At 63.0% G+C, this 115,343-nt stretch carries 101 protein-coding genes, 1 tRNA gene, 1 other RNA gene, 1 pseudogene and 1 riboswitch (2 of these 105 running past the window's edge); of the genes and pseudogenes, 40 read left to right on the top strand and 64 right to left on the bottom strand.

The annotated features are described in order from the left end of the window. Together M1D32_RS07865 and M1D32_RS07860 are read right to left on the bottom strand one after the other, a co-directional pair. Window positions 1-197, bottom strand: partial view of an alpha/beta hydrolase gene (locus tag M1D32_RS07865; protein WP_458781694.1) — the start only. The gene continues 604 nt to the left of window position 1, outside the view; only the first 197 of its 801 coding nucleotides appear in the window; the start codon lies at window positions 195-197; its stop codon lies beyond the left edge, outside the window. 33 nt (window positions 198-230) lie between these two features. Then, window positions 231-587, bottom strand: a complete 357-nt coding sequence (locus tag M1D32_RS07860; protein WP_458781693.1) for an ATP/GTP-binding protein — start codon at window positions 585-587, stop codon at window positions 231-233. Between the two features lie 114 nt (window positions 588-701). On the opposite strand from M1D32_RS07860, the gene nucS reads away from it, so the two are divergent. Together nucS and M1D32_RS07850 are read left to right on the top strand one after the other, a co-directional pair. Beyond that, on the top strand, window positions 702-1,397 hold the full coding sequence (nucS, locus tag M1D32_RS07855) for an endonuclease NucS (protein WP_458781692.1): 696 nt from the start codon (window positions 702-704) through the stop codon (window positions 1,395-1,397). A 324-nt stretch (window positions 1,398-1,721) separates the two neighbouring features. Continuing rightward, entirely contained in the window at window positions 1,722-1,925 is a 204-nt protein-coding gene (locus tag M1D32_RS07850) for a cold-shock protein (RefSeq protein WP_011692441.1), read from the top strand. A gap of 160 nt (window positions 1,926-2,085) precedes the next feature. Here the strand turns inward: M1D32_RS07850 and M1D32_RS07845 are convergent, their stop codons facing one another. The 14 genes from M1D32_RS07845 to M1D32_RS07780 form a co-directional block, all read right to left on the bottom strand. After that, complete coding sequence (locus tag M1D32_RS07845; RefSeq protein WP_458781691.1) at window positions 2,086-4,698, bottom strand: phosphatidylglycerol lysyltransferase domain-containing protein; 2,613 nt, start codon at window positions 4,696-4,698, stop codon at window positions 2,086-2,088. Further along, a complete protein-coding gene (locus tag M1D32_RS07840) occupies window positions 4,626-5,936 on the bottom strand; it encodes an alpha/beta hydrolase (RefSeq protein WP_458781690.1) in 1,311 nt (436 codons plus the stop codon). The genes M1D32_RS07845 and M1D32_RS07840 overlap by 73 nt, the downstream gene beginning before the upstream one ends. Window positions 5,937-5,941: 5 nt before the next feature. Continuing rightward, window positions 5,942-6,373 (bottom strand): DUF2550 domain-containing protein, encoded by a 432-nt coding sequence (locus M1D32_RS07835; protein ID WP_458781689.1) that lies wholly within the window; start codon window positions 6,371-6,373, stop codon window positions 5,942-5,944. 10 nt (window positions 6,374-6,383) lie between these two features. After that, a complete protein-coding gene (locus tag M1D32_RS07830) occupies window positions 6,384-6,668 on the bottom strand; it encodes a F0F1 ATP synthase subunit epsilon (RefSeq protein ID WP_079597677.1) in 285 nt (94 codons plus the stop codon). 1 nt (window position 6,669) lies between these two features. Beyond that, window positions 6,670-8,124 (bottom strand): F0F1 ATP synthase subunit beta, encoded by a 1,455-nt coding sequence (gene atpD, locus M1D32_RS07825; protein ID WP_163162500.1) that lies wholly within the window; start codon window positions 8,122-8,124, stop codon window positions 6,670-6,672. Window positions 8,125-8,207: 83 nt separating this feature from the next. After that, window positions 8,208-9,098, bottom strand: a complete 891-nt coding sequence (locus tag M1D32_RS07820) for a F0F1 ATP synthase subunit gamma (RefSeq protein ID WP_307094618.1) — start codon at window positions 9,096-9,098, stop codon at window positions 8,208-8,210. Window positions 9,099-9,171: 73 nt separating this feature from the next. After that, a complete protein-coding gene (gene atpA / locus M1D32_RS07815) occupies window positions 9,172-10,809 on the bottom strand; it encodes a F0F1 ATP synthase subunit alpha (protein ID WP_163162911.1) in 1,638 nt (545 codons plus the stop codon). An 82-nt stretch (window positions 10,810-10,891) separates the two neighbouring features. Next, window positions 10,892-11,719, bottom strand: coding sequence for a F0F1 ATP synthase subunit delta (locus tag M1D32_RS07810; RefSeq protein WP_163162496.1), 828 nt, complete (start codon window positions 11,717-11,719; stop codon window positions 10,892-10,894). Then, entirely contained in the window at window positions 11,719-12,270 is a 552-nt protein-coding gene (locus tag M1D32_RS07805) for a F0F1 ATP synthase subunit B (protein ID WP_458781688.1), read from the bottom strand. The genes M1D32_RS07810 and M1D32_RS07805 overlap by 1 nt, the downstream gene beginning before the upstream one ends. 52 nt (window positions 12,271-12,322) lie before the next feature. Next, on the bottom strand, window positions 12,323-12,526 hold the full coding sequence (gene atpE, locus M1D32_RS07800; RefSeq protein ID WP_009356484.1) for an ATP synthase F0 subunit C: 204 nt from the start codon (window positions 12,524-12,526) through the stop codon (window positions 12,323-12,325). An 80-nt stretch (window positions 12,527-12,606) separates the two neighbouring features. Beyond that, window positions 12,607-13,407 carry a F0F1 ATP synthase subunit A gene (gene atpB / locus M1D32_RS07795; protein WP_458781687.1) on the bottom strand — a complete coding sequence of 267 codons (801 nt, stop codon included), beginning with the start codon at window positions 13,405-13,407 and terminating at the stop codon, window positions 12,607-12,609. An 81-nt stretch (window positions 13,408-13,488) separates the two neighbouring features. After that, window positions 13,489-13,827, bottom strand: coding sequence for an AtpZ/AtpI family protein (locus M1D32_RS07790; protein ID WP_458781686.1), 339 nt, complete (start codon window positions 13,825-13,827; stop codon window positions 13,489-13,491). Beyond that, complete coding sequence (locus M1D32_RS07785; RefSeq protein ID WP_458781685.1) at window positions 13,820-14,302, bottom strand: hypothetical protein; 483 nt, start codon at window positions 14,300-14,302, stop codon at window positions 13,820-13,822. The genes M1D32_RS07790 and M1D32_RS07785 overlap by 8 nt, the downstream gene beginning before the upstream one ends. A gap of 109 nt (window positions 14,303-14,411) precedes the next feature. Beyond that, window positions 14,412-15,524: an MraY family glycosyltransferase gene (locus M1D32_RS07780; RefSeq protein ID WP_458781684.1), complete on the bottom strand. Its 1,113-nt coding sequence runs from the start codon at window positions 15,522-15,524 to the stop codon at window positions 14,412-14,414. A gap of 286 nt (window positions 15,525-15,810) precedes the next feature. On the opposite strand from M1D32_RS07780, the gene M1D32_RS07775 reads away from it, so the two are divergent. After that, entirely contained in the window at window positions 15,811-16,707 is an 897-nt protein-coding gene (locus M1D32_RS07775; RefSeq protein WP_458781683.1) for a glycosyltransferase, read from the top strand. 25 nt (window positions 16,708-16,732) lie between these two features. Here M1D32_RS07775 and M1D32_RS07770 read toward each other — a convergent pair whose 3' ends face one another. The 10 genes from M1D32_RS07770 to argS form a co-directional block, all read right to left on the bottom strand. Further along, entirely contained in the window at window positions 16,733-17,506 is a 774-nt protein-coding gene (locus M1D32_RS07770; protein ID WP_458782130.1) for a WecB/TagA/CpsF family glycosyltransferase, read from the bottom strand. Further along, on the bottom strand, window positions 17,506-18,381 hold the full coding sequence (locus M1D32_RS07765; RefSeq protein ID WP_458781682.1) for an L-threonylcarbamoyladenylate synthase: 876 nt from the start codon (window positions 18,379-18,381) through the stop codon (window positions 17,506-17,508). Before M1D32_RS07765 ends, M1D32_RS07770 begins: the two co-directional genes overlap by 1 nt. Continuing rightward, window positions 18,378-19,265, bottom strand: a complete 888-nt coding sequence (prmC, locus tag M1D32_RS07760; protein ID WP_458781681.1) for a peptide chain release factor N(5)-glutamine methyltransferase — start codon at window positions 19,263-19,265, stop codon at window positions 18,378-18,380. The genes M1D32_RS07765 and prmC overlap by 4 nt, the downstream gene beginning before the upstream one ends. 12 nt (window positions 19,266-19,277) lie before the next feature. Further along, complete coding sequence (gene prfA / locus M1D32_RS07755; protein WP_458781680.1) at window positions 19,278-20,351, bottom strand: peptide chain release factor 1; 1,074 nt, start codon at window positions 20,349-20,351, stop codon at window positions 19,278-19,280. Window positions 20,352-20,608: 257 nt separating this feature from the next. Next, the gene (gene rho / locus M1D32_RS07750) at window positions 20,609-22,777 is read right to left on the bottom strand and encodes a transcription termination factor Rho (RefSeq protein WP_458781679.1); all 2,169 of its coding nucleotides are present in this window, start codon (window positions 22,775-22,777) and stop codon (window positions 20,609-20,611) included. A 294-nt stretch (window positions 22,778-23,071) separates the two neighbouring features. Then, complete coding sequence (gene thrB, locus M1D32_RS07745) at window positions 23,072-24,046, bottom strand: homoserine kinase (RefSeq protein ID WP_458781678.1); 975 nt, start codon at window positions 24,044-24,046, stop codon at window positions 23,072-23,074. Between the two features lie 2 nt (window positions 24,047-24,048). Further along, window positions 24,049-25,155: a threonine synthase gene (thrC, locus tag M1D32_RS07740; protein WP_458781677.1), complete on the bottom strand. Its 1,107-nt coding sequence runs from the start codon at window positions 25,153-25,155 to the stop codon at window positions 24,049-24,051. Then, window positions 25,156-26,484 (bottom strand): homoserine dehydrogenase, encoded by a 1,329-nt coding sequence (locus M1D32_RS07735; protein WP_458781676.1) that lies wholly within the window; start codon window positions 26,482-26,484, stop codon window positions 25,156-25,158. Next, window positions 26,485-27,960, bottom strand: coding sequence for a diaminopimelate decarboxylase (gene lysA, locus M1D32_RS07730; protein ID WP_458781675.1), 1,476 nt, complete (start codon window positions 27,958-27,960; stop codon window positions 26,485-26,487). Between the two features lie 5 nt (window positions 27,961-27,965). Further along, entirely contained in the window at window positions 27,966-29,630 is a 1,665-nt protein-coding gene (argS, locus tag M1D32_RS07725) for an arginine--tRNA ligase (RefSeq protein ID WP_458781674.1), read from the bottom strand. Between the two features lie 174 nt (window positions 29,631-29,804). On the opposite strand from argS, the gene M1D32_RS07720 reads away from it, so the two are divergent. From M1D32_RS07720 to M1D32_RS07705, 4 genes are all read left to right on the top strand, one after another. After that, on the top strand, window positions 29,805-30,281 hold the full coding sequence (locus M1D32_RS07720) for an FMN-binding protein (RefSeq protein ID WP_458781673.1): 477 nt from the start codon (window positions 29,805-29,807) through the stop codon (window positions 30,279-30,281). 3 nt (window positions 30,282-30,284) lie between these two features. Further along, window positions 30,285-31,157, top strand: a complete 873-nt coding sequence (locus tag M1D32_RS07715) for an FAD:protein FMN transferase (protein WP_458781672.1) — start codon at window positions 30,285-30,287, stop codon at window positions 31,155-31,157. Further along, complete coding sequence (locus M1D32_RS07710; RefSeq protein ID WP_458781671.1) at window positions 31,154-32,698, top strand: ferredoxin--NADP reductase; 1,545 nt, start codon at window positions 31,154-31,156, stop codon at window positions 32,696-32,698. The genes M1D32_RS07715 and M1D32_RS07710 overlap by 4 nt, the downstream gene beginning before the upstream one ends. Window positions 32,699-32,813: 115 nt before the next feature. Then, window positions 32,814-32,889 (top strand) — tRNA-Arg (locus M1D32_RS07705). A gap of 186 nt (window positions 32,890-33,075) precedes the next feature. On the opposite strand, the gene M1D32_RS07700 is transcribed toward M1D32_RS07705, so the two are convergent. After that, window positions 33,076-34,830, bottom strand: coding sequence for an HNH endonuclease signature motif containing protein (locus M1D32_RS07700; protein WP_458781670.1), 1,755 nt, complete (start codon window positions 34,828-34,830; stop codon window positions 33,076-33,078). A 117-nt stretch (window positions 34,831-34,947) separates the two neighbouring features. Here M1D32_RS07700 and M1D32_RS07695 point away from each other — a divergent pair, with 117 nt between their 5' ends. Together M1D32_RS07695 and M1D32_RS07690 are read left to right on the top strand one after the other, a co-directional pair. Further along, entirely contained in the window at window positions 34,948-36,000 is a 1,053-nt protein-coding gene (locus tag M1D32_RS07695; RefSeq protein WP_458781669.1) for a M4 family metallopeptidase, read from the top strand. A 59-nt stretch (window positions 36,001-36,059) separates the two neighbouring features. Continuing rightward, window positions 36,060-36,380: a protealysin inhibitor emfourin gene (locus M1D32_RS07690; RefSeq protein WP_458781668.1), complete on the top strand. Its 321-nt coding sequence runs from the start codon at window positions 36,060-36,062 to the stop codon at window positions 36,378-36,380. Between the two features lie 6 nt (window positions 36,381-36,386). On the opposite strand, the gene M1D32_RS07685 is transcribed toward M1D32_RS07690, so the two are convergent. Then, window positions 36,387-37,355 (bottom strand): GlxA family transcriptional regulator, encoded by a 969-nt coding sequence (locus M1D32_RS07685; RefSeq protein WP_458781667.1) that lies wholly within the window; start codon window positions 37,353-37,355, stop codon window positions 36,387-36,389. Between the two features lie 81 nt (window positions 37,356-37,436). Between M1D32_RS07685 and M1D32_RS07680 the strand changes: the two genes are divergently transcribed. Together M1D32_RS07680 and hrpA are read left to right on the top strand one after the other, a co-directional pair. Then, window positions 37,437-37,604 carry a hypothetical protein gene (locus tag M1D32_RS07680; RefSeq protein ID WP_205484217.1) on the top strand — a complete coding sequence of 56 codons (168 nt, stop codon included), beginning with the start codon at window positions 37,437-37,439 and terminating at the stop codon, window positions 37,602-37,604. Between the two features lie 83 nt (window positions 37,605-37,687). Continuing rightward, on the top strand, window positions 37,688-41,653 hold the full coding sequence (gene hrpA / locus M1D32_RS07675; RefSeq protein WP_458781666.1) for an ATP-dependent RNA helicase HrpA: 3,966 nt from the start codon (window positions 37,688-37,690) through the stop codon (window positions 41,651-41,653). A gap of 38 nt (window positions 41,654-41,691) precedes the next feature. Here hrpA and M1D32_RS07670 read toward each other — a convergent pair whose 3' ends face one another. Genes M1D32_RS07670 through M1D32_RS07660 form a run of 3 tightly spaced genes read right to left on the bottom strand, consistent with a single transcriptional unit; the run spans window position 41,692 to window position 44,213 of the window. Then, window positions 41,692-42,117, bottom strand: a complete 426-nt coding sequence (locus M1D32_RS07670) for an HIT family protein (RefSeq protein WP_458781665.1) — start codon at window positions 42,115-42,117, stop codon at window positions 41,692-41,694. Next, on the bottom strand, window positions 42,114-43,289 hold the full coding sequence (locus tag M1D32_RS07665; protein WP_458781664.1) for an NAD(P)-dependent alcohol dehydrogenase: 1,176 nt from the start codon (window positions 43,287-43,289) through the stop codon (window positions 42,114-42,116). Before M1D32_RS07665 ends, M1D32_RS07670 begins: the two co-directional genes overlap by 4 nt. A gap of 9 nt (window positions 43,290-43,298) precedes the next feature. Beyond that, the gene (locus tag M1D32_RS07660) at window positions 43,299-44,213 is read right to left on the bottom strand and encodes a sulfurtransferase (RefSeq protein WP_458781663.1); all 915 of its coding nucleotides are present in this window, start codon (window positions 44,211-44,213) and stop codon (window positions 43,299-43,301) included. A gap of 72 nt (window positions 44,214-44,285) precedes the next feature. Here M1D32_RS07660 and M1D32_RS07655 point away from each other — a divergent pair, with 72 nt between their 5' ends. Further along, complete coding sequence (locus M1D32_RS07655) at window positions 44,286-45,377, top strand: PLP-dependent cysteine synthase family protein (RefSeq protein WP_458781662.1); 1,092 nt, start codon at window positions 44,286-44,288, stop codon at window positions 45,375-45,377. On the opposite strand, the gene M1D32_RS07650 is transcribed toward M1D32_RS07655, so the two are convergent. Then, window positions 45,374-46,030 (bottom strand): MBL fold metallo-hydrolase, encoded by a 657-nt coding sequence (locus M1D32_RS07650; RefSeq protein ID WP_458781661.1) that lies wholly within the window; start codon window positions 46,028-46,030, stop codon window positions 45,374-45,376. The two genes, M1D32_RS07655 and M1D32_RS07650, sit on opposite strands and share 4 nt — an antisense overlap. 95 nt (window positions 46,031-46,125) lie before the next feature. Here M1D32_RS07650 and M1D32_RS07645 point away from each other — a divergent pair, with 95 nt between their 5' ends. Beyond that, complete coding sequence (locus M1D32_RS07645) at window positions 46,126-46,647, top strand: Fur family transcriptional regulator (protein WP_458782129.1); 522 nt, start codon at window positions 46,126-46,128, stop codon at window positions 46,645-46,647. A gap of 71 nt (window positions 46,648-46,718) precedes the next feature. Here the strand turns inward: M1D32_RS07645 and M1D32_RS07640 are convergent, their stop codons facing one another. The 5 genes from M1D32_RS07640 to M1D32_RS07620 all read right to left on the bottom strand — a co-directional run bounded on the left by M1D32_RS07640 (window position 46,719) and on the right by M1D32_RS07620 (window position 51,926). Beyond that, window positions 46,719-47,594: a metal ABC transporter permease gene (locus M1D32_RS07640; RefSeq protein ID WP_458781660.1), complete on the bottom strand. Its 876-nt coding sequence runs from the start codon at window positions 47,592-47,594 to the stop codon at window positions 46,719-46,721. After that, window positions 47,594-48,409 carry a metal ABC transporter ATP-binding protein gene (locus M1D32_RS07635; protein ID WP_458781659.1) on the bottom strand — a complete coding sequence of 272 codons (816 nt, stop codon included), beginning with the start codon at window positions 48,407-48,409 and terminating at the stop codon, window positions 47,594-47,596. Before M1D32_RS07635 ends, M1D32_RS07640 begins: the two co-directional genes overlap by 1 nt. Continuing rightward, window positions 48,406-49,404, bottom strand: a complete 999-nt coding sequence (locus M1D32_RS07630) for a metal ABC transporter solute-binding protein, Zn/Mn family (RefSeq protein ID WP_458781658.1) — start codon at window positions 49,402-49,404, stop codon at window positions 48,406-48,408. The genes M1D32_RS07635 and M1D32_RS07630 overlap by 4 nt, the downstream gene beginning before the upstream one ends. Before the next feature lie 117 nt (window positions 49,405-49,521). Then, entirely contained in the window at window positions 49,522-50,592 is a 1,071-nt protein-coding gene (locus M1D32_RS07625) for a hemolysin family protein (RefSeq protein WP_458781657.1), read from the bottom strand. Continuing rightward, window positions 50,589-51,926 (bottom strand): hemolysin family protein, encoded by a 1,338-nt coding sequence (locus M1D32_RS07620; protein WP_458781656.1) that lies wholly within the window; start codon window positions 51,924-51,926, stop codon window positions 50,589-50,591. The genes M1D32_RS07625 and M1D32_RS07620 overlap by 4 nt, the downstream gene beginning before the upstream one ends. Before the next feature lie 561 nt (window positions 51,927-52,487). On the opposite strand from M1D32_RS07620, the gene M1D32_RS07615 reads away from it, so the two are divergent. The 5 genes from M1D32_RS07615 (at window position 52,488) to M1D32_RS07595 (ending at window position 58,765) form a co-directional block, all read left to right on the top strand. Further along, window positions 52,488-56,303, top strand: a complete 3,816-nt coding sequence (locus M1D32_RS07615; protein WP_458781655.1) for a multifunctional oxoglutarate decarboxylase/oxoglutarate dehydrogenase thiamine pyrophosphate-binding subunit/dihydrolipoyllysine-residue succinyltransferase subunit — start codon at window positions 52,488-52,490, stop codon at window positions 56,301-56,303. 139 nt (window positions 56,304-56,442) lie between these two features. After that, a complete protein-coding gene (locus M1D32_RS07610) occupies window positions 56,443-57,042 on the top strand; it encodes a GDSL-type esterase/lipase family protein (protein WP_458781654.1) in 600 nt (199 codons plus the stop codon). Window positions 57,043-57,122: 80 nt separating this feature from the next. Next, complete coding sequence (locus tag M1D32_RS07605; RefSeq protein WP_458781653.1) at window positions 57,123-57,950, top strand: DUF4097 family beta strand repeat-containing protein; 828 nt, start codon at window positions 57,123-57,125, stop codon at window positions 57,948-57,950. Continuing rightward, complete coding sequence (locus tag M1D32_RS07600) at window positions 57,950-58,567, top strand: PadR family transcriptional regulator (protein WP_458781652.1); 618 nt, start codon at window positions 57,950-57,952, stop codon at window positions 58,565-58,567. The genes M1D32_RS07605 and M1D32_RS07600 overlap by 1 nt, the downstream gene beginning before the upstream one ends. 123 nt (window positions 58,568-58,690) lie before the next feature. Then, complete coding sequence (locus M1D32_RS07595) at window positions 58,691-58,765, top strand: 50S ribosomal protein bL37 (RefSeq protein WP_369299106.1); 75 nt, start codon at window positions 58,691-58,693, stop codon at window positions 58,763-58,765. Window positions 58,766-58,884: 119 nt separating this feature from the next. On the opposite strand, the gene rsrA is transcribed toward M1D32_RS07595, so the two are convergent. Further along, window positions 58,885-59,145, bottom strand: a complete 261-nt coding sequence (gene rsrA, locus M1D32_RS07590; RefSeq protein WP_163162425.1) for a mycothiol system anti-sigma-R factor — start codon at window positions 59,143-59,145, stop codon at window positions 58,885-58,887. Beyond that, complete coding sequence (locus M1D32_RS07585; RefSeq protein ID WP_458781651.1) at window positions 59,142-59,912, bottom strand: sigma-70 family RNA polymerase sigma factor; 771 nt, start codon at window positions 59,910-59,912, stop codon at window positions 59,142-59,144. The genes rsrA and M1D32_RS07585 overlap by 4 nt, the downstream gene beginning before the upstream one ends. A gap of 281 nt (window positions 59,913-60,193) precedes the next feature. Between M1D32_RS07585 and M1D32_RS07580 the strand changes: the two genes are divergently transcribed. The 10 genes from M1D32_RS07580 (at window position 60,194) to M1D32_RS07535 (ending at window position 68,725) form a co-directional block, all read left to right on the top strand. Continuing rightward, entirely contained in the window at window positions 60,194-60,742 is a 549-nt protein-coding gene (locus M1D32_RS07580) for a DoxX family protein (protein WP_458781650.1), read from the top strand. Between the two features lie 7 nt (window positions 60,743-60,749). Further along, window positions 60,750-62,141 (top strand): 3-phosphoshikimate 1-carboxyvinyltransferase, encoded by a 1,392-nt coding sequence (aroA, locus tag M1D32_RS07575; RefSeq protein ID WP_458781649.1) that lies wholly within the window; start codon window positions 60,750-60,752, stop codon window positions 62,139-62,141. Beyond that, a complete protein-coding gene (gene rsgA, locus M1D32_RS07570) occupies window positions 62,125-63,240 on the top strand; it encodes a ribosome small subunit-dependent GTPase A (protein WP_458781648.1) in 1,116 nt (371 codons plus the stop codon). Before aroA ends, rsgA begins: the two co-directional genes overlap by 17 nt. 48 nt (window positions 63,241-63,288) lie before the next feature. Then, window positions 63,289-64,101 (top strand): histidinol-phosphatase, encoded by an 813-nt coding sequence (gene hisN / locus M1D32_RS07565; protein WP_163162417.1) that lies wholly within the window; start codon window positions 63,289-63,291, stop codon window positions 64,099-64,101. A 156-nt stretch (window positions 64,102-64,257) separates the two neighbouring features. Next, window positions 64,258-64,371: riboswitch (SAM riboswitch) on the top strand. Between the two features lie 36 nt (window positions 64,372-64,407). Next, complete coding sequence (locus M1D32_RS07560) at window positions 64,408-65,847, top strand: aminotransferase class V-fold PLP-dependent enzyme (protein ID WP_458781647.1); 1,440 nt, start codon at window positions 64,408-64,410, stop codon at window positions 65,845-65,847. Window positions 65,848-65,958: 111 nt separating this feature from the next. Further along, window positions 65,959-66,717, top strand: a complete 759-nt coding sequence (locus tag M1D32_RS07555) for a class I SAM-dependent methyltransferase (RefSeq protein WP_458781646.1) — start codon at window positions 65,959-65,961, stop codon at window positions 66,715-66,717. A gap of 31 nt (window positions 66,718-66,748) precedes the next feature. Further along, entirely contained in the window at window positions 66,749-67,465 is a 717-nt protein-coding gene (locus M1D32_RS07550) for a metal-dependent transcriptional regulator (RefSeq protein ID WP_458781645.1), read from the top strand. Beyond that, window positions 67,462-67,893 (top strand): fluoride efflux transporter FluC, encoded by a 432-nt coding sequence (locus M1D32_RS07545; protein ID WP_458781644.1) that lies wholly within the window; start codon window positions 67,462-67,464, stop codon window positions 67,891-67,893. Before M1D32_RS07550 ends, M1D32_RS07545 begins: the two co-directional genes overlap by 4 nt. Continuing rightward, the gene (locus M1D32_RS07540; RefSeq protein ID WP_458781643.1) at window positions 67,893-68,312 is read left to right on the top strand and encodes a fluoride efflux transporter FluC; all 420 of its coding nucleotides are present in this window, start codon (window positions 67,893-67,895) and stop codon (window positions 68,310-68,312) included. The genes M1D32_RS07545 and M1D32_RS07540 overlap by 1 nt, the downstream gene beginning before the upstream one ends. A gap of 44 nt (window positions 68,313-68,356) precedes the next feature. Beyond that, window positions 68,357-68,725 (top strand): hypothetical protein, encoded by a 369-nt coding sequence (locus M1D32_RS07535; RefSeq protein ID WP_458781642.1) that lies wholly within the window; start codon window positions 68,357-68,359, stop codon window positions 68,723-68,725. Between the two features lie 61 nt (window positions 68,726-68,786). Here M1D32_RS07535 and M1D32_RS07530 read toward each other — a convergent pair whose 3' ends face one another. Continuing rightward, window positions 68,787-69,770, bottom strand: coding sequence for a S1C family serine protease (locus M1D32_RS07530; RefSeq protein WP_458781641.1), 984 nt, complete (start codon window positions 69,768-69,770; stop codon window positions 68,787-68,789). Between the two features lie 472 nt (window positions 69,771-70,242). Here M1D32_RS07530 and M1D32_RS07525 point away from each other — a divergent pair, with 472 nt between their 5' ends. After that, a complete protein-coding gene (locus M1D32_RS07525; protein WP_458781640.1) occupies window positions 70,243-72,393 on the top strand; it encodes an acyltransferase family protein in 2,151 nt (716 codons plus the stop codon). Window positions 72,394-72,616: 223 nt separating this feature from the next. On the opposite strand, the gene ssrA is transcribed toward M1D32_RS07525, so the two are convergent. The 13 genes and pseudogenes from ssrA to M1D32_RS07460 all read right to left on the bottom strand — a co-directional run bounded on the left by ssrA (window position 72,617) and on the right by M1D32_RS07460 (window position 82,979). Beyond that, window positions 72,617-72,985: a transfer-messenger RNA gene (gene ssrA / locus M1D32_RS07520) on the bottom strand. Between the two features lie 77 nt (window positions 72,986-73,062). After that, the gene (smpB, locus tag M1D32_RS07515; protein ID WP_458781639.1) at window positions 73,063-73,536 is read right to left on the bottom strand and encodes an SsrA-binding protein SmpB; all 474 of its coding nucleotides are present in this window, start codon (window positions 73,534-73,536) and stop codon (window positions 73,063-73,065) included. A gap of 84 nt (window positions 73,537-73,620) precedes the next feature. Further along, window positions 73,621-75,069 carry a peptidoglycan DD-metalloendopeptidase family protein gene (locus tag M1D32_RS07510; RefSeq protein ID WP_458781638.1) on the bottom strand — a complete coding sequence of 483 codons (1,449 nt, stop codon included), beginning with the start codon at window positions 75,067-75,069 and terminating at the stop codon, window positions 73,621-73,623. A 26-nt stretch (window positions 75,070-75,095) separates the two neighbouring features. Further along, entirely contained in the window at window positions 75,096-76,010 is a 915-nt protein-coding gene (ftsX, locus tag M1D32_RS07505; protein ID WP_458781637.1) for a permease-like cell division protein FtsX, read from the bottom strand. Continuing rightward, on the bottom strand, window positions 76,007-76,786 hold the full coding sequence (ftsE, locus tag M1D32_RS07500; RefSeq protein ID WP_458781636.1) for a cell division ATP-binding protein FtsE: 780 nt from the start codon (window positions 76,784-76,786) through the stop codon (window positions 76,007-76,009). The genes ftsX and ftsE overlap by 4 nt, the downstream gene beginning before the upstream one ends. Window positions 76,787-76,980: 194 nt before the next feature. After that, on the bottom strand, window positions 76,981-78,096 hold the full coding sequence (gene prfB, locus M1D32_RS07495) for a peptide chain release factor 2 (RefSeq protein WP_458781635.1): 1,116 nt from the start codon (window positions 78,094-78,096) through the stop codon (window positions 76,981-76,983). A 119-nt stretch (window positions 78,097-78,215) separates the two neighbouring features. Continuing rightward, on the bottom strand, window positions 78,216-78,653 hold the full coding sequence (locus M1D32_RS07490) for a Tad domain-containing protein (protein WP_458781634.1): 438 nt from the start codon (window positions 78,651-78,653) through the stop codon (window positions 78,216-78,218). A gap of 5 nt (window positions 78,654-78,658) precedes the next feature. Continuing rightward, on the bottom strand, window positions 78,659-79,051 hold the full coding sequence (locus M1D32_RS07485; RefSeq protein ID WP_458781633.1) for a hypothetical protein: 393 nt from the start codon (window positions 79,049-79,051) through the stop codon (window positions 78,659-78,661). A gap of 112 nt (window positions 79,052-79,163) precedes the next feature. Further along, complete coding sequence (locus M1D32_RS07480; protein WP_458782128.1) at window positions 79,164-79,550, bottom strand: TadE/TadG family type IV pilus assembly protein; 387 nt, start codon at window positions 79,548-79,550, stop codon at window positions 79,164-79,166. A gap of 97 nt (window positions 79,551-79,647) precedes the next feature. Further along, window positions 79,648-79,839 carry a hypothetical protein gene (locus M1D32_RS07475; RefSeq protein ID WP_458782127.1) on the bottom strand — a complete coding sequence of 64 codons (192 nt, stop codon included), beginning with the start codon at window positions 79,837-79,839 and terminating at the stop codon, window positions 79,648-79,650. A gap of 122 nt (window positions 79,840-79,961) precedes the next feature. Next, entirely contained in the window at window positions 79,962-80,861 is a 900-nt protein-coding gene (locus M1D32_RS07470) for a type II secretion system F family protein (RefSeq protein ID WP_458781632.1), read from the bottom strand. 38 nt (window positions 80,862-80,899) lie between these two features. Beyond that, a pseudogene (locus M1D32_RS07465) lies at window positions 80,900-81,756 on the bottom strand (type II secretion system F family protein). Continuing rightward, window positions 81,756-82,979 (bottom strand): CpaF family protein, encoded by a 1,224-nt coding sequence (locus M1D32_RS07460; protein ID WP_458781631.1) that lies wholly within the window; start codon window positions 82,977-82,979, stop codon window positions 81,756-81,758. The pseudogene M1D32_RS07465 and the gene M1D32_RS07460 overlap by 1 nt, the downstream one beginning before the upstream one ends. A gap of 287 nt (window positions 82,980-83,266) precedes the next feature. Here M1D32_RS07460 and M1D32_RS07455 point away from each other — a divergent pair, with 287 nt between their 5' ends. After that, a complete protein-coding gene (locus M1D32_RS07455; RefSeq protein ID WP_458781630.1) occupies window positions 83,267-86,062 on the top strand; it encodes a lysozyme in 2,796 nt (931 codons plus the stop codon). Window positions 86,063-86,130: 68 nt separating this feature from the next. On the opposite strand, the gene rfbA is transcribed toward M1D32_RS07455, so the two are convergent. Then, the gene (rfbA, locus tag M1D32_RS07450; RefSeq protein ID WP_458781629.1) at window positions 86,131-87,003 is read right to left on the bottom strand and encodes a glucose-1-phosphate thymidylyltransferase RfbA; all 873 of its coding nucleotides are present in this window, start codon (window positions 87,001-87,003) and stop codon (window positions 86,131-86,133) included. 55 nt (window positions 87,004-87,058) lie between these two features. On the opposite strand from rfbA, the gene rfbB reads away from it, so the two are divergent. From rfbB to M1D32_RS07430, 4 genes are read left to right on the top strand one after another with little or no spacing between them, the layout of a single operon-like run. Next, window positions 87,059-88,057: a dTDP-glucose 4,6-dehydratase gene (gene rfbB, locus M1D32_RS07445; protein WP_458781628.1), complete on the top strand. Its 999-nt coding sequence runs from the start codon at window positions 87,059-87,061 to the stop codon at window positions 88,055-88,057. Between the two features lie 3 nt (window positions 88,058-88,060). Then, window positions 88,061-89,485: a sugar nucleotide-binding protein gene (locus tag M1D32_RS07440; RefSeq protein ID WP_458781627.1), complete on the top strand. Its 1,425-nt coding sequence runs from the start codon at window positions 88,061-88,063 to the stop codon at window positions 89,483-89,485. Next, complete coding sequence (locus M1D32_RS07435; protein ID WP_458781626.1) at window positions 89,482-90,213, top strand: glycosyltransferase family 2 protein; 732 nt, start codon at window positions 89,482-89,484, stop codon at window positions 90,211-90,213. The genes M1D32_RS07440 and M1D32_RS07435 overlap by 4 nt, the downstream gene beginning before the upstream one ends. 8 nt (window positions 90,214-90,221) lie before the next feature. Further along, window positions 90,222-90,635 (top strand): DUF2304 domain-containing protein, encoded by a 414-nt coding sequence (locus M1D32_RS07430; RefSeq protein WP_458781625.1) that lies wholly within the window; start codon window positions 90,222-90,224, stop codon window positions 90,633-90,635. 57 nt (window positions 90,636-90,692) lie between these two features. Here the strand turns inward: M1D32_RS07430 and M1D32_RS07425 are convergent, their stop codons facing one another. Continuing rightward, window positions 90,693-91,574, bottom strand: a complete 882-nt coding sequence (locus M1D32_RS07425) for a glycosyltransferase family 2 protein (RefSeq protein WP_458781624.1) — start codon at window positions 91,572-91,574, stop codon at window positions 90,693-90,695. A 239-nt stretch (window positions 91,575-91,813) separates the two neighbouring features. On the opposite strand from M1D32_RS07425, the gene M1D32_RS07420 reads away from it, so the two are divergent. Genes M1D32_RS07420 through M1D32_RS07410 form a run of 3 tightly spaced genes read left to right on the top strand, consistent with a single transcriptional unit; the run spans window position 91,814 to window position 94,508 of the window. Beyond that, window positions 91,814-92,743 (top strand): glycosyltransferase, encoded by a 930-nt coding sequence (locus M1D32_RS07420; RefSeq protein WP_458781623.1) that lies wholly within the window; start codon window positions 91,814-91,816, stop codon window positions 92,741-92,743. Continuing rightward, window positions 92,740-93,477: a glycosyltransferase gene (locus M1D32_RS07415; RefSeq protein ID WP_458781622.1), complete on the top strand. Its 738-nt coding sequence runs from the start codon at window positions 92,740-92,742 to the stop codon at window positions 93,475-93,477. Before M1D32_RS07420 ends, M1D32_RS07415 begins: the two co-directional genes overlap by 4 nt. Further along, on the top strand, window positions 93,474-94,508 hold the full coding sequence (locus tag M1D32_RS07410; RefSeq protein ID WP_458781621.1) for a glycosyltransferase: 1,035 nt from the start codon (window positions 93,474-93,476) through the stop codon (window positions 94,506-94,508). Before M1D32_RS07415 ends, M1D32_RS07410 begins: the two co-directional genes overlap by 4 nt. Here M1D32_RS07410 and M1D32_RS07405 read toward each other — a convergent pair. After that, a complete protein-coding gene (locus M1D32_RS07405) occupies window positions 94,501-95,427 on the bottom strand; it encodes a glycosyltransferase family 2 protein (protein ID WP_458781620.1) in 927 nt (308 codons plus the stop codon). The genes M1D32_RS07410 and M1D32_RS07405 overlap by 8 nt on opposite strands. 215 nt (window positions 95,428-95,642) lie before the next feature. Between M1D32_RS07405 and M1D32_RS07400 the strand changes: the two genes are divergently transcribed. Further along, window positions 95,643-96,794 (top strand): polysaccharide biosynthesis protein, encoded by a 1,152-nt coding sequence (locus tag M1D32_RS07400; RefSeq protein ID WP_458781619.1) that lies wholly within the window; start codon window positions 95,643-95,645, stop codon window positions 96,792-96,794. A 375-nt stretch (window positions 96,795-97,169) separates the two neighbouring features. Here the strand turns inward: M1D32_RS07400 and M1D32_RS07395 are convergent, their stop codons facing one another. The 5 genes from M1D32_RS07395 to glf form a co-directional block, all read right to left on the bottom strand. Further along, complete coding sequence (locus tag M1D32_RS07395) at window positions 97,170-99,185, bottom strand: DUF6541 family protein (protein WP_458781618.1); 2,016 nt, start codon at window positions 99,183-99,185, stop codon at window positions 97,170-97,172. Between the two features lie 113 nt (window positions 99,186-99,298). Then, complete coding sequence (locus M1D32_RS07390; RefSeq protein WP_458781617.1) at window positions 99,299-100,024, bottom strand: ABC transporter ATP-binding protein; 726 nt, start codon at window positions 100,022-100,024, stop codon at window positions 99,299-99,301. Continuing rightward, window positions 100,025-100,906 carry an ABC transporter permease gene (locus M1D32_RS07385; RefSeq protein ID WP_458781616.1) on the bottom strand — a complete coding sequence of 294 codons (882 nt, stop codon included), beginning with the start codon at window positions 100,904-100,906 and terminating at the stop codon, window positions 100,025-100,027. It abuts the gene before it with no gap. Then, window positions 100,903-102,927, bottom strand: coding sequence for a glycosyltransferase (locus tag M1D32_RS07380; protein WP_458781615.1), 2,025 nt, complete (start codon window positions 102,925-102,927; stop codon window positions 100,903-100,905). Before M1D32_RS07380 ends, M1D32_RS07385 begins: the two co-directional genes overlap by 4 nt. Beyond that, window positions 102,924-104,111 (bottom strand): UDP-galactopyranose mutase, encoded by a 1,188-nt coding sequence (gene glf, locus M1D32_RS07375; RefSeq protein WP_458781614.1) that lies wholly within the window; start codon window positions 104,109-104,111, stop codon window positions 102,924-102,926. The genes M1D32_RS07380 and glf overlap by 4 nt, the downstream gene beginning before the upstream one ends. 266 nt (window positions 104,112-104,377) lie before the next feature. Between glf and M1D32_RS07370 the strand changes: the two genes are divergently transcribed. After that, the gene (locus M1D32_RS07370; RefSeq protein WP_458781613.1) at window positions 104,378-108,478 is read left to right on the top strand and encodes an FtsK/SpoIIIE domain-containing protein; all 4,101 of its coding nucleotides are present in this window, start codon (window positions 104,378-104,380) and stop codon (window positions 108,476-108,478) included. 84 nt (window positions 108,479-108,562) lie between these two features. Here M1D32_RS07370 and M1D32_RS07365 read toward each other — a convergent pair whose 3' ends face one another. Next, entirely contained in the window at window positions 108,563-108,937 is a 375-nt protein-coding gene (locus tag M1D32_RS07365) for a hypothetical protein (protein ID WP_458782126.1), read from the bottom strand. Between the two features lie 339 nt (window positions 108,938-109,276). Here M1D32_RS07365 and M1D32_RS07360 point away from each other — a divergent pair, with 339 nt between their 5' ends. Then, window positions 109,277-109,525 carry a WhiB family transcriptional regulator gene (locus M1D32_RS07360; RefSeq protein WP_015937605.1) on the top strand — a complete coding sequence of 83 codons (249 nt, stop codon included), beginning with the start codon at window positions 109,277-109,279 and terminating at the stop codon, window positions 109,523-109,525. 85 nt (window positions 109,526-109,610) lie between these two features. On the opposite strand, the gene M1D32_RS07355 is transcribed toward M1D32_RS07360, so the two are convergent. Continuing rightward, a complete protein-coding gene (locus M1D32_RS07355) occupies window positions 109,611-111,077 on the bottom strand; it encodes a sensor histidine kinase (RefSeq protein ID WP_458781612.1) in 1,467 nt (488 codons plus the stop codon). Window positions 111,078-111,105: 28 nt separating this feature from the next. Further along, window positions 111,106-115,343, bottom strand: partial view of an NAD-glutamate dehydrogenase gene (locus M1D32_RS07350; RefSeq protein WP_458781611.1) — the 3' portion only. Its footprint extends 616 nt past the window's final position; only the last 4,238 of its 4,854 coding nucleotides appear in the window; its start codon lies off the right edge, out of view; its stop codon occupies window positions 111,106-111,108.

The following is a 115,343-nucleotide window of genomic DNA, read 5'->3' as shown; positions in this document are numbered from 1 at the left end:
GTGGGCAGCGGGTGAAGGGTAATCAGGGTGGCCGTCACCGGCCCGGACTCCGGCAGCGCCAGTTCGCCCACCAGGGTGTGGCCGTCCTCCGTCTGCAGCTCCACGTTTTCGCGCCGGGCCGGCAGGACAGTGGCGGCGCGGATGGGAGCGGCACCGGTGGATTGGCTGAATTCATACGAGGCCGGATCAAAAGTCATGCCTGCCAGCTTAGCGACAGCTCCGCCCGGCCCCTACCGGTAGCGGTAACTGCGGGTCATCCAGCAATTGGTGTGCCAGTGGCGCCGTTCCGCCAGCCCGGCGGCAGCACCGAAGAGGTGGTCGTCCTTCCACACCACCAGGTGCGCAACCCCTGGCAGCACCGCCGTGGAACACTCCGGGCAGATGTACGTCTTTTCGGCGTTCCTGGCCGTCATGGTGCGGACCATCCATTCGCCGTCGGGAGCGCTTTCGCGCCGCGCGATGCCTGCCCGCGCACGTTCCAGGTCAAGCTCAGGGACCTCGCCGCTCCCCTTCTTTCCGGCAGCCCTGCCCGAACCGGCCCCGGCTTTTCCGGACACGGGACGGCGGGGACGGTTGGAACGCGGCATGCATCCATTCTGCCCCAGCACCCGCCTCCGCCAGTGCGGCCGGGCGGGAACCCAATAGGGCTGCAGGACTTGCGCTGGGCAAGGCCGGCGGCAGCAGCCGGTAGTCTGTACGGCGTGCGACTTGTCATAGCCCGATGCTCAGTTGATTACGTTGGCCGGCTCAAAGCCCATCTTCCCCTTGCCACCAGGCTCCTGTTGGTCAAGGCTGACGGCTCTGTCCTGGTCCACTCGGACGGCGGCTCCTACAAGCCGCTTAACTGGATGAGTCCGCCGGCAACGATGCGGATCTCCTCCCCCGAGGACGTGGACCTGGAACTGGGCGTCGTCGAGCAGTGGACAGTGCAGTCGGCCAAGACCGATGACCGGCTCATCATCAACATCCACGAGAAGATCAGCGACTCCTCCCATGAACTCGGCGTGGATCCTGGCCTGATCAAGGACGGTGTTGAGGCGGACCTGCAGCGGCTCCTGGCGGAACAGATTGAAACACTCGGTGAGGGCTACTCCCTCATCCGCCGCGAGTATTTCACCGCAATCGGACCAGTGGACATTCTGGCGCGCGATGCGGGCGGAGCCACCGTGGCCATTGAGCTGAAGCGCCGTGGCGACATCGACGGCGTGGAGCAGCTCACCCGGTACCTCGAGCTGCTGAACCGCGACCCGTTGCTGGCCCCCGTCCGGGGCATCTTCGCCGCTCAGCAGATCAAGCCGCAGGCCAAAGTCCTGGCGAACGACCGCGGGATCGATTGCGTCACCCTTGACTACGACGCGATGCGTGGCGTCGATGACAGCGAGTCCCGGCTCTTCTGACGAAGACTCCTCCCGCCCCCCGCACCGGGTTGATGAGCCTTTTATTTGCCCCAATTCGGCTCTGACAAGGTCATTTAACCGACTTTTTACCCAAAATTTATCCGTTTCTCCACCTAAACCGTTGACCTCCGCGAGGCAGCGTGAAATTCTTGTCTCAGTCTTTGTGTAGGTGTTTTTCATGCTCGCAAGACATGTTGCGAGCGCGAAGCTCCTGCAGCGCCGGTCCCTTTTCCGGACGGCAATCCAGGATTCTTCTCGCGGAGTGACCAAGGCCGGCACGAGGTGTGCCGATCTTAAACAAATTTCCACAATGAGGAGAAATACATGGCACAGGGAACCGTCAAGTGGTTCAACGCTGAAAAGGGCTTCGGCTTCATTACCCCGGATGACTCCGATGGTGATGTCTTCGTGCACTACTCGGAGATCCAGACCGGTGGCTTCAAGACCCTCGACGAGAACCAGCGTGTTCAGTTCGAAATCGGTCAGGGCGCCAAGGGCCCCCAGGCAACCGGTGTAACGCTGGTCTAGTCACCGCCGTCCGGCCGCATAAATCCGGCCGGCAGCGAAACAATGGTCCCCGGCAATTATGCCGGGGACCATTCTTTGTTGAATTTCCGGTTCCATCATGAGCCTCAGGCGGCGGCCTTGTCCGCCCTGAGCGCGCATTGTTAGTGCCAATTGGAAGAGTTCACTTCACCAATTTGCGTACCAGGCGCGCACCCTGCGGAAGGGAAAGCCCGGGCAGGTAAGCACGCGTTAAGGCGCGGCCAATAGCGGGCAGGTGCAGCGGGTCCTGGTAATAGAGGTAAAGGGCACGGTACTCCGGCTTGAAGCGCGACTTGAATGCGGCCAGTGACCGGAATCCATACACCGGTTCCAGCGCATGCCCCACGAGGTCGAGGATCCGGACCAGGTTATCCGCCCGCTCCTCGCCGCTGTCATCACCGCCGGTTCCCGGGACGCTTGCCAGCGGAGAGCCTGACAGGGAAATGACCTCCACGGAAGCGCGCAGCTCAAGCACCGCAGAGGCGATGAGGAATTCCATCACCCCCGGGAATCCCTCGGCGCCCCGGCGCATGACGTCAAGCGTCCGGCTGACCAGGGCCCCGCCGTCGTACACGGGCAGCCAGCTTGTCACCCCGTGGACAGCGCCGCTTTCGTCCACGGCGAGGCAGCACAGCACCTCAGGGTCATCGAGCTCATCAATGCCGCCGAGGGTAAAGCCCATTTCGGGGACCGTCTTACCTGCTGCCCATTCCTCGGAGACTTCACTAAGCCGGGAACGCAGCCCCGCGGGCAGCGACTCGTAAGGTCCCCAGACAGCCCTGACTCCCAGCTTTGCAGCACGATTCAGCGCCGTGCGGACGTTCTGCCATTCCTTGCCCTTGAATTCGAGTTCGCGAATTGCCAGCCGTGTCTCCTGTGCCACGGCCACCCGGGAAAAGCCGCGTTCCTCAAGCATGGGCCACAGCGTGTCGTCGCAGGAGTAGAGGGCTGGAATCATCGCCTGGCGGCTGCAGTGGGCCAGGAATCCTGCAGTGACGTCCTTCTGGCCCTGCCCCGGACCGAAAGCTCCACCCAGTGTCAGCGCCACGCTGCCGTGCCGCTGGAAAGCCACCGCGCCCTGGCCCTCAGGGCTGAACCAGTAGCTGTTGGGTTCCCAGAGCGCCATCCAGGACAGCGGTCCGCCGCCCTGGTGCAGCAGGTTGCGTGCCTGGATCCTGTCCTGCCGCCCGGAATCATTGCCATGGTGTCCGCCCAGCAGCGCCCACCATACTGCCGCCAGCGCAGCCACCCAGAACACCGGTCCTGAGTAGGCGAAAAGGACTGCCTCCACACTGTTTCTGTCCGCGAAGACCCGGTGGTAATGCTGCGGGATGGGAACCGGTACATACTGCCGCGCCAGTTCCGCGAACAGGCCCAGTAAGCCGCCGTCGCGGGCTAATCCGCCCGACCAGAACCAGGCAGCCGCGTATGTGCCGGCAAGGACAAGCCACGTCCCTCCCACCACCAGAGCCAGCGTCCGCCGTGCGGAAGGAAGCGTCTGCACGCGGAACTGCCGCCGGTTGAACCACAGGAGCGCTGCCAGCAGCAGGGGTACGCCAACCAGCGGAAGCACGTGGGCGAAGGCAGTTCCCATCGGCGGGGCGGACGGGCCATGCAGCCGGGACGGCACCAGCGCGAACAGTGCCAGGTAGACGGCGGCCAGCCCCGTAACGGCGAGCTGGATGGCAAGGGCGATGTTCAACGCAAGCCGCCGGCCGCGGCGCATTCCATCCGCACATATCAGCAGCAGGACCACCGGAACCACTGCCAGCGCAAGGCCGAACGGCCCCGCAAACCCTGCCCTTCCCGCTTCCAGGCAGGCCGCTTCCACAGTCGCGCCGCAGTTGAAGGCCAGCTGGCTGAGTGTGGGCATGGGGTTCAGGACGACGTCACGCAGGAGCGCCAGCGGGCCGGTGGGCGCCCGCGCTATTCCCGTGAGGATCGGTCCCACGGCGAAAACGGCGACGGTGAGTGCCAGCAGGTTCCGGGTCTCCCGGCCGGTGGACCGGTGGCGGTGCAGGTGGCCGTGGTCCCCCTGGATCCACCATCCGGCCAGGAGCCCCAGGACGGCACCGAGCAGGCCGATCACCGTTTCCGCGTGCCCGACGTAGAGCACCAGAAGGAGCGAAATGGACAGTACGCCTGTCCGCAGCCTGCGCTGCCACAGGACCGGCAGCCTGCCGCTTGCCCCAAGCGCCGCCGTCAGGACTGCCGGATAGGGGCCAATCAGGATGTCGTCGGCCATGCGGTCCAGCCATCCGTCACCCACGTACCCTGCCAGTTGGGTCAGCAGCAGGAACAGCGTGACTGCTGCGAACTGGCCGCCAAAGAAGAACCCCGCCGCTGCCGGCGTTCCCATCCTGCGTTCGGCCAGGCCCAGCAGCAGGAGGATCATCAGGGATGCGGCAAGATAAGCCAACGGATTGGTGGCGAAAAAGAGGCTGGTGAACAGGGACCACCAGTTGCCGGCGCGCAGCCCAGGTCCGCTCACTCCTGCCAGGTGCAGCAACTGCTCTGGCGGCCCGGCAAGGTAGCTGCCGGTGATTGCCCCGGTGGCGAGGAACACCGCAAGCACGGCCACGGAGAACGGCATCGCTTTCAGGGCGGCGATGACCCGGTCCCGTGCCGGCCGTCCCACTGTTGCCCAAGCCAGGGATGTTGTGCGGACCTGCTTCGCGGAAGTCACTGTTGGAGTCCCCACCTGTCGGCGAGGAACTGCAGCGCGTCGGCGATCCGCTTCGAGGACGTGTCCCATGAATGTCCGGTGCGTTCCACCTCGTGGGCGCGCACGGTGAAGCCCGCCTCCCGTGCAGCTTCCGTCAGGGTGTGCAGGTACGCCACGAATTCGGGGTCGTCCTGTCCTGCTGTCAGGTACACCGCGCTGGACTCAAAACGGCGTTCCTTCATGATGGCAAGGGGCGTCTGCCGCTCAAACGCGTCCGGGTCTCCCGGGAAGGCGGCCTCGATGGTCTTCTGCCGCTCCTTGGCGATCGCCGGCTCGGCTTCCCCGGAAAAGGAGAGGACGGAGGGGAACAGCGCGGGGTGCCGGGTTCCCATTTGCAGGGCGCAGGTGCCGCCGAAGGAAAATCCACCGATGGCCCACTGGTGATGGTTCGTGTCAACAACAAGGGTGGAGGTAATCCACTGGGGTACGTCGCGCGACAGGAAGGTATCGGCCTTCGCTATCCGGCTGTCCATGCACATCGTGTTCGCCGACTGCGAGCCGTTCGGGTCCGGGACCACCACCACCGGGGCGATGCCACCATGCGAAGCAGCGAAGGAGTCCATGTGGGCTTGCAGGGTGCCCCCGGTGAGCCAGTCCGCAGGCCCTCCCGGCTGGCCGGCCACCAGGACCAGCACAGGGAGGGCAGGGCGGTTTTCAGCGAAGTAGGCGGGCGGAAGGTAGATATACGCTTCGCGGGTGTCCATGTCGGACAGGACGGCGGGGATGACAGCCCTCCGGAGGACTCCCCCATCCGGTAGTTCCCCTAGCGGCGCCCACCCAACGAGGGGAACGCCGTCGGCCTCCCCCGGTTGCCGCATCAAGTCCGGCTCGAGGGCGGGGATCCGGGCCAGCGCCGTGCCAAGCAGATCGCTCACTGTGCGGTTGAGTCCGAAGTAGCCATTGATCTGGACGGATGAAAGCGCTGCCACCAGAAGCACTGCGATTAGGCCGGCGGCGCGGCGGCGCCAACTGCTCCGGGGCAGCCGGAGCAGGAGCAGGATCAGGGCGCCGACGCCGGGGACCACCCATAGCAGGACGGGGTCCGGAACGTTCTCCGGGAAAACGGAGAAGACGTTGATGAGGGCCCAGTGGACGGTGGCCACCAGCGCGAAGGCCATGGCGGCGGCGCCGACGGCCCGGAGCATCCAGCGGCGGGCGCGAATATGAGGGGGCGGGGCCAGGAGGTACACGGCTCCGGCGACGCCCAGGACAAGGGAAATCCAGTACACCGGGCCATCGGTGAGCCGGAGGTCGTAGAGCCAGTCCACGCGGGCTAGCGCCAGGTACCCACGCCGATGACCGGCCCGGCCTCAAGCCAGGACGAGAGGCCCGCATAGGCGTCAAACTTCATGGCAAGGCGAAGGTCCTGCCCTTCATACCGCAATTCGACAATTACGACGTCGGGCTGGACCTTGACTGCCTCGGCTTCGGTGGGCTTGCGGCGGCCCAGCAGTTCGAGCGAGTGCCGCTTGAACTTGTGTTTGGGCCGGACACTCAACGAGAGCAGCCGGAACCACTCAAGGTCGTTGTCCTGATAACGACAAACCCCCATCTGCCAGCTGTTTCCAGCCATGCAAATGGAGGCGTCCACCGTGCCGAGGGCACGCCGCAGATTGAAGCGGCGCACCCCCGAAAGGCACAGTGCAAAAACCAGCAATCCAAAAGCGATTGCCATGGCGATGAACGGAAGACTCAGTGCGTCCATCAAGGTGGTGCTAGCGGATCCCAGCGGTAGCCGAGCCGCCCAGGTGGGCGTTGTCAGCAACAATAACCACGCGGTCGTTGTCCACGGAGAAGAATCCGCCGTCAACATCTACGGCAATACGGTCACCGGACACCGGCTGGATGGCCAGCTCACCCTCGGCCAGGATCGCCAGCAGGGGCGAGTGGCCGGGCAGGATTCCGATTTCACCATCGCTGGTGCGGGCCTTGACCATCTTGGCCGCTCCGGACCACACGAAGTGGTCCGCTGCGACAATCTCAACCTCGAGCTCAGCCATATTACTTGGTCTGTTCCTGGATCTTGGCCCACTGGCGCTCAACGTCATCGAGGCCGCCGACGTTGAAGAACGCCTGCTCCGCGATGTGGTCAAGGTCGCCGTCGCAGATGGCGGTGAAGCCCTCGACGGTGTCCTTGATGGAAACCGTGGAGCCCTCGACGCCGGTGAACTGCTTGGCGGTGTAGGTGTTCTGCGAGAGGAACTGCTGGATGCGGCGCGCACGCGACACAACAATCTTGTCCTCTTCAGACAGTTCGTCAACACCGAGGATGGCGATGATGTCCTGGAGTTCCTTGTTCTTCTGCAGGATCTGCTTCACGCGGACAGCCGTGTTGTAGTGGTCCTTGCCGATGTACTGGGGATCCAGGATGCGCGAGGTCGACGTCAGCGGGTCAACAGCCGGGTACAGACCACGGGAGGCGATTTCACGGGAAAGTTCCGTGGTCGCGTCGAGGTGTGCGAAGGTAGTTGCCGGCGCCGGGTCGGTGTAGTCATCTGCGGGAACGTAGATGGCCTGCATCGAGGTGATGGAGTGGCCCTTGGTGGAGGTAATGCGCTCCTGCAGGAGTCCCATCTCATCTGCCAGGTTGGGCTGGTAGCCCACAGCCGAAGGCATGCGGCCGAGGAGGGTGGAAACCTCGGAACCTGCCTGGGTGAAGCGGAAGATGTTGTCGATGAAGAGCAGCACGTCCTGGTTCTGCACATCGCGGAAGTACTCCGCCATGGTCAGTGCGGACAGGGCTACACGCAGGCGCGTTCCCGGCGGCTCGTCCATCTGGCCGAAGACAAGGGCGGTGTCTTTGAGGACGCCTGCCTCTTCCATTTCAACCCAGAGGTCGTTACCTTCACGGGTGCGCTCGCCCACACCGGCGAACACGGAAGTACCACCGAAGTTGCGGGCAACACGGGTGATCATTTCCTGGATCAGAACGGTCTTGCCCACGCCGGCGCCGCCGAACAGGCCGATCTTTCCACCCTTGATGTACGGGGTGAGGAGGTCGATGACCTTGATGCCGGTCTCCAGCATCTCGGTGGAACCTTCAAGGGACGCAAAGCTCGGTGCCTTGCGGTGGATAGGCCAGCGTTCGCTGATCTGCAGTTCCGCCTCGGTAACGTCCAGGGGCTGGCCCAGGACGTTGAAGATGTGACCTTTGACGCCGTCGCCAACGGGTACGGAAATCGGGGCGCCGCTGTCCACTACGGACGTACCGCGGACAAGTCCGTCGGTGGCCTGAAGGGAGATGGCGCGCACGAGGTTGTCGCCCAGGTGCTGGGAGGTCTCGAACGTGATGGTCTTGGTGACACCGTTGAGGGTGATCTCGGTAGTCAGGGCGTTATAGATGGACGGGATTGCGTCAGCCGGGAATTCGACGTCGACAACCGGGCCGATTACGCGCGCAATGCGGCCGGTAGCACCGGACGTTGCGGCTACGTGTTCGGTAGCAGTGGCAGTCATCTCTCTCACTTCACTCAGTAGATGGCGTGGGTTTAAGTTTATCTGTGGTGGTGCAGGTCCAGCGGAACCGGGGGTGCTGCAGGCTAGGACGCAAGGGCGTCGGCGCCGGCAACAATCTCGGAAAGCTCCTGCGTAATTTCAGCCTGGCGGGCCGTGTTGCGCAGACGCGTGTACTTCTTGATGAGGTCCGTGGCGTTGTCGCCCGCGGACTTCATGGCCCGCTGGCGCGCAGCGAGCTCGGAAGCCGCTGCCTGCAGCATGGCCGCGAAGATACGTGACTCGATGTAGCGCGGCAACAGAGCGTCAAGAACGCGCTCAGTTTCCGGCTCGAACTCGTACAGCGGCAACAGGTCCGATTCAGAAGCGGCCTGCTCTTCCACTACTTCCAGTGGAAGCAGGCGGATGACCGTGGGCTCCTGGGTGACCATGGACTTGAAGCGGGTGTACACCACGTGGATCTCGTCCACGCCGCCCTCTTCAAAGTCGGTTGCGAAATCGGCCAGCAGTGCTTCGCCGACCTCGCGCGCGGTTGTGAACTCGGGTGCGTCGGTCCCACCGGTCCAGACCCGCGAATACTCGCGGTTCCGGAACTCGAAATAGGCCTGCGCCTTGCGTCCGACGAGGTACGTCTTAACTTCCTTGCCTTCAGCGTGGAGCAGCTCGTTGAGACCCTCCACCTGCTTGAGCACGCTTGCCGAGTAAGATCCGGCCAGGCCACGGTCCGAGGTGATTACCAGGACGGCGGCGCGGCGGATCTGCTCCGGCTCAGTGGTCAGCGGGTGGTCGATTTCGCTTTGGCTGGCGACAGCAGAAACGGCGCGCGTGATCGCGTTCGCGTAAGGCAGTGAAGCTGCTACGCGCGCACGGGCCTTGCCAATGCGCGAGGTAGCGATCAGTTCCATCGCCTTGAAGATCTTGCGCATCGACGTGGTCGAGCTGATCTTCTGGCGGTAGACCCGAATCTGGGCTCCCATACTTATCCTTTCCTAACATTCCGTAGACCGGGTGTGCCGGACCCTGTGGGCCCGGCACACCCGGTCAGTGGAATTAGCGCTTCTGCTTGACGATTTTTTCCTGGTCGACGTCGCCCTCGGAGATAGCGCTGTGCTCCTCGTGGCCGGCGCCTACCAAGTGGTTGTCACCCTCACCGAAGAAGCCCTTTTTGAAGTCCACGATGGCGGACTTCAGCGCTGCTGCGGTGTCATCGTCCAGGACGTTGGTCTGAGCCAGCGTGGTAAGGATCGAGGACTTGTGCGTGAGGTGCTCCAGGAACTCCGACTCGAAGCGGCTGATGTCCTCAACCGGCACGTCGTCGAGGTAGCCGTTGGTGCCTGCCCAGATGGACACAACCTGGTTCTCCACCGGGAACGGGGAGTACTGGCCCTGCTTCAGAAGTTCCATCAGGCGTGCGCCGCGGGTCAGCTGCTGGCGGGAAGCGGCGTCCAGGTCCGAGGCGAACATGGCGAATGCCTGCATGTCACGGTACTGGGCGAGGTCCAGCTTCAAGGTACCGGAGACCTTCTTCATGGACTTCACCTGGGCGGCACCGCCCACGCGGGACACCGAGACACCAACGTCAACAGCAGGACGCTGGTTGGCGTTGAAGAGGTCCGACTGGAGGAAGATCTGGCCATCGGTGATGGAGATCACGTTGGTCGGGATGTAGGCCGAAACGTCGTTGGCCTTGGTCTCGATCAACGGCAGGCCCGTCATGGAACCCGCACCCAGCTCGTCAGAGAGCTTTGCACAACGCTCCAGCAGGCGGGAGTGCAAGTAGAACACGTCACCCGGGTAGGCTTCGCGTCCCGGCGGACGGCGGAGCAGCAGCGACACTGCACGGTAGGCCTCAGCCTGCTTGGACAGGTCATCAAACACGATGAGGACGTGCTTGCCGCCGTACATCCAGTGCTGGCCGATGGCCGAACCGGCGTACGGTGCCAGGTACTTGAAGCCTGCGGGGTCGGAAGCGGGAGACGCCACGATGGTGGTGTACTCCAGTGCGCCGTTGTCCTCAAGGGTCTGGCGGATGGCGGCAATGGTTGACGCCTTCTGGCCGATCGCCACGTAGATGCAGCGGACCTGCTTGGTCACATCGCCCGAAGCCCAGTTGGCCTTCTGGTTGATGATGGTGTCGATCGCAATAGCGGACTTGCCGGTCTGGCGGTCACCAATGATGAGCTGGCGCTGGCCGCGGCCGATCGGGATCATGGCGTCGATGGCCTTGAGTCCGGTCTGCATCGGCTCGTGCACCGACTTACGCTGGGTCACACCGGGAGCCTGGAGCTCCAGTGCGCGGGTGGTCTCGGCCTTGATCTCGCCGAGATCGTCGATGGGCACGCCCAGCGGGTCAACAACGCGGCCGAGGAAGGCGTCGCCCACGGGTACGGACAGAACCTGCCCGGTGCGGTGGACTTCCTGGCCTTCTTCGATGCCGGTGAAGTCGCCGAGGATGATGACGCCGATTTCGCGGACGTCGAGGTTCTGGGCCAGGCCCAGGGTGCCGTCCTCGAAGCGCAGCAGCTCGTTCGCCATGACCGAGGGAAGGCCCTCAACACGGGCGATGCCGTCACTAGCGGTGGTTACGCGGCCGACCTCTACGCGCTCTGCGTTTCCGGGTTCGTAGGACGCCGCGAACTCGTTCAGCGCATTACGGACGTCGTCGGCGTTGATGGTCAATTCGGCCATCTGCAGTCCCTGCTCTCCTGTTTTGTGATCACCGTTGTTCACGATGACCGGGGTTTCTATCAGTTGTGTTGTGCTTGTCCGGCTAGCCGGCCAGCTGGCGCTGCAGCTCGCCAAGGCGGGTGATGACCGAAGCGTCAAGCACTTCGTCACCTACCTGGACGCGGATGCCGCCAATGAGTGCCGGGTCAACATTGACGTTGACCTTCAGTTCCCGCCCGTACATCGCGTTCAGGCCCGCCTGGAGGCGTGCCAGCTGCGTCGGTGTCAGGGGACGGGTCACGCTGACCGTTGCAATCCAGCGCTGCTGCCGCTTGGCTGCCAGTTCGGCGAACCGTTCCACAAGCCGGGTGGGCTTGATGCCGCGGGGCTGGGTGACCGCCTGCGTGATGAGGACTTTTGCTTCCTCACTCACGCCGGGCACCAGCTTCTCGGCCAGGGTTGCCTTGGCTGCAGCGCTGGCCTGCGGTTCGGACAGAGCACGTTGTACCTCATGGTTGGAGGCAACGGCCTGGTTGAAGGAGAACAGATCGTTCTCCAGCTCCTCCAGGCCAGAGATTCCGGAGGCAGAAACGGCCGACTTGTTTTCAGCAACGGAAATGACCACCGTTGCGGCAAGAGTCTCGAGTGCATCGCCGATATCCCGTGCGGTTGCCCAGCGTGAGCTGGCCAGTCCGCCCGCGATCTCTGCAGCATCAGCGGAGACTTTTCCGCCAACCAGCTGCCTGACCAGCGCCGACTTTTCGTCACCGTTGCGGGACGGGTCAGTCAGGGCGCGGCGCAAGCCAGCCGAGCTGTCCACCATTCCCAGAATTCCGAAGAGTTCCTTTGCCAGCTGCAGTGACGCGGTCGGAAGCTTGGCTTCCAACTCGGCCAGCCCTGTTGCCAGCGATTCGCTCGATACGCCTGCCATTACTTAGCTGCACCTGCGTTCTGGGTCTCCAGATCTGCCAGGAAGCGGTCCACTACCCGTGCTGCACGCTGGTCGTCGTTCAGTGATTCCCCAACGATGCGGCCTGCAAGGGTGGTGGCCAGGGTGCCTACCTCCGAACGCAGCGACACAACGGCCGCCTGGCGCTCGGATTCGATCTGGGCATGGGCCTGGGCCGTGATGCGGGCAGACTCTGCAGCTGCCTTTTCCTTGAGATCCGCGAGGATCTGGGCACCTTCGGCGCGGGCTTCCTCACGGATGCGGTTGGCTTCGGCGCGGGCGTCGGTCAGCTGCTGCTTGTACTCTTCGAGTGCAGCAGACGCCTCAGCCTGGGCCTTTTCAGCCTTTGCAATGCCGCCTTCGATAGCCTCGGCACGCGCGGCGAAGGTCTTTTCGAACATCGGGACAACGAACTTGACCACGATGAACATGAGGATGGCAAAGCCCACGAGGACAACGCCCATTTCCCAGATGTTGGGAACCAGGGGGTTGACTTCGCCCTCAGTGGCGGCTGAGATGATCAGCTGATTCATATTTCACCCGTCCTTTTCTACTCGGTTCTGTAAGTTCGCTTCGCTCTAAGGACTAGAGAACGAAGGCGAAGACCAGGCCGAGGATGGCGAGGGCTTCGGTCAGCGCAAGGCCGAGGAATGCGATCGGCTGCAGGACACGCTGTGCTTCCGGCTGGCGGGCGACGCCGTTGATGTAGGCAGCGAATACGAGACCAACACCGATACCACCGCCGATTGCGGACAGACCGTAACCTACGAGGTTGAGATTGCCTTCCATTTTTCTTCCTTTCAAGATGCCACCCATGTGGCAGGTTGTTTGGGTTGCTATCATCCCCGCGAGGGGAAGCTTAGGGGTGCCTAGTGGCTGTCGGCGTGAAGCGCGCCTTCGATGTAGATCGCTGTCAGCAGGGTAAAGACGTAGGCCTGCAGGACCATGATCAGGGCTTCAAGCATGTACATGGCGATGGCACCGGCCAGGACCAGGACGGAGGTTCCCTTGAGCAGGACGTTCTCCTGCATGATGAGGAACTCGATGCCGTAGCCGGCGATCATCACGATGAGGTGTCCTGCGAGCATGGTCGCGAACAGACGGAGGCTGTGCGTGACGGGCCGGACCAGGAAGTTGGAGATGATCTCGATCGGAATAACGATCGGCAGGATGAACCAGGGGACACCGGAGGGCACGGTGGCCAGCTTGAAGTAACGGAGTCCGTTCTTCTTGACGCCGATGGCGATCCAGGTGAAGTAGACGATGCCCGCCAGCACATAGGCACCGCCCACGTGCGAGAACGTGGGGAGCTGGAAGAACGGGATGGCGCCGTAGATGTTGTTCACCAGGATGAAGAAGAACAGGCTGAACAACAGCGGGACGTACTTGATGAAGTCCCGTCCGCCGATGATGTCCTTGGCGATTCCGTTGCGGACGAAGCCGTAGGCGGCTTCGCCGGCGAACTGGAGCTTACCGGGTACCAGCTGCTGCTTGCGTGCGGCGAGCACGAAGAAGACGGCGATAATGGCGACAGAGAGGAGGACCAGCAGCATCTGCTTGGAGAATCCTTCTGCGGCACCCCACGGCAGGATTGCCGGCAAATGCATTTCGTTAATACCAGGAGGAGTAAACTCTCCTGAATCTTGGGCCGGGAGCGCAAGCGCGATCAACGCGTTTCCTCTCTGCAGTGTCCATCATTGGGCGTTGGGCGGGGACCGGCAACCTGACGGCCTGCTGTTCCCCGTGTGAAATTATTTGGCATTAGTGTTGCCGTCCTGGGACGGCCCGCTGGCAGCATGGCGCTCCCCAGCATTTTTTCGAGAACTGGTAAGGCCATGCATGTGGGAAAGGTAGAAACCTCCGACGGCTCCAAGCAGAGCGCCTGCGAGCACAATCCAGCGCGTTCCCCACACGTAATCCAGTCCCCACCCTATCAAACTCCAGACGATGATTCCGCCAATGATGTAGCTGAATACGGCCATGCCGGCGTTGTATCCGCCGCTGCTTCCGTCGCGTGATACACCGGGGGCAGAGCCGTTTGATCCGCCCGTGCCGTTGGTGCCTTCGACTGGCTTGTTTGGATCACGCATCGCGGGTTTCCTTGGTTTCTGGATCGTTGTAGATCTGAAGGCGGGCTTTGCTGAAACCGTAAATTTCAGCGGCCTGCCAGAGGACGACGGCGGTGACGGCGCCGGCGACGAACCAGCGGCCTTGCAGCCACTGCGGAGCGCCGATGACGAACAGGACCACGGCGAACCCCACCACCTTCACGAAGTAGGTGGCGACAAACATGCCGATGGCCCCGGAAGGATTGCTTCGTCCCACGAAGTGGCCGACCAGCAGGCTGATCCCGAAAAACAGCATCACCAGCAGCCCGCCCAATGCACTGGACAGGGCACCGTCCGCACCGGCCAGGATTCCTGCCGCAACTGCACACACCGCCAGTCCGGCCGCAGCAGCCATGGAACTCCACTTGAGCAGGTTCAGCCACAGGGACGGCGTGGGGCCGGATGCGCCAACGTTTCCGTTGCCGGACGCAGGTCCGGACTCGGCGTTGGAGGTCATTCGATCCCAATCGTCGGCACCACGAGGCAGTCAGCCAGGAGGCAGGTTGGAGGGGCAGCTTTGGCTGCCCCTAAATTCTACATGAGATAGAAATATTTCTGCACAGAGGTTACGCCCGGGTTTCCTCGCCCCGCCGCGCCAGGTACGGCCAGGCGGTGATGAGGCCCATCACCAGCGTGGCGAAGATGTCGACGGACAGCACGATCTGCCACGGGAAGATGGCGAAGGCCAATCCCCCAAAGGAAAGGATTGCGGTCCAGAGGTACATCAGGATGACTGCGGTGCGGTGTGAGTAGCCGATATCCAGGAGCTTGTGGTGCAGGTGGCCCCGGTCCGCGGACCAGGGTGAACGTCCGCGGGCAGTCCGCCGGACCACCGCCAGGCCAAGGTCCAGCAGGGGCAGGAAGAGAACGGCGAACGGAAGCAGGATGGGTATCACTGTGGAGATACCGTTGGCCCTGTCGTAGAGGCCCGAGGTGATCTGGCCGGTGGACACCACGCCGGCCGACGCCATGAGCAGGCCGATAAGCATTGCCCCGGAGTCACCCATAAAAATCTTGGAGGGAAACCAGTTGTGCGGCAGGAAGCCCAGGCAGCTGCCCACCAGGACCGCCGTAATAAGGGTGGCGAGATCCGAGTAGTCCAGCAGCACTGCGTTGCGGTGGACCCAGTAAGCGGTGAAGAAGAAGGCCGTGCCACCAATAACCGCCACTCCGGCGGCCAGCCCGTCCAGGCCGTCAATGAAGTTGAAGGCGTTCATGGTGGTGACGATCAGACCGGCGGTCAGCACCACCCGAAGGGTCTCGTTCTCCAGGTAGATGGGTTCAGGCACCCAGGGGACGATGGTCATCTGGACTCCCCAGATTGCCACCGTGAGGCCTGCGGCGCTTTGGCCGATCAGCTTCACCCACCAGCGGATATCGAGCAGGTCATCCGCAACGCCCACCAGGACGATGACGGCCGCGCCGGCGAGGACGCCCCAGGGCGAGAAGTTGTTCCGGTAGATGTCCTTAACAAAGAAAGACTGGCTGGCCACGACGAGCGCCACCATGATTCCGAGGAAAATGGCCACACCCCCCAGCCGGGAGACAGGAATGGAATGCATGTCCCGGCTGCGGATGGGCAGGTGCAGTTCGAGCCGGTGGCCGACCACCCGGGCACCCCATGTGGCGAGATAGGACACCACGGCAGCGGTCAGTCCCATCAGCAGGTACATGATCATGGGGCGATGGCCGTTTCAAGGGTTGTGCTGCAGCCGGACAACCACGTTGGCGGATTGTCGGTGGTCGATGGGCTCACTGGCAGGGAATCTGTTCTTCGATAAATGAAACTTCTCCGTCGCCGAGCGCGCAGCAGGCAGTGCGTTTTTTCGTGTACGCAGTGCCTTACAGGGCTGTATTACAGTGGACTCTAGTCAAAGATACTAGCGCCAACAGCATCATGGCTTCGCGCCACACTGGCGCACCGCGAGCGGGGAAATCCCTGTCAGCCATGCTGAAAGGACCCCCATGACCCCCCGCATAGCAGTTGCCGCCGTGACATTCGACCGCCCGAAGGAACTGGCCGTCCTGCTGGATTCCATCAACAACCAGACGGCCCCGGTGGACACGATCTGCCTGGTGGACAGTGGGAGAACTCCTGCGCTGGACGTGGCCGGGAAGCACCCGAACGTGGACTACGTCCGGTCCGAAGCCAACCTCGGCGGCGCAGGCGGATTTTCGCTGGCCGCCCTCAAGGCGGTTGCCAGCGGCGCCAAATGGATCTGGATGATGGACGACGACGCCGAGCCGGCCGATCCTGACTGCCTCGCCACGCTGCTGCGGGAGGCTGAGGCGCGCGACCTGGAGGCAGTGGTCCCGTTGGTGACGGCGCCAGGGCAGCCGGACCGGCTTTCCTTCTTCTTCCGCCTGGACGGCAAGGTCACGCATAGCCGTGCCGACGTGGAGAAGATCGGTTTCCTTCCGGACGACGGACACTTCTTCAACGGCGCCCTGATCCGTTCTGATGTTTTCTTCAAGGTGGGCCTGCCGGACATGCGCCTGTTCATCCGGGGCGATGAGGTTGATTTCACCATCCGCCTCCGCAAAGCCGGCATCCGCTTCGGCACGGTGACCACAACCGCAATCACGCATCCGCACGCCTTCTCCGAGACGCAGCACGTCTTCGGTGCCCGCTGGCACGTCATTGTTCCGGAGTCAGCCTTCAAGCGCTACTACTACTACCGGAACCGCGGCTACCTGATCCGCCGGTATTTCCGCGTCCGGTCCTTTGTAGCCGACGTCGGCGGCTACCTGGGCTATTTCGCGCAGCGCCGGGACCTTCCCGGATTCCTGGGCTGGGCCAGGTCTTTCACCACCGGCCTCCGCGGCAAGGGCTTTGCGCCACTGGAGGACCAGAAGTTCTAGGCTGCAGCTTCCAGTTTTGGCGCTTCTAGTGTTCGCGCTTGAGCACCTGCCGCTTCAACCCGCGGCGTGCCAGGAGGCACAGCAGGACCCAGGGCTCGCCGAGCACCCGGTAGGCAACACGACGGGGATGAAGCAGCAGGCGCCACGCCCATTCAAGTCCCATTCTGCCCAGCCAGCGCGGTGCGAGCTTCTGGAAGCCGGCCAACTGTTCAATAGCTCCGCCGACCGCGCAATAGATGGCCGGCGGCATGTCGCCTAGGCGCCGCTCCAGGACCTTCTCCTGCAGCGGCATGCCCAGTCCCAACAGAACCAGCTGCGGCTGCTGCACGTGCAGCCACGCCACTGCCTTGTTTTCGAGCTCCTCATTCCACCCCTCCCCGGGGAAGCCCGAGACCCGGGCACCGGGAACGATGGATTCGAGCTTCCGGACGGCTCCGGCGTTCGCGTCGGCACCGGCACCCAGCACGGCGATCCGGTCGAGTCCCTGCACCTGGCCCAGGGCGGGCAGCCAGTCGGTGGAGCCCAGCCGGTAGTCCATCACAGGGCCATCGGCCTTACCGGTCCTGCCCCACAGCCACAGCACAGGGGCACCGTCCAACAGGACCACGTCGCTGCGCTGGTACAGGTTGCGGAAGCCCTCATCCGAAAGGGTCAGCGTGACGCTGTGCAGGTTGTGGCCCAGGACCGTCCGCGTGGAGCCTTCCTGGATAAAGCGGTTGAGTTCCTCCACCAGTTCAGGAACCCGCAGCGGGGTGGCATCAACCTCCAGGACGGGAACCTGCTGGCGGTCCAGCGCCATCAAGGCCTGGAGTCCGGGGCTGGTGCCTGGGCGGCAGGCGTCTCAGGGGCTTCCGGGGCTTCGGGCTCTACTGCCGATGAACCCGAGCGTGTCTCTGCAGCCGACGCTGCTTCGATCGGTGTCTCTGCAGCCGGCGCTGCTTCGATCGGTGTCTCTGCAACCGGCACTGCTTCAACCGGTGTCTTTTCTACCGGGTCCTCTTCGGCCATGGGAATTTCGCCGAGTCCCAGCACACCCGGCACGTGTTCGCGGAGCTGGTCGAGGCTCACTGCGCCGTTGCGGACCACGCGCAGCCGGGGGCCGGTGGCGTCAACAATTGTGGAAGGTACTGCCGGCTCACCTTCGAGCGGCCGGAAGCCGCCTTCGAGGTAGACCTCCACGGAATCGGCCAGCTGCTCGCGTGCAGCTGCTGCCGTTTGTCCCGGAGCATGGCCGGTGCGGTTGGCCGACGAAACGGCCAGCGGCCCGGTGAGCGTCAGCAGTTCCTGGGCAATTTCGTCGTCGGGCATCCGCAGCGCCACAGTCCCCTTGGTCTCCCCCAGGTCCCAGTCCAGGGACGGCTGGGCGTGCAGGATGAGGGTCAGGCCGCCCGGCCAGAACGCTTCGGCGAGCTTTCGTGCGTCTGCCGACACGTCGGTGGCGAGCCCGTCAAGGGCGTTGATGCGGGGAATCAGCACGGGCGGCGGCATGGTGCGGCTGCGTCCCTTTGACACCAGGAGCATGGTGACAGCCTGCGGTGAGAAGGCGTCGGCGGCAATGCCGTAGACGGTATCCGTGGGAAAGACCACGCACTTCTTTTCGCTGATGGCTCGTTGCGCGTGTTCAAGTCCCTGGGCGCGCTCGTCGTCGCTGGTGCAGTTATAGGTTGTGGTCACTCGCCTATTCTTTCATTCCCTGGGTCCGGATCCGCGAGCAGGGCGCTGGTGGCGCGCTCCTTGCCGTTGAGGTCCAGATGCGTCCTGATACTGGTCCAGTTCCCTGTCCTGGCCAGCATGGCCGAGATCCAGCCTGCCTGGACTTCTGCATGTTCCATCACGAAGTAGCCGCCGGGCCGTAGCAGGCGCGCAGCCGAGGCTGCTGCCGCCGTCGGAAGTTCCATGCCGTCCGCTCCCCCGCCGTACAGCGCTTCGGGGGGATCATGCAGGGCGACTTCCGGCTCGTTGGGAACGGCCTCGGCCGGGATGTACGGCGGGTTGGAAACCACGACGTCGAAGGTCCCGTTGAGTTCCGGCAGCGCGTCCCGCAGGTCTCCAAGGATCAGATGGACGCCCAACGGGGCCAGGTTTTTTGCCGCCCAGGCGTGCGCGAACGGGCTGAACTCGACGGCATGCACCTCGGCGCCCGGCACTTCGTGGGCGATGGAACCCGCGATGGCGCCCGAACCGGTTCCCAGGTCAACGATCCGGGGGTGAGACATGCCCTTGACGTGGTCGATTACCAGCTGCGCCACGGATTCGGTCTCGGGGCGGGGCACAAAAACACCAGGGCCCACGGCCAGCTCCAGGTAGCGGAAATGCGCCACGCCGGTGATGTGCTGCAGCGGAATCCGACTGGCCCGCTCCGCGACCAGGGCCTCATAGCCTTCCGGGGCGGGCGTGTCCCCCAGCATCATGGCCCGCAGGCGGCCCAGCCCAACGTTCAGCAGATGGTCTGCGAGCAGCTCGGCGTCCACCCGCGGACTGGGTACGCCGGCATCACGCAGGATGTCCGTTGCCGCGCTGACGGCATCCGCGAGCGACTGGCCTGGCCCAAGTGTCATCCGGCGGAAGGGCTAGTCGCCGATGGCGTCCAGGCGGGCCTGTTCGTCCATCTCGATTGCGGACTGGATAACCGGCTCCAGGTCACCGTTCATTACCTGGTCCAGGTTGTACGCCTTGTAGCCGGTGCGGTGGTCCGCAATCCGGTTCTCGGGGTAGTTGTAGGTTCGGATGCGCTCCGAACGGTCCATGGTGCGGATCTGCGACTTCCGCTGGGCGGAGTTTTCGGCGTCGATCTGCTCCTGCTGGTGCGCCAGGATGCGTGCCCGGAGAACCCGCATGCCCGCTTCACGGTTCTGCAGCTGGGATTTCTCGTTCTGCATGGCCACCACGATGCCGGTGGGAAGGTGGGTGATGCGCACGGCGGAGTCAGTGGTGTTCACGGACTGGCCACCGGGACCGGAGGAACGGTAAACGTCAATCTTGAGGTCGTTCTGGTTGATCTCAAGCTCTTCCGGCTCATCCACTTCGGGCAGGACCAGGACACCGGCGGCAGATGTGTGGATGCGGCCCTGCGACTCGGTCACGGGAACGCGCTGCACGCGGTGCACGCCACCTTCAAACTTAAGCCGGGCGTACACGCCCTCGGCCGGGTCATTCGAGCTGCCCTTCACCGCGACCTGGACATCCTTGTAGCCGCCAAGGTCGGATTCCGTTGCCGAAATGATTTCAGTCTTCCAGCCGCGCGATTCCGCATACCGTGTGTACATCCGCAGCAAGTCACCGGCAAAGAGTGCAGCCTCGTCGCCGCCTTCACCGCCCTTGACTTCAAGGATCACGTTGCGGGCATCGTCAGGGTCGCGCGGAATGAGCAGCCGGCGCAGCTTCGCAGCAGCAACCTCAAGCGCGGCCTCCAGCTCCGGTACCTCAGCGGCAAACTCAGGATCCTCCGAAGCCATCTCCTTGGCAGCAGCCAGGTCATCCCTGATGCCTTCCCACTTGTGGTAAGCCTCAACAATGCCATTGAGCTGAGCCGAACGCCGCCCCAGCTTCCGGGCAAGCCGCTGATCAGCATAAACAGCAGGATCCCCCAGCTGCGCCTGGATGGAATCATGCTCATCAAGCAGGCCCTGTACGGACTCAAACATCTATAAACCTCTTTCGACTTGTACAAGTCTAATAACTGCAACGCGGGGTCACTTACAGCCCGTAATACCCGCCAGGAGGGGCGATATCTGACTCCGCGTTGGATGGAGCCGGAAACGGTGACTTAACGACGAACCGCTCAAAATATGCCGGCCAGGGAGTGGCTTCGGGCCTGCCGGAGCTGGGAGGCGAACGATCGAAGATCGAAAGCCTCCCAGCGTAGGGGCGGGGCCGGCATATTTTGAGCGGTGGAGCCCAGCTACTTGTCGTTATCCGACTTCGCGCCAAGCGTCGTCTTCTGAACCTGCATCAGGAACTCAACGTTGCTCTGGGTTTCCCGGATCTTGTTGGTCAGGAGTTCAAGGCTCTGCTGGGTCTCGAGTCCGGAGAGGACGCGGCGCAGCTTCCACATGATCTTGACTTCCTCCGGTGAGAGCAGGTTCTCCTCGCGGCGGGTACCGGACGCATTGACGTCCACGGCCGGGAAGATGCGCTTGTCTGCCAGCTGGCGGGACAGGCGGAGCTCCATGTTGCCGGTGCCCTTGAACTCTTCGAAGATGACTTCGTCCATCTTGGAACCGGTCTCTACGAGGGCCGTGGCCAGGATGGTGAGCGAGCCGCCGTTTTCGATGTTGCGGGCGGCGCCGAAGAATCGCTTGGGCGGGTACAGCGCTGCGGAATCCACGCCACCGGACAGGATGCGGCCGGAGGCCGGAGCTGCCAGGTTGTAGGCACGGCCCAGGCGGGTCATGGAGTCCAGCAGGACCACCACGTCCATGCCCATTTCCACCAGGCGCTTGGCGCGTTCGATGGAGAGTTCGGCCACTGTGGTGTGGTCGTCTGCGGGACGGTCGAAGGTGGACGCGATGACCTCACCCTTGACGGTGCGCTGCATGTCCGTGACTTCTTCGGGGCGTTCGTCAACCAGCACCATCATGAGGTGGACCTCAGGGTTGTTGGTGGTGATCGCGTTGGCGATGGACTGCAGGATGAGCGTCTTGCCGGCCTTCGGCGGGGAGACGATCAGGCCGCGCTGGCCCTTGCCGATCGGGGCAACCAGGTCGATGACGCGGGGGCCGATCTTCTTGGGGTCGGTCTCGAGGCGCAGGCGCTCGGACGGGTACAGCGGCACCAGCTTGGCGAACTCGACACGGTCCTTAAGTTCCTCGGAGGTCTTGCCGTTGACGGACGTGACGCGTACCAGGGCGTTGAACTTCTGGCGTGCGGACTGCTGGCTGCGGTCTTCGCCGTCGCGCGGGGCACGGATGGCGCCAACCACAGCGTCGCCCTTGCGCAGGTTGTACTTCTTGACCTGGGCGAGGGACACATAAACATCGTTCGGGCCCGGGAGGTAGCCGGAGGTGCGGATGAACGCGTAGTTCTCCAGGACGTCCAGGATGCCGGCAACCGGCAGCAGGACGTCGTCCTCGGTGACCTCGACGTCGTCGACGTCCGGTCCCTGGGCACGTCCCCGACGGCGGTCGTTGCGGTCGCGGAAGCGATCGTTGCGTGAGCTGCTGTCACGGTCCTGGCCGCCTGAGCGGTCATTCCGGTCGTTGCGGTCGCGGCGGTTACGCCGGTTGCGGCGGCTGCCGCCGTCAGTGTCGTCGCTGTCGCGGTTGTCATCGCGTCGTGCGCCTTCACGCTGGCCGGCGTCGCGGCTGCCTGCGTTGTCACGGCCGCTGTCGGCGTTCTCGCGTGCTGCGTTGTCACGGCCGCGGGTGCGTCCGCCTTCGCGGCGATCGGTGCGCTGCGCGGCTTCGCCGGCTTCAGCTTCGGTGCGCTCGGTGCGTTCTTCCGTCCGCGGTTCTGCGGTGGCCTGCGCTGCGGCGCGCTGCTCGCCGTCGGCCTGTTCCGCCGGGGCCTCAACACCCTCGGCGCCCTGGGGCGCGGTTGCGGCTGCTTCGCCTCGGCGGCGGTTACGGGTGCGCGGCTGGCGACGCTCAGCGGCGCCTTCACCCGCTTCGGGAACCTCGGCGGCGGCCGGAGCCTCAACCGGAGCGGCGGGGCTTGTTTCGGCGGCAGCCGGCTCAGCGGCTGCGGGTGCTACCACTCCGTCGCTGACGGCGCGGCGGCTGCGGCCACGGCCACGGGCCCGCGTTCCCTCTGCGGGAGCGTCAGTTGCTTCAGCAGCCGGGGCGGACACTGCCGGAACAATTGCCGGCGCGGACGCCTTCTCGGCGGCCTTTTCAGCTGCCTTGGCCGGCGCCTTGGTGATGGGTGTGCCGGCGCGGTGGGCGGAAATGGCTGAAACCAGGTCCCCCTTGCGCATCCGGGAACCGCCGGAAATCCCGAGCTGGCTGGCAAGAGCCTGCAGCTGGGCGAGCTTGAGGCCGGCAAGGCCGCTGCTCTTGGCGGGTGCGGCCGGTGATTCGGCAGCAGAAGATGATAGTTCCACAGCTGGCGACAGCTCAGTGGTTTCGGTCACGAAGGATCCTTCCCCCTCGACGGCGTCCAGACTGGGAGCTGGACGCGATGATTTGATCTGGGCTGCAGTTCAGATCTGCAGCCGGCTTTTCGGCCTTGCCGGTTGGATATCGGCCAGCAGGGCCGGATACTAATTCACCTTGCGCTCCGCAATGGTGGAACGCCGGGCTGACGCTTCAGGGGCAGTTTGAGTGCTGCAGATTCCTGCGACAGACCAAGCAGGTGGCACCGGAATACATTGCGCAGTAAGAGACCAAGCGGCAACTAAGTGCAATAGCAGATCAGATAGGCGGAATTACCGCCGGTGCAACTCCACCTTAGCACCTTCAACGTCCACTGCGAGCTTCAGAACCCGCCACCCGATGTCCGGCGTGTTGGCTGCAGTGAACTCCTCGATAAAACCGACGACGGCGGCCGCTTCAGCCTGCCCGTCCGCCAGGACCAGCACCGTAGGCCCGGCGCCCGATACCACTGCTGCGTGCCCGGCCGCACGAAGCGCCGAAATCAGCGCAGCACTTGGACGCATCGCCTCTGCACGGTAGCTCTGGTGGAGGTAGTCCTCGGTGCCGGCCAGCAGGAATTGGGGCTTGCTGGTCAATGCATGGATCAGGAGGGCCGCCCGTCCGGCATTCATGGCAGCAGCATGGTGCCCTACCGAGGCCGGCAGCAACGCCCGCGCAGCTTCAGTCGACAGCTCGAAGTCAGGAACCGCCACGACCGGAACCACTGTTTCGGACACTGTCGCGCTGGTGCTGCTGTACTGGTCACTGTCCTGCCATGAGAGCGCCAGACCGCCGAAAATGGCCGGTGCCACGTTGTCCGGGTGCCCCTCCAGCTCACTGGTGAGCTGAAGGATCCAGTCCTTCCCGCGGCGGTTTGCCTCGGGCACCAGGGCGTTCGCTGCGGAAACAGCGGCAACCACGGCCGAGGCGGACGAGCCCAGGCCCCGCCCGTGCGGATTAACGTTGTCAGCCGTTACTTTCAGGCCGCCGTGCCGGAAGCCCAGCCGTTCGAAGGCCGCTTCCATGGCACGGATGACAAGGTGGCTTGCGTCCTGCGGGAGGGTCTCTGCGCCTTCGCCGCGGAGATCGAACAGCAACTCCTCGGATTCCAGGCTCTCCACTGTCAGCGTGTCATGCAGCGCCAGGGCCAGGCCCAGGCTGTCGTAACCGGGACCAAGGTTTGCTGTGGTGCCCGGAACCCGGACGGTCACCCGTTGTCCGGGTTCAATAAGCTGCAGTCCGACGGCGGTCTGCGAGGTGGTGTCCAAGGTTACTTTTCTTCCAGTCCCAGCTCGGCGGCAACAGTAACTACGTCGTTGGACACCTTCACCGGCTGGACGTCGCTGCCGTCCTCCGTGCGGAGGGCCCACTGGGGATCCTTCAGGCCATGGCCGGTGACGGTGATGACAATGGTCTTGCCAACGGGAACGTCGCCTGCGGCGTGCTTCTTGAGCAGGCCGGCCACGCCGGCGGCGGAACCGGGTTCAACAAAGACACCTTCGCGGGAGGACAGCCAGCGGTGGGCGTTGAGGATTTCCTCATCGGTGACGGCGTCAATAAGCCCGCCGGATTCATCACGTGCGCCAATGGCACCGTCCCAGGATGCAGGGTTGCCGATCCGGATGGCCGTGGCGATAGTGTCCGGCTCGGTGATGGGGTGGCCGGCGACGAAGGGTGCCGCCCCCGCTGCCTGGAAGCCCCACATGGCAGGCGTTTTGGTGGAGACGGCGGGAAGCGTGCCAGCGGTTTCGGACTCGAACGGAGCGGAGTACTCCTTGTAGCCCTTCCAGTAGGCCGTAATGTTTCCGGCGTTGCCAACCGGCAGGACATGGATGTCCGGAGCGTCGCCCAGTGCGTCAACGATCTCGAACGCACCGGTCTTCTGTCCCTGGATACGCGCAGGGTTGACCGAGTTGACCAGGAAGACCGGGTAGGACTCTCCCAGCTTCCGTGCGATATCGAGGCAGTTGTCGAAGTTGCCGTCAACCTGGAGCAGCGTGGCACCGTGGGCGATGGCCTGGCTGAGCTTGCCCATGGAAATCTTGCCCTCAGGCACCAGGACGGCACACTTCAGGCCGGCGGCCGTGGCGTAGGCAGCGGCAGAAGCGGAGGTGTTGCCGGTGGAGGCGCACACCACGGCCTGGGCACCGGATGCGACGGCGGCCGTCATGGCCATGGTCATGCCGCGGTCCTTGAACGAGCCGGTGGGGTTCATGCCCTCCACCTTGAGGTACACCTGGGAGCCGGTGAGCTCGGAGAGCTTCTGCGCGTGCACCAGCGGGGTGCCGCCCTCGCCCAGGGTGATCACCCTGGTGGATTCCGTCACGGGCAGACGGTCAGCGTATTCGCGGATAACGCCGCGCCATTGGTGAGCCACTTAGACTCCTTCTACCCGCAGAACGGATGTAACTGAATTGATGACGTCCAGGCCCTTCACGGCCTCAACGGTGGCTGCAAGGGCAGCCTCTGACGCGCGGTGGGTGACGATCCGCAGCTCGGCCGACTCCACGTTGGACTCAGCGTCGCGGTGGATGGTCTGCCGCATGATTTCGATGGAGACGCCGTGCTCCGCAAAGAGCTGGGCGATCCTGGCCAGGACGCCGGGCTGGTCAGCGACGTCCAGCCCGATGTAGTAACTGGTGACGGCAGCGTCGACGGGCAGCGCCGGAACCTGGTCTGTGGTGGTTTCCGTGCGGCCGGGGCCGCCGAGGACCAGGCTGCGCGCGGCCGACACCAGGTCACCCAGGACGGCGGAGGCGGTGGGGGTGCCGCCGGCTCCCTGGCCGTAGAACATCAGTTCGCCGGCATTCTCGGCTTCAATGAACACGGCATTGAAGGCGCCGTGAACGGCAGCCAGCGGGTGCTCGCGGGGAAGCAGCGTCGGGTGCACGCGCACGGAGACGCCGTCGCCGCCGGCTGGGTCCGTGCCCGCGGCGGTGAGCTTTTCCGCAATGGCCAGCAGCTTGATGACAAAGCCGGCGTCCTTGGCGGCAGCAATGTCAGACGCGGTGACGGAGCTGATCCCTTCGCAGTGGACGTTCTCCAGTGCAAACCTGGTGTGGAACGACAGGGAGGCAAGGATGGCAGCCTTCGCGGCAGCGTCGTGGCCTTCGACGTCGGCGGTGGGGTCCGCCTCCGCGTAGCCGAGCCGCTGTGCTTCCGCGAGGGCGTCGGCAAACTGGGCACCGGTGCTGTCCATCTGGTCAAGGATGAAGTTAGTGGTGCCGTTGACAATGCCCAGGACGCGGGTGATGCGGTCACCGGCGAGGCTGTCGCGGATGGGGCGCAGGATGGGAATGGCTCCGGCGACGGCGGCCTCGTAGGAGAGCTGTACGCCCGCCTTGTCAGCTTCTTCATGAAGGATGGGGCCGTCCTGTGCCAGCAGCGCCTTGTTCCCGCTGACAACGCAGGCACCGTTGCGAAGGGCCGACAGGATCAGCGTTCGGGCAGGTTCAATGCCGCCCATCAGCTCGATCACGAGGTCCGCGTCCTTGACCAGGGTGTCCGCGTCGGTGGTGAAAAGTTCCTGCGGAAGTTCCACATCGCGCTTCGTGTGGACGTTGCGCACGGCGATGCCGCTCAACTCCAACTTCGCGCCGGTCCGCGCGGCAAGGGTGTCGGCGTCCTCGATGAGAATCCGCGCAACCTGGGCCCCAACGTTGCCACAGCCCAGCAGGGCCACTTTCAGGGTTCGCAATTCAGTCATTCAGACTCCCATGTCGCGGTTCAGCAAATCTTCTTCGGTTTCCCCGCGGACAATCAGCCGGGCAGATCCGTCGCGCACCGCGACAACGCCCGGCCGGGCCAGATAGTTGTAGTTGCTTGACAAGGCCCAGCAGTAGGCGCCGGTCCCCGGTACAGCAAGCAGATCACCGGCTGCCACGTCCTCGGGCAGATATACATCTCTAACAACTATGTCGCCGCTCTCGCAATGTTTGCCCACCACGCGGGACAGCTGAGGAGCGGCGGCAGACGTGCGGGAGGCGACCACAGCCGAATAATCCGCGTCGTAGAGCACCGGGCGGGCGTTGTCGCTCATACCGCCGTCCACCGACACATAGCGGCGCGGATACGTAACGTTTTCACCCGCTCCACTGGCTTGAACCGCGTCCGGCGCGTCAACGCGAACGGTCTTGAGTGTTCCCACCTCGTACAGCGTGAAGGTGGTGCTGCCAACGATGGCCCGTCCCGGCTCGATCGAGATGCGCGGCGAGTCGATGCCGAGCTTTGCGCAGGTGGAACGCACGACGGCGGCCATCGCCTGGGCGATCTCGGCCGGCGGCCGCGGGGTGTCCACCGGGGTATAGGCAATGCCGTAGCCCCCGCCGAGGTCCAGCTCCGGAAGAACGATGGCGTATTTGCGCTGCATGGCGTCAAGGAAGGTCAGGAGCTTTTCAGCGGCCAACGCGAAGCCGTCCGGTTCGAAGATCTGCGAGCCGATGTGGCAGTGCAGCCCGAGCAGTTCGATGCTGTGGTACGCCGTCGCGGCGGCAACGGCCTCTTCAGCAGCTGAAAGGCCTGCTTCATCTGTGGTGTCCCCGGCCATGGAGAGCCCGAACTTCTGGTCCTCGTGCGCGGTGGCGATGAACTCGTGGGTGTGTGCGTGGACGCCCGGCGTCAGCCGGAGCATGACCTTTGCGGTTTCGCCCCGTGCGGAGGCGATCTTGGCGACGCGGTCCAGCTCGTCGAGGCTGTCCACCACGATGCGGCCCACCTGCATGTCGAGGGCACGGCGGAGCTCGGCATCCGACTTGTTGTTGCCGTGCAGGCCCAGATGGGCGCCGGCGATTCCTGCGCGGGCAGCTACGGCGAGTTCGCCGCCGGAGCAGGTGTCCAGCCGAAGGCCTTCCTCAGCCACCCAGGTTGCCACTGCCGTGCAGAGGAAGGACTTGCCGGCGTAGTAGACGTCCACTCCCCCGCAGATGTCCGCAAACGCGTCGTCGAACGCGTCTTTAAACCCCCGCGCACGGGAACGGAAATCCGCCTCGCTCATCACGAACAGGGGCGTGCCGAACTGTTCCTTCAGCTCGGCGACAGGAATGCCGTCGATGGCCAGCTCCCCCGGACTGGTCCGGGACACGTCCTTGGCCCACATAGAAGGGGTCAGGGCGTTCAGGTCCTCCGGAACGGCGAGCCATTCCGGGGCCAGCGGCGAGACCGCGCTGGTGTTTGCCTCGTTCATGCAGATCACATCCGTTCCGGTGCGGAAACGCCGAGCAGGTCCAGCCCGTTGGCCAGCACCTGGCTGGTGGCGTCGTTGAGCCAAAGGCGGGTGCGGTTGACGTCGGTTACCGCCTCGTCGCCCATCGGGGCGATGCGGCAGGCGTCGTACCAGCGGTGGTAGGCGCCGGCGATGGTCTCGAGGTGCCGTGCCACGCGGTGCGGTTCACGCAGTTCCGCGGCTTTCGCGACGATGGACGGGTAGCTGCCCAGGTACGAGAGCAGCTCGTTCTCTGTGGCGTGGTCCAGGAGCGAGGCGTCGAAACTGTCTTTGCCGTCTACGCGGCGCTCCACGCCGGCGTCGACAGCGTTACGGGCGGCACCGCGGGACCGGGCGTGGGCGTACTGCACGTAGAACACCGGGTTCTCGTTGCTGTGTTTCTTTAGCAGTTCCGGGTCCAGGGTCAGGGGGGAATCTGCCGGAAACCGTGCCAGGGAGTAGCGGACTGCATCCTTGCCGAGCCAGTCGATCAGGTCCTTCAGCTCGATGATGTTGCCTGCGCGCTTGGACAGCTTGGCGCCGTTGACTGATACCAACTGGCCGATCAGTACCTCGATGTTCACCTCGGGATCGTCCCCGGCACAGGCGGCGATGGCCTTGAGCCGGTTGATGTAGCCGTGGTGGTCCGCGCCCAGCAGGTAGATTTTTTCGGTGAAGCCGCGGTCCTTCTTTGAGAGGTAGTAGGCGGCATCCGCTGCGAAGTAGGTGGGCTCGCCGTTGGCGCGGATCATCACCCGGTCCTTGTCGTCGCCGAAGTCGGTGGTCCGCAGCCAGACAGCACCGCCGTCGTCGAACACGTGGCCCTGCTCGCGAAGGCGGGCAACGGCACTTTCAATCGCGCCGGCGTCGTGCAGTTCCTGCTCGGAGAAAAACACGTCAAACTCGACACCGAAGTCCGCGAGCGTGGCTTTGATGTCCTTCATCTGTGCCTTGTAGGCGGCGGCGCGGATGACCGGAAGGGCAGCAACTTCGGTCAGTTCGCGGATGTCCGGGTGCTCCATCAGGACCTCGTGGCCCAGGTCGGCGATGTACTGGCCGGGGTAGCCGCCGTCAGGCACAGGCAGGCCGTGCAGCCGCGAGTACACCGAGTTGGCGAAGACGTTCATCTGGGAGCCGGCGTCGTTGATGTAGTACTCAGCGGTGACGGTGGCGCCGGAAGCGCGCAGCACGCGGGCAATCGAATCACCCAGGGCAGCCCAGCGGGTGTGCCCGATGTGCAGGGGGCCCGTGGGGTTGGCGGATACGAATTCCATGTTGACGGTGTGGCCCGCGAGCGCGGTGTTGGTCCCGTACTGCTGTCCGGCTTCGACGATCACCTTGGCGAGGGCACCGGCCGTTGCTGCATCGACGGTGATGTTCAGGAACCCTGGCCCGGCAATGTCCACGGCGGAGACGCCGTCGATAGACTTCAGCCGGGCACTCAGGACTGTGGCGAACTCACGGGGGTTGGTGCCGGCCTGCTTGGCCAGCTGCAGGGCGATGTTGGTGGCCCAGTCGCCGTGGTCCCGGTTCTTGGGCCGCTCCACGCGTACCTCGTCTGGCACTGCTGATGCCGAAAGGGCAATCTCGCCGGCGTCGACGGCGTCTTTCAGGCAGGCGGATATGGCGAGGGAGAGTTCTTCGGGAGTCACCCCTCTAGCCTACCGGGGGCCAGTGACAGCAAAAGAATTGGGACTGTTTCCGGCGCCACAGCTGTTCCACAGGAAATCCACAAGGCAGCTACAAGTTGAACCAATACGCTGGGTTCATCGTTGACACCACCGTAAGCACCGTCCCGAACACTTAACCGAAATGAGAGCCTTTCTATGAGACCGTCACTCCGCAAGAGTGTTTTCGCCGGAATCGCCGGCCTTTCCCTCGCCGGAACAGTGGCCGGCTGCGCGCCGTCCGCCACTGAAACCACGCCTGCTGCCCCCGCTGGCAACAATGCGGAAACTTCCGCCGCCGCGCCATCTGCGGGAGCATCGCCGCTGGCCACCAGCGGCTCCACGTACAAGGACGGCACCTACAGCGCTGACGGAAACTACGTCTCCCCCAACGGCACCGAAACAGTAGGGGTTGAACTTACCCTTGCCGGGGGGAAGGTGACGGACGTCAACATCACCCAGCATCCCTCCAACCCGAACACGCGGAAGTTCCAGGGTGAGTTCGCCAGCGGTATCGCCGGGCAGGTGGTGGGCAAGAACATCGATGAGCTCAACGTCTCGAAGGTCGCGGGTTCCTCCCTGACCAGCGGCGGATTCAACCAGGCCGTGGAACAGATTAAGTCGGAGGCGCAGTAGACGGTGCCGGACGCGGACTGGGAGGGCTTTGCGTTCGAGGGAATCGGCACGCATTGGGAAGTCTCCACGCCTCTTCCGCTTGCCGGGACCATCCGGAAGCGCCTCCTTGACCGCGTGGAAAAGTTCGACGCCGACTGGTCCCGTTTCCGATCCGACTCCCGCGTCAGCAGCATGGCACGGGAGCCCGGGCGGTATGGGTTCCCGGACGAAGCCCGCCGGCTTGGGGTGCTGTACAGGTCGCTTTACCGGTTGACGGATGGGGCCATGACCCCGCTGATCGGCGCGTCCCTGGAACGGCTGGGGTACGACGCCGAATACTCCCTCAGGCCTTCAGGATCCCCGGTGCCGGCACCTCAGTGGGACCAGGTCCTTGACTGGGCGGGAACCACCATCACCACCACGTCGCCCGTGGTCCTGGACATCGGGGCAGCAGGCAAGGGCCTGCTGGTTGATCTGCTGGCCGACGAACTGGACGCTGAAGGAATTGATTCCTTCGTTATTGACGGCAGCGGGGACCTGCTGGCAAGGGGCCCACGATCCACCCAGGTCGCTTTGGAGCATCCTTACAATCCGGCCCAGGCAATCGGAATCGTTCCCCTCGCGGGGCAGGCGCTTTGTGCCTCGGCGTCCAACCGCCGGGCCTGGGGCGACGGCCTGCATCATGTGCTGGATGGAACAACCGGGCAGCCAGTGAGGACCGCCGTCGCCACCTGGGTCCTGGCGGACAGTGCCATGTTGGCCGATGCCCTGGCCACTGCGCTCTTCTTCGCCCCGGGGGCCCGGTTGGAGCAAGAGTTCGATTTCTCCTGGCTGACCGTATTTTCGGACGGGAGCGCGGCCCACTCCGCGGAGTTTGAAGGGAGACTGTTCACATGAGCCCTGTGGAAACTCCGAAAGCCAGGCCGGCCCCCTCCGTGGCCGCACGGCTGGATACCGCGCTTGGCCGGTTCACCATGTACCGGCTCATCCTCCTGGTCCTTGCGGCACTCGCCGCTTACAGCCTTCTGCTCGATGCCCTGGGCTGGCTCACCTTTGGTATTCCCGAAATGCTGGCGCACCTTGTGCTGTGCCTTGGCCTGACCTATGCGTCAAACAGGGCATTGGCGGCCATTTTCCACGTGCGGGCCCACACAGAGTCCTCGCTCATCACCGGCCTCCTGTTGTACTTCCTGTTCTGGCCTTCCTTCGCGCCGATGGATCTGGCCGGCGTGGCGTTGGCCTGCATCCTGGCGTCGGCATCAAAGTATGCGCTCGCGTGGCGCGGGCGCCACATCTTCAACCCGGCCGCTGCGGGAGCTTTCGTGGTTGGGCTGACCGGGCTCAACATTGCCACCTGGTGGGCGGCTACCCCTGCCATGCTTTTGCTGCTGGTGCCCGGCATACTCCTGGTCCTGTACCGTACGCGCAAGTTCCAGATGGCCTGGGTCTTCCTCATCGTCGCCTGCGCCATCATCACGGCGGAACTCCTCCAGTCGGGCATGTCCGTTGGGATGGCCTTGTGGCAGTCATTGGCGCAGCGGCCGTTGCTGTTCTTTGTAGGGTTCATGCTCACCGAGCCGCTGACACTGCCGCCGCGAAGGTGGCAGCAACTGGCCCTCGCGGCCGTGGTGGGCGTGGTGTTCGCGGTCCCCTACAACTTCGGCTTCCTCGCGAACTCGCCTGAGGCCGCGCTGCTGCTCGGTAATCTTCTGGCCTTTATGGTCGGCCAGCGGGGCGGTGTGAAGCTGAGATTCAACGGAACCAGGCCTCTGACGCCCAGCACCACGGAATTTTCCTTCGAGCCCTCCCGGCCTGTCCGCTTTCTGCCGGGGCAATACATGGAGCTGGACCTTCCGCACGCGAAAACGGACGGTAAAGGACGACGCCGGGTGTTCAGTTTGACGGGCGCCCCGGCTGACCGCCTGGTGAAGTTCGGCGTGCGGACTGCTGAGCCCGTGTCCGCAGCCAAGAAGGTCCTTCTTTCGCTGAATCCGGGCGATGAACTGACGGCCACCTCCGTTGGAGGCGACTTTGTACTCCCGCGCGACCCGCGCAAGCCGGTGCTGCTGATCGCTGCAGGAATCGGCATCACGCCTTTCCTTTCACACATCTCCTCCGGCGGATTACGGGATCGCGACGCGGTGCTCCTGCTGCTGGCCAGGAGCGCCGACGAGATTGCCTACGCGGAAGAAGTGAAGGATGCCGGAGTTCGAGTGGTGGCCCGCATCTCCGATGGCTCCCAACCGCCGTCACATATAAGTGCCTTCCCGGCCGATGCTGCCAGGGTGGACGGCGAAGCTCTCAGTGCGGTCATTCCCGACATTGCAGAGCGCGAGGTTTTCATCTCGGGCTCACCTGCCAGTGTCGCTTCGCTGCGTCGCGCGGCACGGGAGGCCGGGGCCAGGCGGGTTCACGTGGACTCGTTCTCCGGCTACTGATTTTGGGGCCCTGACTACCGTTCAGGTGAGCAATGGAGTGGCGATTTTCCCTTGCAGGCCACCTTCCTGCTAAGCTCTAGGACGTCCCGCCAGCAACGGCGGGAATCCCCGGATTGCCCTCGTAGCTCAGGGGATAGAGCGTCTGCCTCCGGAGCAGAAGGTCGTAGGTTCGAATCCTATCGAGGGCACCATCAAAGAGAAGCACCCCGGTCCACTGACCGGGGTGCTTTTCTTTGCCCGGAAAAAGTTCCTTTCCGGTGCTGCTGCTCCAAGTGTTCATGGCCGCCTCATGCCTCGGGCCGGCTGCTCATTAGAAATGCTGACGCCGCCACCGTGCGGTGCCAAGAGTGAGGGCTTGCTCCATTACTGACCCGTCATTACCCCATGGCAGCGCTCGCCTCGGAGGCCATCGCCCACCAGATCTCTTCCGGTAGAGGGTCCTTCGGCGGCCTGTATCCGGGCAGGAACCAGTCGGCAAAGGTGTCTTCCGGCAGCTCCCCGTGCCTGATTTGGTTCTCAGCAGACAGGTCATCGGGCGAGGGCAAGACCTGCGAGTGTTCGGCGGGCGGAGGCCAGCCTTGGGAAAGTTCGGCGGGCGGAGGCCAGCCACCCGAAAGGTCATCAGGCACCGTGAGCTTTGCTGACGCGACAGACTCCGGCCAGTGTGGTGGTTCCCAATCCGGGTGTTCGCTTTTGTAGTGCCGGCCGGTGGGTGAGGTCCAGCCGGGTGGTTCGTTTGTGGTGGCCGGTGTTGGTTTCCAGCCGGCGGTGTGGTGGAGTTTGTGGTGCTTGGGGCAGGGTTGGCCGAGGTTGCTGATGCCGGTGGTGCCGCCTTGGTGCCAGGCGAGGAGGTGGTCGGCTTCGTTGTCGAGGGAGTTGTTGCTGCAGCCAGGGAACGGACATTTGCCGTCCCGGAGCCGCAGCCAGTTCCGCATGGCTTTGGTTAGCCGGTAGCTGGTCCGGCCGATCTCCAGCGGCGCACCGTCCCGCGGATCGACCAGCAGCCGGTAAAACGAGCCGGCACCGTCAGCGACCAGATGACGTGCGATTGAGGCGGGGATCGGGCCGGACCCGTCGAGCATCGCGGGTTCGTCAGTGAGGTTCATGAGGGAGAAGACCGGCACGGTGACCATGACCTGCGCCCGAATTGACGAGCCCGGCCCGGGACCGGCCTCGTCGTTGCCGTCGGCACCAGCGCCGCCAGCAACAGCACCACCGGTGTCTGCAGTGCCGCCGGCACTGACCCTGGTGTTGAGGAGCGCTGCAGCGAAGTTGTCGGCCCGCAACTGCGTGAGAGTGCGGGGCTCTTCCGGGCCTTGCATACCCCGCGCTGCCGCGGTGAGCTGGTCCCAGATCGCGGAGGCCTGGTCCGCGGGCAGGCACGCGGCCACCCAGCCCATCCCGTCAGTGTCCCGCCAGAATTCGACCCTTCGGTCCGCCACACTTTTGGCATGCCGGGCCTCCAGGCTCTCCGGGTGATGGCGCTCCCGCCAGGTCCTGGCCTTGGTTTTGAACCGGTACGCCGGCAGCTCCCCAACCGGACACCCCCGGGCACCGTTAGGTGCAGCCGGGTCCAGGAAGTGCGCCTCCAAAGCAGCGGCCCCGTTACCGTCAAGGCTCACGGTCTGGTCCACCATGGCCCGGGCGTGCGCCCAGGAAATCGTCCCGGCCCGCAAAGCCGCCAGGGTCCGGGGCAGGGACATGGTCAGGGCATGGGACTCGGCGAGCAGGGCACCGGCGGTCCGGTCACCGACCGCCAGGACACACCCCAGCTCGGCGACCAGGCTCCGGTCCTGCGCCGTCGCCTCATACGGCGACCGCGCCGGAGCGTTCAGCGCTTTCGTGGCCCCGGCGAACACCGCCACCGCCTGCACCTTCAGGGCCGCCAGTTTCGCTTCCGACCGCGCCACCGCTGCAAGGACATCCAAAGCCCCATCAGCAACCCGCTGCAATGGATCATCATCCAATCCCGCCGCCGCCCCAGGCACACCCCGGGCCTCAGACCCTCCACCCGCACTGGAAACAGCACCGCCGGAAACAGCCGCATCACCGCCAGCGAGCACCGCAGCAAACGCAGCGACAGCAGCCACAACAGCTTCCTCCGCCTGCACCACTGCCGCGTTCGTTTCCATAGCTCCATCATGGCCAGGGGGTCTGACATTGTTCGTTTCACCAAGAGCGACGTGCGCCTGCGCCGCTTTGTCAGTGCCCCCTCGTAGTCTGAATTCACCAAGTTGAGGGGGTACGCCATGCACGTTCCGTTCTGTTCCATCATTCCGCCCTACCTGTTGAGGCGGCTGGCCAGGCAGGACGCTCCTGAGTTTTCTGCAGCAGCGAGGGCAGCAAAAGAGGCCCTGGGGCACGTCCGCTCGGTCCACGCTGCCCGCACCCAGGCAGCTCCTGATGTCCCCGCGGGAGTGCGTCAGGCTAAACCAGGACCATCAAACCGCTCGGTTTTCGACGCCGGCGGTGCGGAGGTACTTCCGGGCAAACTCGTGCGAAAGGAGGGCGAGTCCGCCACAGGGGATCCTGCAACGGATGAGGCCTATGACGGCCTGGGCCACACCCATCGCCTCTACGCCGATGTCTTCGGACGGAACTCGATCGACGGCCGGGGGCTGCCGTTGAACGCCACGGTGCATTTCGGCAAGCTCTACGACAACGCGTTTTGGGACGGGACGCAGATGGTCTTTGGCGACGGCGACGGGGAGGTCTTCGAGCGGTTCACCAGGTCCATCAGCGTCATCGGTCACGAGCTTGCCCACGGGGTAACCCAGTACTCGGCCGCGCTGGTGTACCGGAACCAGGCCGGAGCCATCAACGAGTCCATGTCGGACGTTTTCGGTGCCCTCGTGGAGCAGTACGTGAAGAACCAGTCGACGGCAGAGGCCAGCTGGCTCATTGGCGAAGGTCTTTTTACGCCCGAGGTCGAGGGGCGCGCCCTGCGCTCCATGAAAGCCCCGGGAACCGCATACGACGATGACGTGCTGGGCAAGGATCCCCAGCCGGATTCCATGGACTCTTATGTAAGAACCAGCGCCGACAATGGTGGTGTCCACATCAATTCAGGGATCCCCAACCGGGCCTTCTACCTGGTAGCGGAAGAGTTGGGCGGGAACGCTTGGGACTCCCCGGGACGCATCTGGTACGAGACACTCACCGGCGGTGATTTGCCCACTGGCGCAACGTTCACAGTATTTGCCCGCGCCACGGCGGCTACCGCTGCGGAGCTTTTCGGTTCTGATTCAAAAGAGCATGACGCCGTGCGGAACGCGTGGGAAACTGTGAAGGTCAAGCTTTAACGGGTCGCCTGGCTGCCGGACTTCGGGCCACCAGGCTCGAACCAGCCAGGAACCAGGCCATGAAGATCAGTGTGGAGCGCACCGGCGGCATCGCGGCGATGACTCGGGTTTGGACGGTAAATGCCGAGTCCGAGAAGGCCAGAAATCAATGGCAGCCCCTCGTCGAAGCATGCCCTTGGGACGCCGTACCCAGGACACCGCGAGCCGCCGCGGCGGAATACTCAGGAGCCCAGCCGGATCGGTTCATCTACTCCATCCGTGCGGGTCAGCACCGTGCAGCCCTGCCGGAGCAAGCAGTCACCGGTCCCTGGCGGGTGCTGGTGGACAGCACCCGCGCGGCCGCGGAAGAGTTACGCGCCGCGCAGCGCCGGGATGGATAGAGCGCGCTAACCCACCTCTGCCAACTGTCCGCGGAAGGCCCGGCGGTAGGACTGCGGGCTGGTGTCCAGGACTTTCGCAAAATGGTGCCGCAGCAGCACCGGGTGCCCAAATCCGGACTCACGCGCGATCTCGTCGATGTTCAGGTCGGTGGACTCCAAGAGTTCCTGGGCGCGGAGCACCCGCTGTGAATTGAGCCAGGCCGCCGGCGTTGCACCTGTTTCCGACCGGAACTTCCGCGCGAACGTCCTCGCGGACATGTGCACCCTGGCAGCAAGTTCGCCCACAGTGTGCTCACGGTCCAGATGCTGCACCATCCAGCGGAGGAGTTCCTCCATCGGAGCCGAGCCGCACGTGGGCATGGGCCGGTCAATAAACTGCGCCTGGCCGCCGTCACGGTGTGGGGGAACCACCATGTCGCGGGCAATCGCGGCGGCCACATGCGCTCCGAGTTCCACGCGCACCAGGTGCAGGCAGGCATCGATCCCGGCGGCCGTACCGGCTGAGGAGATGATGTTGCCGTCCTGCACATACAGGACATTTTCGTCGACTTGCACCCGGGGGTATTCGGCCGCCAACTGGCCCGAATAGTGCCAGTGCGTGGTGCAGCGGCGGTCATCCAGCAGGCCGGCCCTGGCGAGGGCGAAAGCTCCTGAGCAGATGGACATGACCCACGCTCCCCTTGCATCCGCCGCCCGAAGCGCCTCGAGTACAGACTCCGGCAAGTCATCATCCCTGCCATAGGGGGCCATGATTACCAGGTCGGCATCAGCGGCGGCTTCCAACCCAAGGCTGACGTTCATGGACAGGCCGGACTTGAGCGGGACGTCGCCCGGGAGCGGCGTACAGACGCGGAAGTCAAAGGCCGGGACGCCGCTCCCCCGCCCGGACCTGTCGATGCCGAACACTTCGCAGGCAGTGCCGAATTCGAACATGGAGAAGTTGGAAACCACGATGACGGCTACTGATTTCAGCATGCTTTCATTGTGGCAGGAATTTTAGCTTTTTGGGCATTTCTGCCACTTTTTCTTGCTGACGGAGAGGAGAAGCATGAAGGCATGGAAATCCTCACAACCGCCCTCATCGTCCTGCTGCTCCTCGTATTTGCCGCCACTGTGTCGGCCCTCCTGCGTGATGGCCGGGGGCATACGCCTCCCGTCGAATCGCACGAAGCATGGTCCGCCCTGGACCTTCCCAGCACCAACTACACGCTGCGCATTTTCTAGCCTCAACCACCCAAGCACCGGGTAGGGCTGCAACCAGTCGAAAGCGGGAAGCCCGGGCTCCCGCAGTAGACTGTTCAGCAGCCATGACACTTCACATCACCTATCCTGCCGAGCTCCCGGTCTCCGAGCGCCGCGAAGACCTGATGGCCGCCATCGCAGCAAACCAGGTCACCATCATCGCCGGCGAGACCGGCTCCGGTAAGACCACCCAGATTCCCAAGATGTGCCTTGAGCTCGGCCTGGGCGAAAACGGCCTGATCGGCCACACCCAGCCGCGCCGGCTTGCAGCCCGCACGGTTGCGGAGCGCATCGCTGAGGAACTGGGCGTGGACATCGGCCAGGAGGTCGGCTTCCAGGTCCGCTTCACCGGCGAGGTCAGCCGGAATACCAAGGTCAAGCTGATGACCGACGGCATCCTGCTGGCGGAAATCCAGCGCGACAAGCTGCTGCGCAAGTACAACGCAATCATCATCGACGAAGCCCATGAGCGCAGCCTCAACATCGACTTCATCCTTGGCTACCTCAAGCGGATCCTGCCGCAGCGGCCAGACCTGAAGGTGATCATCACCTCCGCCACCATCGATCCGGAACGGTTCGCCAACCACTTCGGAAGTCCGCACGTGCCCGCCCCCATCATTGAGGTCTCGGGGCGGACGTACCCGGTGGAAATCCGGTACCGCCCACTGTCGCAGCCACCTGCCGGAGCAGATGAAGAGAACGCGTCCGACGACGAGCTCGAGGAAGACCGCGACCCGCTCGACGCCGTCTGTGACGCGGTGGATGAACTCGCTGCCGAAGCCCCCGGCGACATCCTCGTATTTTTTTCCGGCGAACGCGAGATCCGCGATGCTGCCGACGCCCTCCAGGCCCGGATCCAGTCCAATAGAAGGTTGGCCGGAACTGAAATCCTCCCCCTGTTCGCACGCCTGAGCCTGCAGGAGCAGCACAAGGTGTTCCACCCCGGCAACAAACGCCGCATCGTGCTCGCCACCAACGTGGCAGAGACGTCGCTGACAGTCCCGGGGATCAAATACGTGATCGACACCGGCACAGCGCGCATCTCCCGGTACTCCCACCGGACCAAGGTCCAGCGGCTCCCCATCGAGCGCGTCTCGCAGGCATCGGCCAACCAGCGTTCCGGCCGGTGCGGCCGCGTGTCCGACGGCATCGCCATCCGCCTTTACTCGGAGGAGGACTTCGAGTCGCGGCCCCGCTTCACCGATCCCGAAATCCTCCGCACGAACCTCGCCGCCGTCATCCTGCAAATGACGGCCATGGGCGTGGCGCGGGGGCCGAAGGACGTCGAGAACTTCCCCTTCGTGGAACCCCCCGAAACGCGGGCAATCAACGACGGCGTCACGCTGCTCCGCGAACTCGGCGCCCTGGCTGCCGCTCAGCCCCAGAACGGCACGGGCGGTGCGAAAAGCGGCGGCGGCCTCACCGCCGTCGGGCAAAAGCTCGCCCAACTCCCGGTGGATCCCCGGCTGGGCCGGATGATTGTGGAAGCGGGGAAACGCGGCTGCGTCCGCGAAGTCATGATCCTGGCAGCAGCCCTCACCATCCAGGACCCCCGCGAGCGCCCTACGGACAAGCAGCAGCTCGCGGCGGAAAAGCACAACCGGTTCAAGGACGAGAACTCGGACTTCACCGGCTTCCTGAACCTGTGGAACTACATCCAGGAGAAGCAGCAGGAGCTGTCGTCGTCGGCTTTCCGCCGCCTGTGCCGGGCCGAGTTCATCAACTACCTCCGGGTGCGCGAGTGGCAGGATCTGTTTGCCCAGCTGCGCCAGCTTGCCCGGCCCCTGGGTATCAGCCTGGACAATAAACGCTTGGCCGATCCGGCAGGCAACCATGACGGCATCCACATCAGCCTCCTGTCCGGGCTTCTGAGCCACATCGGAATCCTGGATGAACGCAAGCGTGAGTACGCCGGGGCCAGGGGCAGCCGCTTCGCGATCTTCCCCGGTTCCGCGTTGTTCAAGAAGTCGCCCACCTTCGTGATGGCGGCGGAGCTGGTGGAAACCAGCCGGCTCTGGGCCAGGGTTGCAGCGAAATTCGATCCCGCCTGGGCAGAGCAGGTGGCCCCGGACCTGGTCAAGCGCAGTTACAGCGAACCCCACTGGTCCACGCGCCAGGGCGCAGTGATGGCCTACGAAAAGGTCACTCTTTACGGCGTGCCCATCATCGCCCAGCGCAGGATCAACTACGGCAGGGTGGACCCGGTGGTCGCCCGGGAACTCTTTATCAGGCACGCGTTGGTGGAGGGCGACTGGAAAACCCACCACAAGTTCTTCCACCGCAACCGTGCCCTCCTGCAGGAGGTTGAGGAACTCGAAGCCAGGATGCGGCGCCGGGACCTCCTGGTGGACGACGAGACGCTGTTTGAGTTCTACGACGCCCGGGTGGGGCCGGACGTTGTGTCCGAACGGCACTTTGATAAATGGTGGAAGGACGCCCGGCAGCAGAACCCGGACCTCCTGGACTATGACAAGTCACTCCTCCTCAGCGATGACGCCGACGACCTCGACGAATCCGCCTACCCGAAGACCTGGCTGCACAAGGGCTTTGAACTGCCGCTGACCTACGAATTCCACCCGGTTGCTCCCGGCTCGCCGCCCAACCCGAACGACGGCGTCACTGCCGAAGTGCCGGTCCTTTTCCTGAATCAGCTGGACGACAAGGCATTCCGCTGGCTGATCCCTGGCCAGCGCGTGGAACTGGTGACCGCCCTGATCAAGTCCCTGCCCAAGCAGATCCGCAAGAACTTTGTTCCTGCCCCGGACGTAGCCCGGCAGGCAGTGGCGGTGCTGGAGTCCGATTTCGACCCGACCTCCGACGAACTTGAACCGTCCCTCGAACTTGCGCTCCGCCGCATCCGCGGAAGCATCATCCCGCCCGGTTCGTGGAACTGGGACGCGGTGCCCCCGCACCTTCGCGTGACCTTCAAGGTGGTGGACAGCAAAGGCAAGGTGCTGGACGAGGGCAAGGACCTCGCGGCCCTGCAGGAACAGCTTGCGCCCGCCACCCGGCGGGCCATTGCCGAATCTCTCGGTGCCACGCCTGCCTCTACCGCCCCGCGCGGCAAGGCAGCGCGTACGGGGGGCACGTCCGGCGACGGCGGGAATTCCCGGGTGCAGGCGCCCGCCCAGGTCCCGGCTGGCTCCGGCCCCGCCGGATTCCGGGAGCAGGAAGGCTTAACGGAGTGGAGCTTTGGCACCATCCAGCGCCAGGTCAGCAGCATGGTCAAAGGCCACACCGTCACCGGTTATCCGGCGTTGGTTGACCAGGGCAAGTCGGTGGCACTCCGGGTTTTCCAGACCCCGGACGAGCAGCAGGACGCCATGCGCGGCGGTGTGATCAGGCTGCTGGCGCTGCGCGTTCCCGCTCCGGACCGGTACGTGCTGGAGCACCTGAGCAACAGCGAGAAGCTGACATTCAGCCAGAACCCGCACGGCTCGGTCGCAGCCCTGATTGCCGACTGCGCGCTGGCAGCCATCGACAAACTCACCCCGGCGGAATTGCCTTGGGACCGGCAGTCCTTCGATGCGCTGTATGAAGTGGTCCGGGCCGAGCTGATCGATACCGTTTTCAGCGTGACCGCCGTGGTGGAGCGCATCCTTGCCAGTACCCGGCGGATTGAGAAGCAGCTCAAGGGCACCACCAGCCTCGCACTCATCAGCGCGCTCAACGACGTCAAGAGCCAACTGGAGCACTTGGTGTACCCGGGGTTTGTGGCGCGTACCGGCTATGCCCAGCTCAGCCAGCTCCCCAGGTACCTGGCTGCCATTGAAAAGCGGCTGGAGCGCCTCCCGGGCAACGTCCAGCGCGATGCCCTTAGCATGGCGGTGGTGCAGCGGCTCGAGGATGATTACGACGACGCCGTTTCCGCCCTGCTTCCCGGACGGCGGGCCGGCGGTGAGCTGGCCCAGGTCCGCTGGATGATCGAAGAGCTCCGGGTGAGCCTCTTCGCCGTCGAACTCGGAACGGCCTATTCGGTATCCGAAAAGCGGATCCGCGCCGTGCTCAACAAGGCGCTGGCCCCGGCCTAGGCGCAATGCCTGGACCGGGAACGGGCAAGCGGGAACCGTCAGGCCGGGACGAACGCGCCGTACCCGGCCGCCCGGAGGCCGTCCCGCAGTTTCTCGGCATTGGCGTCCAGGACCTTTGGATCCGGATCCTGGTCTGCCGAGGCGAAGTTGAAGTCCGCCATGCTCCTTGAAGGCCATACGTGCACGTGGAGGTGGTTGATTTCATAACCTGCCACAATCAGCCCGGCCCGTGCCGCGCCGAAGGTGTCCACCTGGACGGCTCCGATCCGCCGGGCCACCTCCATGACCCTCGCCAGGGTCTCCGGGGAAGCATCCGTCCAGCGGTCCACTTCCTCGGTGGGGACCACCAGGGTGTGTCCGTCGGCCAGCGGTCCTGTGGTGAGGAACGCCGCCACGTCGTCTTCACGCCAGACAAAGCGGCCGGGAATTTCCCCGTTCAGGATCCTGGTGAAGAGTGTGCTCATGCGTCTGCCTCCTTGGCGGGTGCCTGCAGCGTGCTGGTGTCCAGCACAAACCGGTATTTCACATCGCCGGCAACCATCCGGTCGTAGGCGTCATTCAGCTGGTCAACCCGGACAACTTCAATGTCGGCAACCACGCCGTGCTCTGCGCAGAAGTCCAGCATTTCCTGGGTTTCGGCAATGCCTCCGATCAAGGAACCGGCATAGGCTATCCGGCGCCGGATCAGCGCCCGCGGGTTCACGGGCGGCATTGCTTCGGACGGAAGGCCGAGCTGGAAGAGTGCACCGTCAACGCGCAGGGTGCGGAACAGCGGGTTCAGGTCGTGCGGGGCTGCGACGGTGTCGATGATCAGGTCGATGGTGCGGTTGGCGGCATTCATCGCTGCCTCATCGCGGGACAGAACTACGTCGTCGGCGCCCAGTTCAAGGGCGGCCGGCACCTTGGACTCGGACGTGGTGAACACCACCACCTTGGCTCCCATTGCTTTGGCAAGCTTGACGGCCATGTGGCCAAGTCCGCCCAGCCCCACCACACCCACCACATCGCCTTCTTCGACGTCGAAATGCCGCAGGGGCGAAAACGTCGTGACCCCTGCGCACAGCAACGGTGCGACGGCGGCGGGATCCAGGGATTCCGGCACGCGAAGGACGTAGCGGCGGTCCACCACTACTGAGGAGGAATAGCCGCCCTGCGTCAGGGAACCGCCGTTCCGCCGGTCCACAGCACCGTACGTGGCGGTCATCCCTTTTTCGCAGTACTGTTCCAGCCCGTCCAGGCAGCTTTCGCACTCGCGGCAGGAATCCACCATGCAGCCAACACCTACCCGGTCGCCGGGCGCGAAGTCGGTGACGGCTGAACCGATGCGGCTGACAGTGCCCACGATCTCGTGGCCGGGCACGAGCGGCCAGCTCTGGCCACCCCACTCACCGCGCACCGCTTGGACATCAGAATGGCACAGCCCGCAAAACTCGATGGCAATTTCGATGTCGTCTGTCCCGGGAGTGCGCCGGGCAAGGGTCAGCGGAACCAGCCCGCTGTCCGGTGACGTCGCACCGTAAGCGGCGGCCAAGACGCCGTCGGAGGCAATAATCCCAGAGGCAGCCGGTTCAGGAGTGGCAGGTTTCGGGGTGACAGGTTTGGCGAGGGGCGGCGGCACGGGGCGTCCAGGAGTCATAGTGCGACGCTACCCTTCGCCGCCGCCATGTTTCCACTCAGCCGGCCCGCCGCCACCCATGGGTTCGGGTCCCGTCACCACAGGCAGGTTGGCATTGCTTGACCACTCCGAGAAGGACCCGGGATAGAGGGCAGCACGGAATCCGGCGCGTTCAAGGGCTGCCACCTGATGGGCGGCCGTGACCCCGGAGCCGCAGTAGACGCCCACCCGGGCGTCGTCGGTGATGCCCAGCGATTCGAAGCGCCGGCGCAGCTCGGCGGGAGGCAGGAACCGGCCGGCGCCGTCCACATTTGCGGAGGTGGGAGCACTGACGGCACCAGGGATGTGGCCGGCCCGGGGATCAACAGGCTCAAATTCGCCGCGGTACCGTTCTCCGGCCCTCGCGTCGAGAAGAATTCTGTCCGAAGCGGGACCATCCGCAAGGAGCCCAGTCTCCAGCCAGGCGCTCACGTCGGCTGCGTCCAGCACCGGCATCTGTCCGTCCGCCAGGGTGACGTTACCGGGGCTGGCCCTGACCTCGCCCCGGTCGATCGGCAAGCCGGCTGCACGCCATGCTGCCAGGCCGCCGTCGAGCAGGTAAACATCGGGAAGGCCGGCGTTCCGGAGCATCCACCATGCCCGGGCAGCCGCCATGGTGGCGCTGTCGTCGTAGGCCACCACAACATCGCCCGTGGTGATACCCCAACGCCTCGCCGCTTCCTGCAGGGCGCCGGGAGACGGCAGCGGGTGCCGTCCCCGCTCGGGAGCTGCAGGGTCTGCAAGTTCGGCGGCCAGGTCAACGAAGACGGCACCTGGCAGGTGCCCCTGCAGGTAGTGGTCGTGGCCGTGCGGGTCCCCCAGCGCCCAGCGCACGTCCAGCAGCACCGTGCGCTGGCCGCTGGCCAGGCGCTTTTCCAGCGCCGAAACATCCATGAGCGGATTCATTGTGCTCCTTCCGGTGGGCAGCAACGCTCCCACTCTAACGGCAGCTCCGGTGGCCGCGGGTAGGCTGGTGCGGTGAAGATTGAGCGCACCGCGGGCCGGGACTGGGCGGACGAAGCCATCAGGAAAATCACGGCAGAAAACAACCGCTCCGCCGATACCCACCTCTACTCGGTGCCCCTCCCGGAGCACTGGGGTGTACAGCTCTATTTGAAGGATGAGTCCACGCACCGTACCGGCTCCCTCAAGCACCGGCTGGCGCGCTCCCTGTTCCTGTTCGGGCTGGTCAACGGCTGGATCAGGGAGGACACCACCATTGTTGAGGCCTCCAGCGGCAGCACGGCGGTGTCCGAAGCCTATTTTGCCCAGCTCCTGGGTCTGCCGTTCATCGCCGTCATGGCACGCACCACAAGCGCTGAAAAAATTGCGCTGATCGAGCAGTTCGGCGGCGCCTGCCTCCTGGTGGACCATGCCTCCGAGGTCTATGCGACGGCGGAGGAAGTCGCCGCCACCTGCGGCGGGCACTACATGGACCAGTTCACCTTCGCAGAGCGGGCAACGGACTGGCGCGGGAACAACAACATCGCGGAATCCATTTTCGGCCAGCTCGAACTGGAGGAACATCCCATCCCGGACTGGATTGTGGTGGGTGCGGGGACGGGCGGAACCAGCGCAACCATCGGGAGGTACCTCCGTTACCACAGCCATCCCACCCGCCTGCTGGTGGTGGACCCGGAGAACTCAGCCTTCTACCCGGGTTGGCGCGGCAACACCTCGGGACCCGCTACCGGCCTGCCGTCCCGGATCGAGGGCATCGGCCGGCCCAGGATGGAGCCCAGCTTTGTGCCATCGGTGATCGACCACATGATCCAGGTTCCGGACGCCGCATCGGTCGCTGCCATGCGTCACCTGCACACGCTGGCCGGACTCCACGCCGGTCCCTCCACCGGCACCAACCTCTGGGGCGTCTGGCAACTCATCGCCGGAATGATCGCGGAAGGCCGGAAGGGCAGCATCGTCTCGCTGATGTGCGACGGCGGCGAACGCTATGCAGGGAACTACTACCACCCGGACTGGTTGGCCTCCCACGACTTGGACCCTACGCCATATGAAGCGGTGATCCGGCGGTTTTTCGACACCGGCCACTGGAACGGCGAAGGGGTTTAGACTTCCACGGACTCCCGTGCGGCCAGGTGCTGATACTCCGTGCCGTACTTTGCCCCGAGCCTCTTGACATGGCCCTCCACGATTTTCAGGCCGGTGTCATTGAGCAGTCCGTCATGGATCTGGAAAGCGCGGGGCGCGCGGACGCCGATCACGAAGTCCACCACCTCCGCAGCCTTGCTCCATGGTGCATGGAGGGGAACCAGCAGTGTTTGCACGCTGATGCCGTCGGGAATAACAAACGAATCACCCGGGTGGTACACATTCCCGTCCAGGAGGTAACCCACGTTGGCCACGACGGGGATCTGCGGATGGATCAAGGCGTGCTGTCCGCCGAAGCTGCGGACCTCAAAGCCTGCCGCTTCAAACGATGACCCGGGGTCCACGGTGTTGATGCGGGCTGCAGCTTCGGGAGCCTCCTTGCGCAGGTTGTCAGCGACACCCGCCGGGGCAAAAACTGCCAAGTCCCCGTTGCCCTTCAATGCAGCCACTACTGCGGGAACGTCAATGTGGTCGCCATGTTCGTGCGTGACCAGCACTGCTTCGGCACCCGGCAGCGCCTCAGTCGATTCCGACAACGTCCCGGGATCGAGCACCAGAATCCGGTTGTCCTTCTCAAGCCGGACGCAGGCGTGGGTGTATTTGGTCAGCTTCATAGCGCCAGCCTAGGGTCCGGCACGAACCCCTGTCCACGAAGCTCCGGCTGGTAATCTTGATCTTTGCCACCATCCTGAGGGAAGCGAGTCCATCCATGCCGTTCGGCACCAAGGCTGATTCCACCAAGCCCGCTTCGGCACCAGCCTCAGGCGGCGGCACACGGACCGCAGCCGGTCCTGCCGGTGCTTCCGGCGGCCCCGCTGCCGGCAAGGAACAGCGCGTCACCAAGCAGCGGCTGGCCGTCAGTGCCGCCCTTGATGAACTGGACGACTTCGTGAGCACGCAGGAGCTCTACCGCATCCTGCAGAACCAGGGCGTCTCGGTGTCGCTCGCCACTGCCTACCGGATCCTCCAGTCGCTTGCCGACGAGGGACTGGTGGACGTGCTGCGCAATGGCGACGGCGAAGCGGTTTACCGCCGCTGTGCCGTCACCGGCCACCACCACCACCTCCTGTGCCGGAACTGCGGCAAAGCCGTTGAGGTGGAAGCGCCGGCCGTGGAAACGTGGGCAGCCCGCACGGCCAGCGAACACGGCTACACCGAGGTAGCGCACACGGTGGAGATCTTCGGGTTGTGCCCGGACTGCACGGCCCTCAGGGCCGCCGGCAAGCTCTAGGAAAAGGCCAGCGTCGGGAGCTGTCCCTGGTGCTGGCCCCGTCGCTTGACGCGGCAAGGGCGCCTGCACGATCAGTGCGTCTGCAGTACCCGCCCGTTGATGCCCCGGGAAGCCCGGACGGAACCGATGACGCGGCACACCACATAGATCAGGAACGACAACGTGGTGACGTAGGGGCTGATGGGAATGCGGCCGCCCAGTGCCAGCAGGATTCCGCCGACGGTCGCCGTCATGGCGAACACCACGCTGAGCACTACCACTGCCACGGGAGAGGAAGTCACCCGGAGGGCGGCGGCAGCCGGCGTGATCAGGAGTGCGAGCACCAGCAGGGCTCCCACCACCTGAATGGAAAGAGCCACGCTGATTCCCAGCAGGACCATAAAAACGATGGCGAGCGTCCGGACAGGGACGCCGCGGGCCTCGGCCAGTTCGGGATCCACGCTGGCAAAGTTCAGAGGCCGCCAGATAGCCCCCAGGACCACCATCACCACCACCGCGGTTCCGGCCAGGGCCTGAAGCTGCACGGTATCAACTGAAACGATCTGCCCGGTCAAAAGTCCGAACTTGTTGGCGGCGCGCCCCTCATACAACGACAGGAACAGGATCCCGAGGCCCAGCCCGAAGGGCATGATCACGCCGATGATGGAGTTCTTGTCCCTGGCCCTGACCCCCATCAGGCCCAGGAGCAGCGCTGCGGCCACAGAGCCGATCAGCGAACCAAAAACGATGTCAGCCCCGATCAGCAGGGCAAAGGCGGCTCCGGCGAAGGACAGTTCGGAAATTCCGTGCACGGCGAACGCCAGGTCGCGCTTCATGACAAACGTCCCCACCAGCCCGCCGAGCAGGCCCAGGACGGCTCCTGCCCAAATCGAGTTCTGGACCAGGACCAGCAACTCGCCGTAGTTCTCGAAGCTGAAGATCGCACCAAGAATGCTGTCGGCGTCCATCAGGCCACCTCTCCGGCAAGGGCATGGGCCTCCGCGTGATGATGAGTGGTGGCATCCGGCAGGCCCACCACCACGATGCGCCCGTTGGCGTGGATCACCTCAACATGGCTGCCGTAGAGGTCAGAGAGGACCTCCGTGGTCATAACTTCCTCCGGAGTGCCCACCTTGAAGCGCCCGCCGGCCAGGTAAAGCACCCGGTCCACGTAGTCGATCACGGGGTTGATCTCGTGGGTAACGAACACCACTGCACTGTTCTGCTCGTGGCATTGTTTGTTGATCAGTGCGCTGACCGCCTGCTGGTGGTGCAGGTCAAGGGAGAGCAGCGGTTCGTCACACAGCAGGACCTTGGGGTCGGTGGCGAGTGCCTGGGCCACACGGAGCCGCTGCTGCTCGCCGCCGGAGAGTTGGCCCACCGGAACCTTGGCGTACTCCGTCGCCCCCACCAGTTCAAGGAGCTCATCAATCCTGCGGTTGGCCTTGGCCGGGGACAGGCGGAGCCCCCAGCGGTGCCCGTCAACCCCGAGGCCTACCAGGTCCCGGGCCCGCATGGGCGTATCGCGGGCGAAAGACTTTTGCTGCGGGATGTAGCCAATCAGGCTGCTGCCGCGCTCCACCGGATGCCCACCCAGCGTGGCCTTGCCCCGGTGCAGGTCCTGGAGGCCCAGCAGGACTTTCAGGAAGCTGGTTTTGCCGCTGCCGTTGGGGCCAAGCACGGCAAAGAACTCGCCGGGCCTGATGTCCAGGTCCAGATCCTCCCAGAGCGTCCGCTTACCGAAAGTGAGGGACGCCCCGGTGAGGCTGACCACGGGTTTCAACTATTTTTCTCCAGAACTTTGCTGACGTTGTTCACATTGTCCGTCATCCACTGCAGGTAGGTCTTGCCCTCCGGCAGAGTTTCACTGAAATCGACCACCGGAACGCCTGCCGCTTCGGCGGCCTTCTTCAGCGCTTCTGTCTGCGGACCTTCGGTCTGCCCGTTGTAGGCAAGGAACCGGACGGATTTGGAGGACACCAGATCGGTTGCGGCCTTGAGAACGGCCGGCGGAACGTCGGAGCCTTCCTCAATCGCAGCAGTGTAGTCCTCAGGCGTAGCGTTCTCCAGGCCTGCAGCTTCGAGCAGGTACACCGGCACCGGCTCGGTCACGGCAACCTGCGCGACTGCCCCACCGGCCTTCAGCCCTTCAAGTTTTCCGCCCAGTTCCTCGAGCCCGGACTTGAAGGCAGCAGCGTTCGATTCGAAGGTAGTGGCGGAGGCAGGCTCCAGCTCACCAAGCTTGGCGGCAACGCCATCGGCCAGTTGTCCCATGGCCGCAAGGTTGTACCAGACGTGCTCGTTCAACTCACCGTGATCGTGGGCGTGCTCATCCCCTGCCGGCGAATCCGCCGGGGTTGCCTCGCCCGAAGCCTCTTCCTCGGGGTGTGCCAGGCCGGAAAGCTCGACGGCGTTCAGCACCTTGCCTGCGTCCAGGTTGTTGTCCTCCGCCAGGGTATGGAGGAAGTCGTCGTATCCGCCGCCATTTTGGATGACGAGGTCCGCCTTGGACACGGCCAACCGGTCCTGGGCTGTGGCTTCGTAGGAATGCGGGTCCTGGCTCGTCTTGGTGATGATGGCCGTAACGCTGACTTTGTCTCCGCCAATAGTTGTGGCGATGTCCCCGTAAACGTTGGTGGATGCCACCACGTTGATGCCGACTGCAGCTTCGGGTGTCGATTCGGGCGTCGCTTCGGGCTGCGGGCTGCACGCCGTAAGCATCAGGCCGAGCCCTGCAAGGGCTGCTAAAGACGTTCGGGCAGCGGCTAAACGGCGCACGGAAACCTCAGTTCAGGGTGGGAACGGAAAGAACCACTCAAGCTTATACCTAAATGGGAATGATTCCTATTTAGGTATAAGCCGGTGCGGGCGCCTTCATGTGAGTCACGCACCCTGTCATCCGCCGTTTGGCTGGCCCAGCCTGCGGACGCCGGTGGCCTGGGTGGCATCGCGGATTTCACCCACGAGCTGCTCAATCACGTCTTCCAGGAACAGGACACCCTTCGTCCTGCCGTCGGGGCCGATGACCCGCGCGAGGTGCGATCCAGTGCGCTGCATCACCGACATCGCCTTTTCGATTTCGTCGTCCAGGGCCAGGTTCGCGAGGGACCTGATGCGGCTCTCGGCAATGGGGCGCTCGTAGGCTGCTTCCGGGATGGACAGGACGTCCTTTACGTGGAGGTATCCGTACAACAGGTCGTCATCATCGAGCATGGGGAAGCGGGAGAATCCGGTGCGGCTCACTGCTTTCTCGAACTCCACCGGAGTGGTGGCGGCCCTGAGCATGACCAGCTTTTCCAGCGGAACCATGATGTCCGCTGCAGTGTATTCGGAGAACTCCAAGGCGCCGGTGATGAGCCCGGCGTCGTCGTCCACCAGCCCGTGGCGGGTGGACTCCTGCACGATGGACTGCACCTCCTCAAGGGTGAAGGAGGAGTTCACTTCGTCCTTGGGCTCTATGCGGAGGAGCTTGAGGATGTGGTTTGCGGACCAGTTAAGGACGGAGATGACGGGGTGGACCAGCCGGGCAACGAACATCAGCGGCGGCGCGAGCAGAAGTGCCGCCTTGTCAGCCACGCTGACAGAGATGTTCTTCGGCACCATCTCGCCGAAGGTCACGTGCAGGAACGTCACCAGCATCAGCGCCACGGCGAAGGCTGCCACGTCGGCAACTTCCATCGGCAGGCCCAGCATTTCCAGCGGCACAGCCAGCAGGTGGTGGATAGCGGGTTCTGCCACCAGGAGAATCAGGAGGGAACAGACCGTAATGCCCAGTTGGGCGCACGCCAGCATCAGCGAAACGTTCTCCATGGCACGGAGGGTGGTCTGCGCCCGCTTGGATCCGGCTTCAGCCAGCGGCTCGATCTGGCTGCGCCGGGCCGACATTACGGCAAACTCGGCGGCAACAAAAAACGCGTTGCCGAACAGGAGGACAACCAGCCACAGTATTCCGGCCCAGTCGCTCATCGTTCAGTCCCGTCGTCGTTGTTGCCGGACTCTGGTTCGGGCTCAGCCGGCCGGAAACAGATCCGGTCGATCCGCCGGCCGTCCATCCTGGTGACACTCAGGGTGCCGCCGCCGACGGGTACGGCGTCGCCCACCATGGCGATTCGGCCCAGTTTGCTCATGACATAGCCGCCCACTGTTTCGTAGGCCGCCTCATCGGGGACGGTCAGGCCGGAAATCTGTTCGGACAGTTCATCCGGGCGAAGAAGTCCGGGGAAATACCAGTCTCCTGACGCACTCTGCAGCAGCCCGGGACGGACCTTGTCGTGCTCGTCCGACACCTCGCCCACGATTTCCTCCACGAGATCTTCGAGGGTGGCGATGCCGGCCGTCCCGCCATATTCGTCCAGGACAACCGCGAGCTGCAGGTTGCCCTCGCGGAGTTCCGCCAGCAGGGCGTCGAGATGGATGGTCTCCGGAACCCGCAGCACGTCAGTCATGATGGCTCCGGCTTCCAGGTTTTGCCGCCGGTCCCAAGGAACTGCCACCGCCTTTTTGACGTGGACAAGCCCCCTGATATCGTCCGCAGACTCACCGATGATGGGGAAACGCGAGTATCCGGTCCGGCGTGCGGCAGCCAGGATGTCGGAGACCGGCTGGTCCGCCTCGATCGTTTCCACGCGAATGCGCGGCGTCATCACGTCGGCCGCCGTACGCGTGGAGAAGTTCAAGGTGCGTGCCACGAAGTTGGCCGTGCCGGCGTCGAGCGTTCCCATCTCCGCCGACCGCCGCACCAGCGACGAGAGCTCGGCAGGGGTCCTGGCACCGGAAATCTCTTCCTTCGCCTCCAGCCCGAAAACATTCAGGACCTTGTTGGAGAAGCCGTTGAGCACCACGATCGCGGGTTTGAACACGGCGGTGAACATCAGCTGCGGCCGGGCCAGGGCGCGGCCCACGGGGAAGGAAAGGGCGATGGCCATGTTCTTGGGCACCAGTTCGCCCAGGAGCATTGACAGCAGGGTGGCGATGACCATTGCCAGGACCAGCGAGATGGATGCCACCGCCACCTCGGGAAGCCCGACGGCGGCAAGCGGGGCTTCCAATAGCCGGCCCACCGAGGGCTCCATCACATAACCGGTCAGCAGCGTGGTCAAGGTAATGCCCAGCTGGCAGCTGGAGAGCTGGGTGGACAGGGACTTCAGGCACGCGAGCAGAGGAACGGCGCCGGCGTCGCCGTCGTCGATGGCCCTTTGCACGGTCGCCTGGTCAAGGGCAATAAGGGAAAATTCGACGGCGACAAAAAAGCCCGTGCCGGCGATCAGCAGCAAACCCGCTGCGAGGAGAAGCCATTCCATTCAGCATCCCGTCCCGACAGCAGTGGCTGCAAGGCAGGGCGTTGAAGACGGGAAGCGGCGCCAGGAATATCGGTCCGGCGGAGGATGGTCGGCCGACGCCGACGCAGTTTCCTTTGCAGCTGCTGCCGGTTGTGCCAGCGAATGGTGATGGGCGCGTGTTCGGGGTTTGCCGGCTCTGCGGGTGGACTGTGCGGCGCTCTTTGCGCTCCGCTGACAGCCCCCAGGCCGGCACCTAGATTTACTGTCCATAAGAATTTCAGTCTACAGGAGCCCGACTGCCCCGCCGCGACTCCCGCCACAGCCGCCGGGGCGGCCCCGCACGCGGCTCAAAACCCATATTTCCCCGCACGCCACAACGCCACATTCGGGAACTCCAGGACGCCACATTCCGGCCTTTTCACGTCACTTCATGATTTGGGTCACCCTTATTGGCAGTTACCACACGATGCTTACTAGACTGGCATTGGTCTGGGTTCAGAGGACGCAGAGACCGGTTAAAACGTAGTGCTGAAGCACCGTGGGCCGGAGAGAAATCAAACTCATGGAAGAGGCGTATTTCAAGTGCCAGAGCAGCCAAGCCACCGTCTACCAGAGGAATTTGGCGGAAACGAGTGGCTCGTTGACGAACTGTACGAGCAGTACCAAAAGGACAAGAACGCTGTCGACGCCAAATGGTGGCCGCTGTTCGAATCCTTCGGCTCGGCCGGCAGTTCTTCTTCCAACGGAAACTCGGGGCATGCCGCTGCCCACCCTGCAACGAGGGAGATGCCGGTTGTAAATGCGGCACCTGCGGCACCGGCAGCGCCGCCGGCAGCAGCTCCCCCCGCTCCGTCGGCACCGCCTGCTTCTGCGGCACCCGCTGCTCCAGCGCCGGCACCGGTGAAGAAGGCTCCTGCCACCGTGGCCCGCGACGGTTCGAAGAAGACCGAGTCCGGCACGGGTTCGCAGCCCATCCCAGCGCAGCTGCCCAAGAACGTTAAGGCCCCCACGGCTCCCGAAGAGGACGTTGTTTCCGTCCTTCGCGGACCGGCAAAGGCCATCGCCACCAATATGGTCACCAGCCTCCAGGTACCCACGGCCACCAGCGTCCGGGCCATCCCCGCCAAGCTGCTGATCGACAACCGCGTTGTCATCAACTCCAACCTCGCCCGCGCACGCGGCGGCAAGGTCTCCTTCACGCACCTCATCGGCTACGCGGTGATCCGCGCGCTCTCCCAGTTCCCTTCCATGAACGTGTACTACGACGAGGTGGACGGCAAGCCCGTCGCCGTCCAGCCGGCACACGTCAACTTCGGCATCGCCATCGACATGCCCAAGCCCGACGGAACCCGCCTGCTGATGGTGCCGAACATCAAGAAGGCCGAGACCCTCAACTTCTCCGAGTTCTGGCACACCTACGAGGACCTCATCAAGCGCGCCCGCAACGGCAAGCTGACCGCCGAGGACCACCAGGGCACCACCGTCTCCCTGACCAACCCGGGCGGCATCGGCACTGTGCACTCCGTGCCGCGCCTTTCCAAGGGCCAGGCAGCCATCATCGGCGTCGGCGCACTCGACTACCCTGCCGAGTTCCAGGGCGCCAGCGAGAAGATCATCGCCCAGAATGCCATCAGCAAGGTCCTCACGCTGACCTCCACCTACGATCACCGGGTGATCCAGGGCGCCGGCAGCGGCGAGTTCCTGAAGCTGGTCCACCAGCTCCTGCTTGGTGCACAGAACTTCTACGACGAGATCTTCGAGTCCCTGCGCATCCCATACGAGCCCGTGCGCTGGAGCGCCGACAAGCAGGTGGACCCGGCAGACGAAATCAACAAGGTTGCCCGGATTCAGCAGCTGATCCACTCCTACCGCGTCCGCGGCCACCTGATGGCGGACACCGATCCCCTCGAATACGTCCAGCGCAAGCACCCGGACCTTGACGTCCTCACATACGGCCTGACGCTCTGGGACCTGGACCGCGAATGGCCCACCGGCGGCTTCGGCGGCAAGCCCATGCTCAAGTTCCGTGACATCCTGGGCGTCCTGCGCGACGCCTACTGCCGCACCACGGGCATCGAGTACATGCACATCCAGGAGCCTGCCGAGCGCAAGTGGTTCCAGGACCAGCTGGAGCACCCGTACTCAAAGCCCAGCCGTGAAGAGCAGCTGCGCATCGTCTCCAAACTGAACGCAGCGGAGGCGTTTGAAACCTTCCTGCAGACCAAGTTCGTAGGCCAGAAGCGGTTCTCCCTCGAAGGCGGCGAGTCCCTGATTCCGCTGCTTGATGCCATCATGTCCGACGCCGCCGATGACGGCCTGGACGAGGTAGCCATTGGCATGGCCCACCGCGGCCGCCTGAACGTGCTCACCAACATCGCCGGCAAGACCTACGCACAGGTTTTCCGCGAATTCGAGGGCACCCAGGATCCCCGCTCCGTCCAGGGGTCCGGTGACGTCAAGTACCACTTGGGCACCGAGGGCACCTTCACCTCGGATAACGGCAAGGAGACCAAGGTCTACCTGGCTGCCAACCCGTCCCACCTTGAAGCAGTGGACCCTGTCCTTGAGGGCATCGTCCGCGCCAAGCAGGACCGCCTGGATCAGGGCGAGTCGTTCCCGGTCCTGCCCATCATGGTCCACGGAGACGCTGCTTTCGCCGGGCAGGGCGTGGTTGCCGAAACCCTTAACCTGTCCCAGCTCCGCGGCTACCGCACCGGCGGAACCATCCACGTGGTGGTCAACAACCAGGTGGGCTTCACCACGGCGCCCTCATCGTCCCGGTCCTCCACGTACTCCACCGATGTTGCCAAGATGATCCAGGCACCGGTGTTCCACGTGAACGGCGACGATCCCGAGGCTGTGGTCCGCATTGGCCAGCTCGCCTACGAGTTCCGCCAGCGGTTCCACAAGGATGTTGTGATCGACATGGTCTGCTACCGCCGCCGCGGTCACAACGAGGGCGACGACCCCTCGATGACCCAGCCGCTGATGTACAACCTGATCGAAGCCAAGCGCTCGGTGCGCAAGCTTTACACCGAGTCGCTCATCGGCCGTGGCGACATCACCGAGGAAGAAGCCGAGCAGTTGCTTCGCGATTACCAGGAACGGCTGGAGCGGGTCTTTGCCGAGACCCATGCTGCCCAGACGTCCCCGATTCCGATCGTTACGGCGGATTCCGCAGCAGTGTCCGACATCGAGCGGCCTATCGCCCAGCAGTCGGACTCCAGCACGAACTCCCCCGTGTCCACAGCCATCTCGGCAGACACCCTGGCCCGGATCGGCAAGGCCCACCTGGAGATTCCTGACGGCTTCACCGTCCACGCCAAGCTCAAGCAGCTGCTGGAGAAGCGTGAACAGATGTCCCGCGAAGGCGGCATCGACTGGGGCTTCGGCGAGATCGCAGCCTTTGGCTCCCTCATCATGGAAGGCGTGCCGGTGCGCCTGGCGGGCCAGGACTCGCGCCGCGGCACGTTTGTCCAGCGCCACGCCGTCTTCCATGACCGCGCCAACGGCAAGGAATGGCTGCCGCTGGGCAACCTTTCCGATGACCAGGCCAAGCTGTGGATCTACGATTCACTGCTGTCCGAATACGCGGCCATGGGCTTCGAATACGGCTACTCGGTGGAGCGCCCCGACGCCCTCGTCCTGTGGGAAGCCCAGTTCGGCGACTTCGTCAACGGCGCCCAGATCGTCATCGACGAATTCATTTCCTCCGCTGAGCAGAAGTGGGGCCAGCGCTCGTCCCTGGTGCTGATGCTTCCGCACGGCTACGAGGGCCAGGGCCCGGACCACTCTTCCGCAAGGATTGAACGTTTCCTGCAGATGTGTGCCGAAGAGAACATGATCGTGGCCAACCCCACTACCGCGGCCTCGCACTTCCACCTGCTGCGCCGCCAGGCGTACAGCCGGCCGCGGAAGCCGTTGATCATCTTCACGCCCAAGCAGCTGCTGCGCCTCAAGGCTGCCGCATCGTCCGTGGAGGACTTCACCAACGGCGGGTTCCGGCCTGTCATCGGTGAGCATGAGCAGCTGGCCGCAGACGCCGTCGAACGCGTTCTGCTGGTCTCAGGCCGCCTCTACTACGATCTCCTGTCCACGCGGCAGAAGACCGATGACAAGACGACCGCGATCGTCCGGGTGGAGCAGCTTTACCCGCTGCCGCACGCGGAGATTGCAGCCGAGCTGGCCAAGTACCCGAACGCGGAGGTTGTCTGGGCGCAGGATGAGCCCGCCAACCAGGGACCGTGGCCGTTTATTGGCCTGAACCTCCCGGATGCCCTTGACCGGAGGGTCCGCCTGGTGTCGCGTCCGGCGTCGGCCTCCACGGCCGCCGGCTCCATGAAGCGCCACGCCGCGGAGCAGGATGCCCTGCTGAAGCAGGCATTTGCGCGGAAGTAACCCGTAAGGCTGCCCGGCCGGACGTCGAAATACCAGACTCCGGCCGGGCAGTTCTGTTTAATGGGATGGACAGCGCCCGCCCGATCCCCTATATGGTCCGGGTGGCGACGGGCAGCAGCACCGAAGTTAAGAGGAACGTGTGGAAGACAGGAAGCTGCGTATCGCAGCTGTAGGAGATGAATTGCTGGCCGGTCTGGGTGACCCCCGGGCGCTCGGCTGGCTGGGCCGTGTCTTGGCCCGCACTCCCCAGGATGGCGTGCTCCTGGAAAGCTACGCCCTCCCCTGTCCGCAGGAAGGCACGGAAGGCCTGGCCGCCCGCTGGATGGACGAGGCCGGCCGGCGGTTCAGCGACCAGGCCGAGAACCGCCTGGTGATAGGTCTGTCCGGCCGGGATATCGAGTTCGGACTTTCCACCGCCCGCAGCCGGCTCAACTTGGCCAATATCCTGGACTCGGCGTCCCAGAACCGCCTGGGAGTCTTTGTGGTGGGGCCGCCACCCACGCTGGACCCTGGGCAGAACCGCCGGCTGGACGAGCTGAACACTGCTTTCGCTGATGTGACCACGCGCCGCAAGCATCTTTATGTGGACACATTTTCCCCCCTCCTAAACCACGAACAGTGGCGCCAGGACCTGGCCGCAAACGGCGGCACGCCAGGGCAGGCCGGATACGGGCTGATGGCCTGGCTGGTACTGCACCGTGGCTGGTTCCAGTGGCTGGGGATGGCCGTCCCGGAGTAGGCGCTCGCGATATATCTTGACCTCCGCCTGCGCCGGCAGTAGGTTGGATCCATCACGCGATATATCGTCTTGGAGGACCAATGGCTGAGCAAAACTGGGATGTCACGAGCGCGCAGACCATCGACGTCGACTCGGTGACGTCCGTGAAGCTGGGCATGGTGCGGGGCCGCTTCGACGTGGTGGCGCACCACGAGCCAGTCACCCGGATAGAGATTTCCGAGGTCCAGGGCGATCCCGTGGCGGTCTCGCTTGAGGACGGCCGGCTTGAAGTCCGCCACCAGCTGCACGGGCCCCAGGGCTGGTTCAAGAACCTCATGGGAACGGTCAACCACAACAGCGAGAACTACGCAATCATCAGCATCGCGGTTCCGGCGACGGTTGAGGTTGAGGCAGGCACCGTCAGCGGTGACGGCCTCGTGTCCGGGATGGCCGGCCGAACGCGCCTGAACACTGTCTCCGGTTCTGTCATGGCCGACGGCACTGACGGCGAACTGCACGTCAACACCGTTAGCGGCGAGGTGAGCGCCCGCAATCACACCGGTGTCCTTACTGCCAAGACCGTCTCCGGCGAGGTGACGGCCTCCGGCAACTTCAGCCATATCAGGGCCAACACGGTCAGCGGCGGAATGAGTTTCGACCTTCTGGGCTACACCCAGGATTTCGGGGCAAACTCAGTATCAGGAGACCTCACCATCCGCATCCCCCACGACGTTGGCGTTGATATCGTAGCCAAATCGGCCAGCGGAACAGTAGTGATCGACCACCAGAAGTACCACGTGCCCGGGGGCAGGGTGGAAACGATCGCCGGGCCGGACACCAAACTCATGCTGGTCAGGACGAATTCCGTGTCAGGCACGACGTCCATCATCCACAGTGGACAGTCCGGGAATGCGGAAGAACGGCCCTGATGCCGGCCGTATTCGCCCACGGTGCCCTGCGGCTCTACCTTCTGTCCCTGCTGGAGTCCGGCCCGAAGCATGGCTACGAACTCATTAAGGCGCTCAAGGAGCGGTTCGGCGGCACCTACTCCCCCAGCGCGGGCACTATCTACCCGCGGTTGGGGAAACTTGAGGAGGAGGGGTTGGTGGCCACAGAGTCCGCCGGACGCCGCACCAACTACCGCATAACGCCGGCCGGATTGGCGGAGCTGAACCTGCGCCGCGAAGAACTGGCGGCGGTGGAGAACGAAATTTCCGCCTCCGTGCGGCGGCTGGCAGATAACCTCCGCGAAGACATCCGCAGCAATATGCGCGGGCTGCGGGCCGACCTTGCAGCAACGGCGGAGGCAGCCCGGGCAGCCGCCGGCTCGGGCGACTCCACCGCCTCCAGCGGCAGGTCGGCAGCAGAGAGCAGGCGTTCCCTAAGAGAAGCAGAGACGATGCTCCAGGCCTTCCGTGATGAGCTCCGGACCGAGCTGCGGCTGCAGGCAGGCAAGCAGCCGCTCAATCCAGTGGTCCTGGAAACGCTCAGGACGGTGCTGGAACAGGCGCGCATCGCCGTCCGGAACTCCCTCCTCGAAAAGTAACCGCCGCGGCAAACCGCACATCGAACCGCAGGTCACGCTGTGGTCCCCGGTTCGCAGGGTGCCGCATCATGTGGGAGACTTGAGGGCAGCTCTTTTTGAGTACCAACAGTAAGGAGGCCAGCTATGAGCAAGCGTGCACGCAAGCGTCGTGACCGTAAGCGTGGCGGCGCGAACCACGGGAAGCGCCCCAACACCTAGGCAAAATGCCAGGTACTACGGTTCACAGCACAGGACCCCGGAAGCTAATCGGCTTCCGGGGTCCTTTGTATGTATGACGGGATCGTCGCCCTGCTTGGTTGCTGGACCGCTGGCGCGGGCTAGGCGTCCACCGGCCGGATCGAATGGATCCGGTCCAGGATGGCGTTTTTGAGGTTCTCGGGAGCAGCCTCAGTGCAGGAACGCTTGACCATGTTGCGGATGACGCACTCAAGGTCGTACTGCTCCGTGCACTCGGGGCAGTCATCAAGGTGGGTCTTTATTTCCGTGATGTCCTCACGGGTCAAGGCACCGTCCAGATACTCATAGATGCGTTGCATCCGGGTGTCGTCGCAGTCGCCCAATCCCTGGCAGTCGCTCATTTCCTGTTCTCCTGTTGTGTGCTTTCCGCCGCGTCCTTCGGACCCGCGGCCGTTTTGAATCCCCGCTCGGCGGCGTACTCCCCGAGCATGTCCCGCAACATTCTCCGGCCGCGGTGGAGCCGGGACATCACTGTGCCGATGGGCGTGTTCATGATGTCTGAAATTTCCTTGTACGCGAAGCCCTCGACATCTGCGAAATAGACCGCCAGGCGGAACTCTTCGGGGATGTCCTGGAGCGCTCGCTTGACGTCCGAATCGGGCAGGTGATCCAGCGCCTCCGCCTCAGCGGAGCGGAGCCCGCTTGAGGTGTGTGATTCAGCCCGCGCCAACTGCCAGTCCTCGATAGTGTCCGAGTTGGACTGGAGCGGCTCGCGCTGCCGTTTCCGGTACAGGTTGATATAGGTGTTGGTCAGAATCCGGTATAGCCAGGCCTTGAGGTTGGTTCCGGGCTTGTACTGGTGAAACGCGGAGAAGGCCTTGGTGTAGGCCTCCTGGACGAGGTCCTCCGCGTCAGCAGGGTTCCGTGCCATGCGCATCGCGGCCGAGTAGAGCTGGTCGACATACTGCATCGCGTCGCGCTCAAACCGGGCACGGCGTTCCTCCGCAGATTCCGTGGAAAGCTCAACCACCTCTTCGGTGGTTTCCGCTTCGGGCTGCAGGGATTCCGCCGTCGGCTCTGCAGGCCGGGGCCGTGCGTCAGCGCTGCTCTTGGCTTCGCTTTGGGAAGCCTCATACATGGCCGAAACGGCCGGATCCAAGGTGCTCATTGCCTTCAAGTCTACTGTCAGGCTCCGCGCACGCGGAGAGCCGTACCCGGGGGGTTCGTCCTCCAACAAGTCCATGGCCACCGGGCCTGCTGCGTCAATTCCGTCCAACACCCGCTTCAAGGCCCAACTCCGCTCTGTTGTCCGGTGCTTTGTGGTTCGGGTCCGGCTCTCGCGGACCCAGCATTCATAACCCCGGGCCTTGGGCAAATATTCCCCAAAAGTGCAAGACTAGAACGGACTTCGCCGCACCCGACGCGGTTCGTCCATCCAGGAGGAAATCCATGTCCTTTGTCCGCACACTCGCCCGTCCCATGCTGGCCTCCAGTTTTGTAATTGCCGGAATGGATAAGCTCAAGAACGCCGATGACACCGCTCAACAGTTGTCGCCCCTGCTGAGCAAGGCAACGGCGGCGCTGCCGTTCCGTACTGACGAGAAGACGCTGGCACGGGTGATCGGCGGCACTCAGGTGGGCGCGGGCGTCCTCTTTGGGCTCGGGAAGTTTTCCCGGCTTTCAGCCACTGTGCTGACCGTCATTTCCCTTCTCAACACCTTTGTCGAGTGGCGCAGCGCGGACATCAGCAGCAAGGAAGGCCGCGGGAACCGCCGCAACCAGCTGCTCAAGAACCTTTCACTAAGCGGCGGTGCCCTGCTTGCTTCCGTTGATACGGCAGGCAAACCGGGACTGGCGTGGCGCGCGGAGCACCTTGCTGCCGACGCGCGGAAGGGCGCCGCCCACCTTGCCGCCGATGCCAGGAAAACCACCAACAAGAAGCTCTCCAAGGCCGATAAGGTGGTCCGCCGCGCCGTTGAACAGGCCACAGGGGCATAAGCAGGACATGACAGCCGCGCCCGCCACCACCCAGGACAACTCCGGACCATCCCTCCCCCACTGGCCCGCACCCTTCGCCTCCCGCCCGGTGAATGCCACCATTACGGTGCCTGGTTCGAAGTCGCTGACCAACCGGTACCTGGTGCTTGCCGCATTGGCCAACGGCCCGTCGCGTTTGCGCGCGCCGCTGCACTCCAGGGATTCCGCGCTGATGATTGACGCGCTTCGGCAGTTGGGCGCAACCATCACCGAGGTGCCGGGAGACGGGGCGTTCGGGCCGGACCTAGAGGTCCTGCCGCTCCCGGCGGATGCTGCGTCGGCTTCCACCAGGATCGACTGCGGCCTTGCCGGCACCGTGATGCGGTTTGTTCCGCCGCTGGCGGCGCTGCGGGACGGCGCCAGCCTGTTCGACGGCGACCCCCATGCCCGGAAGCGGCCCATGGGAACCATCATCGAGGCGCTCAAGGCGCTTGGAGTGGCCGTTTCCGCTGAAGGCGGCGGCACGCCGTCGTCACTGCCGTTTGTCGTGGAGGGCACCGGGGAAGTACGCGGCGGGCACCTGGTCATTGACGCCAGCGCATCCTCACAGTTCGTTTCGGCGCTTCTCCTGGTGGGGGCACGGTTCACCGAGGGCCTGCACCTTGAGCACGTAGGGAAACCTGTACCGAGCCTCGACCACATCAACATGACGGTCGCCGTCCTGCGGGGTGCCGGGGTTGTTGTCGACGATTCGGTTCCCAACCATTGGGTCGTTGCCCCCGGGCCCATCCAGGCCTTCGACCAGCGGATTGAGCAGGACCTGTCCAACGCCGGCCCGTTCCTTGCCGCGGCGCTGGCTTCCCGCGGAACGGTGCGGATTCCCGGCTGGCCGGAACAGACGCAGCAGGTAGGAGATCTCTGGCGGTCCATCTTGGCCGAGATGGGCGCGGAAGTTACCCTGCGCGACGGTGTCCTCACCGTAACCGGCGGACCTGAAATCAAGGGCGCGGATTTCGCGGACACCAGCGAGCTGGCCCCGACGGTCGCTGCGTTGTGTGCGCTGGCCAGCGGTCCCTCGCGGCTCAGCGGTATTGCGCACCTGCGCGGGCACGAAACCGACAGGCTGGCCGCGCTGGTCAACGAAATCAACCGCCTTGGCGGTGATGCCGAGGAGACCAGCGACGGCCTGGTGATCCGGCCCGCCACACTGCACGCCGGCGTCGTCCGCAGTTACGCCGACCACCGGATGGCCACCGCCGGGGCCATCCTGGGCCTGGCCGTGGAGGGCGTGCAGGTGGAGGACATCGCCACGACCGCCAAAACCATGCCGGACTTTCCCAATTTGTGGGCAGACATGCTCGCCCAGACAGGCCCGTCCCGTACCGGTACGGAAGGTTCTACCGGTGGCGCGCAGCACTGATTCCTGGGATGAATCGGATGTCCGCATTCGGCCCAGCAAGAAGGGTTCGCGCCCCCGCACCAAGGACCGGCCCAGCCATGATGACGCCGTGACGGGACGCATCATCACCGTAGACCGTGGCAGGTATACGGCCGTGGTGGGCGAGGACTCCGGCGACGAACGGGTAGTCATTGCCGCGAGGGCGCGGGAGCTGCGCCGCAACCCGGTGGTGGCGGGCGATTTCGTCTCCCTCGTGGGCGACGTGTCCGGCGAACCGGATACCCTGGCCCGGCTGGTCAGGATCCAGGACCGCAGGACCCTTCTGCGCCGCAGCGCGGATGACACCGATCCCGTGGAACGGGCCGTGGTGGCCAACGCGGACCAACTGGTGGTTGTGGTGGCGGCTGCCAACCCCGAGCCGCGCACCGGTTTTATCGACCGCGCCCTGGTGGCGGCCTACGACGCCGGGATCGAGCCGATCCTCTTGGTCACCAAAGCGGACGTCAAGGATCCAACGGAACTGCTGTCCAACTACACCCACCTCGACCTCCCCGTGATCATCAGCCGGACGGCCGACTCCACCGCTTCGGGGATCGATGCCCGCTCGGACGACGGCCTCTCCGCGCGGCTGGACAGCAAAGCCGTGGCGGAGCTCCGCGGCTACCTGGATGGAAAAGTGACAGTCATGCTGGGGCATTCAGGCGTGGGCAAGTCGACCATGGTAAACGCGCTGACCGGGGCCGAGCGTGCCACGGGCGGGGTCAATGCGGTGACGGGGCGGGGCCGGCATACATCGTCGTCAGCGCTGGCCCTGCGGCTGGCCGACGCACCCGCCGGCAGCTGGATCATCGACACCCCGGGCATCCGCTCCTTCGGACTGGCGCATGTAGACCCGGACCGGATCCTGCGCTCCTTCCCGGACCTCTCCCCCGGCATCGAAGACTGCGAACGGGGCTGCAAGCACACCGCCACGGCCGTGAACTGCGGCCTGGACGCCTGGGTGGCGGGCGGACATGCCGGCGCCACCGGGGAAGCCCGGCTGGCATCCCTGCGGCGCCTCCTGGGGACCGACCCCCGGCTGGAGGCGCAGGAGGCGAAGGAACTGGGCAGCGTCAACTGACGGTGCCGATCTCCCAGCAGAACCGCGCGCAGACGGTAGTTTGGAAACATGATCCAACCCGCTTCAAGCTACAACGATGACCTGCGCCTGGCACACGTCCTGGCAGACTCCGTGGATGACCAGACCATGAGCCGCTTCAAGGCCCAGGACCTTCAGGTGGAGACCAAGCCCGACCTGACGCCGGTCACCGACGCGGACAAGGCTGCAGAAGAAGCCATCCGCGGCCAGTTGTCACGCTCCCGTCCCCGCGATGCTGTACTCGGTGAAGAGTTCGGCAGCACCGGCCACGGGTCCCGCCGCTGGATCATCGACCCCATAGACGGCACCAAGAACTTCGTCCGCGGCGTCCCCGTCTGGGCCACCCTGATCGCCCTGGTGGATGAAGGCGAACCCGTTGTTGGAGTGGTCAGCGCCCCTGCCCTGGGCAAGCGCTGGTGGGCGGCCAAGGGCATGGGTGCCTACATGGGCCGGTCGTTGGCTGCTGCCACCCGCCTCCGCGTCTCCAACGTCGCCAACCTGTCCGACGCGTCGCTGTCCTACTCCAGCCTGGGCGGCTGGAAGGAACGCGGGAACCTGGACAACTTCCTGGGACTCACCGAAGACGTCTGGCGGACCCGTGCGTTTGGCGATTTCTGGTCCTACTGCATGGTGGCTGAAGGCGCGGTGGACATCGCCTGCGAACCCGAACTCAACCTTTACGATATGGCCGCACTGGTGCCGATCGTGGTCGAAGCGGGTGGCCGGTTCACGTCGCTGGAAGGGGAGGACGGGCCGTTCGGCGGTAACGCGCTGGCCACGAACTCCATCCTGCACTCCGAGGTACTCCGCAGGCTGAACCCTGACCTGGACGACCTTCTCTGAGCACTTTCACCGAACAATCAGCGGCGGGCGACTCCCAAGGGGGGCGCCCGCCGTCGTTTCTTCGGCCAAAGCAGTACTTTTCAGCAGCCGTAACAAAGCGCTTAACATTTGAGCCGGCTTCAAACCTTCCTGTCCCATGTCCTACGCTCTTAACCAGGTCACGAGTGCCAGCGCGAAACCCCGGTTTGCTGGCCGGCAACCCTCCAACCGCGGTGGGGTGCCCCGGGTGACGACCAGGCCGGTCCGGAACGGATGCGGCAAGCGCGGATTCCCGGAGCAGGGAGTCCTTTTCGAAGTGAGGTCTCTGTGACAACTGCCACCGTCTCCCCCAACGCCCCCGCCCGGCCCGACACCAGCCAGGCTGAAGCCGCTGTCCTCTTTGATGCCCGCCGCGCTGTTGCCGGCCGTCCCCTTGCTGCCGTGACGGGTGCGGAAATCCAGGCGCCCCTGATCTCCGGCGGCCACGTCCGGTATGCAAACCTCGACTATGGCGCTTCGGCTCCCGCTCTCTCGGTGGTCTCGGCCTACCTCAACGAGATCCTGCCCTTCTACGCGAGCGTCCACCGCGGCGCCGGCTACGCGTCCCAGATCAGCACGTCTGTTTACGAAAACGCACGCAGCATCGTCCGGGATTTTGTGGGCGGCCGCCCCGACGACTCGGTGATTTTCACGCGCAACACCACCGACTCCCTCAACCTCCTGGCCGGTTGCTTGCCTGCCACGGACGGGCGTCCGGACGGCGACGTCCTGTACCTGGACATCGAACACCACGCGAACCTGCTGCCGTGGCAGGGTGTCCCCCACCGGAGCATCGTTGCCGCTGACACTATCGCCGGGACCATTGAGTCCGTCCGGGCGGAGCTGGAGCAGGGCGGGGTGAGCCTGCTCGCCGTCACCGGCGCCTCCAACGTCACCGGGGAGATTCTGCCCGTCCGGGCCCTCGCCGCACTCGCCCACGAACACGGAGCCCGGATTGTGGTTGACGCAGCCCAGCTGGCGCCACACCGGCGTATAGATATCGCCCGGGACGGCGTTGACTATCTCGCGTTCTCCGGCCACAAGCTCTATGCGCCGTTTGGCTCCGGCGTTTTGGTCGGCCGCGCGGACTGGCTCGACGCCGGAACGCCCCACCTCGCCGGCGGCGGCGCCGTCAAGGAAGCCAGGCTCGACGGCGTCAGCTGGGCCACGGGCCCGGCGCGCCATGAGGGCGGCTCGCCCAACGTCCTCGGCGCAGCCACGCTGGCCCGCGCCACCCAGGTGATCGCCGGGCTGGACCAGGAACAGTGGCACGCGCACGAGTCGGCCATCCGTTCCTTCCTGGTGGAAGGCCTGCAGAAGATTGATGGCGTGACCGTGCACCAGATTTTCAAGGACACCAACCCGGACACGGACACGATCGGCGTGGTCAACTTCTCGGTGGAAGGCTACGACGCCGGGCTCGTGGCTGCCTACCTGTCCGCTGAGCACGGCGTTGGCCTGCGGGACGGCCGCTTCTGTGCTCACCCGCTGCTGAAGCGGCTCGGGCTTCCTTCCGGTTCCCTCCGTGCCAGTTTCGGCGTCGGCTCACGCCTTGAGGATGCAGAACGGCTCCTTGCCGGCATCGACGCGCTGCGCCACAACGGCCTGGGGTGGGACTACGTCGTCGACGCGGGGCGCTGGGTTCCCGCCAACGACACCCGGACCTACCCGCACTGGGCACCGAACACTCCGGGGACCGCCGGGGCCGCCCCCTGCAGTGATGACTGAGCCCTCATGCCCGCTAAGGGTTCGCGCTGGCTCTGCCTCCTGATCCTGCGCCTACCGTGGGTGCGGTAAATTCGAAGGATACCCAAGGGCATCGGACGAAGGAGGCCACGCGTGGTACGGGGTGGGCCCAGGCTTGACCACGGACGGCGGCGGGAGCTCGGCCAGAGCTTCCAGGACGGCGGCCGGCACTACCAGCAGGTCCGTCCCGGCTATCCGGAAGAAGCCGCAGAGTGGCTGGTGCCCGCGGGCGCCCGTGAGGCTCTGGATGCCGGTGCCGGCACCGGGAAGTTCACCGGGCTGCTGCTGGACATGGGCCTGGCCGTGACGGCGGTGGATCCCTCTGCGGACATGCTCGAGCAGTTACGGGCGCACTATCCCGCGGCCGCGGCAGTCCAGGCCACCGCTGAGGCGACGGGCCTGCCTCCCGCGGCCTTCGACGTCGTAAGCGTTGCCCAGGCCTGGCACTGGTGCGATGCCCTGGCAGCAAGCACTGAACTGGCACGCGTCCTGCGCCCGCATGGGACGCTGGGCCTCATCTGGAACCAGCTGGACACATCCGTCCCCTGGGTCCACCGGCTCTCCCGGATCATGCACGCAGGGGATGTGTACAAGCCGGACTTCCGGCCGCATGTGGGGCCCGAGTTTCGAGGGCTTGAGGGCCATGTCACCCACTGGCAGGACCACGTCAGCACTACCGGCCTGGTGGAGCTTACGAAGTCGAGAAGCTACTACCTGCGTGCCAGCGAAACCACCCGGGCGAAAGTGCTGGCCAACCTGGACTGGTATCTGCACGACCACCTGGGACACAGCCTGGATGAAGTGCTCGAACTGCCGTATCTGACCCTTACCTGGCGGGCCTTCAAAGCGTGACGGTGAACCGGCAACGGGTAGGCTAGGAGCTGTGAAGACCAGCGCGCCCTCCTCCTCCATCGAGGATTACGTCAAGGTCATCTACTCCTTCACGGAATGGCAGGACAAGGCCATCACGTCCTCCCAGCTTGCGCAGCGCCTCGGCGTCGCCAATTCATCGGTTTCCGAAATGGTCCGCAAGCTGAAGGACCAGGGCTTCGTAGACCATAAGCCCTACAGCGCCATCACACTGACGGACGCCGGCGTCCGGCTGGCCCTCTCCATGGTGCGCCGCCACCGCCTGATTGAGACCTACCTTGTCCAGCAGCTGGGCTACAGCTGGGACGAGGTCCACGACGAAGCCGAGCTCCTGGAACACGCCGTCTCGGACACGTTCATTGAGCGGGTTGCGGCAAAACTTGGAAACCCGCAGCGGGATCCGCATGGTGACCCCATTCCCACCGCCGACGGGAAAGTGCTGATGCCCCGCGCCCACCTGATGGGTGAGCTGGACCAGGGGCATACCGGCAGGATCACAAGGATCAGCGATGAAAACCCGGACCTTCTCCGCTATCTTTCCGCCGAGGAAATAGACCTCGACGCCGAAGTGGAGGTTGTGGGCCGCAAACCGTTCGGCGGCGCCCTGGTGGTTCGGATCAGGAACTCGGGCCGGACCAGGGATTACGATCTGGCCGATGAAATCACGTCAGCCCTGTGGGTGCACAGTGACCATCCCCACCCGGGCTGCCTGCTGGAGACGGCTGAATGAAGCCGGCGGGAATGCCGACGGGCCGCGCCTGGCTCGCTGTCGCCGCCGGAGGCCTGATCGGCACTGAACTGCGCTACGGACTAGGGCTGGCGTTTCCGGATCTTCCCGGTGTGGTTCCCTGGGCCACGCTGTTAATCAACGTTGGCGGCAGCTTCGTCCTGGCTGCGTTGACCACAATCTGGATGGCCCGCCCGAAGACCGCGTTCTGGTTACGCGCGGGGCTGGGACCCGGCCTGCTGGGGTCCTTCACCACCTTCTCTGCCGTGGTGTTTTCCGTGGACCAGTTGGCCCGCGCCGGCGAGCATCCGGTCTGGGCAGCCTACCTGGCCCTGTCAGTGCTGCTGGGGCTGGCGGCGGCAGGCCTGGGGTGGCGGTTCGGCAGGTTGATGGCCTTTGGCCATGACATCGGCGAGAGCCGCAGGGCGTGATGGCTGCTGCCCTGGTGGGCCTGTTTGGCGTCGCCGGCGCGCTTGTCCGTTTCGGCGTGGACAGCTGGTTCGCGCATCACACGTCCATCAGTGCGGACGGCTCCGATGGCAGTTCGCCGCGCGGTTTGGGGCACAAGGCGCGGCTGCACTGGCCTTGGGCCACGCTGCTGGTGAACGTCACGGGCTGCCTCATCATTGGCATCTCCCACGCCACGGCCATGAAACTGGGGCTGGCCCCGGAATGGGAGGCTTCAGTGGCAACGGGGTTGGCAGGCGGACTCACCACCTTCAGTTCATGGACAACGGCAACGGTGCGGTTGTTGGCTGAAGCACGGTTCGGCTCCGCCGTACTGAATGTGGCGGCCAACCTTGTCCTGGGCTTCGTGGCCGCAGCGGCGGGCATCGCCCTCGCTTCCTAGCGCTCCTGCAGGCAATTTGGCCGGCTCGCGTATCGTGGATGGTGATGATTAGCAGACGCGACGCGGCCATTGCCCTTGATGTACCGATGGAAATGGCCCAGCGCCACGGCCTTCCAAAATGGATGACCGAAGCTGAACTGGGTGAAATTCTTGACAACCCGCCGCCGTGGCTGGTCCAGTCCCGCGCCAACCGCACCGGAAAGCGGCCTGTCTGGGTCCACCTTGAGTGCGCCGTCTGCGGGTACGAGGAAGCAGCGCGCCCTAAAAAGTGGTGGCCCGACTTTACCTATGTTGTGTGCGGCCACCACAATCCCGAAGAAGTTCCCCGCGTTCGCGAGGGGTACGTCCGCAGCGAGTTCGACGGCGTGGGCACCCGTTTTGTAGGCATCGCGGACGTGCCGGGGCAGGGCTAGGCCCCTCTTTTAAGGCAGGGCCGCTCTTTTCCGGCCAAGGCGCCTTTGCTGGAGCGGGCGCTTACTTTCCGTTGCTGACCATCTCGTCGGGGACGGCCGTAAGGTGCATTTCCTTACCGTCCCGCAGTACGGCAAGCAGGAGCGGTTCGCCGATGGCGTCCGAGAAGAGCAGGCGCTGGAGGCTTTCGGCGTCGCTGACAGGGCGGCCGCCAGCGGCGAGGAGAATGTCCCCCGCTGCCAGGCCCGCTTTTTCTGCCGGAGAGCCGGCGAGCACCTCCACCACGCGCAGCGCATCCCGCTGGCCCGTCCTTATGACGGCGCTGGGGCTGAGGCTGGTCGGCGTGCTGACCAGCCCAAGGTAGGCGCGCCGCACCCGGCCGTCCGCCAGCAGGGCCGAGATGATCCGCTGGGTGGTGGCGTTGATGGGGATGGCCAGGCCGAGTCCGGCGCCTGCCACGGCGGTGTTGATTCCAACGATCCGGCTGTGCGTATCCGCCAGCGCACCACCGGAATTGCCCGGGTTGAGGGCGGCGTCCGTCTGGATGACGTCCTCTATGACCCGCCGATTGCCTCCGGACCATACCGGGATGGCACGCCCCAGGCCGCTGACCACTCCCGCAGTCACCGAGCCGGCCAGGCCCAAGGGGTTCCCGACGGCGACCACCAACTGGCCCACCCGCAAGGTCTCGGCGGCACCAAACTGTGCCGGCGCCACCCGCGGCGGCCTTCCGTGGACCACCGCGAGGTCGGACAGTGGGTCCGCGCCAACAAGTTCCAACTCCATCCTGTTGCCGTCGGCGAAGACTGCGTGCCCTCGCTGCGTACCGGCCACGACGTGGGCGTTCGTGAGGAGGTAACCGTCCTCAGTGAAGAGCACCGCGGAACCGGCACCAACGCGGACGCGACCGTTGCGGCGGGCCGCGGACATTTCCAAGGCAGCGACGTGAGGTGTGACTGTGGCAGCCACGCGCATCACTGTCTGCGAATACGAGTCCAGGGCGTCGACGTCAGGCGCCTGTGAAGCTGGCTCGCTCCCCTGGTTCATGGGGCACCTCCTGGCTCAACCGGATCCCGACGGCGAGGGCGGTGCGGGCTCCTACCGGAGACAACGACCGGGGACGGGCTGCTAGTCCCGGCTGCGCTACGCCGTGGGTGAACGGTCCGCTGCGTGGGGCTACTGGCTGCAGGTCTCTGGCGCGGCGGGAGACGGAACGTTATCGGCATCAGGCAGTGCTAAAGTACGGGAGGGCAATTGAGTCCGCCGCCCAAAGTTGGGGTGTTCATCGTGGCGTCGTCCACGCTGCAGCTCCAAGGGGGCTGCTTTCATCCCGCCGCTCTATCGCGCATTAGGCGGCGCCTGCCACTGCAACGCAGCAGTTGATGCGCTTGTCCACTGGTGCCGCCAAGGCAAGGGCAGCAGGAACGTGTCAGGAAAAGCAGCAAGGGCCGGTGACCGACGCCGGTACCCAGCGCGTGGCAGCGCTTGCGCTTTCAGAGTTTATTAACAAGGAGTACGTGTGACCGGTCAGGTCTTGTTGCCAACCCGGGCGAGCGTGCGGCGGACAGAGGCTTTCTCTGCGACGCGAAAAGATATACAGGCCCTGCGTGCCCTGGCAGTTGGGCTCGTGGTTCTCAACCATTTGTGGCCGCTGAGACTTCCAGGCGGTTACGTGGGGGTCGATGTCTTCTTCGTGATCTCGGGCTATCTGATCTCCAAGCACCTGCTCGGGGAGCTGGAGCGCTCGAACCGCATCGACCTGGGACGCTTTTATTCACGGCGGATCAAGAGGCTGCTTCCTGCCGCAACCCTTGTCGGCGTCGTTTCGCTGCTGGCCGCGTGGGCCCTTCTGCCGTTTTCGCGCTGGGTCTCCATAGCGCAGGAAACCATGGCGTCAGTTCTCTACGTTGAAAACTGGGTTTTGGCGGCGAAGTCCGTGGATTACTCAGCGCACAATGAAGACGCTTCAACGGTGCAGCACTTTTGGTCTCTCTCCGTGGAGGAGCAGTTTTATCTGGTCTGGCCACTGCTTTTCCTCGGGCTGTTCACGGCCGCGGCGCGGATCCGCATCCGCCGGCGGGCGTTTCTTGCCCTAAGCATCGCTGTGGTCAGCGCCATATCATTGGCATTTTGTATCTGGTTCACCTACACCAACAAGAGCCCGGCCTACTTTCTCACGCCAGCTCGAGTTTGGGAGTTCGGCGCCGGGGCCCTGGTTGCGATCGGTGGCGCCCATGCGGTGGGGGCGTTACGCCTGCGGCTGCCGGCCCGCCATCTAGCGCTGTCAGGAGCGGCACAATGGCTGGGCTACGGCCTGATAGCCTATTCCGCCTTTTCATACAACGAGCAGACGTTCTTCCCGGGAGTTGCTGCGGCGGTTCCGGTCGCAGGCACCTTGCTGGTGGTGGCCTCCGGACCGAACAGCCCATTCTGGTCGCCAAACCAGCTTCTCGCTGCCAAGCCCATCCAGGTGTTGGGGGACCTGTCCTACTCCCTGTACCTGTGGCACTGGCCCCTGATCGTCCTGGCGCCGGCGCTTTTGGGCCACCCGCTGTGGACCCTGGACAAGATCGTTGTTTTGGTGTTGGCCATCGCGCTTGCCTATGCGTCCAAAAAATTTGTCGAGGATCCGGGCCGCGCGAAGCTTCTGCAGGGAGCCAAGCCAGCACGCGTCATGGTGTCCATGGCAGCCGCGATGGCAGTGGTCTGTGCCCTGTGCGGTGGCCTCTTGCTGAGTTACGGCAAAGCCCAGGACGCCGAAGCGGCGAAGCTTCTGGATCTTTCCGGGGGGCCCTGTTTCGGTGCGCGCAGCCTCGACCCGCGAAACAATTGCGATGACCCCTTTGGCCCTGCCCAAGTCGCAAATGTGGGTCCGAACGAAGCGCCGTGGTTCGACGCGCCGGAGTGCCGCCCGTCAGCCGACCCCATAGTTGTTGAAGATGAAAAATTCCTGACGGAATGCGATTTCACCGGAGGGGCCAAGCCGGGAGCAACTGTTTGGCTCGTCGGCGACTCGCACGCCGAGCAGTGGAAAAGCGCGCTCCACGAGCTTGCAAGGCTTCACAGATGGAAGCTGAAGGAGTCCATGGTAGGCGGTTGTCCTTTCGTCGACGTAAAGCGCGTCGCCTTCATGGGCGAACCGGCGACTGATCCGCACGCGCAGCAGCGCTGCTTGTCGTGGAGTACGCAGGTCACCGAACGGATAGTCGAGGAAAAGCCCGACATGGTTTTCGCTGCATCCTTCGGGGCCGGTGAAACAATTGATGATGGCACCGGCCGCTCCCAGTTGGATCAATACAACGACGCCGTGGCCGAGCGATTACTCGACTGGACTAGTGGCGGTTCTCGGGTCTACGTCTTGCGGGATCCCCCGCTGACGCTGCGCCACAGCAGCCCGGACTGCGTCGCCGTCAACCAGCAGCAGCCCGTCAATTGCGCAAACGGGCGGGCTGAGGCTTTGGCACCAGACCCGGTAGCAAGCGCAGCCCATGGCATGGGCGAACCCGACGTTAAGGTCCTCGACCTGACGGACCAGTTTTGCGACGAGCAAACCTGCTATGCAGTGATCGGCGGCTTGCAGGTTTACTTCGATTACGACCATGCCACACGCAGCTACATCCGCTCGCTGCTTCCCGTGCTGGCCCAGAGATTCAACGAGGCCCGGCAGTAAATCTTCCTGTTCGGTCCAGCGCCCACGTGGATACCCCCGACTTTTCGCGTCGGTGGAAGCTTCACCTGGGCTGACAGAGACTCCTATCAGTACCGCTTTTCCGCCAACCCACCAGGAACTACCAACCCGGAGAACTAGGCAAAGAAAAACACCCCGGTCCGAGGACCGGGGTGTTTAACCGACGATGCGGCCCTCCCATCCGGGAAGTGCCGCATCATCGCAAATGTGGAGATGGGGGGAATTGAACCCCCGTCCGATGTCGTGTTGTCAGGGCTTCTCCGGGCGCAGTTTGCGTCGGATTTTCTCGGCCCCAGCCATGCTGCAAACAGCTGGCTGATCCGGGCCCAGTCATCTAAGAGTCCCGCTTACCCCGATGACGGGGGTAAGCAGCAGTGGCTATCTAAATGACGCCAGGATCCGGGGCGATAGCAACCTCGGGCTGACGGACTGTCTTACTGGTTAAGCAGCAAGAGCGAAGTCAGTGCGCTTAGATTCGGCACTTATTGGTTTGCAGAAAGCGTTTACGAGATAATTCTGCATCCTCGGCCCGCTTCACCTGTCGCGACTAACATCGTCGAAACCGATCATCCCCATATTTTTTTATCAAACCGGCAGGCAAGCTCGCCGGACTACTTATCATAACGCATGATTCGGGTAATTCATTCCAGCCTAGCGGCGGCGGTTGCGTTCCCGCATTTCCCGCTGGGCTTCGCGGTTGTCCTGCTGTTCGCGGAGAGTCTGGCGCTTATCGTACTCACGCTTACCGCGGGCAACCCCAATTTCAACCTTGGCCCGGCCGTCAACGAAGTACAGCTGCAGCGGAACGATGGTGAAGCCCGATTCGCGCGCCTTGTGCGAGATCTTGATCAGTTCCTCGCGGTGCAGCAGCAGCTTGCGGCGACGACGGGCCGCGTGGTTGGTCCAGCTTCCCTGGTTGTACTCGGGGATATGGATGGCTTCCATCCACAGCTCGTCGTTGTAGAAGGTGCAGAATCCGTCCACCATGGAGGCGTGGCCCTCGCGTAGGGATTTTACTTCCGTTCCCATGAGCGCGATTCCAGCCTCGTAGGTATCCAGCACATGGTAGTCGTGCCGGGCCTTCCGGTTGGTGGCCACCACTTTACGGCCACTTTCTTTAGGCAAGGGAAAGCTCCTCCGTTCAAGAATCGGGTGTCCTCCGGGCCAACGGGCGCGGAGTCATTCCAGTGTACGGCAGGGTTAAGCGCCCTACAGCAGCCCCATCGGGTCCACCGGGCTGCCGTTGAGCCAGGTTTCGAAGTGGGCGTGGCAGCCGGTGGAGTTGCCGGTGTTGCCCGAGTAGGCGATCAGCTGGCCCTGCGAGACGCGCTGGCCGTTCGACACCACGATGCTCGCGTTGTGATAGTAGATGGTGTTCAGGGTGTTGCCCTGCATCAGCCCGTGAGAGATCTTCACCCGCCAACCGCCTCCATCAGCGGAGCTCCAGCCGGAGCTGAAGACCTCCCCTGCCGCTGCAGCGTAGACAGGTGTGCCGCAGGCTGCTCCGAAGTCCAGCCCCGTGTGCATGTAGCCGCCCTGCCCATAGAAGTCGATGGTGCCTGGCGGGGTGGCCCGCCACCCAAAGCCGGACGTTATAGGCACGCTGCCGCCGAAGGGGTGCCTCAGGCCGAAAGCCGACGGCGACCCGGCCGGCGGCATAAAGGACTGCACCGGCGGCGGAGGCGGGGGCGCCTGACCCTTCGCTGCTGCCGCCGCGGCAGCAGCGGCAGCGGCGGCAGCAGCTGCGGCTTCCGCCTGCCTCCGCTGCTCAGCCTCCCAGGCCTCGCGCAGCTTCCGGTCGCGTTCCTCTATTTCGGCTGCGACCGCGTTTTGGCTCGCCTGGACGCTGGCCAGCTGAGACTGAATGCCCGGCTTGGCGGCCTGCAATTCCGCGTCAAGGCGGGTGGTGTCGGTGATGAGCTGGTCGACCTGTTCCTTTTTGGCGGCCGCCTCGTCCCGGGCCGCTTTCTCCCTCTCCAGGGCGGCGTCAGCCTTGGCTTTCAGGTCCTTGATCTCGGCTTCCACCGCCTGCAGCCTTGCCTGGGAATTGACGTTGGTTGCGTTCTGCTGGGACAACTTGTCCATCGCCGCGTTCTGGCTCCGCATGGCCTGGTCCGCCAGGTCCATGGTCTCTGTCAAGCTTCCGCCGTTGTTCGAGCCAAAGAACAGGGACAGGTTCGAGGGCACTCCCCCGGACTTGTACGCCTGGGTGGCAATCTGGCCAATCAGCTTCTTTGTATCCGCAATCTTCTGTTTGTCGGTTTCCATCTGCTGCGTGATTTTTGCCTTGTTCTGCTGGGCCATGTCCACGCGGGCGGACAGGGCTTCAACTTCCTTGACAGCTCCGGCTACGCGGCCTTGGGCCTCGAGGAGGGCTTGCTGGGCGCCGGGCAGCTGGCCCTGGTAGATCACCAGGTCGCTGGCCGCCTTGGCGATACGGGAGTCGACGAATTCCAAGGACTGCTGGACCCTGGCTGCTTCTGCTTCAAGAGCTTTTTGCTTGTCTTCAAGCTCGCCGGCGAAAGCCACCGGAGCGGAGGAAGCCAGCCCTGCGGCGAGGACGACTGCGAGCACAGCGCTGATGACGCCGGTTCGCTGGGGCGCCCCGTCCCGGCTGTTCTTCCGGTGCCGCGGGGAATTTTGGTCCATTGAATTCATGAGCATTCCTTGTTCGGTTTGCATACCTAGACGCGAAGGTATCTGCGCAAGGTCAAGAGCGACGAAATTCCCGCCAAGGATCCACCAAGGATTATCAGCGCGGGTACGAGGATCAGCGTTTGGCCGGATGAGATGAAGGCGGTATCCGGGTACTGCTGGGACATGAACTCGCCGAGGAAGAAGTGCGCAACCGCCCAAAGGGTGGCGGAGGCAAGTGCAGCGCCAATGACCGCAGCGATGACGCCTTCGAGGATGAAGGGCAGCTGGATTACTGTCTTGGAGGCACCCACCAGCCGCATGATGCCGGTCTCCCGGCGGCGGCTGAAGGCGGAAAGCCTGATGGTGGTTGCGATCAGCAGGATGGCGCACACGATCATGACACCGGCGATGCTGACTGCCACCAGGGAGGCACCGTTCATCACCGAAAAGAGGCGCTCAAGCAGCTGGCGCTGGTCGATGACCGTTTCCACCCCGGGCTGGGAGGAAAACGTCTCGCTGATGATCTGGTACTTTTCCGGATCCTTCATGTTGATACGGAAGGAGGCCGGAAGCTGGTCCGGGGTCACCGAGTCGACGATGGGCGAATTCGAGAACTGGTCCTTGAAGTGGTTGTAGGCCTCTTCCCTGGATTCAAACTGGAAGTCGTTGATGTACTGCGCCACGGCGGGAGACTCCAGCAGCCCGTTAAGGCTTTCCTGCTGCTCGGGGGTGACGGGCCCGCCGGCGCAACCAGCCGCCGTCGACCCTTCACTGCACAGGAAGATAGCCACCTGGACCTTGTCGTACCAGTAGCCCTTCATTTGGTTGATCTGCATCTGCAGCATGCCAGCGGCGCCTACGAAGGTGAGCGAGACGAACGTGACCAGAATGACCGAGACCACCATGGAGAGGTTGCGGCGGAGGCCGCTGGCGATCTCGCTGAGGATGAAGGCGAGCCTCATCGCTGTCCCTCCTCTTCCCGCGACCGTCCGGTCTCCAGGTTTTCCCTGCCGCTGGCGTCTTTCAGCCTGCGCGACTGCCCGACGACCGGAATCATAGAGGTGTAGAGGGCCTTTGCCTCGTCGCGGATAACGACGCCGTTCTTGAGTTCCACCACGCGCTTGCGCATTTCGTTGACGATGTCGTCGTCGTGCGTGGCCATCACTACAGTGGTTCCGTTTTGGTTGATTTTGTCCAGAATGCCCATGATGCCCATCGACGTGGTGGGATCCAGGTTTCCGGTGGGCTCGTCAGCGAGGAGAATGCCAGGCCGGTTGACGACGGCGCGGGCTATGGCCACGCGCTGCTGCTCACCGCCGGAAAGCTCGTGCGGCATGCGGTGTTCCTTGCCCTCCAGCCCGACGGTCTTGAGGACCTCGGGAACGGTGTCGCGGATGACGCTGCGGCTTTTGCCAATGACCTGCATGGCGAATGCTACGTTCGCGAAGACGTTTTTTTGGGGCAGGAGCCGGAAGTCCTGGAAGACGACGCCGATGCCCCGGCGGAGGCGGGGTACGCGCCAGCTGGAAATTTTGGCGACGTTCTGGCCGGCCACGTAGACAGCGCCGGAGGTTGCCCGGTCCTCCTTGAGGACGAGCCGGAGGAAGGTTGATTTGCCGGAGCCGGATGCACCGACCAGGAAGGCGAATTCGCCGCGGTCAATCTCAAGGTTGACGGAGTCCAGCGCAGGCCGGGCTTTCTGGTCGTAGACCTTGGTGACATTTTCGAATCGGATCATGGCCCTAAGTACCCTGCAGGGCATGGCTGATTCTGATGCAGCCCAGTTCTGCAGCCGGTGCGCGGGTTTCGTTTGGGGGAAGTAGGGCCCCGGCCCCTCGACTATACGCAGGAACTCCGGTGTATCACGCGGGTTTCAGGGGGCGTGTCGCCGGATGCTGCCTGGCCTGATGGCGTAGTTGCCGGTGCTGCGACCTATTTTTCGGCGTTGCGGTTGTCGGTGCGCCACCGGATGCCGGCGTCGATGAAGTCGTCGATTTCGCCGTCGAACACAGCCGAGGTGTTCCCGACTTCGTGCTCGGTCCTCAGGTCTTTGACCATTTGGTAAGGGTTGAGGACGTAGGAGCGCATTTGGTCGCCCCAGGACGCCTTCACATCACCGGCGAACGCTTTCTTCTCGGCGTCCTCCTGCTCCTTTTTCAGGAGCAGGAGCCTGGATTGCAGGACACGCATCGCTGCTGCCCTGTTTTGCAACTGCGACTTTTCGTTCTGCATGGAAACCACGGTTCCGGTGGGGAGGTGCGTGAGGCGGACCGCGGAGTCAGTGGTGTTGACTGATTGCCCCCCGGGGCCCGAGGAGCGGAAGACGTCGACGCGGATCTCGTTGTCCGGAATCTCGATGGAGTCCGTTTGCTCGATCAGCGGGATGACCTCGACGGCGGCGAAGGAAGTCTGGCGCCGGCCCTGGTTGTCAAAAGGGCTGATCCTCACGAGCCGATGGGTGCCGGCTTCGACGCTGAGAGTCCCGAAGGCATAAGGGGCCTTTACCTCAAAGGTTGCAGACTTCAGGCCCGCTTCCTCAGCGTAGGAGGTGTCCATGACAGTGGTGGGGTAACCGTGCCGCTCGGCCCAGCGGAGGTACATGCGCATCAGCATCTCGGCGAAGTCGGCAGCATCCACCCCGCCGGCTCCCGCACGAATGGAGACCACTGCTTCCCGCTCGTCGTACTCGCCTGACAGCAGGGTGACGACTTCGAGTTCCTTCAGCGCCTTCTTGATGGACTCCAGTTCAGCGGCAGCCTCGCCCATGGAAGCGGCGTCGTCCTCGTCCTGCCCGAGCTCCACCAGAACCTCGAGGTCGTCGATCCTTGAGGCCAGGTTGTTGAGGCGTTCCAACTCTGACTGCCGGTGGGAGAGCCGTGAAGTGATTTTCTGCGCCGCTGCGGGGTCGTCCCACAGGTCCGGTTCGCCGGCCCGCTCGCTGAGTTCGGCGATGTCTTCCTTCAGTGCCTCTACGTCGGAGACTCGCTCAATTGACTCGTAGGTGGCGCGAAGGGCGCGGATTTCAGCGGAAAAATCAATATTGGCCATGGTTGTTTAAGCCTACGCTATCCGGCAGAAGGCCCGGGCCTTGCGCCCAGCGGTTCAGTTATGGAGCTCAGTGCTGGTGCCTCGTGGACCATGTCCTAGTGTCCTGGCACGCCGCGGCATCAGCGGGTCAGCCGCGAGCGTGCGGTTGAAGTCGCCTCGATCCTGATGCCATCGGGCATCAGGAAGTTCACCACGGGCGGGTGTACAGCAGCAGTCAACACTACGACGGCAGTGGAACCGTCAGGGCTCCCTGTTGCCCCCGCGACGGTGAGCCCATCGAAGCGCTGTGATGCGGGGCTCCTGGAGACAAAGTCGGCCGCCACGTTCCTCACCCTTTCAGGGCTCAGGACCGCGGAGGGACTCCCGCCCTGCACTTCCACTTCCCCCAATGTGTAGCTGTCGGCGGCAGCGAGGGAGGCGCCATCGGCCAAGGAAAGCAGCCGTTTGTGTTCGAGGTAGACGGACGAAATGCCGACGACCACAGTAGTGACCAGGAGGGCCAGAACGACGTAGCCAAGGATCATCACCATCATCTGGCCGTTTTCATCCCGCGGCATTCGCCTCACCGGAACCTGCCCACCAGTTGCGTTGATGAGGCCTCCACTTCGGTGGCGCTGAGGCGAAATTCTTCACTGAACGGCAGGAACGGGAGTGGCACCGTCAGACTCACAGTAACTGTGACTGTGCTGCCGGCCGCCTGGCAATCTCCGGGAGTGCATGACGTTGCCACCCGCGCCCCCTCCGGCTTGTGTCCGAAATCAGCGAGCGCGATCGCCACCGCCTGTTCGGCTGCTGCCTGGGCCGTCGCTGCATCAGGCTGCGCTACGTAGACCTTGGCAGCCTGGTCAGACGCCCCGACCACCGCGAAGGAGCCTTCCTGGATCTCGCTCATGGTGATGATGAAGTAAACGAGCGGCACCATCAGCAGGAGCGCCAGGAAGGTGAACTCAACCACTGCGCTCCCCCGTTCATCCTGGTCGGCGAGCGGCGGCGACGTATGTTCTGCAGTGCCCGATGGAAGGCACAGCGCTACCATCAGCCGTTTGCAGACAGACGCAAGGCTTGGGTCACGGCTGAACAGCGGAATGACCTTTCACCTCCAACAGATCCCGTGGTCCGATGAGACCTATGACGGGCATCGGTGCCCGTACGGTCACTTCCAGAGTCCGCTGGCCTTGGTACGTCACCTCATTGGTGCTTACTTGCTGTGCAAAGCCGGCATTCAGGGCGGACTGAATGAGGCTCCGGGTCCTTTCCTCCGCGTCGGCAGCACTCCGGTCGGCAAGGGTTCCATAGCGGGCACCGGAAGCCGCCGCGTCAATCAAAGTGTTCCTTACATGCAGGACCAGTGCCAGCTGAATGATCGCAAGGAAGAACAGTGTTAGGAGGCTGCCGACCAGGACAAAGTCGACCACGGCAGAGCCCTGCTCCCGGGATTCGGCTTTCCCTGCCATCGCGCGATGGGAAACTGTCCTCCCCGGGCGTGCCACTTTGCCGGGCATGTCCAGAGCGCGGTCCAGATTCCTACCGCGGATGGACTTTGTCATTTTGTTAGCTTCCGACCTTGTCCATTGCCTGGTTGAACATGGCTTCGAGCGCGGGGCCGGCGAGCGCAAGCAGCGCTGCCACGAGGACGGCGGACATGAGCGTAATCATCACCCAGCCCGGGACATCACCTCGTTCAGGGTGGTCAGCCGCTGGGCCTTTCCACTGCCGTGCGTTTCCGACGACCAGGCCTGCCATCACTGTTGTGGCAAGAGACTGGAGCAGCACCATGGAGCGGATCCCCAATTTTTTCATTCTTTCCGTCCTCTTCCTTCTTTTCCAGCTGTGAACTTATCGGTACGTGCATCTTCTTTTGACATTCAGAACCCGAGATTGATTGCGGCAATGCCCGGAAAAACAGCAAAAACAACAGTCAAGGGCAGCACCCCAAATACGAGCGGTACCATCATGGCGATTTCCTTCTTGCCTGCGGCTTCCATCAGGTCGCGCTTGGCCATATCACGTACGTCCTGCGCCTGGGCGCGGAGCACGTCGGCCAAAGGAGTGCCCCTCTCGACTGCGACGACAATTCCGTCCACGAAACGGACGAGGGGTGGCAGGTCTGTCCGCGCCGAGAACTCCTGAAGTGCCTGGATCAGCGGCTTCCCTGCTCTCGTTTCAGTCAGGACCTTGGCGAACTCCTTCGTCAGCTCACCCCTGGCGCTACGGCAGACCCTGTCCAGGGCGCCTGTAGCGCTCTCCCCCGCGCTGACTGCCAACGCCATCAGTTCTGCAAGGCTGGGGAATTCCGCCATCATCTTCGACTCCCTGCGGCGGATCTGCTCACCCAGCCAGTAGTCGCGGAGCATGAACCCTCCTATGGCACTCCCCACCACAGCAACAGCAGCAAATATGGGGTTGAACCTGCCCGAAGCGGCACCGAGAACGATGAAGACAATCGACGCTGCGAAGCCGGCGGCCGCCCATAGCAGTTGTTCCGCCCGGAAGTCGACCGGGGACTTGTCGATTCCGGCTTGGGCCAGTCGTCGGGCCGTAGCTTTCGACGCGGGGTTGAGCCGCGCGAGGGCTGCCAGACCGTCCTGCAGTATGGGTTGAAGAATCCTTCCCAGCGGCCCGAAGGGTGTTGGGTTGTGTTCCCCGGCGCGCAGCAGCCTGGATTCAAGATTCTGTGATTTCAGCTGCGGCTCGATGCGCTGCGACAGAGTGACGGCACGCATGAAAGGAGATCGGAAGATCACGAGCCAGAGGCCGATGCCCATGAGCAAGCCACATACAACAGCAGGAGGTGAAATCTCTATCACCTGAGCACCCGCTCGTCCTGCGGAAGTGCTCCAATCCGAAGCATGATCGAGTAGCAGATCAAGGAAATGACCAAGCCGCCAAGCAGGACCGCTGCGCCCATTGGTGTGTTGTAGGCCTGTACCGCCTCCGGCCTCGTGGCAAGGAGCATCATGACGATCCAAGGTGCGGCAACGGCGAGCCGTGCTGCGTTGATGGTCCAGGACTGCCGCGCCTCCAGCTCACTGCGTGTACGGGCGTTTTCCCGCAGAAACTCAGCCAGTGTTCCGAGGAGTTTGCCTAAGTCGGAGCCCCCAACTTCCCTTGTCAGGCGCAGCGCCTCGACGATCCGATCTGCAACGGGATCGGCAAGCCGGTCCTTGAGCTGGTTGAGCGAGGCTTCAAAATGGCCACCAGCCCGGTAATCTGCCCCAAAGTCACGGAAGACGTGCCTCAGTTCTTCGGGTCCTTTCTCGCCGAGCTGAATGAGGGCCTCCGGCAGAGGCAGCCCGGCCCGGATGGCAGAACGTAGGTGGTCGACGACGTCGGGCCAGAGGGTTCGCAGCAAAGCGCTCCTCTTCTTTGCTTTCCAACGGAGGACGGTTATCGGCAGCCAGATTCCGAAGAGACCGAAACAAATGGAAATCGGCCAGGAGCGGGTTGCGGCGAAAAAGACCAGGGCCACCCGAAAAGACCGAGCCCAATGCAAGTTCCCAGCAATCCGGAAGCAGACACTTTCTCGATTCCTGCTGCGGCCAGCAGGTCCCCTAAGCGGCTTGTCCGTTCCTTCCGAAGCGCTGGTTTCGGCGACTCCCAAAAGGACCACCAGATCAGGAAGAACCCGGACCCTGCTGTTACTCCCAAAAGTGCCGACATCATCGCGGGTCCAGCAGCGCGGCGACGTCATATCCGGCCCTGCCGAATTTCTCCTGCGCCGGCATGGAGTTGGGCCGTGGTTGCAGCACGCCTTCCACCATCGCGAACACCGGTGATGATTCGATGATGCCGTTTTCTACCCGGCGGCCAAGGGCCAGGATTTCGGTCACTTCCCGGCGTCCGTCGACGCGGCGGCTACAGTGCACCACCAGGTCAATGCACGACGCGACCGTAGGCACGACGAACGCACTGGAGATGTTCTCGCCCGCGAGCAATGGGAGCGTGCAGATCTTGGTCACAGCATCATGTGCCGAATTTGCGTGGACTGTGCACATCCCTGGGAGTCCTGAATTCAGGGCGATCAGCATGTCCAGGCTTTCTGCTTCCCGAACCTCCCCCACCACCAAACGGTCAGGACGCATGCGAAGCGCTTCCTTAACCAGCCGGCGCAGCGGTATCTCGCCTTCACCTTCGAGGTTCGGCTGGCGGCACTGCAAGCCGACGACGTCCCGCAGGGGGAATTGCAGCTCGAAGATTTCCTCGACGGTTATGACGCGTTCCCGGCTCCCGATACTGGCTGCAAGGCAGTTGAGCATCGTAGTTTTGCCTGCCTGAGTTGCTCCTGAAACGAGGATGTTGAGCCCGCTGGAAACGGCGGCGCCGAGGAAACGGGCCGATTGTGGAGTCAAGGTACCAAGCTCAACCAAATGCTCAAGCCGGCTCGCCTTGACCACGAACTTCCTGATGTTGACGGCCCAGTGCTTCCGTGTGACGTCGGGGATTACGACGTGGAGCCTGGACCCATCGGGCAGCGCCGCGTCTACAAAGGGCGAAGACATATCCAACCGGCGGCCGGAACTCTTGAGCATCCGCTCCACCAGGTCCCGCACCTGTTGCTCGGTCAGGCTAAGGGAGGTGAGCTCGGATTCGCCGTTCCTTGCTACATAGATTTCGTTGGGCGCGTTGATCCAGACTTCCTCGATGGTCGGATCGTCCAGGAGTGGCTGTAGTACGCCAAATCCGGCGACAGCATCAAAAAGGAACTTGCGTGCCACATCCAAAGGGCCGATAGGAGGAAGTGGCCCCATAAGCGCGCGCTCGTCGTAGTCGCATACTGCTGCCTCTACAAGACGGCGGACTTCTCCCACTTGATGGAGCGGATCAAGCCCTCGACGACGGATAAGCTCGCGGACTTCGTCCTCGATAATTCCCAGCGCGTCCATATGTTCCCCCATACAACTGCCGCCCCCGGCGGAGGCAGTGCAACTGGGTAAAGCCTAAAGACCGTGCCGCACGCCAACAAGTGTTGAAGGATCCCCTGTGGATAAGCACAGGATCGTCACAGGATCACCAAAGGCATCAGCAGCATCTCTGTTTCCACCAGCAACACGGTGCTATGGTGAGCGCGTTAAGTGTCAAAATCTTCTGTCCGGCTTATTCCTGGGGAACCAGCCGGAGCAGCAAACCAGATGAGGGCTCCTGGGAGCGCCTCATTGTCTCCGGAGCCAATATGAAACGGAACCTGTCTCAGTCCCGTCGCCCCGCCATGAAATCCATGGCAATAATCTTCCTGGCTGCCTCCTTGGTGGTCGGGCCAGGCCTGGTTGGCGTTGCCTCCGCCGTCGAGCCCATTCCGACGCCGAGTGCTCCCTCCGAAACGGAAGGTACCCCGGACGCTGTTTCACCTGCTCCGTTGGGCGCGACGCCCTCAGCTTCGGTGGACGAACCAGCACCGGCGGAAACGCAACCTCCCCAGCCCTCCGCTTCTGCCACGCAGTCCATGGCGGAGGCCGTCGGTGTGGGCGGCGCTGAAATGGGACAGCGTTCCGCTCGAGTCACCGCATCAACCCCCTCGGAATCGTTCAGGCGCCTCAGCACTGAATCTCTGTCCTCAGAGGGCACATGGATGCCCACCTTCGGTGTCCAAGGCCTGGACGTCAGCGGACACCAGCCCAGCGTGGACTGGCAGCAGCAGTGGAACATGGGCTCAAGGTTCGCCTACGTCAAAGCGACAGAGGGTAACTACTACAAGAACCCGTCCTACAGCTCGCAGTACCAAGGGTCGCGAAACGTAGGCATGATCCGGGGTGCTTACCACTTCGCTATTCCCAACTGGTCGTCCGGAGCAGATCAGGCTCGCTACTTTGTACAGAATGGCGGGGGCTGGTCTGCCGACGGATATACGATGCCCCCCGTTTTGGACTTCGAGTTCAACCCCTATGAAGGCAAAACCATTAACGGTTTCTACTTCGGCAACACGTGCTACAACATGTCACCGGCCCAGCTCCAATCATGGGTGAGGGACTTCGGCAACACCGTTCGCTCGATGACCGGAAGGCTTCCCGTCATCTATACGAACACGAGTTGGTGGAACCAGTGCCTGGGCAACCCAGCAGGGTTTGGTGACTACCCCCTTTGGGTCGCTGCCTACCCCAACTCACCGACCAACAATGCGGGACCGGTGCCAACGGCAAGTTGGAGCACCTACAGCATCTGGCAGTACAGCAGTACCGGACCCTTTGCAGGTGACTCAAATGTCTGGAACGGCGACTACGCTTCACTTCGTGCTTTCGCTGGCGCACCAGCCCCAAGTGGCTCCTTCGATGGGCTAGCACTCCAACGTACTGGCCCTACCGTGGAACTCGGCCTTCGAGGCTGGGCCGTTGATTTCGCACGACCTTCCGTCTCGACCGAAGCCCATGCCTATGTAACGTCGCCTGACGGCACCCGCACTGGGTACGTGATCCCAGCCAACACAGCCCGCCCTGACGTGAATGCTGCGTTCGGGGTGACTGGACAGCACGGCTTTGACGGGCGAATAAGGATTCAAAAATCCGGAACTTATCAGGTCTGCGTTTACGCAATAGGCAGTTTCAGTAACACATCCATCGGGTGCAAGTCACTGGATGCGAAAGGTGTTGAACCGCCAATCGGAAGCCTGGACGAGGCAAAAGAGATACGTACCGCTGACAAGGTGACGCTTTCGGTGCGCGGTTGGGCGATCGATGTGGCGAATCCTGCCACCTCCACCGAGGCTCACGCCTATCTCACTGCTCCCGACGGCAAGCGCACAGGCTTCGTTATCCCAGCCAACCTCTCCCGCCCTGACGTTGACCAGGCTCTACGACTGGGTGCCAACCACGGTTTTCAGCGGGATATTGCCATCACAAGCCCAGGCACCTACACGCTGTGCGTCTATGCAATCGGGCAGTACAGCAATTCAGAAATCGAGTGCCGGAACCTACACTTTGCTCCCGCCGCTGCTCCAATAGGCAGCTTCGACGAATCAACCCTCATTAAAACGGCGACAACCGCCGCTCTCTCGGTGAAAGGTTGGGCAGTGGACCGCGGGGATGCAGCGCGATCCATCGCCGTACATGTCTATGTGACCTCTCCTGATGGATTGACCAGGAGCTATCCGTTTACGGCCTCCCAGGCCCGAGCGGACGTAAACAGCGCCTTGGGAGTCACGGGAAATCATGGCTACGCTGCAGCAATTCCCATCAGCGCTCCCGGCGTCTATAAAATCTGTTCGTACGCGATAGCGCTCAGTCCGCTCGCACCGGGAAATCCGCTCCTGGGATGCCGCTCTGTTGAGGCCCCAGCGGTCGCCCCTCCGGTCGGTAGTTTGGACGCGGTAGCGGTCAACAAGACGAGCACGTCTGCATCACTAAGCGTTTCTGGCTGGGCGCTCGATAAGGCAGATGCAGCTCAACCCATCGACGTGCACATCTACGTAACCTCCCCTGACGGCTCCATCAAGGGCTATCCCTTCACAGCTACCCAGCCCCGGCCTGACGTCAACACTGTCCTCGGAGTCCCGGGAGACCACGGCTATAAACCGTCGATACCTATCAGCAGTCCTGGCATCTACACAGTTTGCGCGTATGCCATAGCACCTAGTCCGTTGGCCCCCAACAATCCGCTCCTAGGCTGCCGCTCTGCGGATGCGGGTAAGAGCGGGACGCCACAGGGCCATCTGGACTCAGTAGCAGTCCAAAGCGCAGGAGGCGTCACCTCGCTGGTGGCTACCGGCTGGTCGTTCGATCCAGACATGCCCGCTTCATCAAATCCCGTTCACGCATACGTGACCGCACCTGATGGAAAGACCACCGGATATACCTTTTCGACAACTATCGACCGTGCTGATGTCAACAAAGCTTTCGGCATATCCGGCGTCCACGGGTACGTGGCCAAAGTTGATCTGACGCAACGGGGCACGTACACGATGTGCACCTATGGCATCGGAATTTCTCCCTTTTCCACAGGTAACAGCGCCTTGGGTTGCCGGACCCTGATGTACTAGCCGCCCAAAGGGCAGGAAAAAGGGTGAAGCTTTCGGCTTCACCCTTTTTTCATGTTTTCGTTTCGACGCTAGCGGTCTTTCTCGGCCAACAGTTCCAACAGGTAGGCTCCATACCCGCTCTTCACCATGGGCTCTGCGCGTTCCCGCAACTCGTCATCGGTCAGGAACCCCAAACGCCACGAAATTTCTTCCGGAGCACCAATCTTCAAACCCTGCCGGTTCTCGACTGTTCGAATGAAGTTGGAAGCATCGTTCAGGTCGTTGAAGGTCCCCGTGTCCAGCCAAGCGGTTCCCCGTGGCAGTATCTCCACTTGCAACTTTCCGGCGTCCAGATAGGCCCTGTTGACATCAGTTATCTCGAGCTCTCCCCGGGGCGACGGCTCGAGGTTCTTGGCGATATCCACCACGTTGTTGTCATAGAAGTACAGCCCGGGAACGGCATAGTGGCTCTTGGGAACGGACGGCTTCTCTTCAAGGGACAGGGCTCGGCCATCGCCGTCGAATTCAACTACGCCATATGCTGACGGATCCTTCACCCAATAGCCGAAGACAGCGCCGCCGTCGATGTCCTTGAAGCGGCGAAGCTGCGTCCCCATTCCTTGTCCGTAGAAGATGTTGTCACCCAGGACGAGGGCCACGCTGTCGTCACCGATGTGGTCCGCACCGAGCACAAAAGCCTTCGCCAGACCGTCCGGCGATGGTTGTTGCTTGTAGGTGATGGAAACGCCGAACCGGGAACCGTCTCCCAGGAGACGCTCAAACTGCTCCGCGTCATGAGGCGTGGTGATAATCAGGATGTCCCGGATCCCGGCAAGGATCAACGTGGACAGCGGGTAATAGATCATAGGCTTGTCGTAGACCGGGACCAACTGCTTGCTGACGCCAAGCGTGATGGGGTGGAGCCGGGAGCCGGTACCGCCGGCAAGTATTATTCCGCGCATGCACCCATCTTTCCCTTCGCTTAGTGCCGCGGCAAATCCGGTAGTCTTGGGAATTATGCAGCGACTTCTTGTTACCGGCGGCGCCGGCTTCATTGGTTCAAATTTTGTCCATTACGCACTGGAAAACACTGACTCCCACGTCACTGTTCTGGACAAGCTGACCTACGCCGGCAACCTGGAATCGCTGAAGGGCCTCCCGGAGAACCGCTTCACGTTTGTCCAGGGTGATATTGCAGACAGTGAACTGGTGGACCGGTTGGTGACTGACACCGACGTTGTGGTGCACTATGCAGCCGAATCCCACAATGACAACTCGCTGCATGATCCCCGCCCGTTCCTGGACACCAACATCATTGGCACCTACACGCTGATCGAAGCGGCGCGGAAGCATAACAAGCGTTTCCACCACATCTCCACAGATGAGGTCTACGGTGACCTCGAACTGGATGACCCGGAGCGGTTTACAGAGCAGACTCCGTACAACCCGTCCAGCCCGTATTCCTCCACGAAGGCGGGCTCTGACCTGCTGGTCCGTGCCTGGGTCCGGTCCTTCGGGCTGCAGGCCACCATCAGTAACTGCTCCAACAACTACGGCCCCTACCAGCACGTGGAGAAGTTCATTCCGCGCCAGATCACCAACGTCATCGACGGAATCCGTCCCAAGCTCTACGGCAAGGGCGAAAACGTCCGGGACTGGATCCACGCCAACGATCACTCCTCCGCGGTCCTGGCCATCATCGCCAAGGGCAAGATCGGCGAGACCTACCTCATCGGCGCCGACGGGGAAAAGAACAACAAGGACGTCGTTGAACTGATCCTCAAGCACATGGGACAGGCGCCGGACGCCTACGACCATGTGGTGGACCGGCCGGGCCACGACCTGCGGTACGCCATCGATTCGTCCAAGCTGCGCGATGAGCTGGGCTGGGAACCGCAGTTCTCCAATTTTGATGAAGGTATCGAGGCCACCATCGCCTGGTACCGCGACAACGAAAACTGGTGGCGGCCCCAGAAAGCAGCCACAGAAGCCAAGTACAAGGAACAGGGCCAGTAGTCCATGTCTCTGGAGTTCTCAAGGAAGCTTGCTGCCCACGAAACCCCCATTCCCGGCGTCGTTCTCTACGACCTGCCGGTGCACGGCGACAACCGTGGCTGGTTCAAGGAAAACTGGCAGCGGGAGAAGATGGTGGCCTTGGGGCTGCCTGATTTCCGTCCTGTCCAGAACAATATTTCGTTCAACGAAAAGGCCGGGACCACCCGCGGTATTCACGCCGAGCCTTGGGACAAATTCATCTCTGTAGCTACCGGCAGGATCTTCGGGGCTTGGGTAGACCTGCGCGAGGGTCCTTCGTTCGGTGCAGTCTTCACTGCTGAGCTTGCCCCTAGCCAAGCTATTTTCATCCCCCGTGGTGTGGGCAACGCGTTCCAGACCTTGGAGGACAACACCGCCTATACATACCTGGTCAATGACCACTGGAGTGCGGACGCTCAGGGCCAATACACCTTCCTCAACCTGGCGGATGAGACCGCGGCCATAGCGTGGCCGGTGCCACTTGGGCAAGCAGAACTCTCCGACAAAGACAAGGCACATCCCCGCCTCGCTGACGTCGTACCTATGCCGCCTAAGAAGACGCTGGTCGTCGGCGCCAACGGACAGTTGGGTCTGGCCCTACGGAAGCTTTACGACGGCGACACCGGGGTGGAATTCGCCAGCCGCCAGGAGTTTGATCTCTCCGATGAGAGCAGTGTCAGCCAGAGGAACTGGAAGCAGTACTCCACCATCGTTAACGCCGCCGCTTACACTGCCGTGGACCAGGCTGAAACGGCAGAAGGCCGCGCTGCCGCTTGGGCCGTCAATGTCACCGCGGTTGCCCGGTTGGCACGTACAGCCGTGGAGCATGACCTTACCCTGGTCCATATCTCGTCTGATTATGTTTTCGACGGCGGGCGGGATGTTCATGATGAAGATGAGCCGCTTAGTCCCCTGGGCGTTTACGGGCAGAGCAAGGCCGCCGGCGATGCCGCAGTCAGCGTTGTTCCCAAGCACTACATTCTTCGGACAAGCTGGGTCATCGGCGAAGGCAATAACTTCGTTCGCACGATGGCCAGTCTCGCTGGCCGCGGTGTGAAGCCCTCCGTGGTCAATGACCAGATAGGACGGCTGAGCTTCACGCAGGACATCGCAGCCTTCATCAGGCATCTCCTTGAAGCCAAGGCACCGTACGGCGTCTACAACTTCAGCAACGAAGGAACGCCTCAGACATGGGCCGATATCGCCGCTGATGTTTACGAACACTCCGGAGCATCCAGGGATGATGTCACGGGAATCAGCACCTCTGATTATTTCAAGGACAAACCTGCAGCACCGCGGCCCCTCAACAGCACACTGAATCTGGCGAAGGTGCACTCAGTTGGTTTTCATGTCCCGGAGGCTGGGGAGCGTCTTGCCGAATACCTAAAGTTGGACGTAGATCGAGCATGACTCCCCCACAACAGCGTCGCAATACGCTGGTGATCATGCCGGCTTGGAATGAGTCGGAGGCCATAGGTAACACCATCCGGGAAGTGTTCGAGTTCGGCCCTGACTGCGACGTGTTGGTGGTGGACGATGGGTCCCGCGACAGCACAGCACAGGTGGCGCGGGAAGCAGGCGCCTTGGTTGTGCAACTCCCCTTTAATATGGGTGTGGGCGGTGCCATGAGGACTGGCTTCAAGTACGCAAAATTGCACGGCTACACCCAGGTCATTCAGGTTGACTCCGATGGACAGCATGATCCCCGGGACATAAAGGCAGTTTTGGACGGTCTGCACGAGGCCGACATAGTCATCGGTGCGCGCTTTGCAGATAAGGGCAACTACACGGTTCGCGGGCCACGAAAATGGGCCATGAATGTGCTTGCATGGACTATTTCCCGGATTGCTGACACCCGGCTTACGGACGTCACGTCGGGGTTCCGCGCCGCAAATGCCAGGGCCATCCGCCAATACGTAGACCATTATCCGGCTGAGTACTTGGGCGACACCATTGACTCGCTGGTCGTTGCAATCCGTTCCGGGTGCACCGTCCGGCAAGTAGGTGTGTCCATGCGTGAACGCCAGGGAGGCACCCCGAGCCACGACCCTGTCAAGGCAGCCGTATATTTGGGCCGTTCAGCTTTTGCGCTTCTCTTCGCCTTGACGCGCAAGAAGAACGAACCGTCATCCAACTAGGAGTTTTCATGGCCACCCTTGTTGGCTTCATCTTTGTGCTGGTCATTTTGCTCATCATCTTTGAGATGTTGCGCCGTCGGCACTTGCGGGAGAAGTACGCTGTCATCTGGATCATTATCGGGATCGGCGTCCTGGTGCTGGCGGCCTTCCCGCAATTGCTCTTCTGGTCAAGCAGAGTGCTGGGCGTCCAGGTGCCGTCAAACCTCCTGTTCGCGATGGCCCTTGTGCTGCTGGTATCCGTCTGCCTCCACTTGTCCTTTGAACAGTCGCAGGCTGAGGACGAAATCCGGGTATTGGCAGAGGAAGTCGGAATCCTTCGGCTCAAGGTCCTCGAACTGGAAGAGGATCGAACACGTGGTGGCCACGCAGCCCGCGACATGCCCCGGCCGGAAGCCCTGCCGCCGCACGAACCAACGCCTTAAAGAAAGCAGGTGGCTGTCCCCGTTCCCGGGGCAGCCACCTGCTTTTAGGGCCGTTCGCTAGGACACAACATGCTTCAGCAGCCGGGGCAGCGAATCGGTCTTTCCGATCATCAACGAACGGGCCACCAAGGTGGCGGCATTCAACCGTGACGTTGTATGGAAAGCAGCAGCCCGCGCAGTTCCGTTCCAGCCGAGTTCCCGGAAACGCCGAGCCTGTCCCTCGAAGTAAGCGCGCTCTTCATCGAACCGGCGGCCGTCAAGCGCCTTGACTGAAGAGTCTGACGCCGAATGCCGGCGGTAGAGGAACGACAGTGTCGGGTCAACCACCATGGAGCCGCCCTCGGCGGCGATATCAAGCAGCAGTGCAAGGTCCTGCACTACATGCAAGCCTTCCGTGAAACCGATGCGGCGGATCACGTCCGTGCGCCACGCCAGGGACGGGAAGTACGCCCAGTCGGCCCGGACCAGGCTGGTGGCCATCTTCTCACCCTGCAGCAGCACGGTCGATTTGGTCGACGGCGCGTATACCTTCTTCACGATGTCCACGAGCGGCGAGCAGGCACGGCCCTTCTCATCGATAACCTGCACGCCCGGCTGGACGACGCTGGCTTCGGGGTAGTCTTCGAACGCTTTGGAAACGACGTCGAGGTAGTTCGGCAGCATGATGTCATCTGCACCCATCACCACAACGATTGAGGCTTCAGCCAGTTCCAACGCCCTGCGGTAGTTGCCGTTGGCGCCAAGGTTTTCTTCGTTCTTTTGGTAAGTGACACGAGGATCCGACATGGACTCGAACCAGCGCTGGGGCTCCGGGCTGGGGTACCCGTCGTCGACCACAATGAGACGCCAATCCTCGAACTGCTGGCTCATAACGCTTTGGGCCGCAAGTTTCATCAAGTCGACGTCCCCGTAGTAGGGAAGCAATACATCAATGGCCATGTGCCAGGTAGGTCCTTTTCTTGAAGATACACAGGGTTGGATCTGTCTGCCCGGAGATGAGCACCCCGTCAATGCTACCGTGCCGCCCTGTCCGGCCATCCTCAGGCTGCTTTTCAGGCACCAGGACAGCGGACAAATGGAGGGCCTCCCCTGCCGGCGATAGACTGAAGCCTGCTGTCTGACAGTTCCCTGACGCAATGGAACAGTCTATTCGGGTAAGCGAGAAGGAACTATACGACGTGACGCACCAGAGTGACCCGCGTGTGGTGGCTGTAATATCGGCCTTCCACCCTCCCCAGGACCTTCCGGAGAGGGTCAAGCAACTCAACCTGCAAGTCATCCATACGGTAGTGGTCGACGACGGCTCGGATGTTCCGCCGACCAACAGAGTGCTTCAGGAATTGGAAGCCATCGGATGCACGGTGGTGCGCATGCCCGAAAATGCCGGGATTGCTGCTGCCCTGAATAGGGGCATCGATGTAGCACTGAAGGCCTGGGCGCCAGACTTCGTGGTAACCCTTGACCAGGACTCCGCGCTTGACACCGGCTATATTGCAGCCGCTCTGGAAACCTATGCGGAAGCCCGGGCCAACGGCATCGAAGTGGGCCTCGTCAGCGCCCAGTCCCACAACGGCCTGAACGTTCCGCTGCTTTCCAGGAAGGCTCGTTTTCCCGAGGCCTTCGACCCCCTTCAGTCGGGGGCCATCATCCCTGTTTCCACGCTTAAGACTGCTGGGATGCTTGATGGAAGGCTGTTCATCGATTGTGTTGACTCAGAGTACAACCTTCGCGTCCGGTCCCACGGCCTGGCCACTCTGGTGGGTAAGGGTTGCAACATGACGCATGCCTTAGGCCAGGCACAGCCAATGATGCTTTTCGGATGGCACGTCACCGTCTTGGGCAGGAAGCGCCACGTACATTCACATGCTCCTTTCCGGGTTTACTACATGACCCGGAACAACATTTACCTGTGGCGGCAGTACGGTGCCAGATTCCCGATCTGGCTGGTCCGGAGGCTTCGCTTCCAAGTGGAAAGTGATGTGTTCAGGATGCTGTACGGAGCAAACCGGAAGGGTCAGTACCGCGCTTTTGTCCGCGGTTTCGTGGACGGCTGGCGTGGACGCCTCGGCAAGATTGATCCTGCCTTTCAGCGGAAGATCAGCGCGTGAGCAGGGCCGTGCGGGTGTCCGTCTGCATGGCAACGTACAACGGGCAGGAATACGTTGCCGAACAGATTCAGTCCATCCTTGCGCAGCTGTCTCCCGATGACGAACTCATCATCGTCGATGATGCGTCGAAGGACTCCACGCTCGAAGTTGTGCGCCGCTTGGAAGACCCACGGATCGTCCTCTTGGTAAACACCGAAAACAAGGGTTACGTGGCCAGTTTCGAAAGGGCAATAACCGCCAGCAGGGGCGAGTACATCATGCTGTCGGACCAGGACGACCTATGGCTGGCGGGGCGTGTTGACACTTTGATCGACGCCCTGCGGACCAAGGACTTTGCCGCGAGCAACTTCACTGTGTTTGGCGGCCCGGCCAACAGTTATCACAAAGTTCAACTGAAGAATTCCGACAGCAGCCGGTGGGCTGCCAACCTGGTCACGACGTGGATCGGCATTCGGCCCTATTACGGTTGCACCATGGCGTTCAGGGCCGCCGCCAAGAAACTGATACTCCCGTTCCCTGAGTTTCTCACGGAGACCCACGACCAGTGGATCGCCATTGTGGCAAACCTTAATCGCGAAATGGTCCATGTAGCGGCACCGACCGTTGCACGGCGCCTCCACGACGAGAACACCACGCCCAAAACGCGCCGACCGGTCACGGTGATTGTTCGTGCGAGGATTATGCTCCTCCGTGCCTTCTTCGTGGCCCTAAGCAGGAAGCTAGGCAACCGATGACATCGCATCGCTCAAACATGCAAGATTCCGGTGCGGATGGCTTCGCTGATTCTTTCGGCGCTATCGCCCTTGCCGCCTACGAGCCGGACGAACCTATGTTCGCACGGCAGCTTCTGTCCATTCAGTCCCAGACACATACCGACTTCGTGTGCCTTATTTCCGCTGACGGGAACTTTGAGCGGGTAAAGGAAATGGTGCAGCGGATTTGTGGGGATGATGACCGCTTCCTGGTTTTGGGCTACGGCAGCCGGCTCGGCTTTCACCACAACTTTGAGCGGGCCCTAAGTCGGGTTCCGGCCGAGGCCCGTTGGGTTGCCCTGAGCGACCAGGATGACTATTGGTATCCCGAGAAACTCACAACGTTGCTTCCCTATTTGGAGGACGCCGCACTCGTCACCGGCCAGGCACGGGTTGTTTCAGCGGAGCTTTCAGGCGCGGGCGCGGATCCTGCCAAGGGAGGACTTACTGACAGGAAGGATGTCCCTGCCGCTGATCTCATCGCCAATAACCAAGTAACCGGATCGCTGTGCATCTTCCGTCGGGAGGTTCTTGACCTGGCACTGCCATTCCCAAGTCTGCGTACGCCTTCGCAATACCACGACCACTGGATCGGACTGTGCGCTCTTGCCTTGGGGGGTATCAGTGTCAAGGATCTCGTGCTGCAGGACTACATCCAGCACGGCGGTAATGTGGTGGGTGAGTCACGCCAGAGCCTCGTGGGCTCGGTCCGCAATACCTTTCGCTGGGTACGGCGATACGAAGACGACGCCTCGCCGTCGAGCGTTTGCAGGATTATCTATAAAACAGGGCTAGGGTGGCGCAGCCTCATGGCAACGACGCTAAGGGAGCGCCTCGCGCTACGGGGTGAGGCTCCCTCGAGCGGACTCGATGACGCCCTCACCATCTACGGTGCGCCCATGAGCGGCCGTCTCGTCCGGCTCCTCCTTACAGGGATGAGGAACAAGAACGTGCCGCCCATGAGGGGCTTGGAAATTTTCCTCGGCATCGTTGTCAGGCGCTGGGCTAACTAGACCAGCTGCTGATTGCTTGTCGCCGCTCCTCTGGCAGGGTGCGAAGCAATTCGCCCGGCTGCAATACAGCGGGGGTCCGAAACATACCTTCACTAAGTCCCCTGAAGGTACTGGAAAGCCAAAGTTTTTTGTTTTTCGAAGGCTTGAATTGGCGGAGTGCCAACAAAGCCAGCTCCGCCAGCTTGAAAATAGGGCGCTCCGTCAGCGACCAAGGGCGGGGGTTCAAGCGCGTGATCCACATCTGATTGCGCAGATAGTAATAAAGTCGCCCGCCCATGTCGAGAACGCCCGCGTTATTGGGGTGCTTCATGCGGGACGTCACAACATGGACGCCGAAGGATGCGCGGGCCAGCCTCTTGGTATATTCAACGTCGTCGAACCAGATAAAGAAGTCAGCGTAAGGAAGAGGCATGTTGCGGGAAAGCTTCAGGTCGACCAGCACTCCCACGAACGTGGCATGAGCGAGAGCGATACCACCCAGCTTTTGGGCTGACAGCTGCGCAAGAGGATCGGTCGATATAGTGGGCAGGTTGCCCTGCACGATCGCCCCGTTTTCGTCTTCAACCAGGGGAGCAGCAAATCCTGGGCGCGGCTGGCTTTCCATTGCCTCGAGCAGTGGAGCCAAAGCGTCTTTGCGTGGCTCGGCATCATCGTCCATCAGCCACGCAGCAGTGTGTCCGTGTTTCACGGCAAGCTCAACCCCCCAGGCAAACCCACCGGCGCCACCCAGGTTGGCGCCTGTCTCGAAGAGTGTGATGCCCGGGTGGTTCTGCCGAACGTAGGCCGCGCTGCCGTCCGTGGATCCGTTCTCAATAACGATGATCTCGTCCAGCGGACGCGTCTGCTCTTCCAAGGCCCGGAGGCATTTCTTCAAATAGTCCAGTCTGTTGAAGGACACAACTACGGCTGCTACGGACATGGACCATCCTGACTTTGCGGTGCGAGTTACCAATACAGCTTAGTCGAACGGGCCGCGCCTCCGGCGCGACCGGCTTCTGGCTGCTCTAAGCTGGAGACTTTGGTGTTACCCCTGAGCCACGATACGAAAGGACGGATCTTCGCCTCATGAAAGCCATCATGTCCGCTCTCCTGAGGCTGGGGACCTTCGCCCTCACCGTGGGGGCAGGCACAATAGTGGGGCTGCTGGCTATCCCTGTCATCACCAGCGTTGTAGGGGCGGACGCCTGGGCTGTTCAGGTTCTCGTGCAGTCACAAGCGACCTTGTTCGGTGTCCTGGTTGCCTTCGGCTGGGGAACCGTTGGTCCAGGTCTTGTAGCCTCGACAACAGCAGCGCTGCGGCCTCAGCTTTTCCTTGATTCCTTCGTCACCCGGGCCTACTTGCTGCTAGTTGCTGCACCGCTCATGATCCTCTTAATGACCGCACTAAGGCCTGCGGAAGCAGTGTTCGTTTCCGTCGCATCCGTGGCCTATCTCTTGCCATTTCTGGGCGCCTCCTGGTACTTCGTGGGGGAAGGCCGCCCGCTCCGGCTTTTCCTGTTTGATGCGCTCCCCCAGCTACTTGGTACTGTGACGGGCCTTGGCGTACTCGTCATGACGGGAAACTTCACGCTGATGATCGTTACGCAACTTGCCTTCAACCTCGCTGCCGTCTTCATGAGCGCCGCCATTATCTTTCGCCAAGGCCATCACCTAAAGGCCAATTTCGCCCTCAGCAACTCGCTGAAGCAGATGGCCATGCAACGCCATGGGGTTATCACGGCCGCAACAGGAAGCTTCTACGTCAATCTCCCCATGCTGGTGGTAAACACTTTCATACCGGCGCAGCTGGGCAGCTACGCAATTGCTGACCGACTGTTCCGGTTTGCCGTAACGGCCTTCTCACCTGTGCTGCAGTTTGTCCAAGGCTGGATACCCGAGGGAGGAAGTGAGTCCCTTAAACACCGCATGAGGAGAGCATTTCAACTGGCCCCGCTGCTTGGGCTCCTTGGGGGAGCCTGCCTGGCATGGCTGGGTCCGGCGGCTGCCCAGGTCCTTGTTCGGGAATCGACCAATTTTGGTTACGACCTAAGCCTTCCCGTCGGTGTCAGCTTTGCTGCAGTGGCAGTCTCGCAAATCATTGGCCTGGCGTGCCTCGTAGCAATCGGCAGGGGGCGCGATCTGGCGGCCTCGACGATTGTAGGCGCCGCCTTGGGCACTCCCCTTATAGTGGCCGGAGCCCTCCTTCTTGGCGTCTCCGGAGTCATTTGGGGCATGGCTATTTCTGAAGTTGCCGTTGCCCTTTTCCAAATCCGAGTCCTGCGACGCCACCTTTCGACACACCGATAGCTCGAAGGACCCGCAAAAGGGACTGCGGAGCAAACCTCGCGGCGGCGAGCCTGGCTGGCGAGTTTTGCCTACTCGAATGCGAGTTGGGTGATCACCGCAGTGGGCGATACTAGTGGGCAACCTTTGGAGACAGTCTTCAAGACCGCGCCGTACCAGCGATACACATATATCAGGCGATTGCTTCAGGAGTTTCGCCAATGAACAGCCCAAGGCCTCCCCCGAAGCCCGACGCGGGAGGCAAGGAAAAGCGCCGAAAATGATGAACCGCAGTACATTCACGGCTTGTGCCTAAGGGCTTCTATTAAAAGCCTGTCTCATGGGTAGTTACAGGTGCAAGTCACCGAACTCGGCGAGTTGCCGCCTTCGGAGCTCGGCCTATGACGCCGCACACAAGCGCAATTTGTAAAGTTTGGCCTCACCCTCGGAATCCTTCAGGGTGGCCATACCTGAAGCAATCAGGCTATCCAACCCCTTATATCCGCTGTCCCTGCCATGCACTTCACGATGCCCGAAATCGAGGATGTAATCGATATTCAAACGATCCACTGCTGAACACACAATTGGGTCATCAGCAGAGGGAACGGGACCGTTGAGGAGTGGGGAGGTTCCCTCGGGAACAGCGCTCAGGATGTGCAGCTGGATGAGTTTTCGGTCCGCAAGGGCATACGCCAGGGAGCTGCCGTTCCAAGGGTTCCCCACCATGACGGCATCAGCCGGTACCTCTTCTGGAAGGCGGTCGATCAGCTGCAGTTCATCGCTGGAGATCAGGGGCGAGTCGGCGGATAGCCGGTAGGAGCCGGCCAGGGAGTCCTGGGCTTGGCGAACGCTCCCCCGCTGTGTGGCAGCGCCCAGGGCCAACACAACAAGAAGTCCAGCAACCGCGATGTAAAGGTCCGGCCGCACAGATCCTCCCTTTTTGACTGGCCTGTCTGAACCGCCTGAACGCTTCAGCTGCCAAACCTCCACGCCCCGCATGAAGCCTTGGAGCAGGAGTTCCCAGATGAAGACTGCACCACGGCAGGCAAGCGGAATCGTAACCATCGGCAACAGTGCCGCAAGCCTCGGCGGATCGTTATACCAGATACCCGTCCAGTAAGTCCGGAATTCATCTGCTGGAAAGGAACTGACCACGATGAAGAGGAAAGCCACCGCAGCATAGGTACCCAGAAACCACACCTGGCTGCCAGACCTGATGATCACGAAGATCCCGATGACAGTCAAAGCCATGACGGCCCATGCCACCGGGCGTCCGATCGCTGAACTGGCGAGTACTTCGCCGATAGCTTGGCCGCTGCTTTCAACGGGTGGCCAGAAAGCAGCCTCCGCCGGTGGCCGGACAGTGTCCCACAGAATGCGCACAACGACGACGGCGATAACCGCGACCGCACTCCAACTCGCGGAAGATATTAAGCGGGTCCGTCCGGGCACTGACGTCAGCGTGCGCACCAGAAGTCGGGCGTAAACGTATGCCGCTGGGACTGCCATCATCGCAATCCAGGCCATTGCCGCACTGGGATGGGCCAAGGCAAGGCCTGGGAGGACGGCCAGCAGAACAAGTCCCGCGATGACCCTGGAATGAATTGTCACCGCGGACAGATTGATCACTTCCAGCGAGATGGCTACAACAAGCGGCAAGAGCGCAACGGCAAGGAAATTTGGGTACAGTACGCCGAAGTCAAGCAACGAAATGGGGAAAGCGCCGAAGGCCGCTGACAGGACACCGGCTGAAAGGAGGACTGCCGGACGACTTCCCCAGACCATCTGGGCGAGATAGATGCAGCCAAGCGGCCAGACAATGGCTGCCACGACAATGTTGATGACGTTTACAGACTCCGGTATTCCGCCTCCATTAATACTGATTAGAAGCGAAACGAGGTCGTGCCAGGCTGCCGGGTAGGACGCCGCTCCTGTCATCGCGTTCAGCGTGAGCGACGACCCGGAGCCCGTGTCGAGGATGTAGCGGATCGCATTGAGGTGGAAGACATTGTCGAAAGTTTGTGAGAAAGAATCCGGCTGACCAATGGCATTCGTCAGCCGGCGTGAGATCAGAAAGGCAGCGAGAACAACGGCCAACAACGATGAACCCACGAGCCACCTTGAGCTCTTGCCAGCCTCAAGGTGGAGCTTCGCGCCCTTCCCCGCTACGACTGAAGCAGCAAAGGCGAGCCCGGCCACGATTGCCGTTACGACGACAACGGGCAGTAGCGACCAGGGAATTCCGACAAACGGAGCGCCGATCGCGGAAATGGCCACCACTGACACGCTGATACCGGGCGCCACCGCAAAAGTGCGGAATCCCCGGAGCCTGGCTGCAACTGCCACCGCGAGCCCCGGGACGAACAGCAAAGCCGCTGCCAGGACAAACTGTGGGGCTTCATCGAACCAGGACAAAAATCCTCCGAAAGTTTAGTGGCACACTGCCGGCGCGGCACGGTGTGCCACTAGCTATGACATAAAAAAGACGCTAATCATCGGCGAACCAATTTTGTTCGCCGGGGGAAGAGTCAGGCACGCAGAATCGAAACGGCCTCGTGGATTGGTCCATCAAACTTCACATTGCCGTGCTCCAAGAGGATTCCCCGGTCGCATAGACGGGAAACCAAATCCAAATCATGACTCACGACCACAAGCGTCTTCCCGTCGCGCGCCAACTCTTGAATCTTATCGATGCATTTCCGCTGGAAGGGCTCATCACCCACCGCGAGGATCTCGTCGATGAGGAACACCTCGGGGTCGGTGTGCACCGCAACCGAGAAGGCCAACCTGAGGTACATCCCCGAAGAGTAAAACTTGACTTCAGTATCGATGAATTGCCCGATCTCCGAGAATTCGACGATATCGTCGAAGCGCTCCTTGACCTGCTGCTCCGTCATTCCCAGAATTGCGCCGTTCAGAAACACATTGTCACGGCCGGAAAGGTCAGGATGGAAGCCGGCGCCCACCTCGATGAGCCCGGCTACTCTTCCCCGCGTCCGGACAGTCCCGGAATCAGGCAACATCACGCCGGAAATATGTTTTAGCAATGTCGACTTGCCGGAGCCATTCAGGCCCAGTAGCGCTACCGTCTCCCCGGTTTTGACGTCGACGGAGACGTTCTTCAATGCGTGGAACTTCTCCGACAGGTCGCCCTTACGGCCTTTCGCCAGCCACACAACGGCTTCCTTAATGGAACGGGTGTGCCGCAGCACGAACTGCTTACTGACGTCAGAAACTTCTATTGCGTTTACCACTTACAGCTCCTGCGCGAAGCGGCCCTCAAGCCGTCTGAACGTATATTGCCCGAGTACCACCACGGCCAGAGCGACGCCCAGCCCAACAGGCAACCAGAAACTAAACAGGTCCGGCGGCATGGCAACGGTTCGGTCCGTAGTGGGGAACCAAAAAGCGTAGTGAAAAAGTTCCACGCCGATGGTGATTGGGTTCGCCTGGTAAATCGCATACCCGGTGTTGCCGAGCTTTTCATGAACCATGGTCCAGGCGTACATAACGGGCGAAGCCCACGTGGCCACCATCAACAACATGTCCACAAGGTTTTCCGAGTCCCTGAAGTAGACATTGGCGGCGCCGAACAAAAGACCTAGTCCTGTGGCGAGCATTCCCACAATGAGAAACCCTGCAACGGCGGCAAGCAGCTGAACGACGTTCGGCTGCCAGCCGGCGAAGATGCAGCCTATGACCAGCACCACCAACTGCGGAAAGAAGTGAACCGCTGACACCCACACAGACGCTACTGGAAACAGCTCTCGGGGAAGGTAGATTTTTTTGATCAAGTTCCCATTGTTAACTATGGACCTGGCCGCGTTTCCCAGAGCCTCAGAAAAGAAGTTGATCAGAACAATGCCCGAAAAAAGGTAGACAGCGTAGTTGGCCAAACCCTCCGGGTTCCGTGGGCTGCGCTCCAACCCAAGGAACACGCCCAAGGCTACATAGAAGACAATAAACTGCACTCCAGGCTTCACGTAGGACCAGAGCAAGCCCAGTACCGAACCGCGGTACCTAACCTTGAGTTCTTTCCTCACCAACAGCTTGAGCAAGAAACTCGACTGCCTGATATCGCGGAGTCCACCTCCGAGACCAGGACTTTTGAGTTCGTCGGGGAAAATAGCGCTCACTTGATCTCGTTCTGAGTGTGCTGCTCGAACGTCTTCCTCCAGGATTCAATGGAAGTAAGGTCACGCAACGCGGACTTGTATTTCTTGCTGAGGGCGGGCCATTCCTTGAGCAAAGCGGCATGAAGGCGGGCGCTGTCTGCCAGCATGGTCCTAAGCTGCTTGGGATCACGCCGATACCAGGACGCACCCGTGCCTTCTGCGTTTGAGACCACGGCACTGTCGTACTGGGCCATGCGCCACCAGCGGTTATCCTGGTGCGCGACGGTCGTTTGGGGCCTCTCCGCGCTCGTCCCCTTGACCGGGCTGGCCAGTTGCCGCACTACCGTCTTGGCTGCCCACGGCAGCAGGGTAACCTTCGACGGCTGGGAGGGCCCGTGCCCACGGCGGGGTGGCTTGTCCATCTTGGGAGCAGGGAAGTCTTCAGGATCCGGACGGAATACCGCGTCTGAGTGGCCTGACATCATTTCGCGGATCTCCGGCAGTTTCGACGGCAGCAGATCCGGCAGTCCGGCCGGACCCTTCAGTACATCTTCCAAAGCCCACTGACGGCCCTGCGCCGTTGCATATTGCATGGAAACCAGATGCTTCACGTCAGCGTACTGGGATTCCTTGATCACGCGGCCACCGAACTCGTAGGGGCTGTGCAGGAGGGCCGCCACTACCCTGTTCCGGGCATGGAAGTATGCCTGCCAGCCCACGAGATCGTCTTTGTCAATCCATGAAACATGCCACACGGCCGAGCCTGGCAGCGACACTGTAGGGTAGCCGGCCGCTTTGGCCCGGAGTCCGTATTCGGAATCGTCCCACTTGATGAACAGAGGCAGCGAAAGTCCGATTTCCTGGATCACCTTGGTGGGGATCAGGCACATCCACCAGCCGTTGTAATCCACATCGCATCGCCGGTGCAGCCAGGACGTCTGGCGAAGGTTGGATGACAGGAAGTCATGTCCGAGGATCATGTCGTCACTGGGAAGCGAAGGCTGGAACCTGTAGGGGTTCACAACCTCGCCGAACGTGTGCAGAACCGTTCGGTTGTACAGGTCGAACATGTGCCCGCCGACGAGCGTAGGAGTTTTGCAACGGTCGGCAAAGGTGAGCAGTCGAATGATGCTTTCAGGTTCCACGACGACGTCATCGTCCATCAGCAGCACGTAGTCGCTGCCGTTCTCCACAGCCTCGAACATGCCACGCGCAAACCCGCCGGACCCGCCGAGGTTGGACTGGTTGATAATACGGAGTTTTCCGTTCAACGATTTTTTGACGTCGTCGAAGCCGTCGGCATCCGAAAGTTTCTGTGTTCCCTGGTCGACAATGAGGATCTCTTGAACGTGCTCAAGCGCCTCCTCGCTTTCCGCAAGAAGTCGAAGATTGTTCAGGCAAAAGTCAGTCTTGTTCAGCGTGGTGATCTGCAGGGTGACAGATCCCGGCTTGCTTATTGCCGCTGGCCCCTGCCACTCGGCGTCGAGCATGATGAGCGGCTCGGTGCCGGCAAGCAGGTCAAACCAGTACCAGCCGCCGTCGCCAAACGGCGCAAGCGAGAGCTCAAAGTAGTTATCTGCAATGCCCTCGACCCGGCGGGTGTCCACGCGCTGCAGGGAGCCCCGGGCGTTGGACTTGTAAACGATGACCGAACCGGCGCCTTGGGTCCGGACCTGCAGTCGGATCTTGTCCACAGTCGTCCAACGCCGCCAGTAGCTGGCAGGGAATGCGTTGAAGTAACTGCCGAAAGACACCCGCTCGCCTGAGCGGACAGACGTCGAGTGCCGCGAAAGGAAGTCCTCAACGTGAGCCTCCTTCGCCGGGCTGCTGAAAGCCCTCGATTTAGTAGGCTTTCCGTCCCGGTCACCTACGGTGGGCAACTGGATACCGGTTGCGGTTCCCATGTCCATGTACAGGGGTACGGTATCCATCTGGCTGGCACTGGGCAGAATTACGCGCTGCAGCGTTTGCCATTCGCTGCGGGTGCCCTCCACTTGAGCCTGAGAAGCGTTCTTCTTCTTGCTTTCGGTCGAGACACTCATGCGTCCACGCCTCCACTTACCAGCATTACGCCGCTTTCGTAGTGCGGCCGGATCTTGTTGTCGAACATGCTCAGTGCAGAGCCTATGGCCATATGCATGTCAAGGTACTTGTACGTGCCCAGGCGCCCACCGAACAGAACGTCCTTCTCCGCTGCCGCAAGGTCGCGATACTTGAGCAACCGGTCCCGGTCTGCGGAAGTATTAATCGGGTAGTACGGCTCGTCGCCCTTCTCCGCAAACCGCGAAAATTCGCGCATGATGACGGTCTTCTCCGTCTGGTAATCGCGCTCCGGGTGAAAGTGGCGGGGTTCGATGACGCGGGTGTAGGGCACGTCCTCGTCGTTGTAGTTCACTACAGAAGTTCCCTGGAAGTCCCCGACCTCCAGAACTTCTTCCTCAAAGTCGATGGTGCGCCAGGAGAGGTCGCCCTCGGCGTAGTCGAAGTAGCGGTCAACGGGGCCCGTGTAGACCACGGGGATGTTGCCGACAACTTTGTTTTTGCTGTATTCGTGTGACTCGTCGAAGAAGTCGGTGTTCAGGCGCACCTCGATGTTCGGGTGCTGCGCCATCTTCTCAATCCACGCCGTGTAGCCGTTCGTCGGCAGGCCCTCAAACTTGTCGTTGAAGTACCGGTTGTCATAGTTGTAGCGCACCGGGAGCCGGGAGATGATGCCGGCGGGCAGGTCCTTGGGATCCGTCTGCCACTGCTTGCCCGTGTAGTGCTTGATGAAAGCCTCGTACAGCGGGCGGCCAATAAGCTGGATGCCCTTGTCGTTGAGGTTCTGCGGGTCGGTTCCGGCAAGCTCGCCAGCCTGTTCCTGGATGAGGTCGCGGGCCTGGCCTGGCGTGAGGTTGGCGCGGAAAAACTGATTGATGGTAGCCAGGTTGATCGGCAGGGAGTAGACCTCGCCCTTGTGCACGCCGTATACCTTGTGAACGTAGTTCGTGAAGGTAGTGAACCGGTTGACGTACTCCCACACACGCTCGTTGGACGTGTGGAACAGGTGGGCACCATAGCGGTGCACCTCGATACCTGTCTGTTCTTCCTTTTCGCTGTAGGCATTGCCGCCGATGTGGTGGCGGCGGTCGAGGACAACGACCTTCAAGCCGAGCTCAGTGGCGGCCTGTTCTGCAATTGTCAGGCCAAAAAAGCCGGACCCTACGATGACGAGGTCAGCGGTCACAAAATCTCCTGGTTCGAATGCGGGCAGCGCAATGGTGCGCATTGTCTGCTGCTCTAGCCTACCCGAGGCATCACGGCGCCCGTCGAATCAAGGATCGCCGCAACCAGCCATGCGGCACTCCACCTTTAGGAGCGGCACGACGGTGGCAGCTTGCGGCCAGGCCCGCATCGGGGTGCCCGTCGCGTTGTCCACATACGGAAACTCCTTCAACCGGCGCGGCGTTCCGCTCACTAGCGTGGGCTCAAAGGCCGTGAGGATCTGTACCGATGAAACTCCATTGCACACTCGTCCGCAGCCCGGGGTCCGGGCGGCAGGAATCTCCACTCGAACTGACCATCAATGCGCCCGAAGGGACCACCGGAGCGGACATTCATGACCAACTGATCCATAAGTTCGGGACGGGTCCGATCTCCATCCAGGGCAAAGACATCGCTTCCATGAACGTGGGCACGGCCCCACTGGTGAACGGTGCCATTCTCGTGGATGGGGCTTGCCAGCGAACGGCACTGAAGGCGCGACGACGGATGCCTGGTGACGACGCCCAGCTCGCCCTGGCGGTCCATACCGGCGTCGGGGCGGGCACGGTAGTGCCGTTGCGGCGAGGCTCCTACACAATCGGCCGGAGCGGAACCCGCATCGTGATCCCCGACCCCGAACTTTCCCGCGAACACGCCCGCCTCGTCGTCACCGAGACGGACATCATGATCATTGACCTGGACAGCGCCAACGGCATCCACGTCGACGGCGAACGGGTCCGCAACGCCATTGTTTCCACTGAGTCAAGCATCCGGTGCGGCAACACAACGATGTCGCTGGTTTTTATGGACCTGACTGGCAAAACGCTGGCCGACGCCGGGACTTCCACCCAGCAGCCCCTTATCATTTCAGGCCGAACGGACACAGGCAATAGGGGGTTGCTCCTGTTGACGGCAGTTCTTCCCCTACTGATCGGGATAGGACTCGCCGTGATCACCGGCATGTGGATGTTCCTGGCCTTTGCCGCCGCCTCGGCAGTATCCGTCCTTGTCCCTCTCGCCTCGGGACGGCGGCAGCGCCATGACCTCGCAAAAGCCGTCGCAGCCGCCGTGGCAGAAGACCGGGAACGACGACGACGGTCCGGCCCGTCCCTGGCGATCCTTGCGCTGGCCGTAACTCAAAACCAGGGCACCACCGCCGGTTCCCCTGGCGAGGGCGGGGTTTGGCTGCGGCTCGGGGAAACCCCGCAGCCAGCCAACGTGAAAGTCGAGCCCGCTACCTCATGGGTGAGCCCTCCCTGCCTGGACGCGGTTCCCGTGACCTTGGATCCGGCAATGTTCACAACATTTCACGGTTCAGACCAGGTGGCTGATGGCCTCATCCGGTCCCTTCTAATGCAGCTTGCAGGCTACCCTCGAGGCCGCGGCACACGAATCGTCATTTACGGCGAAGCAGGTCGCCTTCCTTTGGCTGCCCGGTACTTGCCCGGCGCCACTCTCACCACTTCTGCGGCCGACATAGTTCCCATCCTCAATGAGGGCTTTGGGCGGGCCTACCAACACGGCGCACTCCTGCTGCTTTCAACTTCCACTGCAGAGGACGACGCCGGCACCGCTGGCGAAACTGCGGCGGCACTCGGTTGGCAGGTCCTGAAGTTTTCGACTGCAGAAAGCGCCGGCACCTGCGATGTGGAACTTACCGAGCGGAAATCCCTCCTGCGGCTCGTGGCCGGCGACGTTGCATTCGTCCCGGATCTGGCACCGGAAGAAGTATTCATGAATTTCTGCAGACGGCTGGCCGTGCATCCGGAACGGCGCGATAACGAGGAGGCGGCTGTCCCCATTGCCTGTTCACTCCCGGAGGTGCTGTCGCTCTTTCCGCCCCACACTGCTGCCCGATGGAAAGCGAGCGCCCGGAACCACGGCCTGCATGTTCCGCTGGGGCTCAGTTCCAAGGGAGCACGCACCCTGGACCTCCAGGCCGACGGCCCCCACCTGCTGGTCGCGGGCACAACCGGCTCCGGCAAATCTGAGCTGCTCCGGACCCTAACCTTGGCTTTGGCGCTCAGTCACCCACCGGACCGGGTAAATTTCCTCTTCGTCGATTTCAAGGGCGGCTCCGGGCTCGGTCCCCTCACGGAACTGGTCCACTGTGTCGGGCTGCTGACCGACTTGTCCACGCACGAACTCGAACGCACCCTTACTTCCCTCCGCGCGGAAATCCGTTTGCGCGAGGAGGCTCTCGCTTCCGCCCTGGTCCCGGACCTCGCCGCATACCGATCCACCGGCGCTTCACAGAACTTCCCACTCCCCCATCTGGTCATCGTCATCGATGAGTTCCGCATGCTCGTGGATGATGCCCCGGATGTACTCCGCGAGCTACTGCGGATCGCGGCAATTGGGCGTTCGCTTGGAATTCATCTGGTCATGGCCACCCAACGGCCACAGGGGGCCCTCACTGCGGATATACGGGCGAATGTCACCTCAAGCATTGCCCTGAGGGTGCAATCGGAGATGGAGTCCACAGACATCATCAACTCCAAAGCTGCCGCCGGCATCAGCGTTGATGCGCCCGGGCGGGCCTTCCTGGCGCGCGGCACGGAGGCTCCCCAGGAATTCCAGACCGCATCCGTAGGAAGAATCCACGGGGCGTCCCGCCCTGCGGGTACCGTCAAGGTAGAGCTCGCCGTGGACTGCCTTGCCTCAGCTGAGGGGGGCGCGCCAGAAGCTCGCTTCCCGTCCGGACAAACACCCGCTGAGGCGGCAGCCCCGCTGGTGGCAATGGTTCGTGATCTGTGGTGTGAACTGAAGGGACCACCGCCGAGACTGCCGGTTGCCCCTCCCCTCCCTTCGCACCTGTCTGCGCTTCCCGAAGCCACTGCGGCATCTCCAGGAGACAACCACAGGAGCGGCGAATGGTCGCTTACGCTCGGACTGCTCGACCTGCCGGAGAAACAAAGAGTGGTACCCCTTACGTGGCATCCGGCCAAGGACAGTCACCTTGCCCTCATCGGTACTCCGTCTTCCGGTGCCACGGAAGCCCTCGAGGTGGCTGTGATGCAGTTGCTACTCAGCCCAGTCGAAGCACACGGCTACATCCTGGATGCGGGTGGTACTTTCCTGACTTTGGCCGGGCACCCCGCCATTGGCGCACATGCAGGCGTGCATGAACTGCGGCGGGCCGTCCGGGTACTCGAGCGCCTAAAGAAAGAGTTGGCACGCCGGTTGGGCCAAGGTGGCGGCCAAGGCGAAGTGCCCTTGGTGCTCATCATCTCCGGATGGGGTTCCTGGGTTTCCGCATTCCGGGCCGGTCCTTTGGCCTGGGCCGAAGATCTCGTCCAGGACCTGGCCCGTGATGGCAGGCAGGCAGGGATTATCGTGATTGCCGCCGGCGATCGTGACCTCGTCAACTCCAGGGCACTGTCGGCATTTCCCAACCGCTTCTACTTCCCCGCCGGTTCCAACGCGGACAGCCGAATTGCATGGCCACGAATGCCGGCCACTGAGGAGCTTAAGGGGCGCGCCGTGGTGTTCGGTCCGATGGCCGGAGCAGTGCCTGCCGTTTGCCAGCTGTACAACCAGCAGCACCGGGATTCGCGAGCGGCGGCCTGCGTCCCAAAAAGGGTCGAGGGGGTGGATGGCCCGGAGTGCGTTGAGAGGATGAACGGCCGGGAGAACCGGGAAAGGGCGGCGAGTCGACTGGCCAAACGCCCCTTCCGGATTCAACAACTTCCGGCGCTTGTGCCAGCCTCGAAATTAAGGGCAATGAGACTTTCAGGCCCCGGCGCACAGGACCTGACGGAGTTGGGCACATCGCAACGCACTCGGGGTGGCACCGGGTTGCAGGACATCCTCATTGGCATTGGCGGTGATGAACTTGAGCCAACCTTCTGCAGGCTGCAGCCGGCAGGGGTGTTCAGTGTCCTGGGTGGTCCGGGCGCAGGGAAAAGCAACTTCCTTCGCGCCCTGCCGGTCATGAATTCCGAAAGCCTCCAATGGCTCTGTCCCCAGGATGGCACCGACCTCCGCGACTTCTGGGAACGATCGCTTGCCACCGCTGCAGCAGGTGAAACACCAAAGGGTACGGTGGCGCTGGTCGATGACGCCGACCTTCTCCCCGCCGAAGCCATCCGGGACTTGTCGGATTTCAATGCCCTGGGGCACCCAGTCGTCCTTACAGCGACCTACAGCCCAATGCTCCTGCAGCGCGTGCCACTGGTCATGCGCTCCCGTTCGGCGGGCACCGGCCTCCTGCTTGCACCCCGTTCCCTGTCCGATGGTGATCTCTTCGGTGTCCGGTTCGAGGTGGAGGCCGGTGCACCACCGGGCAGGGGAATCCTCATCGCGCAAGGCGTCGCGCGGAGCATCCAGGCGGGCTGGGCCGGGCAGTGAGCCCCACCTGCCACGGGCCGGGGTCAGGCTCCCCAAGGGAATCAGGAGCAGTGGCCAGACCAGAAGAGGTACCCGGCGCGGGCATCAGAGGGCCGGCGTCGCGCTTCCGGTACGGGACGCGAAGCTGATGACTTTATTGTGGAACAGAAGCACGATTGCCGTGGCAGCGGGGACCAGCATCGCCAATCCAGCCAAAGGAAGACCACCGGTCAGCGTGGGAAATCCGATGGTCAGAACGAACAACTGGGCCACCAACGCGGCTGCCCTGGTCCATCGATAACCACGGTAAAGGAACACCGCAACCGAATAGAGCCAGGCTGAAAAGGCCAGAAGCAGCGCAAGGGTGAACACTGCACCCCAGAACGAAAGAACAGGGCTGCCTGCTGCCAACTGGTAGCCGTACCAGGCAGCAGCCAACAGCAGGGCTGTCGCCTCCACCGCCACAATCAGTGCCACCACGAGGACAGCTGCCGGCCGTGCCGGGAGGGCAGCGTCCGCCGGCTGCTCCGGGTTATGGCCTTCCGAAGGGTTCGGCGGGTCAGTAGGGTATACAGGGGCTCTTGACACACTCGCACCCTACCGGACATAGTCGGACAGTGGTGAGGGCCAGTACCGCCACTGTGACGTATCGCTCAGCGTTCCCGGGATTTCAAGCCTTATTACCCCTTGTTTACACAGCGTTAACATGACAGGCTTGATTCAGATGACCAACGGGGCCCTGCCGGGCCCCTTTCCTTTGTAGCTACTAGTGAATAATTTCACAAAGGGCTTTTCCCAGAAATGGAGCAACTGATCAGCATGGATTGGCGTAACCGCGCAGCGTGCCTCGAAAAGGACCCGGAACTGTTCTTCCCCGTAGGGAACACAGGCCCGGCGCTCCTGCAGATTGAGGAAGCGAAAAGCGTCTGCCGTCGGTGCCCGGTAGTGGACACCTGCCTGCAGTGGGCTCTCGAGTCGGGCCAGGACGCCGGCGTCTGGGGCGGGATGAGCGAAGACGAGCGCCGCGCCCTGAAGCGACGGGCAGCGCGCGCCCGCCGGGCTTCCTGATTCCATCAGGCACGCAGGCATAAGCTGAAACACCAAAAGGCCCTGGCCGCAACCTGCAAGGTTGCCGCCAGGGCCTTTCGGTGTCCTACTTCGCGGCCAGGCTGAGCCGTATCTGAACGGCAGTACCGCCGCCCTCGCGCGGCTGCCACTGAATGGTGCCGCCGAGTTCGCTGGTCACCAAGGTGCGCACGATCTGCAGCCCCAGGCCCTCAACATGGGGTGTGTCGGGCAGGCCCACGCCGTCATCGGCAATGGTGACCGTCAGCTCCTCTCCGTCGTCGCCTTCGGAACGGTCAGCCAGAAGCCACACTGTGCCCGTCCGCCCCTCAAGGCCATGCTCAACTGCGTTGGTAACCAGTTCATTGATGACCAGCGCCAGCGGAGTGGCGAAGTCACTGGGCAGCTCGCCGAACATGCCCGAACGCTCGGTCCGCACCTGCTGCGATGGCGAGGCTACTTCAGCGGACAGCCGGAACTGCCGCCCGATCAGCTCATCGAAGTCCACGCTCTGCGTCAGGCCCTGGGACAGGGTTTCGTGGACCAGCGCGATGGTGGCCACCCGGCGCATCGCCTGCTCCAGTCCCTGTTTCGCCTCGTCGCTGACCATGCGGCGGGACTGCATGCGCAACAGCGCTGCAACGGTCTGCAAATTGTTCTTGACCCGGTGATGGATTTCGCGGATGGTGGCGTCCTTGGTCACCAACTCCATCTCCCGCCGGCGCAGTTCGGACACATCGCGGCAAAGAACCAGCGCACCGAAGCGCTGCTGCTCATCACGCAGCGGGATCGCCCGCAGCGACAGGCTCACCCCGCGGGATTCAATTTCGCTGCGCCAGGGCATCCGGCCCGTAACCACCAGGGGCAAGGTTTCGTCCACCATACGGCGGTCCTTGAGCAGGCTCGCAGTGACCTCGGCCAGCGAGCGGCCCTCCAGTGATTCACCGTCGCCGAGGCGCCGGAAAGCCGAGACACCGTTGGGGCTGGCGTACTGGACGATGCCCTCGGCGTCAAGCCTGATCAACCCGTCCCCCACACGGGGGGCGCCGCGGCGGGAACCCGTTGGTGACGCGAAGTCCGGCCACAACCCAAGGGTGCCCATCCGCAGAAGGTCATAGGCGCACTGCCGGTACGTCAGCTCCAGCCGCGACGGCATGCGCGAGCTCGACAGGTCCATGTGCGTGGTGACAACGGCCAGGGTGCGGCCGTTCCGGACCATGGGTACGGCCTCGACCCGCAACGCCATGTCACTGCTCCAGTTGGTTTCGCTGGAGCGTTCGATGGAGCGGCTGTTCCAGGCCTTGTCCACGAGGGGCTGGAGATCCGAGCGGATCGGTTCGCCCACGAAGTCGCCGTGGAACACTGTATGGGTGGTGGAGGGCCGGACATGCGCCAGCGCCACGTACCCGTGGTCCGGGTGGGGGAACCAGAGCGCCAGGTCCGCGAATGCCAGGTCCGCGACCATTTGCCAGTCCCCCACCAGGAGGTGCAGCCATTCGGCATCCCCCGGCCCGAAATCAGCATGTTCCCTGATGGGGTCCGTAAAGATTGCCACTGCACCTCCATTTGCGACGCCGGACTCGCTAGCGTCGAACGATTGACCTCAAGAGCCTCAATGCTACCGACAGTGAGGCCATGTCGTCGGCCTCGAGGGCATTGACCTCATCAAACATACTCTTCGCCCGGGCCAGCTGCTCCGCGTTCAGGGCCTCCCAATCCTTCAGCCGCGCCTCCGGGGAGTCGGCAGCATCGGTGGCGTCCAGCACCGCCGTCGTCATGTCCGAGATGGTGGAATACAGGTCATCACGCAGGGCTGCCCGGGCCAGCGCCTGCCACCGGTCCTGCCGCGGAAGGCTGCTGATACGTTCGAGCAGGGAGTCCGCGTGGAACCGGTTGAAGACGGTGTAGTAGACGGCCGCAATCTCCTCCACCGGGTCTTTGCGGACGCGGGCGATCTTTGCGACGTCCAGCAGGACAAAGCTTTCGAAGAGCTCCGCCCACCGCAGGGCGAGTCCGTCCGGCAACTCCCATTCGCGCGCTTTCTCCAGCCAGCTGGCAACCCTGTCCCGGTCATCGCCGCGCAGGTAGTCCAGCAGGCGGGCCCGCATGGGATCCATCAGTGGTTTGAATTCACCCACGACGTTGGCAATAGGCCGGGAGACGCTGCCCTGCCCCAACAGCCAGCGGACAGCACGGTCCAGCAACCGCCGGATGTCCAGGTGGACGGTGCTCCAGTGCTCGGTGGGGAACGACGCTGGCAGGCTGTTCAGTTCCTCGACCATTACGTCGAGCTCGTAAACCTCCCTCAGGGCAACGAACGCCTTGGCGACAGCAACCTCGGAGGCCGACGTTTCTTCCATGGTCCGGAACGCGAACGTAATGCCGCCCATGTTGATCATGTCGTTTGCCACAACGGTTGCGATGATTTCGCGGCGCAGCGGATGGGTGTCCAGCTCCGCGTCAAACCGTTCGCGCAACTGCTCCGGGAAGTAGGCCCGCAGCGTCTTCCTGAACCAGGGGTCATCAGCAAGGTCGCTGTCGCGCAGTGCGGAGGTCAGCTCGATCTTGGCATAGGCCGCCAGCACGGACAGCTCCGGAGAAGTCAGGCCCTGCCCCTGCTGCAGCCGCTCCCTCAGCACCTCCGTGGTGGGAAGCGCCTCCAGCTCACGGTTCAGGTCGGCCTTCTTTTCCAGCCAGTCCATCAGCCGTTCGTAGCTCGGGCTCCACTCGGCCACACGCGTACGGTCGTTCAGCAGCAGGATGTTCTGGTCGATGTTGTCTTCCAGCACCAGCCGGCCCACCTCATCAGTCATCGATGCGAGGAAGCCGGCGCGCTCTTCGGCGCTCAGCTTCCCTGCCGCAACCATCCGGTCCACAAAGATCTTGATGTTGACCTCATGGTCGGAGCAGTCGACGCCGGCAGAGTTGTCGATGGCATCGGTGTTGAGAATGACCCCCTGCAAGGCTGCCTCGATGCGGCCGCGCTGCGTCATGCCCAGGTTTCCACCCTCGCCCACCACCTTGACGCGCAGGTCCCTGCCGTCAACGCGGATGGCATCGTTGGCTTTGTCCCCCACGGAGGCGTTGGACTCGGTGCTCGCCTTGACGTAGGTTCCGATGCCGCCGTTGTAGAGGAGGTCGGCCGGAGCCAACAGGATGGCACGCAGGAGTTCCGGCGGGCTGAGTTCCGTCGTTTCGGCGGGAAGCCCCAGGGCGACGCGTACCTGGGCGGAAACGGGTATCGATTTCGCTTGGCGGGGGAACACTCCGCCGCCTTCGCTGATGAGGGACTTGTTGTAGTCGTCCCACGATGACCTCGGCAGCTCGAACAACCGCTGCCGCTCCACGAAGGAGGTTTCTTCGTCCGGGTTGGGGTCCAGGAAGATGTGGCGGTGATCGAAGGCTGCGAGGAGCCGGATGTGGCGCGAGAGGAGCATGCCGTTGCCGAACACGTCGCCGGACATGTCACCCACTCCCACCACTGTGAACGGCTGGGTCTGCGTGTCCAGGTCAAGCTCGCTGAAGTGGCGCTTCACGGATTCCCACGCACCCCGGGCGGTGATGCCCATCGCCTTGTGGTCGTAGCCCACGGACCCGCCGGAAGCGAACGCGTCGCCGAGCCAGAACCCGTATTCCTTGGCCAGCCCGTTCGCGATGTCGGAGAACGTCGCGGTTCCCTTGTCGGCCGCCACCACGAGGTAGGAATCGTCGTCGTCGTGCCTGATAACGTCCGACGGCGGCACCAGCCTTTCGCCGTCACCCTCCGTGACGAGGTTGTCAGTGATGTCGAGGAGGCCGCGGATGAAGGTCTTGTAGCTTTCGACGCCTTCGGCCATCCAGGCGGACCGGTCAACGGTGGGGTCGGGAAGCTGCTTGGCGAAGAAGCCGCCCTTGGCCCCGGTGGGCACGATGACGGCGTTCTTGACGGTCTGTGCCTTGACCAGGCCCAGGACTTCGGTGCGGAAATCCTCGCGGCGGTCGGACCAGCGCAGCCCGCCGCGGGCCACCTTGCCGAAGCGGAGGTGGACGCCCTCCACACGGGGTGCATAGACCCAGATTTCGAACATGGGGCGGGGGAAAGGCAGCCCCTCAATCCGGGCCGGATCGAGTTTGAAGCTGAGGTGGGGCTTGTACTGGTAAAAGTTGGTCCGCAGCGTGGACTCGATCAGGTTCACGAAGGTCCGCAGTACCCGGTCGGCGTCGAGCGTGGCCACCTTTTCGATGGCCGCTGCCAATTCTTCATGCACGGAAGTTTGCGCCGCCAGGCGTGCTTCGACGTTGAGGGAAGGATCAAAGCGGGCGGCGAAGAGCGCACTCAGCCCCTTGGTCACGTCCGGATTCGCGAGCAGGGTGTCCGCCATAAAACCGAAGGAGTTGGCATTGCCCATCTGGCGCATGTAGCGGGCGTAGGCGCGCAGAATCGTAATCTGGCGCCACTGCAGGCCCTCACGCAGGACCAGCCTGTCAAAGGCATCCGATTCAGCGGCGCCGGTAACAGCAGCGGAGAAGGAATCAGCCAGCAGCTGGCCCGTCGACACAGGATCAACCCCCGCGGGGTACTTCAACCCCAGGTCGTAAAGGAAGAAATCCCTTCGGTCCGCAGTCTCGATCTCGAACGGCCGCTCGTCCAGCACCTCCAGGCCAAGGTTATGGAAGAAGGGCAGGATCTGGCTCAGGCTCTTGGGCTCCAGCATGTAGAGCTTGACGCGGGCGTCTTCCTCCAGCGTTGCCCCCGCCCCCTCCGGGAGGTAGACATGCACGCCTGGCCGTTCCTGCTTGGCACCGGCAGCCCGCTCCGCCGCCGCGCCGTATTTCTCGAAGCGGGCGATGTCTTCAAGGGCGTCCTCAACTTCGTAATCCACGCGGTAGCTTGCGGGGAAGGCCTCCGACCAGATGGCTGCCAGTTCCTTGGCCTCTGCAACGTCCCGCCCTTCACGAAGGACTTCGGCAATGCCTTCGCTCCAGGAGCGGGCGGCACGCACCAGCCGTTTTTCCAGTTCCTCGGCGTTGACGTTGCTGACGTCTGCACCCTTGGGCAGGCGGATACGGAAGAACAGCCGCGCGAGTGCCGATTCCGTCATGCGTGCTTCGTAGTCGATGGACACCGCCTGGAACGTCTCGCGCAGTTCCTGCTCGATGCGGAGCCGGACGTTGGTGGTGTACCTGTCCCTGGGAAGATAGACGACGGCGGACATAAACCGGCCATAGATATCAGGCCGCAGGAAAAGCCGGGTGCGCCTGCGCTCCTGCAGCTTTTGGATGCCAAGGGCAGTGGCGGCAAGGTCCGGAACCTCGATTTGGAAGAGTTCGTCCCTGGGATATGTCTCCAGGATTCCCAGCAGATCCTTTCCTGAGTGGGAATCCGGCGGGAAGCCTGCGCTGCTCAGGACTGCGTCGACCTTCTCCCGGACGATGGGAATGTTACGGACGGAGCCGGTGTAGGCGCTGGTGGCGAAGAGACCAATGAAGCGCCGCTCCCCGTTGACGTTACCTGCAGAGTCAAAACTCTTGACCCCGATGTAGTCGAGGTATGCCGACCGGTGGACGGTGGAGCGGGAATTTGCCTTGGTGATAACGAGGGCGCGCTTTTCGCGTGCTTTTTTCCGGCCTGTATCTGTGAGGTGCTGGATGTGGGGTGAGTCCGCCGCTGCGCGCAGCAATCCCAGGCCGCTGTCTTCCCGCAGCTCCAGGACATCTTCCCCGCCCACGTTGACCAGGTCGTACTCCCGGTAACCGAGGAAGGTGAAGTTTCCATCGTCGAGCCAGCGAAGGAGGTCCTGGGCCTGCCTAAGCTCAGCGATTTGCGCCGGATTCGCGACCT

The sequence above is a fragment of the Arthrobacter sp. D3-16 genome, assembly GCF_054408515.1.
The sequence above is the reverse complement of the archived record's forward strand: the minus strand, read 5'-3'. Positions and strand labels throughout refer to the sequence as shown.

Bases quoted from the DNA above. Each gene is read 5' to 3' on its own strand.
- M1D32_RS07455 (WP_458781630.1), top strand. From the start codon at position 83,267: ATGAAACGGAACCTGTCTCAGTCCCGTCGCCCCGCCATGAAATCCATG.
- atpE (WP_009356484.1), bottom strand. From the start codon at position 12,526: ATGGAAGGCAATCTCAACCTCGTAGGTTACGGTCTGTCCGCAATCGGC.
- M1D32_RS07650 (WP_458781661.1), bottom strand. From the start codon at position 46,030: ATGAAGCTGACCAAATACACCCACGCCTGCGTCCGGCTTGAGAAGGAC.
- M1D32_RS07860 (WP_458781693.1), bottom strand. From the start codon at position 587: ATGCCGCGTTCCAACCGTCCCCGCCGTCCCGTGTCCGGAAAAGCCGGG.
- atpD (WP_163162500.1), bottom strand. From the start codon at position 8,124: ATGACTGCCACTGCTACCGAACACGTAGCCGCAACGTCCGGTGCTACC.
- M1D32_RS07660 (WP_458781663.1), bottom strand. From the start codon at position 44,213: ATGAATCCGCTCATGGATGTTTCGGCGCTGGAAAAGCGCCTGGCCAGC.
- ftsX (WP_458781637.1), bottom strand. From the start codon at position 76,010: ATGAGGCTCGCCTTCATCCTCAGCGAGATCGCCAGCGGCCTCCGCCGC.
- M1D32_RS07810 (WP_163162496.1), bottom strand. From the start codon at position 11,719: ATGGCAGGCGTATCGAGCGAATCGCTGGCAACAGGGCTGGCCGAGTTG.
- rsrA (WP_163162425.1), bottom strand. From the start codon at position 59,145: ATGAGCGACTGCCAGGGATTGGGCGACTGCGACGACACCCGGATGCAA.
- M1D32_RS07605 (WP_458781653.1), top strand. From the start codon at position 57,123: ATGGCTGAGCAAAACTGGGATGTCACGAGCGCGCAGACCATCGACGTC.
- M1D32_RS07670 (WP_458781665.1), bottom strand. From the start codon at position 42,117: ATGAGCACACTCTTCACCAGGATCCTGAACGGGGAAATTCCCGGCCGC.
- M1D32_RS07850 (WP_011692441.1), top strand. From the start codon at position 1,722: ATGGCACAGGGAACCGTCAAGTGGTTCAACGCTGAAAAGGGCTTCGGC.
- M1D32_RS07580 (WP_458781650.1), top strand. From the start codon at position 60,194: ATGTCCTTTGTCCGCACACTCGCCCGTCCCATGCTGGCCTCCAGTTTT.
- M1D32_RS07835 (WP_458781689.1), bottom strand. From the start codon at position 6,373: ATGGACGCACTGAGTCTTCCGTTCATCGCCATGGCAATCGCTTTTGGA.
- M1D32_RS07510 (WP_458781638.1), bottom strand. From the start codon at position 75,069: ATGAATTCAATGGACCAAAATTCCCCGCGGCACCGGAAGAACAGCCGG.
- lysA (WP_458781675.1), bottom strand. From the start codon at position 27,960: ATGAACGAGGCAAACACCAGCGCGGTCTCGCCGCTGGCCCCGGAATGG.
- M1D32_RS07640 (WP_458781660.1), bottom strand. From the start codon at position 47,594: ATGGACGCCGACAGCATTCTTGGTGCGATCTTCAGCTTCGAGAACTAC.
- M1D32_RS07540 (WP_458781643.1), top strand. From the start codon at position 67,893: ATGGCTGCTGCCCTGGTGGGCCTGTTTGGCGTCGCCGGCGCGCTTGTC.
- M1D32_RS07600 (WP_458781652.1), top strand. From the start codon at position 57,950: ATGCCGGCCGTATTCGCCCACGGTGCCCTGCGGCTCTACCTTCTGTCC.
- M1D32_RS07625 (WP_458781657.1), bottom strand. From the start codon at position 50,592: ATGAGCGACTGGGCCGGAATACTGTGGCTGGTTGTCCTCCTGTTCGGC.
- M1D32_RS07685 (WP_458781667.1), bottom strand. From the start codon at position 37,355: ATGCTGAAATCAGTAGCCGTCATCGTGGTTTCCAACTTCTCCATGTTC.
- M1D32_RS07785 (WP_458781685.1), bottom strand. From the start codon at position 14,302: ATGACCTCCAACGCCGAGTCCGGACCTGCGTCCGGCAACGGAAACGTT.
- M1D32_RS07620 (WP_458781656.1), bottom strand. From the start codon at position 51,926: ATGGAATGGCTTCTCCTCGCAGCGGGTTTGCTGCTGATCGCCGGCACG.
- M1D32_RS07535 (WP_458781642.1), top strand. From the start codon at position 68,357: ATGATTAGCAGACGCGACGCGGCCATTGCCCTTGATGTACCGATGGAA.
- M1D32_RS07710 (WP_458781671.1), top strand. From the start codon at position 31,154: ATGAGCCCTGTGGAAACTCCGAAAGCCAGGCCGGCCCCCTCCGTGGCC.
- M1D32_RS07460 (WP_458781631.1), bottom strand. From the start codon at position 82,979: ATGGACGCGCTGGGAATTATCGAGGACGAAGTCCGCGAGCTTATCCGT.
- M1D32_RS07425 (WP_458781624.1), bottom strand. From the start codon at position 91,574: ATGGCCATTGATGTATTGCTTCCCTACTACGGGGACGTCGACTTGATG.
- M1D32_RS07680 (WP_205484217.1), top strand. From the start codon at position 37,437: ATGGAAATCCTCACAACCGCCCTCATCGTCCTGCTGCTCCTCGTATTT.
- M1D32_RS07490 (WP_458781634.1), bottom strand. From the start codon at position 78,653: ATGCCGCGGGATGAAAACGGCCAGATGATGGTGATGATCCTTGGCTAC.
- M1D32_RS07585 (WP_458781651.1), bottom strand. From the start codon at position 59,912: ATGAGCACCTTGGATCCGGCCGTTTCGGCCATGTATGAGGCTTCCCAA.
- M1D32_RS07665 (WP_458781664.1), bottom strand. From the start codon at position 43,289: ATGACTCCTGGACGCCCCGTGCCGCCGCCCCTCGCCAAACCTGTCACC.
- atpA (WP_163162911.1), bottom strand. From the start codon at position 10,809: ATGGCCGAATTGACCATCAACGCCGACGACGTCCGTAATGCGCTGAAC.
- prfB (WP_458781635.1), bottom strand. From the start codon at position 78,096: ATGGCCAATATTGATTTTTCCGCTGAAATCCGCGCCCTTCGCGCCACC.
- rfbA (WP_458781629.1), bottom strand. From the start codon at position 87,003: ATGCGCGGAATAATACTTGCCGGCGGTACCGGCTCCCGGCTCCACCCC.
- M1D32_RS07820 (WP_307094618.1), bottom strand. From the start codon at position 9,098: ATGGGAGCCCAGATTCGGGTCTACCGCCAGAAGATCAGCTCGACCACG.
- prfA (WP_458781680.1), bottom strand. From the start codon at position 20,351: ATGTTTGAGTCCGTACAGGGCCTGCTTGATGAGCATGATTCCATCCAG.
- M1D32_RS07530 (WP_458781641.1), bottom strand. From the start codon at position 69,770: ATGAACCAGGGGAGCGAGCCAGCTTCACAGGCGCCTGACGTCGACGCC.
- M1D32_RS07700 (WP_458781670.1), bottom strand. From the start codon at position 34,830: ATGGAAACGAACGCGGCAGTGGTGCAGGCGGAGGAAGCTGTTGTGGCT.
- M1D32_RS07790 (WP_458781686.1), bottom strand. From the start codon at position 13,827: ATGCGTGATCCAAACAAGCCAGTCGAAGGCACCAACGGCACGGGCGGA.
- M1D32_RS07845 (WP_458781691.1), bottom strand. From the start codon at position 4,698: ATGGGACACGTCCTCGAAGCGGATCGCCGACGCGCTGCAGTTCCTCGC.
- M1D32_RS07690 (WP_458781668.1), top strand. From the start codon at position 36,060: ATGAAGATCAGTGTGGAGCGCACCGGCGGCATCGCGGCGATGACTCGG.
- M1D32_RS07735 (WP_458781676.1), bottom strand. From the start codon at position 26,484: ATGACTGAATTGCGAACCCTGAAAGTGGCCCTGCTGGGCTGTGGCAAC.
- M1D32_RS07430 (WP_458781625.1), top strand. From the start codon at position 90,222: ATGGCCACCCTTGTTGGCTTCATCTTTGTGCTGGTCATTTTGCTCATC.
- M1D32_RS07695 (WP_458781669.1), top strand. From the start codon at position 34,948: ATGCACGTTCCGTTCTGTTCCATCATTCCGCCCTACCTGTTGAGGCGG.
- M1D32_RS07360 (WP_015937605.1), top strand. From the start codon at position 109,277: ATGGATTGGCGTAACCGCGCAGCGTGCCTCGAAAAGGACCCGGAACTG.
- M1D32_RS07475 (WP_458782127.1), bottom strand. From the start codon at position 79,839: ATGGCAGGCCTGGTCGTCGGAAACGCACGGCAGTGGAAAGGCCCAGCG.
- aroA (WP_458781649.1), top strand. From the start codon at position 60,750: ATGACAGCCGCGCCCGCCACCACCCAGGACAACTCCGGACCATCCCTC.
- hisN (WP_163162417.1), top strand. From the start codon at position 63,289: ATGATCCAACCCGCTTCAAGCTACAACGATGACCTGCGCCTGGCACAC.
- M1D32_RS07770 (WP_458782130.1), bottom strand. From the start codon at position 17,506: ATGGCGCTGGACCGCCAGCAGGTTCCCGTCCTGGAGGTTGATGCCACC.
- M1D32_RS07545 (WP_458781644.1), top strand. From the start codon at position 67,462: ATGAAGCCGGCGGGAATGCCGACGGGCCGCGCCTGGCTCGCTGTCGCC.
- prmC (WP_458781681.1), bottom strand. From the start codon at position 19,265: ATGACACTTGGGCCAGGCCAGTCGCTCGCGGATGCCGTCAGCGCGGCA.
- M1D32_RS07645 (WP_458782129.1), top strand. From the start codon at position 46,126: ATGCCGTTCGGCACCAAGGCTGATTCCACCAAGCCCGCTTCGGCACCA.
- hrpA (WP_458781666.1), top strand. From the start codon at position 37,688: ATGACACTTCACATCACCTATCCTGCCGAGCTCCCGGTCTCCGAGCGC.
- M1D32_RS07805 (WP_458781688.1), bottom strand. From the start codon at position 12,270: ATGAATCAGCTGATCATCTCAGCCGCCACTGAGGGCGAAGTCAACCCC.
- M1D32_RS07830 (WP_079597677.1), bottom strand. From the start codon at position 6,668: ATGGCTGAGCTCGAGGTTGAGATTGTCGCAGCGGACCACTTCGTGTGG.
- M1D32_RS07780 (WP_458781684.1), bottom strand. From the start codon at position 15,524: ATGATCATGTACCTGCTGATGGGACTGACCGCTGCCGTGGTGTCCTAT.
- M1D32_RS07440 (WP_458781627.1), top strand. From the start codon at position 88,061: ATGTCTCTGGAGTTCTCAAGGAAGCTTGCTGCCCACGAAACCCCCATT.
- M1D32_RS07480 (WP_458782128.1), bottom strand. From the start codon at position 79,550: ATGGCAGGGAAAGCCGAATCCCGGGAGCAGGGCTCTGCCGTGGTCGAC.
- M1D32_RS07775 (WP_458781683.1), top strand. From the start codon at position 15,811: ATGACCCCCCGCATAGCAGTTGCCGCCGTGACATTCGACCGCCCGAAG.
- M1D32_RS07410 (WP_458781621.1), top strand. From the start codon at position 93,474: ATGACATCGCATCGCTCAAACATGCAAGATTCCGGTGCGGATGGCTTC.
- M1D32_RS07405 (WP_458781620.1), bottom strand. From the start codon at position 95,427: ATGTCCGTAGCAGCCGTAGTTGTGTCCTTCAACAGACTGGACTATTTG.
- rfbB (WP_458781628.1), top strand. From the start codon at position 87,059: ATGCAGCGACTTCTTGTTACCGGCGGCGCCGGCTTCATTGGTTCAAAT.
- ftsE (WP_458781636.1), bottom strand. From the start codon at position 76,786: ATGATCCGATTCGAAAATGTCACCAAGGTCTACGACCAGAAAGCCCGG.
- M1D32_RS07370 (WP_458781613.1), top strand. From the start codon at position 104,378: ATGAAACTCCATTGCACACTCGTCCGCAGCCCGGGGTCCGGGCGGCAG.
- M1D32_RS07435 (WP_458781626.1), top strand. From the start codon at position 89,482: ATGACTCCCCCACAACAGCGTCGCAATACGCTGGTGATCATGCCGGCT.
- M1D32_RS07470 (WP_458781632.1), bottom strand. From the start codon at position 80,861: ATGGGCATCGGCCTCTGGCTCGTGATCTTCCGATCTCCTTTCATGCGT.
- M1D32_RS07380 (WP_458781615.1), bottom strand. From the start codon at position 102,927: ATGAGTGTCTCGACCGAAAGCAAGAAGAAGAACGCTTCTCAGGCTCAA.
- M1D32_RS07720 (WP_458781673.1), top strand. From the start codon at position 29,805: ATGAGACCGTCACTCCGCAAGAGTGTTTTCGCCGGAATCGCCGGCCTT.